Consider the following 115,343-nt stretch of genomic DNA (forward strand, 5'->3'; position numbering starts at 1 on the left):
GAATTTCGATGTGGAAAACAAGGCAGATACCGGCGGACGCGGCGTTTCGGTCCACATCCTCATTCCCGAGATCAGGGACTAAACCCAATGACCATGCGCATGAAACTGTACATACTCGAAGATGAAGTCCGTATTCTGCAACACCTGCTGCAGGTGGTGCAGAAAAACCCGAACGTCCTGGTAGTGGGCCATGCGGCGGATAATGCCACCGCTGCGAAGGAGATCCCAGCCCTGAAGCCAGACATCATCCTGGCCGACATCCGGCTGAAAGACGGGGATAGTTTCCGCCTGTTCCACGAGATCGGCGACACCGGTTTCCAGGTGATCTTCCTGACGGCATACGACCAGTACGCCATCCAGGCGCTGAACATGGGGGCTTTCGGGTATTTGCTCAAACCGATCGATGAAAATGCGCTGTCTGCCATGCTGGACAAATGTTCCCAGCACCGCCAGCAGGAGCAGTTCGACCGCCAGCAGCTGGAGATCGCGCGGCAGCATTACGGGGCGCAGGGCGCGGGGAATGTGAAGCGGCTGGCGCTGAAGCGGGTGGAATATATGGAGATCGTGTCGGTGGAAGATATCATGTATTGCAAGAGCGACAAGGGTTACACGACTTTTTACCTGACCGGCAAGCGGGAAATCCTCGTGTCGAAGGGGTTGATCGAATATGAAAGTATCCTGGGGCCGGCGGGTTTTTTACGCTGCCATCAATCCTGGCTCGTCAATTTTCAGTTCGTGAAAAAGTATTACCGCGAAGGATATCTGCAGATGGAAAACAACGAGCAGATACCCGTGAGCAGCCGCAAGCGGGAGGAAGTGCTGAAGTTTTTGGAAAATATATCGTAAGTCTTGCCCTGCAATAAAAAAGGCCCGCCGTAAAAAGCGGGCCTTTTCATTATCGTTCGTTTGGACTATTTCGAAATGAAATTCCCCGGCAACCGCATGCCCTGCTCATCGTTCAGCACTTTTTCCATAGCGTTTTGCAGCGGTCTGGGAATGGAATTCTTGATTTCGGGGGACAGCTCTTGCAGCAGTTCGTGGAAATCATCGTCTTCATCGTAATAACCGAAGTACAGGAAATAATCGTCGGCGCCGTAGGCACGGAGGGAAATCTCATTGTCTTCGTCGGTGTGGGTGGAGATGACGGACCACTGTTCGCTGTCGTTGTAATCGTAACGGATGTCGAATGTTTTTTTTCCAAGCGTTTCCGCGATGAGGTTTTCTACCATTTCGCCGGCCTGGTTTTTCACCATGTCTTCGTAATTCATAAAAAAGCGTTCTTGTAGGTCGAAGTTAAGGGAATTCTTATTGAATGAGAAGTGCCGGGCAGACGTTAACTAAGGCTTTACCTCGAAAGCACCGACAGACGGGGCGGCCCGGAAAGCGTTGCCCCGATGGTCGGACAATGGGGAAGAATTGGCGGAACCCGCGCCGGCGGCGGGGCTCGTGGGAAGGATGGAGAAATCGCCGGACAGGGGATGGGCGAACTGCGGATCTTTTCCGTACATGCCGCCGGGCTCGGGTGCGGGCAGCTGCGGGCCTTGCCATTGGCGGTCGGTTGCATGGAACCAGAGGTTGTGGGAAAAGACGAAAGTTTCGGGGGATGTGCCGGCGCCGGTGCTGCAGGCTGTGCGCAGCTGATCGTCTACATATATGATATTGTTGCGGAACACGTTCCGGGCGCATTTCGCAAAGCGGACGGTGTCTTTGTTTTCCTGGAGGATGCGGATGGCCCAGCGGCGCGGTAAGTAAATGGTATTTTGGACGACTTCCGAATCGGTACATCCCACGAACGCCACGGGAACGTCTGACCCCTCGAACACGCATGCCCGCACGGATAGCCGCGTGGCTTCGAACCCTGCACCGGCGGGCCTGAAGAAAGCGGCGCCCGTGCTGCCGCCGAGGTTGATGGCCCGGCTGCCCGCATTCCTGAAGTGGCAGGCTTCCACAATAATATTGCTGCTGCCGCCTTTCATCTGGAGTGCGTTGGCGCCGAGGTCAGCGAACCGGCATTGCGCGATCCGTCCATCGCGGCAACCTACCATATCTACGCCGCTGCCGCCCCGGGCGCCGTTTTCGAATACGCATCCTTCGATCGTGAAATCCCGGACGCCGGATAATTTGAGGAGATCGTTGTTGCCTTGTGCAACGATGTCGCGGAAAACGCATTGCCGGAAGTGGAGGTGATGCGCCGGGGAATCCGGCCGGGCGCCGTCGTCGAAGTTGATCCCGTTGCCGGTTTGGTGGGAAAATACGATCCCTTCGATATGGAGCCACGCGATGCTGCTGGCGCGCCAGGCGGAAGTGCCGCCGCGGAAGGTCACTTTGCCGGGGCTTTCGGCCAGGATGCAGACCCACCGGCCCGGGGCGCCCTTCAAACCGTTGAGGTCCACATCGCCCGGGTATACGCCGTTGTGGATGAATATGGTGTCTCCCGGAACGGCCGCTGCCGCCGCATCCGCCAGCTGCGCATAGCGCTGCCCATGCCCCGTGTGGAGCACCGCGGCAGGGGATTCCTGCATCGCAACGGTCATCACCAAACAAAATATCAAACGCATAATAATTCCGGATCAACTAAAAATAATCCAAAAATCAACCGTTTCAAATAAGCGTGTGGATAACATTTTAAACATATTAAAAATATGAAAATGTATTCTTTAAGACATTTTTAAGGAAAAATTAATGTGGATTTGGGGAAAACAGTTTGCAGTTTGCCGGCAATCCCATTAATTTTACACCCGTTCGCCCAAAAACCGATTTTGGTTTCGGGCGGGATTCATCAAACTGGCACGACAATAAATAGTCTAATGACACGATTGTTGATCGGATTCATGCTTACTGCGTATATGCTCCTGTTGGGAGGGTATTCGCATTCCTGCTGCCAGGCCTCCCGTTTTTCCCCCGGAAAATATTTTCAGAACCTCACCGCCGACGACATGCCGGCAGACACACACTGCGAAGAAGACCAGTTCACCCCATCCGCCCCGCCAGACGCGCGCGAGGGCTTCGAAAAAACGAAGGCAGTGGAGATCCAGGAAGATGAAGATGCGCAGAACTTCCGCAAACAACAGCTTTTCTGCAAAATCCTCATCACCGCCATCTTCACGGACGTCAACCGGCTCCCTTCCTTCTACCCCCAACTTCCATTACCTTTTTGCCAACATTTCTCCTACGCATCCGCCGATAAATTCATCGTGCAGCGCGTGATCAGGATTTGATCCTGACCCACCGGCCTTTCGCGGCCGGGACATCCTCCGTTCATTCACTTCCGTAACACGACGCCGCCATGCGGACGGGCATTTTGTGTGCCCGAACGGAAGCTTTATTCCATAAAACCGTACCCAGATCCATTTTTTTATATGAAGCAGATCCTCATATTGTCGGGCTTATGCGCCCTCCTGTGCCATACCGGCTGCCATCCGAAAGAAGAACATCACGAAGAAAATGCAAAATTGCTCGTGACCAGTCCGCTGACGACAGACACCACCATTACCCGTGAGTTCGTTTGCCAGATCAAATCTATCCGCAACATCGAAGTGAGGGCCCAGGAAAAGGGATATCTCCAGGAAGTGTTGGTAGACGAAGGTCAGCACGTTCGCGCCGGCCAGCTGCTGTTCCGCATCATGCCGAAATTGTACGAAGCCGAGTTGCTGAAGGCGGAAGCCGAAGCGCAGGCGGCGGAAATTGAAGTGCAGAACACCAAATCGCTCGCCGATAAGAACGTGGTATCGAAAAACGAGCTGGCCATGGCCAACGCCAAACTGAAAAAAGCCAATGCCGAGCTCGCCCTCGCCAAGGTGCACCTCGCATTTACGGAGATCCGCGCGCCGTTCGACGGGATCATCAACCACCTCGACATGAAGCTCGGCAGCCTCGTGGAAGAGGGCGATTTGCTCACGAGCCTGTCAGACAACAGCAAGATGTGGGTATATTATAATGTATCCGAAGCAGAATACCTGAATTACGCATCCGGCGCCAAACCCAAAGAGAAATCACAGGTGCAGCTCCGGATGGCCAACAAGAATGTGTTCCAGCACCCCGGCGTGGTGGAAACCATCGAAGCCGAATTCAACAACGAAACCGGCAATATCGCCTTCAGGGCTACTTTCCCGAATTCGGAGGGGCTCCTCCGCCATGGGGAAACCGGCACCATCCTCGTGCGCGAGCAACTGAAAAACGCGGTGATCATCCCGCAGAAAGCCACGCTCGAGATCATGGACCGCAAATACGTCTATGTGGTAGACAACAGCAATACCGTTCAGCTGAAACCCGTGACCATCGGCGCAGAAATGCCCGACCTGTTCGTGGTGAGCGACGGTTTGAAAGGCAACGAAAAAATCCTGCTCGAAGGGTTGCGGAAGGTGAAGAACAACGACAAGATCGCGTTCGAATTCGAAAACCCCCGCTCCGTGATCTCGCAGTTAGTGCTGCCGTCTGAATAATCCATAGACTTTTAAAACCGCGAATCGAATGTTCAACATATTCATGAAAAGGCCGGTCTTCGCGATCGTCATCTCCGTATTCATCATCTTTCTCGGAGTACTGGCCATCAACACCCTGCCCACGTCGCAGTTCCCCTCCATCGCGCCGCCGCGCGTGATCGTGAGCGTGGCCTACCCGGGCGCCAGTGCCGACGTGCTCGTGCAGTCGGTCCTCATCCCCATGGAAAAAGCCGTGAACGGCGTTCCCGGGATGAAATACATGACCTCCGACGCCGTGAGTGCCGGTGAAGCCAACATCCAGGTGGTGTTCGACCTCGGGACCGATCCCAACCAGGCCGTGGTAAACGTGAAAAACCGTATCGAGCAGGTAACCAGCCGGTTGCCGGAGCTCGTTCAGCGCGAAGGCATCATCGTCAACATCCTCCAGCCCAACATGCTCATGTACGTGAACGTGTACAGCAAGGATCCCAAGGCCGACGAAAACTTCCTCTACAACTACGCCAACATCAACATCCTGCAGGAACTGCGCAGGGTGAAAGGGATCGGCAGCGCCCAGATCCTCGGCAGCCGCCAGTACGCCATGCGCATCTGGCTCAAGCCCGACAGGATGAGGGCCTACAACGTGTCTACCGAAGAAGTGATGGAAGCCCTGTCTACCCAAAGCATCATCGGCTCGCCCGGCCGCCTCGGCCGAAGCGATGGCAAACGTTCCGAAGCACTGGAATATGTGCTCACCTACCAGGGCCGCTACAACAAGCCGGAACAGTACCAGGACGTGATCATCCGCGCCAGTTCGGAAGGAAAGCTGCTGTATCTGAAAGATGTCGCCGACGTGGAATTCGGGAGCGAGTTCTACGACATCTATTCCAACCTGAACAACCATCCCTCCGCGGCGATCGTGCTGAAGCAAACCTACGGCAGCAACGCCAGCGAAGTGATCAAAGACATCAAAGCGAAACTGGAATCCATCAAGGGCGATTTCCCGCCTGGCATGGATTACGAGATCAGCTACGACGTATCATCCTTCCTCGACGCATCCATCGAAAAAGTACTGCACACCCTCGGTGAGGCGTTCATCCTCGTTGCTATCGTGGTGTTCATCTTCCTGGGCGACTGGCGTTCCACGCTCATCCCGACGCTGGCGGTACCGGTGTCGCTGGTGGGCGCGTTCTTCTTTATGCAGGTGTTCGGCCTTACCATCAACCTCATCACGCTTTTCGCGCTGGTACTGGCGATCGGGATCGTGGTGGATAACGCCATCGTGGTGATAGAAGCGGTGCACGCCAAGATGGAGGAAGAGAACCTGTCGCCGTACGCGGCCACCTACAAAGTAGTGCACGAGATCAGTGGCGCCATCATAGCGATTACGTTCGTGATGGCGGCGGTATTTATTCCGGTGGCGTTCATGTCTGGCCCGGTGGGGATTTTCTACCGGCAGTTTGCCATCACCATGGCCACGTCTATCGTACTGTCTGGCGTAGTGGCGCTGACGCTGACGCCGGTGCTTTGTGCGATGATCCTCAAAAACAACCATGGCAAACCGAAGAAGAAAAACCCGATCGATCTGTTCATCGACGGTTTCAACCGCTTGTTCGGCAAGCTGGCCGGCCGTTACGAAAAGCTGCTGCGCGCCATCGTGAGCCGTCGCGTTATCACATGGGCGGTACTCATCGCCTGCTGCGCGGGCATTTTCGGGATTTCGCGGAGTCTGCCTTCCGGCTTCATCCCGAACGAAGACCAGGGCATGATCTACGCCATCATCCAGACGCCTCCCGGCTCCACGCTCGAACGTACCAACGAGATTGCGCGGAAGCTCCAGGAGATCGCCGAAAAAGTGGACGGCATCCGCTCCGTTTCCGCACTGGCAGGTTATGAAGTGTTGACGGAAGGGCGCGGCTCCAACGCCGGTACCTGCCTGATCAACCTGAAAGGCTGGTCGGAACGTAAACACAATGTCACCGAGATCATCGAAGAGCTGGAAGAAAAAGCGAAGGAAATCCCCGGCGCCACGATCGAATTCTTCGGTCCGCCGGCCGTTCCGGGATACGGTGCTGCGGGCGGTTTCGCCATGCGCCTGCTCGACAAGACCAACAACGACGACTACAAGGAGCTCGAAAAAGTGAACGACCAGTTCATGGAAGCCCTCGGCAAGCGCAAGGAGCTGACCGGGCTGTTCACTTTCTTCAGCGCCAACTATCCGCAATACGAGCTCCAGATCGATAACAAAGCCGCCATGCAGAAGGGCGTTTCCATCGGCAAGGCCATGGACAACCTCTCGATCCTGATCGGTAGTACGTACGAACTGGGTTTCGTGCGATTCGGTACCGCATTGAAAGTGTACGTCCAGGCTTCGCCGGAATACCGCGCATTGCCCGACGATCTGATGAAACTGTATGTGAAAAACGACCACGACGAAATGGTGCCGTATTCCGCTTTCATGTCGATCCGGAAAACGCACGGCCTGAACGAGATCACGCGGTATAACATGTACACGTCGTCTGCCATCCGCGGCGAGCCCGCGGCGGGCTACAGTTCCGGTGAGGCCATCAAGGCGATCCAGGAAGTGGCGGCGCAGGTGTTGCCGCGCGGGTACGATATCGACTGGGAAGGGTTGTCGAAAGACGAATCCGAGCGCGGGAACGAGGCGCTGTACATTTTCCTCATCGTACTGGCGTTCGTATACCTGATCCTGGCCGCGCAATACGAGAGCTTCATCCTGCCGCTGGCGGTGGTGCTGTCGCTCCCTGCGGGCGTGTTCGGCGCGTTTTTCCTCGTGAAGATGATGGGCCTGGCCAACGACATTTATGCGCAGGTAGGGTTGGTGATGCTGGTGGGCCTGTTGGGCAAGAACGCGGTGCTGATCGTGGAATTTGCCGTGCAGAAACACCGTTCCGGCATGTCGGTGCTGGACGCGGCGATCGAAGGGGCGCGGGTGCGTTTCCGCCCCATCCTCATGACGTCGCTGGCTTTCATCGCCGGTTTGATCCCGCTGGTGTTTGCCACGGGCCCCGGCGCCATCGGTAACCGGACCATCGGAGCGGCTTCGGCCGGCGGGATGCTGATCGGTACCATCGGCGGGGTGCTCGTCATCCCCGGCCTGTATTACATCTTCGGCCGGATAGCCGAAAAGCGCAAGCTCATCCGCGACGAAGAAGAAAATCCATTAACAGAAGAACTCGAACACAATGTTTAATCGCAGAACCATCACATACATCGCCATCGGCTGCGCGAGCCTGGGCTACACGGCCTGCAAGATCCCCGCCATCACGGGGAAGGAGGCAGACAAGAACATGCCCGCGGCCTTCAACAGCGCGCCCGGCGCCAGCAGTGCAGCGGTGCAGTGGAAAGAATTTTTTGCCGATGCGGAATTGTCGGCCCTCATCGATACCGCGCTGCAGCGCAACCAGGAATTGAACATCGTGCTGCAGGAAATCGAGATTTCGCGGAATGAAGTGCGTGCCCGGAAAGGGGAATACCTGCCTTCCGTGGCGCTGCGCGCCGGAGCCGGCGTGGAAAAAGTAGGCCGCTACACCAGCCAGGGCGCCAACGATGCCAATACCGAGATCAAGGAAGGAAAGGAAATGCCCGAACCGCTGGGCGACTTCCTCGTGGGCGCGTTCGCCAGCTGGGAAGTGGATATCTGGCACAAGCTCCGCAACGCCAAGAACGCCGCGGCAGCGCGGTACCTGGCGTCTGTGGAAGGCCGGAATTTCGTGGTGACGAACCTCATCGCAGAAATCGCCGCTTCTTATTACGAATTGCTGGCGCTTGACAAACAACTGGAGATCCTCGATCAGAACATCGCCATCCAGAGCAATGCGCTGGGCATCGTGAAGCTCCAGAAAGAAGCCACCCGCGTAACGGAACTGGCGGTCCGGAAGTTTGAAGCGGAAGTGTTGCGGACGCAGAGCCTCCGGTTCGACATCCTTCAGCGCATCACCGAAACCGAAAACAAGATCAACTTCCTTTGCGGGCGATATCCGCAGTCGGTCCGCAGGAACGACGCAGCTTTCGGAACGGCCTCCGCCAAAGTGGCCGCCGGTCTTCCGGCCGATCTGTTGGCCAACCGGCCCGACATCCGGCAGGCGGAACTGAACCTGGCCGCCGCGAAGCTCGACGTAAAATCCGCCCGCGCGCAGTTTTACCCATCCCTGGGCATTACGGCGGGCGTGGGGTACAGGGCCTTCAATCCATCGTACCTCGTAAAAACGCCGGAATCGCTCCTGTATTCGATTGCGGGAGACCTGGTGGCACCGCTGGTGAACAGGAACGGCATCAAGGCGGCGTACCTCAACGCCAATGCGAAGCAGGTTCAGTCGGTGTACGAATACGAGAAAACGATTTTGAACGCATATGTGGAAGTGGTCAACCAGCTGTCGAAAATCGGCAACCTCGATAAGCGGTCTGAGTTGCAGGCCAAACAGGTGGATGCGCTCACCCAATCCATCGAGATATCGAACAGCCTCTTCGCCTCCGCCCGTGCGGATTACATGGAAGTGCTCATGACCCAGCGCGATGCGCTGGAATCCAAATTTGAGCTGATCGAAACGCAACTGCAGCAGATGCAGGCGCTGGTGGGCGTTTACCGCGCGCTGGGTGGCGGTTGGAAATAATAAGCTTGAAAAACCCGGTACACAGGCTCCGCGCGGTTGTGCGGGGCCTGTTTTGTTGAGGGCGGACAAGAAATTACCGGACTCGGGGAAGATATTATTATGATGTTTCGTGCATCTTGAATAGTTTGACGGTAAATTGTAGCCATGGTTTCAGGGTTTTTTCGCCTTCTGCTGGCGGCTTTATTGTTGACGGGGACGGGTTTGCGGGCGCAATCGCCCAAGCGGTTAAACGTGTTGGTGTTGTTGACGGACGATCAGCGGTTCAATACGATCCGTGCGCTGGGGAACGCGGAAATCCACACCCCGAATATGGACCGGCTCGTGAAAAGCGGCACCGTGTTCACGCAGGCGCACATCATGGGGTCGCTGGGCGGGGCGGTTTGCGCGCCCAGCAGGGCCATGCTCCTCACTTCGCGGCCGGTGTTCAGCGTGCATGAAGACGGCGGTGTGATCCCGGCTTCGGAGAAAACCTTCGCCGAAGTATTCCGCGAATCCGGCTACCAGACTTTTTCATCGGGCAAGTGGCATAGCGATTACGCGTCCTTCAACCGTTCTTTCGCTTCGGGCGATAATATCTTCTTCGGCGGCATGCATACGGAAAAGGAAGGCGGCCACTGGAAACCGAAACTGCATCACTACGATCCTTCCGGGACGTACAAATCCCCTTTTACCGGCAACGATTTTTCTTCCGTTTGCTACGCCAATGCGGCGATCGAATTCATCCGGAAGCCACGGCAGGAGCCGTTCCTCATGTACGTGGCGTTTACGGCGCCCCACGATCCGCGGACCCCGCCGGAAGCATACCTTCGGCTGTACGATACGGAGAAAATCAGTCTGCCGGGCAACTTCATGTCGAAACATCCTTTCGATAACGGCGAGCTGAACGTCCGCGATGAAATGCTGTTGTCTACGCCCCGCAACCCTGCAGAAGTGAAGCTGGAAATTGCGAAATATTACGCCATGATCAGCGAGGTAGACCATGAGATCGGGCGCGTGCTGGATGCGTTGAAGGCGAGCGGGCAATACGAAAATACCATCATCGTGCTGGCGGGAGACAACGGGCTGGCCGTGGGGCAGCACGGGCTGCTGGGCAAACAGAACCTGTACGACCATTCCATGCGCGTGCCGCTGATCTTCGCCGGGCCGGGCATTCCGGCGAACAAACGCGTGGATGCGTATTGCTACCTGACGGATGTGTTCCCGACATTGTGCCGGCTCACCGGCTTGCAACAACCCGCTACGGTGGAAGGGATTTCGCTGGACAAGGCGTTTACGCCGTCCCGCTTCTCAGGCCGCGACCGGCTGTTCATCACTTACTCCAACCTCCAGCGCGCGATCGTGAAAGACGGGATGAAGCTCATCGTGTATAATGTGAACGGGCAACATCCCGTTCAACTGTTCGACCTGGAAAAAGATCCCCTGGAAAAGAATAACCTGGCGAATGATAAAGCGTATCAAAAGAAAGTCGCCGGACTGCGCGCGTTGCTGCAAAGTGAAATGCACCGGTACGGGGATTTCTGCGATTTTTCGAAAGCAGGATGGGGCTGGCCCGGGAAATTGAAATGGGAGGATGCGAAACGGATCAACCCGTAACAACGATACTAACTAGTTTGAGGGCTGTTCTTCGGGACGGCCCTTTTTCGTGAATGCGTGGCCGTGGGAATGGTATTTCCGCATCGCGCAAATAGTTTTCCTATTTCGATCATATGTTAAAGTTTTCCTTGCGCAACTTTGCCCCTTCAAACTAAAGCATAAAAAAGCCGCACAGCGCCAACTGTACGGCTATCCACCTTTCGGCGGAGCTTTCAATCGATCAAATTTCAAGCGATGCAATATAAGCAAATATTGTTAACGGGTCTGCTATGCTTGTCCGTTTTCAGCCTGCGGGCGCAGCAATCCGCGTCCGTTTCGGGAACCGTGAAAGACAATGAGGGCGTGCCTGTTGCGGGTGCGTCCGTAAGAGTAAGCGGCTCCCGATCGGGGGCTTCCGCCGGCCCGCAAGGCGGCTGGGCGATCCTCCATCTCAAGCCCGGTAGCTACACATTGGAGTTTTCCGCAGTGGGGTTTTCGCGTACCGAAAAATCCATCACGCTTAAACCGGGAGAAGAGGCCGTGCTCGATGTGGTGCTGAACCGGAAAGCGGCGCAGGTGAAGGAAGTGAATGTGGCAGGGCTTACTGCCAACCAGCAGGTGAACCGCCAGGCGTACGCCGTTACTTCCATCGACGCAAAGCCCCTGCACAACAGCTCACAAGACCTCAACCAGGTGCTCGGCAAAACGGCCGGGGTGCGGGTGCGGGAAGACGGTGGACTGGGCTCCAGCTTCAACTTTTCCCTCAACGGGTTTTCCGGCCGGCAGGTTAAGCTCTTCCTCGACGGTATCCCCATGGACAATTTCGGTTCTTCGCTCACGCTGAACAACATTCCCATCAACCTCGCCGACCGGATCGAAGTATATAAAGGCGTAGTGCCGATATGGCTGGGCGCGGATGCGCTGGGCGGCGCCGTGAATGTGGTCACCAACGCCAAAACGCAGCGCTACCTCGATGTGTCCTATTCCTACGGGTCGTTCAACACCCACCGCAGCGCCGTGAGCGCGGGGTATACCGGGGCGAAAACGGGGTTTACGGTGCTGGGGAACTTCTTCCAGAACTATTCCGATAATAACTATTGGGTACATACCGGCGTTACCGACCTCAACACGCTGATCATCGGCCCGGAGCAGCGCCTCCGCAGGTTCCACGACCGCTACAAATCAGAAACCGCGCAGTTGGAAATGGGCGTCACCGGGAAACGGTACGCCGACAAACTGATGCTCGGTATCATCCTGTCGCAAAATGACCGCCAGATACAGACCGCGGCGCAGATGTCGAAAGTCTTTGGCGGCTGGAATCAGCGGAGCAATACCATCATGCCCACGCTGAAATATAAGAAGACGGACCTTTTCGTGAAGGGGCTCGACTTCAACCTGTACGGCAGCTACAATTTCGGCAGCACGCGCAATGTTGATACCCTGAACCGCGTCTACAACTGGGCCGGCGATTATAAAGACAATACCTTCAACGAACAAGGTCAATATGTGCCCGGCGGGGAAAACAGCCGGAGCCTGTACAAATTCTCCAACAATCTCGCCATCGCCAATGCCAGCCTGGGTTACAACATCGGCGGCGGGCATTCGACCGGCGTCAATTACACATTCACCAACTTTGACCGCGAAGGCCACGATCCGCTCAAGCCCAACGAAGAAGCGTACGAAACACCGCAGAAGCTTCGCAAATCGGTGCTGGGCCTGGGATATAAGTATGATTATAAAGACAGGTGGTCTACTTCGGTATTCGTCAAGGAATACTTCGTGAAAGGGGAATCCGCGCAGCGGGTGGATATTTACACCAATCCGCATTGGGAGCCCATCTACAGCGATCTGTCCAAAACCGGCTACGGCGTGGCTTCTGCGTATTACCTGATCCCTTCGCTCCAGCTGAAGCTTTCCTACGAAAAAACATACCGGCTGCCGGAAGGTGATGAGATGTTCGGGGACGGCGTCAACCATGTCGCGAATAAAAACCTTCGTCCGGAAAGCAGTGATAACGTGAATTTCGGCGCCGTGTTCACCCGGAAGTTTGGTGGGCACCACCGGCTGATGGTGGAAGGCAATTTCGTGCTGCGCGATGCGGAAGACTTCATTCGCGTAGACCTCGTGGATACCCGCACGCAGTCCGTAAACGTGCGCGGAGTGCGGAACACGGGAGTGGATGCGGATATCAGGTATGCATACCGGGAAGTGTTTACCGCCGCCGCCAACGCCACCTATCAGCACCTCATCAACACCACCCGTTACGAAACGCCCGGCAGCAATGTGGAAAGCGCCATTTACAAAGACCAGATCCCCAACATCCCGTACCTCTTCGGCAACCTGGACCTCGGCGTGAATTTCAAAAAAGTCGGGTTTTCGCACGCCCGGCTCGGGGTGAACTATCACCTGAACTACGTACACGCTTATTATCTCAAATGGCCCAGCCTGGGCTACAGCTGGGAGAAGAACGAAGTGCCGCAGCAGCTTTCGCACGACGTTTCCGCCACCTACACCCTCAAAAACGGGAAGTACAACGTATCGCTCGAATGCCGCAACCTGACAGACGAGCGCCTGTACGACAACTTCCTCATGCAAAAGCCCGGGCGCGCTTTCTACATGAAACTCCGCTACTTCCTGCGAAAATATTAATCTAACATATAGACCATCAAAACATGAGAAAAGTACAACTTTTGATGCCGGCCCTGGCGGCCGCCATAGCCATCGCCGGCTCGTCGTGCTCCAAAAGCGACAAGAACGTGAACCCGGACGACCTGGTGAACCCAGACAACAGTACCTTCGTGATCGCCGTTACGGCGGAAGGCAGTTCTTCCGAAGCCACCGATTACGTGTTGCAAAGCAAAGACCTCATGACCGGCGTGATCACGCCGGTGGGGCAGGGCATCGAGCAGAAAAGCTACCGCATGTACGAAGTGGTGGGCAAAACCCTGCTGAGCATCACTTACCAGGGCACCAACGTAGTGCCGGGATACGCGTTGAACGATAAAGGCATCCTTTCCAAAAAGAACGGCGAATTCTCCATCCTCCGCCTTCACGCCCGCGGTGTGGTAGACCAGGACAGGATGTTCGGCATGTTTTGTCCGCGCGACGGATCGGCCGAAGCCACATTCTACGAGATCAACGCATCCAGCATGAGCGTGGCCCGGCAGGCGAAGATCAACGTTTTCCAAACCGCCAACAACTGGAAGGAATGGGCGTATTTCAATGACGTGCGGATGGTCGGCGGAAAAGTATTCGCGCCGTTCTTCCAGATCAAAAACTCGGGATTCGATACGCAATACGCGGATTCCGCCTACCTCGCCATTTTTTCCTATCCTGAACTGAAACTGGAAAAAGTGATCAAGGACGAGCGCACCGGCACACTGGGCCGCTACGCCAGCAACGATGTGCTGAGCATTACGGAAAGCGGTGACGTGTACACTTATTCCGCCGCGGGCGCCATCGCCGCGGGGAGCGTGCCTTCCGCCAAACCCTCCGGCATTCTGCGCATCAAAAACGGCACCACCGATTTCGACAAGGATTATTTCTTCAACATCGAAACGGCTACGGGCGGCTACAAGCTCTGCGGCATGAAATACATCGGCGGCGGCAAAGCCCTCGCGCAGATTTTCAGCTTCAAAGACCACGTTGCCGGCGATAAATGGACGAACCGCGACTGCCGCCTCGCCATCATCGACCTCGCCGCCAAAACCATCACCAACGTGACAGACGTTCCCCTCCACACCGGCGGCGGCCTCCAGTACGGCTGCGTTATCGACAAGGGCCTGGCTTACCTGCAGGTGCAGAATGCGGACGGCATCTACATTTACAAAGTGGACCTCGCCACGGCGAAAGGCACGAAAGGCGCCAAGGTGCAAGGCAAAGCGGTGATGGGCCTTTTCAAAATGACGAAATAGCATTTTTCACACCGATCGATATATAATAATGGAGCACCGGGGCCGCGGCACATCGCCGTGGCCACGGTGTTTTTTCGTATTGCAAATAACCATCTGGACTACTTCAATTCTCAAATCTGGACCGGTGGGTGCGTCCAGAAGCGGTGTACATTTGTGGTGTGATGCATGCTGCCCGATAGCTATACAATTCAAGGCAGTACTGATATTTCCTCATCGCTGAAGCCCCGGTCGCTGATCGGGCTTCAGCCGTTTATAGCTTGCACTGACATGAAAGAAGATATCCTCCATCAGATCACCCTTATCGAAAAACGCATCGCCGATGCCTGTGTGGCTGCCGGCAGAAACCCGCAGGACGTTCGCCTTCTCCTCGCTACCAAAACCGTTCCGCCCGAACGCATCCGGGTGGCGCTGGAAGCGGGCCGGACATTGATCGCCGAGAATAAAATTCAGGAACTGAAGGAGAAATTCGCGGCGCTGGAAGACATTCCGCACGAAAATCATTTCATCGGTCATCTCCAGACCAACAAGATCAAGGATTTGCTGAAGTATAACGTGTCTTGCCTGCAGTCGCTCGACCGGCTGGACCTTGCCGAAAAGCTCCACCAGCGCCTGCAATCCGACAACAGAACGATGGACGTGCTCATCCAGGTCAACACTTCCGGCGAAGCCAGCAAATTTGGCGTGGAGCCGGCCCTGGCGCTCGATCTCGTTCGGAGCGTGGCGCAATTGAAAACGTTGCGGATAAAGGGTTTGATGACGATCGGGCTGCTCAGTGCCGAAGCCGGAAAAGTGCAGGCCTGCTTCCGGTTGCTGCGGAACCTGCGCAACAGCATCCGTGCGCAGGGGGTCGATGGGGTGGAAATGAACGAACTGTCGATGGGCATGAGCGGCGACCTGGAAACCGCCATCGCGGAGGGCGCCACCATCGTGCGGGTGGGTACGGCCATTTTCGGGCAGCGGCCAACGCCGGATAGTTTTTACTGGAATGAAAATACAGCTTGAAATAAAAAGCGGCGCCGGGATTGGCGCCGCTTGCATTTAGTTTTTAGCCGGTGGATGGGAGAACACCAACGCCTCCGTCACATTCACTTTGGCGCCGTCTGCCGGGTTCTTCCAGCGAAGGGAAGCCGTGTGGTTGCCTGCCGGCAACGCGAAAGCGTGGGCCACTTCGTTGCCGCGGGTGGTGAGACTGGCGGGGAGGCGTACAGATTTCGCTACTTTCCCGTCGATGAGCAAATCCACTTCCGCGGCATAGCTTTCATCGCCCTGCACATATCCTTTGATAACGATTCCTTTCCCTTCGAATTGTATCGGCTCCGTATGTTGCACCAGTTTATGGACGGGGATTTTCCGGGTAGGATGATGGCTGCTGAAGCCCTGTTCCAGCCTTACTGCTTTGGGCGTCTGGTAAGCGATCGTGACGGCATCATCTCCCACTTTTCCTTTATTTGCACGGATCACTTGCAGCGCATGTTTGTAGCTCATTTTATAGAGATCGTTGAGCGATGCGGTGGTGTACACGAAATCCCTGTCTTCCACAACCTTCAGCGCCTGGAGATATTTCTCCGGGATATTGCTGTACCCGATCATCGTGCCCAGGATCCCCGCTGCGGAGGCGGGATTGCAGTCTGCATCCTGCCCGCATCGCATGGAAATGTCCATCGTTTTGGTGAAATCTCCGCCGCCATACAGCAATCCGATGAGGATGTACGCGGAATTCACCGTGGCATCGATGTTGAGGTCGGCCTGATACCCGTCGGGGCAATAGAGGTCTTCGTTCCAGTTGCGCGCCACTTCGGCCCAGGCCTGTTTCCAGTCGTCGGGATGCTTTTTGTGCGTGGCGATCACGGCTTCCATGCACTTGCGGTATTTGCTTTGCGCGGGGATGGTTTTCAGTGCCTCGGTCACGATCCACTGAATATCGTCTGATACGAACGCCAGCGAATACATGGCTGCCACGTACACGCCGCCGTACCATCCGTCACCATAATTCATGATGTGGCCGATGCTGTCGCAAATGATGCTGGATGTGTTGGGCATGCCGGGTGACATAAGCCCTGCAAAGTCGGCTTCGATCTGGAAATCGATATCGTCTGCATGCGGATTGTTCATCCAGTGCCCGCTTGCCGGCGCCTTGATGCCGTTCAGCACGTTATAGCGGGCGGCCTGATTGGCGTGCCACAGCGGGTACGACGCATGGGCCACGGCGTTGGCGAAGGAATCCACCGGCGCTTTCAGGCCGTGTTTTTCGAAGACTTCCACGAAGGTGAGGTCCATATACACATCGTCGTACAGGCCGGGGAAGCTGTCGTACCAATGTTGAATGCTTCCGTTGTCCCAATGCACGGGAATGTTATCGGGGACCATGATGCCGTTGTACCTGAATTCGAAATGTCCGCCGTAGGTGCAGCCGATGGTTTGGCCGGCCCATCCGCCCCTGATCTTGTCTTGCAGCGTGGCGCGGGAAAGTTTCGTTTTGGGTGGAGGGATGCGGGAGCCTTTGTCCCGGAAGGCCATTACAACTGTGGCGATGGCGGCCAGTACGAGGCCGGAGAGCATGATTTTACGCATGGATTTTTATTTCTGCTTGAAATGATAGTTTGTGAATTGGATGAAATGCTGCCAGTCGGGTTCCGTCATATCGTGTTCGCCTTCGCGGTTGTGATAACCGATTACGGAACGTTTGATAGCCTGGTTGACGGGTGGTGGAGATGCAGGAAGTGCCGATTTACGCATGAAAAGCGCGTAGACTTTTTCCGCATTTTTCAGGGCGAGGAAAGTACCGGTAGGGTCGGCCCAGAGGTCTTTCGTGGCGTTGGTGGCATATACCGGCCGCGGTGCGATCAGCGCGATGAGCATATGCTGATCTACGGGCAGGTCGTTTTCGCGGTCGTTGAATTGTTTGTAGTTATCGTTGAACCAGTGTGGGAAACGGGTGTTGATGATGCGGATGCGTTCGCCGAATTGCCGGCGGGCGAGTGCGGCGCCGGTGTTTCCCGAGCAATTGGAAATGGCGATGGCGAAGCGTTGGTCTTGCGCAGCGGCCCATAACGATGTTTTTCCTCCCCTGGAATGGCCTACCAGCGCTACTTTCTTCGCGTCTACCAGGGGTTCTTTTTCGAAAAAGTCCATTACGCGGGAAGCGCCCCATGCCCAGGCGCCGATGGCTTTCATGCCGTTGCCCATGCGGAGGTGGTCGGGATAGAGGCGGAGCGCGCCTTCGGTGAACTTTGTTTTGTCGTCCGGTGCGAGATCGCTCACCTGGAACGCGGCGATGGCATATCCGCTGTTGATCGCCATTTCGGCGGGCCAGAAGGGGCTTTTCGTATTTCTGTCGGGATCGGTATTGCTTTTTGGTCGGTTATTGATGAGGAGGAAAACGGGGGCAGGCTTCGATGCGTTCTTCGGGACGAAGAGCGTCAGCCCGATGGCTACCGATTGGCCGTTGCGGTACACGGTGATGCAGGTTTCTTTCAGGATGGCGCGGCCGTTCATCGCGGAGGCGTTTTGCCGGAGGGTTTCGAAATGGATGGAATCCATGTCTTTGGGCATCACGCCATACACGTTGTTTTCGAACAGCCGGAGGATTTCCGGGCGGCGCGTGGTTTCCCAGGTTTTCGCATCGCTGACCGGTTGGCCGTTCAGCAGCACGAGCGGGTCGGGGAGGGTGTAAGCGGGCACGAGCGCCTCGTCGTAATTTTGCGCGAACGTGGTAGCGGATACGAGCAGGGCCGTGAGAAAAGTGATCGTTTTCATGGTGGAATGTCCGAAAAAAGATACGGCAAATTTTCAGACATTTGCATCCACCGAATCCAAAAACACCTGCATGCATATCCGTTTCCTGGCCATCGTGGCCCTGCTGTTCGTTTCCCTTCGTGCTTCCGCGCAGGAAAAACCCGTCAATTCACTTTATACCGGCGATATCGACGGCAAAATCCCCGTGACCCTGTTCCTCCAGGCCACGCCGCATCCCTGCAAACCGGAAGACCAGTATCAAGGTATTTATACCTACAATAAGCAGCTCGACCGCTCCAAATGGCTCCTGCTGTCTATCGATTACAACGACAAAGGCCAGTTCATCATGGTGGAATCAGGCGTGTCGGGCGTGCTGATCCTCCAAAAAACCGGCGAAGGTTTCTCCGGCACCTGGATATCGCCCGACGGCAAAACCCTCCGCAAAGTAAGCCTCTGGAAAAAGGAAATCCCCAAAGACAAGGAGGAATTCTATCTGGATGCGCTCGATCATACGAATTACCGGTATAACGATTGTTGATGATGGGCGGGTAGGCCGGCAAAAAAGCGGATGACAATTACAAAGGCAAATCGTATATTTCTACATCCCGGCGCCTTCCACGTTCGCCGCGGTTTCGTTTTTCATCGTCAAGACGGAATAATATATGAAAACACCTGTGCCTTCATTCCCATCCAACCGCCTCCTTTCGCTGGACGTTATGCGTGGCTGGATCATGATCCTGCTGGCGGCTGAAAGCGCCCAGCTTTACCGTTCGCTCCGCCCGCTGGCCAAAGATTCCTGGGCCGAAGGGATCGTTCGCCAGTTTTTCCATCATGCCTGGAACGGGCTCCGGTTTTGGGACCTCGTGCAACCGGCCTTCATGACTATCGCCGGCGCAGCGATGTACATCGCGTTCACGCGGAAAGGCGTTGCCTGGGGCGCCAACTGGCCGCATGTGCTGCGAAGGAGCTTCCGGCTGTTGGTTTGCGGCGTGGGATTGCATTGCATTTACCAGGGCCGGCTGGTGTGGGAATTGTGGAACGTGTTGACGCAATTGTCTGTCACCACGATCATCGCATATGCCATCATTCAAAAATCGATACGTTTCCAGATCATCGCGTCTGTGGCGCTGCTTGTGCTCACGGAGCTCTGTTACCGGACTATCGGCATTCCCGGTTTCGATCAGCCTTTTACAGACCAGCATAACTTTGGCAACTGGATGGATTTGTTGCTGATGGGAAAGATGAATTCCGGCGGATGGGTGACCATCAATTGCATCCCAACGGCGGCGCATACCATATGGGGCGTGCTCATCGGGAAAATCCTTATCGACGAAAATATTACCCAACAACGAAAAGTGACGGTCCTCTTCGCCGCAGGTGCCATCGCGCTGGCGGTAGGGTACGGGCTCGACTGGGCAGGCGTTACCCCGATCATCAAACGGATCGCTACCAGCTCGTTCGTGCTGGCTTCCGGTGGGTGGGTGTTGTGGACGGCGGCTTTCCTGTTCTGGCTCATCGACGTCAAAAAACGGGACGGCGGCGCCTGGGTCCCGGTTGTGGTGGGCATGAACCCGATTTTCATTTACCTGGTGTTCGAAACCGTAGGCCACCAATGGCTGAATGGCGCGGTGGCCATCTTCGTGACGGGGTTCCTGGGGTGGACGGGCATCACCGAAGACTGGATGAACGTAGCATCTGCACTCGTCACGCTCGGGTTGTACTGGGGATTGTGCTACTGGCTGTACCGGAAAAAAATCTTCTTCAAACTGTAATGCTTCCCACAAAAATAGATCCCGGGATTCTATTCGAAAGGGAAAGGTGCTGCGTTCAATATCGGCGTAGTAGTACTGTACTGACCCATTATATTTTCATTGGAAAGGGGATGTGGCGAAAGCTGCGTCCCCTTTTTCAATCCAGGAAAGGCACCATTTTTTTCAGTTGATGCGTGTGGCGGCGGGAATGGACGGTGAGGAACGTCAGCCATTCGCGGATGGTGAGCTCGCCCAGTTGCGGAAAAGGAAAATCCAGGAGGAGGAGGTCTGGACTTGTGCCGGCAACGAGTTGCAAAATAACGTCGCGGTTGGATTTGAGGGATTGCATCAGCTGTTCGCGGTCTTTGGGCAGATCGTCGGGTCTGATGGCTTCCATGGCTTCGAATTTAGTGGTGAAATCGAGGAAAATGGAGCGGAGCGCGGGCGCCAGGGCTTCGGGATCGCGGTCTGTCGGGCGGGTATTGCCGCGCAGCAGCTCCGGAACGCCGGATTCGGATATCAGCAGATGCTGCCCCACCTGGCCGGGCGTCCAGCTGCCGGCGAAGGGAACTCGGTTCAGCTGTTCCTGCGAAAAATGACCCAGCGCATCGAGTAACTCGGTGGTAGACTGGTTGAAGTCGGATATGTAGGATTGGGTAGTCATGCCGGTGGATTTTAGACTTCAAATGTAATCCACCCTACATTCCCCCAAACTGTGCATACAGGACAATCTTGCGGGGCTTTTGTGACAACGGGCCCCGCTGTTTTCCGTCGAGCCCTGTCCTGAATCTACATCGATACCCGGTTTTCCTCTTCCTGCCTTTTCCGCTGGTCGGCTTTGTAGGTCGACTGGCCGAACCGCCAGGATAGCGACGCAACCGCCCTGCGCGTCCCGAACCAGTGATACAGCTGGTTGTCGATGATCTGTTTTTCACGGAAAGTAAACACCACGCGATAGGTGTCGAACATATCGTACACGTTCAATCCCGACTGCAATTTCCCTTTCAGCCAGCTTTTCTGCAATCCCGCGTCGATCTTGTAAATATGCTTCGAGCGGTACAGCCCGTTGCCGCCTTTCGACCGGTAATTGTAGGATATATCCGCTGTAATGCCCGCCGGCAGTGTAAATACCTGGCTTCCCGAAACGGTCCACTGGAGAATGGGGATTTTGTAAGTGACGCCGTGATAGGGATTGATTTCGCGCGTGTAATACAATCCGAAGTTGTTCTGCATCCGCCACCATGGCCGCACGCGCGCCGGGAACGCCACTTCGGCACCGGCGAAATCGTTGTAGGGAAGGTTTCTGCCGAGGTACTCCAGTACATGCGTTTCGCGGTTGTATTCCGGGTACCTGGCCATGGGGTCTTCTTCCCGCCCGGCCTGCAGCGTCAGCGATAGTGTGCGGATGGTATAACTGATGCTGAGCGTGTTGGTGATGGAAGGTTTTAACTGCGGATTGCCGACCCAGTAATTCAGGGGGCTGTAATAAAACCGGAACGGGTTCAACTGCGAGAAGTTGGGCCGCGTCATGCGCCGCGTGAAACTCAATTGGAGTTGCTGGTCGGCAGACAGGGGATGCATAAGACTGAAACTCGGCAACCAGCTCAGGTAGCGGCGTTCGGTAGTTTGTAATCCCTGTTCCGACCGGGCGATGGTGTGCGTTCTTTCCAACCGTAACCCGATCGAATATTGCGTTTTATTCCACGTGCCGTTCCTGGAAACGTACGCGGCCACGATGCGTTCGTCGTACTTGAAATTGTTGGAGCGGCTGCTGTCGGGAAGGAACATTTGTGCGGCACCGAGCGTATCGTACCGGAGATCGTTCCGGGTGGAATTGAACGCCGCCCGGATACCGGTATTCCATTTTCCGTTGCCGGCCGGTATGGTGGCGTCTGCCTGCGCGGTGCGGATGCGGATATCGTTTTCCAGCGCGGTTTTCCAATGGCCGGGGAGGCGGGCGTCGTAATCGTCGCTGTACAGGATGTCTTCCGTTTGGCGGTTCCCGATGTTGAACGCGGCGGCGGCGAGCTCGAGTTGCCATTTGCTGAAATTGCCGGAATAGCGGAGATCGGCCGTGAGATTGTTTTGTACCGGGCGCCCGTTGTTGCGGAACCGCGTAAACGCCACCGGCTCGGGGATTTCGGCAGGGGTAGCGGTATGGATGGTATTGTCGGTGAACGTTCTCCGGTTGGACCGGAATCCCCGGAAAACCGCCTCCAGCCGGTGATTGTCGTTCAACCGGTATTCCGCACCGAGGTGGAGCGTGTAATTGTCGTGCCGCGTGGGTACGTTGGTGCGCGTGCGCTGGATGTTTTTATCCGACAGATGCTGCAAGGCACCGTACCGGTAAATCGTATATCCGCCAACGTACCCCATGCGGGTAGACCACGTTAATTGCCGTGTGCGGTAATGCATCACGAGGGAATTGTCTGATTGGGTGTACTGATTCTGCTGGAGCGAGGAGGAAAGCTGCCCCGTCCACCCGAGCGATTGGTCGCGCCGTAGCTTCAGGTCGATGATGGCTTTAAATTCCGCGTCGTACCTGGCGGATGGTTGTGTAATAACGTCGATAGACGCGATCTGGTCGGGCCGGAGGCTGCGGAGGTATTGCCGGATTTCTTCCGCGCTCATCTGCGCCGGGCGCCCGTCTATGAACAGCACGGGAACGTTGCGGCCGGAGATGAGGATGCCGCCTTCTCCATCTACCTCGAGGCCGGGCACTTTCCGGAGCACGTCGAACGCATTGGCGGCCGCGCGGAACATGGGATTGCCGGTGATCTGTACGGTGATGCGGTCTGCCTGCCGCTGGATGGCCGGGCGCCCGCCGCCAATAGTCACTTCCGCGAGCATACTGGCGGCGGGTGTGAGGGCGAGGTTGCCGGCGGACCAGGCGTTGCCGGGCGGCACGGGCGCGTGGAGGGTTTCGTATCCCAGCGCCGACAATTCCAGCAGATAAGCCGCAGGCCGAAGTCCGGTGAACGAGAAACTTCCCGCGGAATCAGCCATTTGTCCTGTCACCAGCACCGAATCGGGCGAAAGGATTTTTACCGCGGCGAAGGGGATCCCGGCGCCGGTGGTTTTATCGGTCGCCCGCCCGGTGATTCGTATTTGGGCGGAAAGAGAGGTAAGGGAAAGCAGGAATAAGCATGTCAGCAAAGTTCGTTGCACCAGGTTCGGCATGTGGTCCTTTTTTCACAAACCTAGGGCGGGAAACGGCTGCGGGCGTCCGGACGCGGGAATTCCGGCGTACGGTTTTATAATTCAGGACCCTTGCCCGGCGGCGCTTTGGGCCAGGTTTTCGCGGAACAGGGCGGGCGTGGTGCCGGTCACTTTGCGGAAGGCGGCGTAAAAGGTGGATTTGGAATTGAAGCCTACTTCGTACCCGATGGCTTCGAAAGTGAGGTGGTCGTTGGTGGTGATGAGCCGGCAGGCTTCGCCGATCCGGTACTCGTTCACGAAAGCGGAGAAGCTTTTGCCCAGGTTATCGTTCAGGAGCTGGGAAAGGAGGTGCGGGGTGACGTGGAGGCGCTGGGCGAGGTCGCCCAGTTTGAGGTTAGGGTCTTTGTAAACGTCCGGGACGGCCATGGCGGCAGACAGTTTTTCGAGGAGCGATTGCGCGTCGGCATCGGGGATCTTGCGCTTGGGCGACTGCGGATTGGCGGATTTCGAGCCGGCGCCGTAAAAGAAAACGAAAATGGTGACGTACAGGATGAACGTGAAGGAAACCGCCGCCGCGATGTACACCGCGGGCATGAAACGGAACAGCGCGAGGGCGTAGAAAAGGTAAAGTATGAGGTTCCCCGCCAGCACGGAAAGCATCTGCCGTTCCAGCACGGTCACCTTTCCCCCGAAAATTTTCCCGATCTCGCCCCGCATGACGTACACCGAAGCGATGAGGTATAAAAACCATTGCGCATAAATAATATATGCGATCACCTTGTTCCAGATTTTCGGGTATGCTTCGTAGGAAATGAAGATGCCGCCGACGATAATTATTGTCAAAAGCACGCCCCAGGCTACTTTCCAGCTTTTCGGGACGGGGTTTCCGTTGTTCCTGGCAGACAGTAGCATATAATATAAAGAAGGCCCGATGAGGAAGCAGGCGCTCAGGCCCGTTTGCAGGCAGGATTTCGGAAGGTCGGGGTTGAAGTAAAAGAATACCGATTTGGCGACGCGCAGGCTGATCATCAGCAACATGAGGCCCATGAAAAACGTCCACAGCGGCCGGCCTTTCCGGTTGAAAAGCAGGTACAGACCGAGGATGAGGCCGTTACAGGCGCCGAGGGCGCTGATCGTCAGAAGAAGTTGCTGCCCGGTATTCATAGATAGTATCGAAAATAACGAAAATTCGGCGCGGATGCGCGCCGTTCGGGAACAAGGAAAGCAGGGCGGGATAGACGGCAGGAATTACCGGATCCTTCCCAGGGCTTTCAGAATGTAAAGCCCCGCCACCGCGAGCCCGCAGAAGATCGCCGAACCGATGAGGAACGGGCGGGCAGCGTTCCCTTTTTCAAAATACATGTCCTGTCCCTTATCGATGAAAGTGACGTGGCGGTTTACCGAAGGGTCGCTGTTGTCGAGCTTTTGATCGAAATAGGCCGTGATGGTGTCTCCCGTCCGCAGCGCATCGATCCGCTCGAATGCCGGGGAGAAATCGCCGCGGTCTTTCCCCACGAAAATTTCCAGGACGGGCAGGCGCCCGTTGAGCTGGATATAACGGTTTTTACCTGGGTTCCGGTCGGGGAGTGTCCCGAATGCAGGGCCGATGTGGGTGATGACGCCGGTGATGGTGGCGTACGCGGTGCGTGGGGAACCGCTGCGTAGCGACATAAATATAAAAAGAACGGCGCAGGCGGTTAATATGAATGCGCTTCTCAGGAACAGGGCGGGCGGTGGTTTCGGCATAAGTTGTCGGTATAGTGCGCCAAATATAAGAAAGGTTTCCGTTGGAAGGGATTTACAATCAATCCACTACAAAAACTTGATAATTACTTTCTAAAAAAGTTAGGAAGTTTTGCTTTCATTCTAAATTAATTATTATCTTGAGGAGGATTCTTTCCCTGCATGAAAAAAGACGAACAATATAAACGCTTGATACTGAGGGAGATTTACTATGCAAATACGTTATCTGCCACGGAATTGAGCGAACGCATCGGAAAGAGTTTACCCCTGACGATCCGGACGGTCAATCATCTCGTAAAGGAGAAAGTCCTGGAACCTTCAGGCTACGCTCCCTCCAGCGGAGGACGGCGCCCCATCACATACACCATTAATAAAAAGGCACTTTATATTTTGTCGGTCTCCATGGACCAGCTGGTAACGCGCATCTCCCTGATGGACCTTACCAACAGCCATGTAGGCGGCATCAACCGGCACGAATTGCCGCTCAAAAACAATCCCGCCGCGCTCAAAACGCTGGCCAGCCTCCTGGTGGATGCCATCGACCTGTCGAAAATCGACCGGGGGCGGATCCTCGGGATCGGGATCGGGATGCCCGGGTTCATAGACGGGATGCGCGGGGAGAACTACAGTTTCCCCATGCAGGATGGAACGGAGCAGCAAACGATCGTGGAATACCTGGCAACGGCTACCGGCCTGCCGGTCCACATCGACAACGACTCCAGCCTCATCGCCCTGGCGGAATACCGGTTCGGCAACGCCCGGAAAGCTGCCAACAGCATGGTCGTCAATATCGGATGGGGCGTGGGTTTGGGGATGATCCTCAACGGCTCCCTCTTCCGGGGCAACAACGGGTTTGCCGGAGAATTCTCCCACATCCCGCTGTTCAATAACAATAAACTGTGCAGCTGCGGAAAGAGCGGTTGCCTCGAAACGGAGACATCCCTGCTCGTGCTCATCGACAAAGCCGTGAAAGGCCTCCGCAACGGAGAAACCTCCTCGCTGCAAGGCCACTTTCCCACGGGCGAAATCGAAAAGGACTGCGAGATGATTATGGATGCAGCCGCCAGCGGGGATAAATTCTGTATCGAACTGATCAAGGATATCGGGTATCATATCGGGCGTGGCGTGGCCATCCTGATCCACCTGCTCAATCCGCGGTCGGTAGTGCTCAGCGGCCGGGGCTCGCTCGCCGGAAAGCTGTGGCTCGCACCCGTTCAGCAGGCGCTCAACGAACATTGCATCCCGCGGCTGGCCACCCAAACGGTGGTCGATGTTTCAACGCTCGGCTATGATGCCGAACTGCTCGGCTCCGCCGCCCTCGTCATGGAAAATTACGCAACACCATAGAACCAACCTGTTTTAAAGGAAAAATTGAAATACAGTGAACAAGGAAACCGGCCCTATTTAAGGGTCGGTTTTTTTTATGCTACTTTTCTTGTTATGTACCACGCACACCGATCCGGGGAAATTTGTTATTTTTCCCGCATGAGGAAATGGTTATGGATTTTGATGGCATGTTTCCACGCAGCCACCGCCGCCGCGCAAACGAATGCCGACAGCCTCGCCGCACGGCTGGCAGACAAATCGATGTCTGCCTCCGAACGCATCCGCACGCTCAACCAGCTCGCCGCATATTATAATAAGGACTCCACCAACATCGCCCTCGTTTGGGCCAACGAAGCGTACCTGCTCGCCCTCCGGGAAGAAAACCACGACCTCCAGGCCGCTTCGCTCCTCAACCTTTCGGAAGGATATTTATATAACGACCAGTACGACCAGGCCCTCAATTATGCCTATACGGCGCTCGACCTCGTGGAAACCGACAGCGCCCGCGCCCGGTGCTTCACCTTCCTCGGCTGGATTTTTTACGATACCGAAAACGCCCATTTCTCCCAGCAATACCATCAGCAGGCCTACGATATCTACCGCCGCCTCGGCGATCCGCGGACGATTGCCCTGAGCCTCAACGCCCTCGGGCTCGTGTATCTCCAGAAAGACGAGTTCGCCACCGCCCGCAAATATTTCGACAGCACCCTGCAGCTCGCCCGCGACCGCGGGCTCGGCGGCATGGTAGCCACGGCCCTCAGTAACCGCGGCATCTGCGAAAACGAATTCGGCAAGTATAACGACGCCATCGCGGATTTCAACCAGGCGCTGGCCATGTTGAAGGGAGGCGATGAGTTGTCGCACGCGGAAGTGCTCAACCAGATGTCTTATTCCCGCATCATGCTCAAGGAGTACCCCCAGGCCCGGGAGCTCCTGGCCCAGGCACGCACCCTCATCAACCAGAGCAATTCCAACACCCGCAAAGAAAAACTCCTCGACAACCTCACCAATTCCGTGCTCCTCTATCAGCAGCTCGGCGAATACAAGACCGCGTTCACGGAGCTGCAGGAATACACCCGCGTCCGCAACGAAATCCTGTCCAAAAGTAAAAGCGAAGCCATTTCCGCCCTCAAGCTCAAGCGTGAGGCCGACGAGAATCAGACCCGCATCATTACCCTCGTGGCCCAGAAAGAGCTCCGGTCTTTCCAACGGAACGCCCTGGCTGCCGGTGTGGTACTCCTTATTATTATAGGATTCCTCGTTTATTCCAAACTGAAACAGAAGCAGAAGAAGGAAAAGGAACTGGAAGAAGTGAAGCGCGCCCTCATCAAACAGGAGCTGGAAGGCGCCCTCATGGAAAAGGAAGCCCTCAACAATAAACTCGAATTCCGCGATAACGACCTGAAAAACTATGCGTTGTATATTTCCCAGCGCAACGAGATGATCCGGCATTTCATAGACGAGCTCACCGGGCTCGATATCCATTCCGACGCCAAAAAGGAAAATATCGCCCGGTTCAATAAAATGGTCAACAAGTTCCAGCACGACCTGGACATTAATAAAGACGCGCAGGACTTCAACCTGTCCGTCAACGAAATCCACAAAGATTTCTTCTTCAACCTCCTCCAGCAATTCCCCAATCTTACCGAAAACGAGCGCCGGTTATGCGCGCAAATCCGGCTGAACCTGTCGATAAAAGACATCGCTTCCCTCAATAATATCTCCGTTAAATCCGTGGAAATGGCCCGATATCGCCTGCGGAAAGTGTTTAATCTCGAGCATAAAGACAGCCTGTCTGACTTCCTGAAAAATTTCTAACACATTTATTTACAATTAGTTAATCTCCATGTAGGGGTCTTGTAGAGGTGCCTGTAAGGCACGTATAGAGGCTCCGTTTCCTGCTGCGCTGGTTTTTCCGGTCTACTTTACGAATGCATCCCGTGAACCGCGATTTCACGTTCGTCCGCTACTAAAAAACCTATGCGAGCGGTTCCCGGGACTTGTCCATGTTATTCTTAAAAACTAAAAAACCAAAATGCGTATGTGGAAACTATTCCGAGGGAACGGACTGTTGCTGGTCCTTTTATTGACCGGATTTGCGGCGATGGCCCAGACCGGGAAGCCCCTCAAAGGTAAAATTACAGACGTGAAGGGGGAGGCCCTGCCCGGGGTGAGCGTTGCCGTGAAGGGGACTTCGCAGGGAACGGCCAGCAATGCCACCGGCGAATTCTCCATTACGGTATCTCCTGATGCCACGCTGGTGATCTCGGCCATCGGGTTCACCACCCGAGAAGTGCCCGTTGCCGGTAAAAGCGTGCTCTCCATCGTGCTCGAAGAAAGCTCCAAAGGGCTGGATGAAGTGGTAGTGGTAGGATACGGCACCCAGAAAAAAGGCGACGTTACCGCGGCCATCTCCACCGTCAACACCAAAAACCTCGAAAAGCAGCCTACGGGCAACATCGGTACCATGCTCCAGGGCCAGGCCGCCGGTGTGATCGTAAGCTCCGGAACGGGCAACCCCGCCGCCAGCCCCACGGTGCTCGTGCGCGGGATGAACAGCATCAACAACGATAACCCGCTGTATGTGGTAGACGGGATCCCGCAGACCTATGCGTACGACCTCAACCCGAACGACATCGAGTCGGTTTCCGTACTGAAGGATGCATCCGCCGCCACCATTTATGGTGCCCGTGCCGCGGGAGGCGTGATCATCATCACCACCAAAAAAGGAAAAAGCGGGGAGCCGAGGATCAATTTCAACTCCTACGTTTCCCAGCATACCCTCAACAACAACATCCCGTTGATGGGAAAGATCGAGATGAACAAAGTGGTGAAGGAAGCGTTCGCAAACGACGGGCCCGGCAGCACGCCACCGATTTATGTGATGGACGACAGCAAATACGCCAACTCCGACTGGGTAGGCGCATACATGAAGAAAGGCGTGGAGCAGAAGCATGACCTCGACGTGTCGGGGGCTTCCGAGAAATTGTCGTACCGCCTCTCCCTGGGCCACTGGGAGCATTCCGGCAATATCATCAACTCCGGTTCCAAGCGCGACAACCTCCGCCTCAATACCGAGATCCGGCTGATGAAAGACCGTTTGAAAGTAACGCCTATTCTTGCCTATACCCGTTTCAACAACAAGAATTTCGGGGACGTGACGGGCGACGGCGATGCCGGTTTCTCCGCCATCATGGACCTTTACAAAACGCCGCCGCACAAGCGGATCTACGACCCAAACACCCTGAACGGTTACGCCAAACCCGAGCCCGAGCTGGGTTCCGGCAATATGGTGGGGCAGCAGATGCTAACCAACAGCCGCACGGCCGACGATCACCTTCAGTTCAACATCGCTGCCGACCTGAAGCTCTGGAAAGGATTTTCCTATAATTTCAGCGCGGGCCGCAACATTATCAACTCTTTCAGCTTTTCGCAAACGCCTCCTTACGACTTCGGTGCACTGGCGCTCGTGGAAAACCCGAGCCGTTCCGAAAGCCGGGGCCGCACGGAGTACCAGGTGTTCACGCATTTGCTGAATTACGATCAGACCTTTGGCCGCCACAATGTGAAGGCGATGTACGGCTTCTCCCGCGAGAAAACCACTGCGCAGGGCACCACGGCGTCGGGCAACCACCTGTCGAGCGCGCTCATCGAATCGCTTTCCGGCCTCATCATCGACGGTCCGAACGATCTCATCCGCGCCAATGGCTGGAACTATTCCAACTCGCTCCAGTCTTACTTCGGCCGTGTTTCCTATAACTACAACGATCGTTATTACCTGCAGGGGAGCCTCCGCCGCGATGGTTCTTCCCGGTTCGGCCCCTCGCACCGTTACGGTACATTCTGGTCTGCATCTGCCGGCTGGAACCTGCATAACGAGCGCTTCTTCTCCGTTCCCTGGATTTCGGAGCTGAAGCCCCGCGTGAGCTATGGTATTGTGGGCAACCAGAACATCGCCAACTTCCAATATCTCGCGAAGATCTTCCTACAGGGCTCCAGCGAATACCTGAACTATCCTTTCGGTTCGGCTACGTCGCAAAAAGTACTCGTGGGTGCCATTACGACCGCGCTGGCCAATAACGACATCAAGTGGGAGCAGACGGCTACGTTCAACGCCGGTGTCAGCTTCAGTTTCCTGAAAGGCGCCATCAGCGGTAACCTGGATTATTTCCGCAGCCGCACTTCCGATATGCTCGCCGAAACGCCGATCCCCGCATCGTCTGGTATCATCACCATGCCGCTGACCAACATTGCTGACATGGAAAACAAAGGCTGGGAACTTTCAGTAAGCTATCGCAACAAGGCAGAAAAAGAATTCTCCTGGGATGTGACCGCCAACCTCTCGCACAGCACCAACAAGATCATCCGCCTCGGTTACGACGAAGGAATGATCTCCGACGGATATGTGGATTATTCGAACCGCGCCAGCACCATCACCCGCAAAGGCGAATCACTCGCTTCGTTCTACCTGTATAAATCGAACGGAATCTTCCGCTCGCAGGCAGAAGTAGACGCGCATGTGAATAAATCGGGCGATAAACTGCAGCCCAACGCAGCTCCGGGCGATCTGCGCTTCGTGGATACCAATGGCGACGGGGAACTGAACGACGACGACAAGCTCATCATGGGCAACGGACTTCCGAAACTGGATTACGGCGTTACCTTCAACGCCCGCTACAAAAACTTCGACCTGATGGTTTTCCTGAACGGAAAGCAGGGCCAGAAAATGTATAACGGCGCCAAGATGTTCCTGTACCGCTTCTACCGCTCGGCAGACCTGGTGAACGCATGGTCTCCCTCCAACCCGAACTCCGACATCTACCGCCTGAGCGATGCCGACAAAAACGAGAACCTCCGCGTGTCTGACTACTTCCTGGAAGACGCGTCGTTCCTCCGCCTGCGGAACCTTCAGCTCGGGTATACCCTCCCGTCGGAACTGACCAAAAAAGCGTTCCTGAACCGCGTCCGCATTTACGCCGGCGCATACAACCTGCTCACGTTCACGAAGTACTCCGGCTTCGATCCGGACCTGACGAACTCGGGTATCTTCAGCCGCGGGGTAGACCGTGGATATTATCCCATGAGCCGCTCTTACGTGGCCGGTATTAACGTAGGCTTCTAATCGCAACAAAAAAAGAACATTATGAAATTGAAAATAGCCGCCCTTGGATTCCTCGCTGCCACCACGCTCTTCACGGCGTGCTCCGACAAGTTTTTGGAACTGGACGATAAGCAAAACCTCACCGAAAACACTTTCTGGTCTACCCGCCAGCACGCCTTGCAGGGCATCACCGCCACATACGCCGCGCTGCAGGCATACGATGGCTCCAAATGGACCTGGTTCGAATCGGTATACACCACACTCAATTATAAAGGGGACGATATCGACAACAACAAAAACGAACCTTACGGCAAGAACCTCGCAGCATTCGTGAACAGTGCCGAAGACGCGGGCTCCTGGAGCCTGTGGGCCACCTGCTACACCGGCATCGGCCGCGCCAACCAGGTGATCGCCAAAGTGCCCGGCATCAGCGTGATGACGGAAGCCGAGCGCAACCAGATCGTGGCCGAAGCGAAATTCCTCCGCGCCTACAATTACTTCCTCCTCGTAAACGGCTTCGAGAACGTGCCGCTGGTACTCGCTTTCGAAAAAGACCTCGCCAAGCTCCAGGTGCCGCAGGCTACCAAGGAAGCAGTGTGGGCCCAGATCGAAAAAGACCTCACCGAAGCAGAAGCCGTACTGCCCCCGTCGTATAGCGCCGAATATGTTGGTCGCGCTACGAAAGGCGCTGCCACGGCCATGCTCGGCAAAATGTTCCTGTTCCAGGAGAAATGGGCGCAGGCCGAAGCCAAGTTCCGCGAGATCTATGGCAAATATTCCCTCAACGCCAATTATGTCGACAACTTCAACGGCACCAAGGAAAACGGACCGGAATCCATCTTCGAGATCCAATGGAGCGGAGACCGCTCCGTATCTGACGAACGCCATCCCTTCAACTTCGAAGTGCGCCCCGGTGCGCTCGACGGTTGGGAGCTCATGTACCCGTCCGACTGGCTGGTAACCACACTGAAAAACGACAAAACGCCCGGTGGCGGATACAGCGACCGCGTGTACGGCACCATCTTCTTCGACGATCCGAATTCCTATATGTGGGACCTCGGCGTGCCGGCTTCCAAAATCCCATATGCGGATGTGAAAGGCACCATGGTGCGTCAGGTGTACTTCAATAAATACGCTTATCCGAACGACCGGAGCGGCGCATACGTGGGGTACAACATCTCCATCATCCGCTATGCAGACGTGCTGCTCATGCTCGCCGAAGCCGCGAACGAAAACAACAAGACCGGCGAAGCGATCGGTTTTATCAACGAAGTGCGCGTTCGCAGTAAAGCTGCGCCCATTGCCGGTATGAACAAGGAACAGCTGCGCGAACATATCCGCAACGTGGAACGCCCGGTGGAACTGTCGATGGAATGGGGCATCCGCTGGTTCGACCTCATCCGCTGGGGCCGTGGCAACACCGCGAAAATGAATATCAAAAACATCATGACGGCACATGGTAAACCTGGCGCCAAAGAATATGTGGAAGATAAACACATCCGTTACCCTATACCACTGAAGGAAATCAGCGTAAATCCGCTGTTAAAGCAAAATCACCTGTATTGATTCTCCCGCGCCGGCGCGCCTTAACCCGCGCCGGCGCCTTTTTCACCATTAGCACGGAAAGCATGAAATATCGCATCGGATGGAGCATCGGCATGATTTGCTTCCTTTTATCGGCCGCCAGGGCGCAACAACCCTGGCAAAACCCGGCCGTTCAAACCGAAAACACCCTGGCACCGCACGCCTCGTTCATCCCGGCCGCTTCCGAAGCAGACGCCATCTCGCGGAAAGCTTCGCCGAATGTATTGTCGCTCGACGGCATGTGGCGCTTCCATCTTTCCCCCAATCCCGCGCAGCGGCCAGACAACTTTTTCTCCGACGCCTTCGACGTGAAAAACTGGAAGGAAATCAAAGTGCCGGCGCATTGGCAAACGGAAGGCTTCGACCGGTTCATTTTCACGGACGTGGAATACCCCATTCCCGTGAACCCGCCGTTCCCGCCGGAAAACGATAATCCCGTGGGCTCCTATCGCCGGAGCTTCCAGGTGCCGGACAACTGGAACGGCAAACGCATCGTACTGCGGCTGGGCGCCGTCAATTCGTTTTTTTATTGCTGGATAAACGGAAAGTACGTAGGCTTGAGCAAAGACAGCAAAACCGCCGCAGAATTCGACGTCACGAAATTCCTCCGCAAAGGCGAAAACACGATCGCCGTCCAGGTATTCCGGTTCAGCGATGCCACGTACCTCGAAGGGCAGGACATGTGGAAATTGTCGGGCATCGAGCGGAGCGTGGAACTGATCGCAAGACCGCAGGCGGGCGTGCAGGATTTTTTCGTGAAATCGCTGCTGGACAGTACTTATCAAAACGGAATATTTCAACTGGATGTGACGATGAACGCCCCCGCACCGGGAGGCCGGCTGGAAGTGAAGTTGCTCGATGCAGACGGGAAGCCCGTCTTCCGGCAGCAACAACCGCTGCAACAACAAACCCGTTACCATTTCGAAACCGGCCTGCGCCATGTAAAAAGCTGGAATGCGGAGCATCCCCATCTTTATACACTGCTCATTACCCAGTTCGATAAAAATGGCCGGACCGTGGAAAGCATCGCGCAGAAAACGGGATTCCGGACGGTGGAAATCCGCGGCGGGCTCCTGCTCGTCAACGGTGTGGCCGTGAAGATCAAAGGCGTGAACCGCCATGAGCACGATATGCACACCGGGAAAGTGATTACGGTTCAAAGCATGGTCAACGATATCCGCCTGATGAAACAATACAACGTCAATGCGGTGCGTTCGAGCCATTATCCCAATAGCCCCGACTGGTACCGGCTGTGCGACGAATACGGTTTGTACGTGGTGGATGAAGCGAACATCGAATGCGACGGGATGTATTTCCATCCTTCCAAAACGCTGTCCGACAAACCGGAATGGAAAGAAGCCTACCTGCACCGGACCCGCAGGATGTTCGAAGCGAACAAGAACCATGCATCCATCATCACCTGGAGCCTCGGCAACGAAAGCGGTTTCGGGGAAAATTTCATCGCCACCTATCAATACCTGAAATCGAAAGACGATACGCGCCCCGTGCAGTACGAATCCGCGGAGCGCAATGCGTACACCGATATCATTTGCCCGATGTACAAGTCTACCGCCACGATGCTGGAATATGTGCGCCGCTGGCGCGACAGGCCCTACATCCAGTGCGAATATGCGCACATGATGGGCAATGGCGGCGGTAATCTCCAGGATTATTGGGACCTCATTTACAAACATGCACAATTGCAGGGCGGGTTTATCTGGGATTTTTCCGATCAGACTTTTAAAACGAAAGATAAACAGGGACGCGATATCTGGGCCTATGGCCGCGATATGGGGAACGTAGGCGCTACCAGCGATACGAGCTTCTGCGCCGACGGGCTTTTCGCCGCCGACCGCACGCCGCATCCGCAGGCTTTCGAATTCAAAAAAGTGATTCAGCCGGTGACGTTCGCGCCGGTGCCGATGTCGGCCAATTCCATCCAGTTGACCAATCGCCTCGATTTCACGGACCTCGGTGCATTCGATTTCTCCTGGTCGGTATCGCGTAATGGTGAGAAGATCGCGGAAGGGAAGTGGGGGCCGGTGGATGTGGCGCCCCGTTCCACGAAAACCCTTTCTTTCCCCTTGCCGCCGATGGACGGTACATCCGAATATTTCCTGACGGTGGAAGCCCGTACCCGGGAAGCCTCGCCTCTCGTACCAGCGGGGCATCTCGCGGCCTGGGAGCAATTGCCCCTGGCCCCGAAAGATTTTCAGGCGCCGAAATGGAACGGCCGGTCCGCAACTTATACAGAGAACGAACAAACCATCCGTTTCAGCGGGAAGGATTTTGAAATTGCCTTCGATAAGAAATCCGGTTGGCTGAACCAGTATGTGCTGCGTGGCGAAGAAATGTTACTATCGCCCCTGGAGCCGCATTTCTGGCGCGCCGCTACGGATAACGATATTGGCAACAGCCAGCAGATGCGGTGCGCGGTGTGGAAGGACGTTTTGCAATCCGCGCAGCTGACGTTCATCCGGGTAGACAAAAACGCCGCGGGTGAAACGATCGTTTCCGCGGAACATCGCCTCCCGGCGGTGGATGCGGTGTATCAGTCGCAATACCGCGTGATGGACGATGGAGCCGTACAGGTAAACGTGGAGATGAAAGCCGGGAAATCCTTCCAGCCCGAGCTGCCCCGGTTCGGCATGCGCGTGCTGCTGAAAGGAAAATTCGATAACGTATCGTGGTTCGGGCGCGGGCCGTTCGATAACTACGAAGACCGCAAAACCGCCGCCGCCGTTGGGCTGTACCGGATGAAGGCCGATAGCCTCTTCCATCCATATGCCCGGGCGCAGGAAAGCGGCTACCGGACAGACGTTCGCAAAATTTCGCTCACCGATGCGCAGGGCCATGGGCTCGCTGCATACGGCTTGCCGCTCATTTGCACGGGCGTGCTGCATTTCGACATGAATCGCCTCGAATTTGACCGGCACGCACCGGAAAATGTACACGGTGGTTCCATGACCAACGACGATATGGTGTGGTGGAATATCGATTACAAACAGTCGGGCGTGGGCGGCGACAATTCCTGGGGCGCCACGCCGCACGCGGAATACATGCTGCCGTACCGCGATTATCAATATTCGTTCATCCTTCGACCGGCCGCCCCATGAAAAAGATATTTTTCTTCATATTGACGATAGGTGTAGTACCGGGCGCGTTCGGACAGCGCGCCCTTTTTCCTGACGTGCTCGATCTCCGCGCCGATCCGCCGGAAGGCAAACGCATCGAACAGAACGTTTTCAGCGACATGGGCGCCTGGCATGCGTACGCATTGCCACTGCAACCGAAAGACTATGGCGCGTTTACAGGGCCGCTGGTGATGGATATGAACGGCCGCTGGCTTTCCGACGCCGTTTCCCGCCTGGCGGTAGCGGTAAATGGCCAGCAGCGCGATTTCGCGGGAGCGAAGGCCGAAATTCATTATTTCCCGGGGATGCTGGAGCAGTCGTTTGTCTGGAAAGATATTTCCGTTCGCCAGCAACTCATTTTCGTATCCGGGCGGGAATCCCTGCTGCACACGCAGATCCGCAACCATAGCACGAATCCGGTGCAATTGCGGGTAGCATATTCTGGCCGGGTGAAAGGGATGGAAGTGAAAAATACGGGTTTGGAAGGACAGCGGTTCTCCATCACATGGCCCGCCACCGATTCCACATACGCCGACAGCCTTGGGTACGCCGCGGTTTGGAAAGCGAGCCTCCGGCCGGGGGCGACTTTCGATCAAACCCAGCGCCACTCGTTCGCGCCGGACGGTCATCATCCCAATAATCAATACGATTTTAATACAGAACTGAAGAAAAACGCTGCCCGTTGGAACGGTTATCTGTCGAGGTACTTTGCAGGCACGAAGCGCCTGTCCAACGATGAAAAACGCCTCGCCGTAAAAGGCATCGTTACGCTCATGACCAACTGGCGCAGCGCATCCCGGGATATTCTGCATGATGGCGTTTTCCCGTCTGTCAACTATCAGGGCTTTTACGGCGTGTGGAGCTGGGACAGCTGGAAACAGGCTGCCGGCATCGCCACGTTCTTCCCCAGGCTGGCGAAAAACAACATCCGCAGCATGTTCGATTACCAGGATGAGTATGGGATGATCGCCGATTGCATCTACGCCGATAAATCCGAGAACAACTGGCGCGATACCAAGCCGCCGCTGGCCGCATGGGGCGTTTGGGAAGTGTTCCGTGCGTCGAAAGACACAGCTTTCGTCCGGGAAATGTGGCCGAAGCTCGTCCGTTACCACGAATGGTGGTATAAACACCGCGATCACGATAATAACGGCTTGTGCGAATATGGCTCCACCGACGGTACGCGCATCGCCGCCGCCTGGGAAAGCGGGATGGACAACGCCGTGCGGTTCGACAGTGCCGTGATGCTGAAGAATAATGCTGCGGCATGGTCGCTCAACCAGGAAAGCGTCGATTTGAACGCTTACCTCTATGCCGAGAAAGTGTACCTCGCCAGACTGGGCGCCGTGGCCGGGGAGCGGAATCATTTCACGGAAGCGGCCCTGGAATTGAAGCGCCTGATCGGCGACCGCTTTTACGACGCGCCGGCCGGGTATTTCCGCGACAGGATGCTGGGGGCGCCGAAACATGTGCCGGTAGACGGGCCGGAAGGATGGATCCCGCTGTGGGCGGGGATCGCCACGCCCGCGCAGGCCGCTGCCGTAAAATCGAAAATGGAGGACGCGAAGAAATTCAATGCCCGCGTGCCGCTGCCCACCCTTTCCATCGACCATCCTGCATTCGACCCCGAAGACGGCTACTGGCGCGGCCCCGTGTGGCTGGACCAGTTCGCTTTCGGGACGGAAGGCCTCCGCAGATATGGCTACCGCAAACTGGCCGCAGTACTCGAAACGAAGTTGCTGACCGGCGCCGAAGGGCTGCTGGCAGATCAGCCGATATATGAAAACTATCACCCGCTATCCGGAAAAGGACTGAATGCCAGGAATTTCAGCTGGTCGGCGGCGCATCTCTTAATGATATTGAAAAACAAGTAACGAACATGCAATTCACAGCAAACGAAGTGCAGCAGCTGGTGCAGAAGAACTACCTGCTTGCGGTGGAAGTGGAGACACTCCAGGGGTACGACGAGTACAATTACAAAATCATCGATGCGTCTGGCCGGAAGTTCATCCTCAAGATCACGGGCGAAGAGAAGCCGTATTCCTTCCTCGACGCCCAGCTCCGCCTGCTCGATCACCTCACCGTGAGCCCTGTGGTCATGAAGTTTCAGCAAATCCTCCGGAATAAAAACCGCCAGGAGCTCACGCCCGTCTTCAACAACGGCAAACAATACAACGTCCGCATCCTCACCTGGCTCGACGGCGATTGCTGGGTGCATGTGAAAGATAAACCGAAATCCCTCTACATCGGCCTCGGCCAGTTTCTCGGCAAAACCGACGAATCGCTGCAGGATTTCCAGCACGATGCGCTCCACCGCCGGTATGTGTGGGACGTGAACACCGCCGCAGACGCCAACCGGCAGCTCCATTGCATCACCGATCCGGAGAAGCGCCGCATCGCGGGATATTTTCTCCTGGCGTTCGAAACGGAAGTGCTGCCCGTCCTCAGCGCCCTGCGGCATGCCTGCATTCATAACGACGCCAACGATTACAACGTATTGGTGAAAAACGGCGAAGTAAGCGGGTTGATCGATCTGGGGGACATGGTTTATTCCGCCCTCGTCAACAACGTGGCCATCGCCTGCACCTACGCCATGCTGAACACGGAAGATCCGCTGCAGGCCGCGGCCTGGGTGGTGGAAGGGTACCATTCCGCCTATCCGCTCACCGAACAGGAAGTGGATTTGATCTATTACCTCATCGCCGCGCGGCTCTGCATCAGCGTCACGGAATCGGCCATGCAGGCGGCGAACGGTTCGGATAACGGCCACCACTTCGTGACGGAGCGCCACGCCTGGGAGCTGCTGGAAAAACTCATCCGCATCAATCCCGTGAAAGCGGCCGACGTGTTCCGCAAATCCTGCGGCATGCCGGCGCTGGTGAAGCCGGAGGTGGATTACAGCCCGCTGCTGAAGGAGCGCCACCAGTTCATCGGCCGCAACCTCAGCATCAGCTATAAAAAACCGCTGAAGATCGTGAAAGGCGCTTTGCAATACCTGTACGACGATAAAGGCGATACCTACATCGATTGCGTGAACAACGTGAGCCACGTCGGCCATTGCCATCCCGTAGTGGTGAAAGCGATGCAGCGCCAGATCGCCACGCTCAATACCAACACCCGCTACCTGAACGATCAGTTGGTGGAATTCGGGAAAGAGCTTACCCGCACGCTGCCGTCCAAACTGAAAGTCTGCTACTTCACGAATTCCGGCAGCGAAGCCAACGACCTGGCGATCCGCATGAGCCGGCATTTCACGAAGCGGAAAGACGTTATGGTGCTCGATCACGCCTATCACGGCACTTCTACCGTTGCCATCGAAATGAGCCCGTATAAATTCGACGGGAAAGGCGGCTTCGGACAGATGCCCTACATCCATAAAGCCGATTCACCCGATCTGTACCGCGGTCCGTTCGGGTACAACGATTCGCAGGCCGGTGTGAAATACGCCGAAAGCGTGAAGAAAATACTGGCGGAAAACCCCGGAAAAATATCCGCCTTCATCTGCGAAACGTTGCTGGGCGTGGGCGGACAAATCCCCCTGCCCGATGGCTACCTCCAGGAAGTCTACCGCCTCGTCCGCGAAGCGGGCGGCCTCTGCATCGCCGACGAAGTGCAGGTGGGTTTCGGAAGAGTAGGCGAAAAGTTCTGGGGCTTCGAGCTGCAGAACGTGGAGCCGGATATCGTGGTGCTGGGCAAACCCATCGGCAACGGCCATCCGCTGGCAGCCGTGGTGGTGACCGAAGAGATCGCGGACGCGTTCAATAACGGCATGGAATATTTCAACACTTTCGGCGGCAATCCCGTATCCATGGCTACGGGGCGCGCGGTGCTGAACGTCATTCAATCCGAAAATATGCAGCAGCACGCGCTGGAAACGGGGAACTTTTTGATGGAAGGATTGCGCGGCCTGATGGACAAGCACCCCGTCATCAGCGACGTTCGCGGGCATGGTTTGTTCGTGGGCGCGGAAATGGTGAAAGACCGCCTGACCAAAGAGCCCGCCGTCGCGGAAATCAACGCCCTCGTGGAAAGCATGAAGGAAAGGGGATTTCTCCTCAGTACGGACGGGCCGTTGTATAACGTGCTGAAGATCAAGCCGCCGCTGGTTTTCAGCAAACAGAACGCCGCGGATATGGTCCGCCATCTCGACGAAGCCTTAACCGCATTATCACTTTAAAAACACGCAACATGCAAACCCTCCAGCTCATCCTCGACGGCCTCATGCGCCGCTATCGGGAACGTGTTCCGGATGTGGATAAAGTTATATCCGCCATGATCGCCGAAGGCATTATCCGCCACGGCAACGAAATCGAGAACGATCATATCGCTTTCCGCACGATGGGCGTGCCGAATCTGGGGATACAGTCGCTCGAAAGGATCTTCCTCCACCACGGCTACACCCGCCGCGATTATTACCATTTCGCGGAAAAGAAACTCAACGCTTACTGGTACGCTCCGCCCGATCCCGCACTGCCGCGCATTTTCATCAGTGAACTGCGGGTGGGCGATCTGTCCGAGCGCGTGCAGCAAATCATTCATAGCTATACGAACGAGGTAACCGCCGACCCGGTGCTTTCCCTCGATCTGGACAGCGCTTCCGCCGTCGATGAATTCCTCCACAGCGGCCTCTGGCGCCTGCCTTCGCTGGAAGATTTCCGTGCGCTGGCGGCGGAAAGCGAGTACGCGTCCTGGGCGATCTACAATCGCTATTACCTGAACCATTTTACCATCAGCGTGCATAATCTGCCGGAAGGGTATAACGACATCGGCCGGTTCAACGCATTCCTGGAAAAGCACGGGCTCGTGCTGAACGATTCCGGCGGGAAGTACAAGGAAAGTCCCGATGGACTGCTCCTCCAAAGTTCTACCGTAGCCGGTATGATCGACGCGGAATTCGCGAACGGGGAAACGGCCCGGATCGCGGGATCGTACGTGGAATTCGCCGAGCGCAGGGTGTTGCCGGCTTTCGCGCACCTGTCCACTTCCGAAATACAAAGGGTGCACCGGCGCGAGGGGTTCGAAGCCGCCAACGCCAACCGGATCTTCGAAAGCACCTATTCTTCACAAACCAATAAACACTAATGGACTTTTTACAGGAAACAGGGATATTGACGCGGCAGTCGGGCGTAAGCACCGGCACCAAATGGCAAGCGGGCGAAGGGGCCGATATCGCTTCGCATTCGCCGGTAGACGGTAAGCTCATCGCCACGGTAACCGGCGCATCGGCGGCGGAATATGAATACCTGGTGAAAACGGCGGAAGCCGCCTTCCGCAAGTGGCGCGAAGTGCCAGCGCCCCGCCGCGGCGAAATCGTGCGGCAGATCGGGGATGCGCTGCGCGAGAAGAAGCAGGCGCTGGGAAGGCTGGTCAGCTATGAAATGGGGAAAAGTCTGCAGGAAGGTTTGGGAGAAGTGCAGGAGATGATCGACATCTGCGAATTCGCGGTGGGATTGAGCCGCCAGTTATATGGCCTCACCATGCACAGCGAGCGCCCGCAGCACCGCATGTACGAGCAATGGCATCCGCTGGGGATCGTGGGGATTATTTCCGCGTTCAACTTCCCGGTGGCGGTCTGGAGCTGGAACGCGGCGCTTGCCTGGGTTTGCGGCGATGTGTGCATCTGGAAGCCCAGCGAAAAAACACCGCTGTCGGCCGTTGCCTGCCAACGCATCGTAGCAGAGGTATTCGAGAGGAACGACGTCCCCGAAGGCGTGAGCTGCCTCCTTTCCGGCGGCCGCGAAGCCGGTATGTGGATGTCGGCAGACGGGCGCGTGCCCCTCGTATCCGCCACCGGCTCCTCCAGGATGGGGCAATCCGTTGCCGCCACCGTGGCCGGGCGCTTCGGCCGGAGCCTGCTGGAACTGGGCGGCAACAACGCGGTCATCATTTCCAAAGACGCAGACCTCGACATGGCGCTCATCGGCACCGTATTCGGCGCTGCCGGCACCGCAGGCCAGCGTTGCACCACCACCCGGCGGCTCATCGTCCACAAAGATGTATACGAACGCTTCCGCGAAAAACTCGTCAAAGCCTACGGCCAACTGCGCATCGGCAACCCGCTCGACGAACAGTATCACGTGGGCCCGCTGATCGACAAAGCCGCCGTGGAAACCTACCTTCAGGCCATCACAGCCTGCAGGGAACAGGGCGGCCGGTTCATCGTGGAAGGCGGAGTATTGGAAGGCGCCGGCTTCGAAAGCGGCTGCTACGTGAAGCCCTGCATCGCCGAAGTGCGGCCCGATTTTCCCATCGTGCAAACCGAAACCTTCGCACCTATTCTATATATCATGCCGTTCTCCACGATCGATGAAGCGATCGAGATACAGAACAACGTGCCGCAGGGATTGTCGTCTGCCATCATGACGCTCAATCTTCGCGAAGCGGAACAATTCCTTTCCTGCGCCGGCAGCGACTGCGGTATCGCCAACGTCAACATCGGCACGAGCGGCGCCGAGATCGGCGGGGCGTTCGGGGGCGAAAAGGAAACGGGCGGCGGCCGCGAAAGTGGCAGTGATGCCTGGAAGGCTTACATGCGCCGCCAGACCAGCACCATTAATTATGGAAAGAAGCTGCCGCTGGCACAGGGCATCAAATTCGATATTTAAAGATGAATCATAACTGTAACAACACAGCCTGCGGTCTTCCGGCCGCGGGCTTTTTATTTTCAGCATAGCCAATTGACGAACGCAATTCGTCGGACGGTGATTTAACGTAACTTTGCATCCAATCGCAAACGATACAAGCCTTGCGCCATGTAATTGCTCCCACATATTGAACCTTGACAAGGCGCCCGCCCGGGCGCCAGGAACCTTATTGCTGGAAGTAAAACTACAAACATGGCTATTTCATCAAAATACGGCCGTACCTATCATTACCCGTTTTCGCCCGGCACCAGCAGCGACGATCGTATCAATTACGATTACTGGCAGCACATCAGCGCCATTCCTGAACTGGTACATACCGAAAAGCTCGACGGGGAAAACAATTGTCTTTCGCGGTACGGCGTTTTCGCCCGGTCGCACGCGGCACCTGCAGTTTCTCCGTGGACGGAGAGCCTGCGCCGGTTTTGGCAGCTGGTGAAGCGCGACCTCGGGCCGCTGGAGATCTTCCTCGAAAATCTCTATGCCGTTCATTCCATCGAATACCGCCGCCTCGATCATCATTTTTATGTGTTCGCAGTGCGGGAGGAAGATAGATGGCTGAGTTGGGAAGAAACGAAATTTTACGCCCGCCTGCTCGATTTGCCGGTGGTGCCTGAAATCAGCATTCCCCGGATCACGGCCCGGGACGCTTACGAAAAAGCGATCCTTTCCGCAGCTGGCGGCGCCGGTGCTTTTTGTCCGCACGATGCGGCTACCGGCCGCCCCGCTACGATGGAAGGGATCGTGACGCGCAACGCCGGCGGATATACGACCGGTGAATTCGCGGAGAATGTTTTTAAATATGTAAGAAAAGGGCATGTGCAGACAGGCGTCCACTGGACGAAAACCTGGAAGCGCGCAGCCCTTCAAAATGAAGGAGGTAATTATGTGGACCCTCAGTAACAACAAATCCTGGGAACATCTCGAACAAACGTTCGCCTGGGTGCGCGATATGGCCGCAACGCCCCAGGACCCCGCGCACCACGCCGAAGGCGATGTGGCTGTGCATACACGCATGGTGCTGGAGGCGCTTTGCGCAGACGCGGCTTTCATGGAGTTGCCGCCGCAGGAGCAGGAAGTGCTCTGGGCGGCGGCGCTGCTGCACGACGTGGAGAAACGCAGTACGACTATTATAGATGCGGACGGAAGCATTTCCTCGCCCGGCCATGCACGCAAAGGCGCGCTCACGGCCCGCAATATCCTCTACCGCGACATCCCCGCACCGTTCGCCATCCGCGAGCAGGTGGTGGCGCTGGTACGATATCATGGTTTCCCGCTTTGGGCCCTGGAGCGCCCGGACCCCGTGAAGGAACTGGTGAAAGTAAGCCTGGAAGCGGATACCCGGCTGCTGGCGATCCTCGCCCGGGCCGATGTGATGGGCCGAATCTGTGGCGACCGCGACGAATTGCTGTACCGGATCGATTGCTTCGAGGCCTTTTGCCAGGAGCAGGGATGCTGGGGCACGTCGCGGGAGTTTGCCACGCCCCACGCGCGGATGCATTACCTGCTCGGCGAAAACGCGCATCCGGATTATGTTCCGTTCAATACGCCCATCGCGGAAGTAGTGGTGATGAGCGGTTTGCCGGGGGCGGGAAAGGATACCTTCATCCGGAAGCACTTCCCGGAACTACCGCTCGTATCGCTGGACGGGCTTCGCAACGAAATGGACGTAGCGCCGACGGACGCGGCCGGCAACGGTCGCGTAATACAGGCGGCGAAGGAGCGGGCGCGGGCTTTCCTGCGGCGGGGCGAGGGTTTTGTCTGGAACGCCACCAACACCACGCGGCAGATGCGGACGCAATTGCTGGAGCTGTTCTATAGTTATGGTGCGCAGGTGCGGATCGTGTATGTGGAAGTGCCGTGGCGGCAGCTCGCCCGTCAGAACGGAAGCCGCGATGCCGTGGTGCCCGCGCTGGTATTGGAAAAGCTCGCGGCGAAGCTGGAAGTTCCCGCGGCCTGGGAGGCCCACCTGGTCACCTGGTTTTCCGCTGATCCGGCTATTTGACTGGTAGGAATGTCCGATTCCGGGCGCGGATCGTCCGGTTTTAAAAAACGGCGTATAGCCAAAACCAGTTAGCCCTAAGCCGGTTTTGAAGGCTTTTTGGCCCGGAAGCCCGTCGAATCGACGGGCTTTTCCGTTGAAACGCTCTGCTGTAAAGGGTTTGATGCGAATTTGGCGCTTTGTCCGATTTGTACAAAATCGGACACTTGGGGTGTTTTCATTTGCCGCTCATCCGCTGATAACTATTCGTTTTAGGATGTTTAAAACCGTTCATACTTTTGAATCATCAAACAAACAACAACGTTAATCACATAAAAATTACTCACATGAAAACTTTCATCGCCATTCTTGCCTCAGTAATCGTTTCTTTCGGTGCTTCCACAGCCAACGCCGCTACGCCCGGTACCGACATCATGTATAAAGCTGCCTACAGCATCATGGGAGAGAAGTCTTATTATGACGCTTCCGGCAACCTGCTCGCCACTTCCCGCTTCGTGACCGACGCTTCGCTGCCGCTGCCCGCGATCAAAAAGCTGATGAAAAAATGCCCCGACCACCAGATCCGCTACATCCGCGAGTTCCAGGCCGAAGGTATCAACACCTACATCATCACCCTGGAAAACAAAACCGGTTTTAAAGTAGTGCGCTACGCAGAAAATACGCTCACGATCCTGCAAAAGCTCGATAAGAACTGATCCGTTCAACGCCCGCCATTCTGATTTTTGTTCGTCGCCCGGAAGCAATGCGCTTCCGGGCGCGGGCTTTTAAGAAAAGATTGCCTATTTTTATTGCATTGCAGCATACGTATTCCCTGGAAGCAGCTAAAATTTCCAAATCCAAATAATGCATGGACACGCAGGTAACCACCGTTGAGGCGTTGAACATCCTCCTGATTTACTGCGAAAAGCTCGGGTGGCCGGTAGACCAGATCGTCCGCGATTCGGGGATCGATCCGGAAACGCTGGAGGTTTTCCAGCACCCGGTTACTTTGCGGATGTTGTCCGGTTTTTTTGAATCGGCGGTGCGCGTTACCGGCGATCCGCATATCGGGTTGCACATCGGCCATGTCTCGAACCTCGACGCATTGGGGATCGTGGGGCAATTATACCGTTACAGCAAAAACGTGCGGGAAGGGATGTTCCGCATCCAGCGTTACCTTCCCATCCTCCATACCGTTTTCGATTTCGACCTCGTGGAAAGTGACGACGCGGCCCGCGTGATCATGACGCCCCGGCACCATATGCCCGAAGCCGCGTTCGTTTCCCGGCAGTTCGTGGAACTGGCCATGGCCTATTGCAAACACGGCACGCAGTACGCTTCGCAGATAGATTTGCTGCCGTTCGAAGTACATTTTTCCTGGAAGCTGTCGCCGGAAGAAGAACAATATTACGCGACCATTTTCAACTGCCCGGTTTTCGGCGGCCGCGAATATACCCAATTGCTGTATCGCCGCGGCGATGCCGATATCCCGAACTTTTTCTACAACCCGGTTTTGCTGAAGGCGTTGGAAGCCGGTGCGGAAGCGGGGATGGAAATGGGCCCCTGGTCCAGCAACGATCTCCAGAAGGCATTGCTCATCATGAACGTGGAAGAAAAGGAGCGGAGCCGCATCGCCAGGAGCCTTCACGACGGCGTTTGCGGCACCCTGGCCGCGGTGCGCCTGCATCTCGGCGCCCTGCAAAACCAACTGCCGGCCCAGCAACAGGCGGATTTCCTGCAAACCCTCGCCCTGCTCGACGAAGCCGCCCGCGAAGTCCGCAAAACCGCCCACAGCCTCATGCCGGAAACACTGCAACATTACGGCCTCCACGAAGCGCTGGATACGCATTGCCGCAACCTCGCGCCCTGCTGCCCCGCGCAGATCAATTATTACAGTTTCGGCAACACTTTCCGGTTCGATCCCGGTGCGGAGCTGACGGTGTACCGCATCGCGCAGGAACTGATACAAAACGCCGTGAAACATGCACAGGCAACGAGCATCATCGTACAACTACAATTCGCCGCGCCCGATATTTCGCTGACGATCGAAGACGACGGCATCGGGTTTTCGGCAGACCGGATGCGCCCCGGCTCTGGGCTCGACATCCTCCGCCAAAACGTATCCGGCCTCGGCGGCACCATCGAATGGGACGGCCGCACGGGCGCCGGCACCGCCGTAACGCTGGTAATCCCTTCCCTGCAGCCGCACCTCGTCCGCGAGTAGTGCGATTTGTATTATTTTATTATTAATTTGCCGGCAGGCCTTATGACCGATCAACCAAAAGCCTAAAATTTGCGCGCCGAACCGGGCCATGTTCCGGCATCATTACAATTAAACGGGGTTCGCATGACCTGGAAGGAGTCTGATGAAATATTATGGGTAGACGCTCTGCGCAACAACAGCACCGAAGCTTTCGATGCGCTGTACCGTGCGTATTTCCCGTCTGTGTACGCCAATATCTGCCGGCTGGTGCGCGAGCCTTCCGCCGCGCAGGACATTGTCCAGGAAGTATTCATCCGCCTCTGGGAGAAGCGCCATCAGCTGAAACCCGGCCAGCCCGCAGGCAACTGGCTGTTCGTAGTGAGTTACAACCGCTCCGTTTCCTGGCTGCGGAAAGACCTTCGCGAAAAATTGCGCGTAGAAGGCCTGGAATCCCTGACCGACCTGCCCGGCGAGCCCGGATGGGACCATACCTCCCTGCAGCTGGAAATGCTGGAAAAAGCCATCGAACAGTTGCCGCCGCAACGGAAAAAAGTGTTTTTGCTATGTAAGGTACAGGGCCGCACCTATGCCGAGGCGGCTTCGGAACTGCAGATTTCCCACTATACCGTGAAGGAACATATCCAGAAAGCCAGCCAGTTCATCCGCGAATACGTGCGGCTGCAACCGGAATGGCAGGCCCTGGCGCTGGGGGCGCCACTCGTAGCACATCTGCTGGGCTAAAAAAATATTTCTTCCCCCAACCCCCTTTTTTCAATTTCCGCGTATTTACTATAAACCTGACCGCCTTTGGAGGATCCATTACAATATCTTCGGGAGCTGCTCGCCAAACCGGACTGGACGGACGATGAACGCCGCTGGTTGCTGCATTACCTGGAACATACGCCCGCAACGGAACTGAAAACGCTGTTGCTGGAAGCGTTCCGCGAAAGGAACATCCCCGCGTACGATCCCGCATTGCAGGAATCCCTGCTGGCCGGTATCCACGCCCGGATGCAGCCGGCAACGACCGTTCGCCGGATGGGCTGGTGGCGCGCTGCCGCGGCCGTTGGCGGGATAGCGGTGCTCCTGGCGGGAGGGGCGGTGTTGATGCGCCAGTCGCAGCCTATGAAACCGGTCGCCAAAGCGGATGTGCATATTCCGGAGGAAGTGAACGGCAACATCGCGCCGGGCGGCAACAAAGCCCGGCTGGTATTGCGCAACGGGAAGACCGTGGTGCTCGACCAAACCGCCGACGGACATATCGGCGAAGGCAATGTGGAAAAGAAAGATGCGGAATTGCTGTATGCATCGGAGGAAGGAAGCGGTGGAGGAAGCAATACGCTCATCACGCCGCGCGGCGGGCAATACCGCGTTCGGCTGTCTGACGGCACGAAGGTCTGGCTCAACGCCGCCAGCCGGCTGGAGTACCCGGTGGCGTTCGGCGGAAAGGAAAGACTGGTTTCCCTCACCGGAGAAGCCTATTTCGAAGTGGCGGCGGATGTGCAGCGGCCGTTTTTTGTGATGGTGGACGGGATGAAAGTGCAGGTACTGGGAACGAAGTTTAACGTTAACGCATATACGGAAGAAAAGCAATTCACGACCGCTTTGCTCGAAGGCGCGGTGCGGGTGACGGGCGGCGGCCGGCAGGTGACGCTCAGGCCGGGCCAGGAGTCTGCCTTCTCGCCCAAATCCGGATCGCTGAAGCAATATGACGGCGATATGGAAAGCGCGGTGGCCTGGAAGAACGGTATCATCACTTTCCGGAACGACGAACTGTCTGCCGTTATGCGCGACCTGGGCCGGTGGTACGATGTGGACGTCGCCTACGAACCGGGGCTCGATAAGGAAATTCATGTAACGGGCGCCATGCGGAAACAGGAACACCTGGCCGAGGCGCTGAAAATTCTGGAATTGACGGCCGGCGTCCACTTTACGGTGGAAGGGCGCACGGTCAAAGTATCCCGATAAAATAGTTAAAAAGCTGGCCTGTGGCCGATCGGAGGGGACGCCTTCCGTGCTGCCCATGCCATGCCCGGAAGCATACTTTAGCATTATTAAAACACACGACTTGTTATGAAGAAACGCATGAATCCCGCGGCGCAGACCGGTGGCGCGGGCATCCGGAGGCGGAAGGCCCCTCCGGCCCTGCACCTTTTGCTACTGCTGGCGCTGTTTGCCGGAATGCGGTCTGTAGCGGCCGTTCGCGTGCAAGACATTCCGCTGAACGTCCAGGTGCGCGACGCCGGCCTGGAAACCATCATCAAGATCATCCGCCAGCAAAGCGATTACCTTTTTATTTTCAAAGACGAGAACCTCGCGCGCCTCAACAGCCGCATCACCCTGCAAATGCAGAACGCATCGATCCGGGAAGTGATGGACAAATGCCTCGACGGGTCGCCGCTCACGTACCGCATCGTCGATAAAACCGTCATCCTCATGAGCCGCGACGAGCCGGCGAAAGCCGCCGTGAAACTGGCAGGTGTGGTGACCGACGCCGACAGCAGGGAACCTTTGCCCGGGGTGTCCGTAGCCCTGAAAGGCGCACCCGGCGGAACGGTAACCGATGCCAACGGGCGCTTCGCCGTGCAGAACGCAGACCTTCCGGCCACGCTGGTATTCACCTTCATCGGCTACACTTCCAAAACCATAACCGTTACGGACGATAATCCCGTGCAGGTTTTCCTCCAGCGCGAAACCCGCAACATCCAGCAGGTAGTGGTGGTGGGATATGGCTCCCAAAAGAAGACGGAGCTCACCGGTTCCATCAGCACTTTCCGGCCCGACGAACTGAACGCGCGGCCGGTATTGGGGCCCGACCAAATGTTGCAGGGGCGCATGCCGGGCGTGAACATCTCTTCCGCTTCGGGGATGCCCGGGTCAGGCCTGCGCGTGAGCGTACGCGGAACGGGATCGCTGAGCGCCAGCAACGAGCCGCTGTACGTGATCGACGGTGTGCCCATCATTCCGCACGACGCCGGAATGTTCAATTTCGGTGGACGGATGAACCCGCTCTCGCAGTTGAACCCGCAAGACATCGCCTCCGTGGAAGTGCTGAAAGATGCCGCATCGGCCGCCATTTACGGTTCCCGCGCCACCAACGGCGTAGTGCTCATCACCACCAAAAGCGGAAAGAAAGGCACCGGCCAGCTGAGCCTCAACGCGTGGACGGGCATGTCGGAAGTGATGAACCTGCACAAGATCAAAATGGCGGATTCGAAATTGTACCTCGAAGTCGCCAACGAAGCGATCGATAATTACAACAAACAATACGGCTACGAACCCGGCAACAGCAAATTCATCCAGGGCATCGACCATCCCTATCCCGGATTGCCCGATACCGACTGGATGGACCTGGTGCTGCGGAAAGCCTGGTCGCAGAACGTAGACCTGTCCGTTTCCGGCGGCAACGATAAAACCACGTATTACATTTCGGGCGGTTTCCTCAACCAGCAGGGCACCATCATCCATAACGACCTGAAAAAATACACGGGCCGCATCAACCTTGCCAGCGAGCCCCTCAGCTGGCTGCGCACCGGTGTGAACCTGAGCTTCAGCTTCTCAGACAACAACCGCGTGCCCGGCTCCAACCTCGGCTCCACCGTGATGGGGCGCAGCTTGCCGCAACGGCCGTTCGACCGGCCCTACAAGCCCGATGGCTCCTATTATGTGGGAGGCACTTCCGACCTGGTGTACCACAATCCCATCCAGATCCTGAAAGAAGAAGTGGCGCAATTGCAGAGCTATCGTATGATCGGCAATGCCTTCGCGGAACTGCGGCTCCTGCCCGGCCTGACGTACAAAACGTCCTTCGGCACGGATCTCGGTCTTACCAACGATTACGTGTACTACAACGCCAAACATCCCTACGGAACGGGCAACGGGCGGATCGCGGATAACCGCCGCTGGATGACGAACATCCTCCTCGAAAATACCCTTACCTATTCCAAACTTTTCGGTCAGCTGAAGCTGGACGTGCTCGGCGGACATTCGTTCCAGCGGGTGATGACGTCTACCAGCGGCATCGACGGCAACGGTTTCCCCGCGCCTTCGTTCGACGTGCTCGATGCGGCTTCCGTTATCAACAGCGCTACTACCAACCTGTATGGAAACGCGATGGAATCTTATTTCGGGCGTGCGAACGTAGCGTTCCGGGAGCGGTATTTGCTGGGCGCTTCCATCAGGACCGACGGGTCGTCACGCTTTTCGCCGGAAAACCGTTACGGATATTTCCCTTCCGTTTCGGCGGGATGGCAGGTGTCTAAAGAGCCGTGGTGGCAGATGCCCGCTACCGACCTGAAACTGCGTATGAGCTACGGCGCTACCGGCAACCAGGAAGGCGTAAGCAACTACGCGTACCAGGCTTTGACCGGCGGCGGATTTAACTACGACGGTAAAAGCGGGATCGCCATCACCGGGTTCGGCAACAATGCCCTCACCTGGGAAAAGGCCAACCAGTTCGATGCCGGCGTGGAAATTGCCCTGTGGAAAGGTGCGCTCAACTTCACGGTGGATTACTTCGTGAAAAACACGACGAACCTCCTGTACAACATGCCCATCCACGCTACATCCGGCTTCACCAGCATCACGAGCAATATCGGTTCCATGCGCAATAATGGCCTGGAAGTCGCCGTGAGCGCCAATTACCGGTTTGGCGACCTGCAATGGCAGTCGGATTTCAACATCTCCTTCATCCGCAACCGCATCACTTCCCTCATCGGCAATACCGACCTGCTTTCCGTCGGCAACAACCGCGGCCTGCAGGTAGGGAAAGATATCGGCAGCATCTGGGTATATAGAATGCTCGGCATTTTCCAGGACGATAAGGAAGTGCCCGAACCGCAGTACAAGACCGGTGTTCGCGCGGGCGACGTGCATTACGAAGACCTCAACGGCGACGGCGTCATCGATATCAACGACCGCCAGGTGGTGGGCAGCTCCAATCCCGACTTCTTCGGCGGATGGAACAATACTTTCCGCTACAAAAATTTCGACCTGACGGTTTTCCTCAACTATACCTACGGCGGCGATGTGTATGCCACGTCGCGCATTATGGTCGAAAGGCTGGGACAGAACGGGACGAACAATTTCAAACGCATCGCCGAATCCCGGTGGACGGGGCCGGGCACGAGCAATACCGTTCCCCGCGCGATCTACAACCAGGCGCATAACCTGGCGAACTCGTCGCGGTGGCTGGAAGACGGGAGTTTCCTGCGCGTGCGGACCGTTTCATTAGGGTACGAACTCCCGCAATCCTGGCTGCAACGTGCGCACATCAAGCGTTTGCGCGTGTACGCGCAGGCGGATAACCTGGCGCTGTGGACGAAATATTCCGGCCTCGATCCGGAAGTATCGTCCGACCTGGACCCGCGTTTCCTCGGGGAAGACAACCTCGTGCTGCCGCAGCCGCGTTCTTTCAATTTCGGCATCAACCTGCATTTTTAAACAACCGAAGCAAACATCGTCATGAAAAGAATATTGATACCGGCACTGATCATGGGCAGCCTCGCGGTTGCATCCTGCAGCAAAATGCTGGACGTGAAATCGCATTCGGCGGTAGCCACCAATTCATTGTCGGAAGCCGACGTGGAAGCCTTTTTGACAGGCGTGTACAACAGGGTGCAGAACGCGCCCGGATCGGAGTCGTACATTTCGTTCGACATCGTGGGCGGCAACCTCATCAACTCCGGCGCTACCAGCGACGGGGGGCTGAATACTTTTATCAGCAACGTGCTGCGGCCCGAGAACGGGCTCATGTCCGCCGCCTGGAACGGGTATTATTCCTCGCTGTACCAGGTGAACAACCTGCTGGAAACCCTTGGCCGGATGAGCCCTTCCGCCCGCAAAACTGAAATTGAAGGGATCGTGCACTTCTTCCGCGGGCTCATCTATTACAACCTCGTTACCCGCTGGGGCGGCGTGCCGGTGCTGGAAAAAAATACTTCCGAAAAAGTAACGCGCAACACCGAAGCGCAAACCTGGGCGTTCATCGAAAAGGAACTGGAAATCGCTATCGCGCAAGCGCCGGCGTATACTTCCGGCGGCTATTACAAAGTGACCAACATGGGCGCAAAGGCGCTGATGGCGCGGGTGAAATTGGCACAAGGCAAGAAACCGGAAGCGGCGGCGCTGGCGGAGGAAGTGATCGGCAGCGGATCGTTTGCGCTGGACGCATTCGAAAAGATCTTCCGCGCCACGGCCAATACTGAGGAAATATTTTCCTTCAGGAACCTGACCATCGAATCCTCGATCCGGGTGAGCACGCTTTTCTACACCTACGCCCACAGCGTGAAAGGCAGCTACGTGTACCGGCCCACGCAGGAAACGATGGATATGTTTTCGGCGGACGACAAGCGTACCGCCATGTCTGTGGAAACTTTCCAGGGATTGCGCGTCATCAATAAGTATCCCAGCGGCCAGTCGGGCACCGACCCCATCGTGGTGGCCCGCCTGGGAGAAATGTACCTGATCAGCGCGGAAGCGCAGGGGCTCGCGGGGCTGGGGAGGCTCAACGAGCTGCGCGCCGCGCGTGGACTGACTCCCGTTAACCCTTCCGGCGAAGCCGCCTACCTCGATGCCGTGTTGCTGGAGCGGAGGAAGGAATTGCTGGGCGAAGGGTTCAGGTGGTACGATCTCGTGCGCACCGGGAAAGCAGTGGCTACGCTCGGGATCATGGACCGGGAAGTGAAATATCCCCTGCCCATGAACGAGCTGGCACTCAACGGCAACCTCGAACAAAACGACGATTACTAATCCTGAAACATGATTTTTATGCTGAATAAATATAAAATGGTGTGGGCGATGACGCTGGCATACGCCCTGCTCATCGGCTGCAAGAAAGACGAAGCCGCGGCACAGGCGCCGGTTACCTTGAAAAGCCCCCTCACCCAGCGCCTCCTCGACAGCGCCGGCGTCATGGCGCAGGTGTTCAGCGATACGCTGTTCGAAGTGAGCCCCGGTATTAAGGAAACCGACATTCACTACCTTTCCCGCGAAGGCTATTCCATGCGCGCGTTCATCCTGGAGGTCGACGTCAACCATCCGAACATCCTCCTGCAGGCGGGAACGCCGTACAACGCCACGGCCTACGCCATGCAAACCGTTCCCGACATAGCGAAGTACATGGAAAAACCCGACTACCGCGTGATGGCGGCGGTGAACGCAGACTTCTTCAACACGTCTACCGGCGAACCGCGCGGCATTTACGTGAAAGACGGGAAAGTCCTCAAAACCACCTGGGCCAACGCGCGCAGCGCAACGTTCATCGGCGTGCTGAAAAACGGGAAACCCTACATCGGCGACCGCGACGATTTCGTGGCGAAGCAAAATGACCTGGAAGACGCCCTGGGCGGTGGCCCCATGCTGGTGCGCAACAATCAGATACTCACGCAAACCGACCTTTCCGTGGAGCCCCGCACCGGCGTGGGCATGAACGAACAGGGGAAAATGTACTTCATCGTGGTGGACGGCCGCAGTTTCTACTATTCCAACGGTTGCACGATCACGCAACTGGGCCAGATGCTCAAAGCCTGCGGCTCCACGATCGCCGTGAACGTAGATGGCGGCGGCAGCAGCACGTTCATGATCAAACATCCATTGGCCGACGTCTGGCAGGTACGCAACCGCCCCAGCGACGGCACCAACCGCGCAGTCGGTAACGCCTGGATGATCATTTCACGATAACCCGAATCCCATTTCAGCATGAAAAAATTATTGACATACATCCTGCTGCCTGCATTCGCATTGCTGGCGGCCTGTAATAAGGACGACGATGCGGAAAAGCCGGCAACGCCTGCGATCACGGCGGTTTATCCTTCGGCTGGCCTCCCGAATATGATCATCACGATCAAAGGGAAAAATTTCAGTACGGTCCGCGGAGACAATAAAGTACAATTCAACGGCAAAGCCGCTATCGTGATAGAAGCGTCGGAAACGGCGCTGCAGGTAGTGACGCCGGCCGATGGCACCACCGGCCCGGTAACCGTTGCCACTCCGAAGGGTTCCGCGACCGGCGGCACTTTCACCTATCTTCCCCCGCTGGAAGAATACACGGTAACCACGCTCGCCGGAGATGGAACGGCCGGTTCGGTGGACGGGCCCATCGCTGGTTCGCTGTTCAAAACGGTGCAGGGCGTAGCGATCGGGGCAGATGGCTCCATCATCGTGACCGACCGTGGCAACAATCGCATCCGCCGGATCAAGGCGGGCAACGTGACGCCCATCGCAGGCGCTACCACTGCCGGTTACACGGAAGGCACGGGCGCAGCGGCGCGGTTCCGCCTGCCCTGGCGCGCCGTGGAAGATGCGCAGGGGAACATTTTCGTGGCCGACCGCGATAACCACGCCATCCGCAAGATCACACCGGCGGGCGTTGTGAGCACCGTGGCCGGAACGGGCACCGCCGGATTCGCGGACGGCCCCGTGGCAACGGCGCAGTTCAACCAGCCGCTGGATATTGTGGTAGATGCGGCCGGGAACCTCTACGTGGCCGATAACCTGAATCACCGCATCCGGAAGATCGGCGCCGACGGACAGGTAACCACCCTCGCGGGTAACGGTTCCGCCGGTTTCGCGAACGGTACCGGTTTGGCCGCGCAGTTCCGCAATCCCAGCGGTTTGGAGCTGGACAAAGACGGGAATATCTTGGTGGCAGACAGGTTGAACCATCGCATCCGTAAAGTGACGCAGGCTGGAGCAACCACCACCGTGGCGGGAGATGGTAACTCCGGTTACCTCGACGGCGATGCTGCCGGCGCGCGCTTCGCCGATCCGTATGGCATTACGGTAGACGCGGCGGGCAATATCTTCGTGGCAGACCTGAACAATCACAAGATCAGGAAGGTGTCTGTGGATGGAAAAGTAGTGTCCATCGCAGGAGGGGCGCGCGGTTTCGCCGACGGGCTCGGTGCGGGCGCGCAGCTCAATTCACCCACCGATGTGTGCGTAGACCGCGACGGCAACGTGTACGTGGCCGACCAGGCAAATCATGCTATCCGTAAACTGACGAGAAAATAGAACGTTACTGTCTTATCCCTATTTGTAACCGCGTGGGCCCAGGTCTGCGCGGTTTCTTTTAACAGCCCCCGGTGCTTCGCTGCGCCGGGGGCTGTTTTATTTTGATGGATCAGAAGTGGTCGGGAAGATAATCGTCTGACAGGATTTTTTCTCCACCAGCGATTTATGGTACACCGAATATTTGATGTATTTGCGGGTGATGAAGTACGAAATCGCCGTTACGATCATGAGGGGAACGAAGAGTTTGTAGCCCCCTGAAATCTCCGCCAGCAAAAAGATGGCGGTGAGCGGCGCGTGCATGACGCCGGCCAGCACGCCTGCCATGGCCGTGATGATGAAGTTGGGCGTGTTGAGATGGTACAGTCCGGATGCATTGACGAGATACGCGAACAGGAATCCGGTGATCCCGCCGGTGATCATCGATGGTGCGAAAACCCCGCCGTTGCCGCCTGCGCACATCGTCAGCGCAGCGCAAACGATCTTAAAGGTGATGAGCAATACCGCCATGAGGATGATAGCCCAGACTTCGGAGCTATAGCCCTGCAGCAGTGAATGTGACGTTACCGCGGCGCTGTTGCCGGCCAGCAATTGCGTGATGGTGGAATAGCCCTCGCCATACAGCGGTGGCAGGAAGAAGATGATGGCACAAAGCGGGATACCCGCCAGCAGCCAGGTTTTCCAGGTCATCCGGCGCTTATGGAAGTAGCCTTCGATCCATTCCACGGTATGCGTAACATAAACAGATACCATGCCGCAGGCGATGCCGAGGAAGATGTAGAAGGGTATGGCCTGGATATTCCAGCTTTCGCTGGCGGTGAAAATGAATTTTCCGGGATAGATGAGTTGTGAAACAACGGTGGCCGTGGCGGTGGAAATCAGCAGGGGGATGAAAAACGGGATGGTAAAATCGAGCAAAAAGATTTCCAGGACGAAAATGATGCCCGCAAACGGACTGTTAAACACCGCCGCGATGCCGCTGGCCGTGCCGCAGGCGAGTAGCAGGATGGTATCTTTTGAGGAAAGCCGCAGATCGCGGCCGGTATTGGAGCCAATGGCGGCGCCGGTGGCCACGATGGGCGCTTCCAGCCCCACGCTGCCCCCGAAGCCCGTTGTGAGCGCGGCCGTGAGGATGTGGCCGTAGGTATGCCTTTTATCGATGCGGCCCTTGTTCCCGACGATGTTCTGGATGATGAACCCGATCCCCCGGCTCAGGCGCCCCTGGAAAAACCGGGTGAGCACCAGCAGGGAAAGGCCCGTCCCGATCAGCGGGAAAATCGCGGACAGCCAGTTGCTCCCCATCCAGTCGTTCATCGCCTCGGCCCTGTGCTCGAAAAACGCTACTGACACCTTCAGCACAACGGCGGCCAGGGCCGCTATCACGCCAACGATGAAGCTGATAAGGATTAAAAAATTGCGGTGGGAAGTGTATTTCGTTCTTAAATTTCCCAGTTTGACCAAAAGCCTGTAGTACTTGTTTCCGGTGCCTTCCATGCGGCTAAATTAAGGAAACCGGGAAGAATCGTCATTTTGAGGTCCGGAATTCGACTTTTTCGACGATAACACCGAGCTTTTTGACGCCCCCGGCATCCGACCGGAAGGTTTTTTCGCCGGTAAACTGGTCATAGAGTTTGGGATCGCCGGTATTGAGCGCCTTGAACAGCAGGTTCACGCCCTTTTTATCGAGCTGCCCGCCCTCGAAGCTGTCCACCGTTCCTCCGTTCGTCCATTCAAAACCATTGATTTTGAACCCTCTGCCGTTCACTTTCTGTACTTTCTCGATCGGGTCGCCCGGTTTGATGCCGAAAGGCGCGCGCCATTTCGCGTTTTCTCCCGCGAAAGTGATGGTTTTGGTGGAGTCTTTATAGAATACCACCGCCATTTCGTTTTCCGTGTCCGGGTATACGACCCATGCCTTACCGGCATCGTTCCCGTCGAAATCGGTGGCGTCGCGGAGCTCAACGTTCCCCTTGCCGTAAAGGTCCAGCAGCTGGTCGGGCTTGGTCATGCCGAAAACTAGGCGGACGTCCCAGTTCCGCGTATCCGCCGATTCGATGCCGGCGGCCGTGGTATTGATGGTTGCCGGAGCGGATGTGGTAGCAGGCTGCTGGCCGGATGTGGCGTTGGCAGGGGCGGGCCCGTCCAGCGCAGCGGTGGAAGCTTGGTTGGTATTGGCCGGCGGCGCCACCATGAGGGTAATGGCCTTGGGGATCGCGTTGGCTTTGTAGAGCGCGGCTTTCTCGTCGGTCAGCTCCTTGGCTTCGTTCTTATATTTATTAACGGTGTAGGTTGCTACGGGAAAAACGTTGCTGCTGTTGATGTTCATCGCTTTGAGGTTGGCGATGAAGGTCTGCCGGTTGCAATCGCTGTACTGGTACAGGAATTTCAGCGCGGCGTCCAGGGTGGCGGGGTCTTTCTTCAGGTCTTGCATGGTTTTGTCCACTTCCAGCCCGCCCGCGCCCGACCGGCTCATCTGTTCCGTTACGAATACCAGCGCAGGATCGTTGAGTTTCAGGAAAGTAGCGGCCATTTTGGTCGAAATATCGTCTATGGCGGATTCCGTCAGCTTCTGGGCGGAGGCGGCAAGGGGGAGGGCGAGTACGAGCAGTATGAAAAACCGTTTCATGCAGGTAAGTTTATGGGCTGTGCGTGTATAACGCATATCATTGTCACTAAATTATGGAAATATCCCTATCCCAGCGCAAAATACATGCCCGCGATTTTTCCCGGATGCGTAAATCAATTTTCCGATCCGATCATCCCCCCGATCTTTCCCACCCTAATTTTATGCCTTCAAAACAAGAAGCCCATGTTACTCCGTTTTACTTGTACGCTGGCCCTGATGGTGATGACCACCATTCATACTTTCGGCCATGCGCTTTGGATAGAGACCAGCCCGGTCGGTAAAAAAGGCCAGGCTCAGGAAGTGAGGGTGTTCTGGGGCGAATTCGCCGATAAAGACATCTCGCCGCTGGACAAATGGTTCTCCGATACCAAATCTTATTCCCTCTCCGTGGTAATGCCCGACGGTAAAGTGGTGCCGCTGCAAAGCGCGCCCGGCAAAGATCACTACAAGGCGTTCTTCACGCCTGAAAAAGACGGTGTATATACCGTTGTGATGAAACACATCGTGAAAGATCTCTATCACGGCAGCCGCCTGGATTATCATTCCAGCGCCGTGGTACGCGTTGGCGCAGCCGCCGCCATCGATCCCGCCGCCAATCAGAACGTACTGAGCGTTCATACCGCGCCCGATGCTTCGCTTAAAGTGGGACAAAGTATTGATTTCTATACGCTTAAGAATCTCAAACCCGCCGGTGGACAGGAAGTCGAAGTATTCGCGCCGAACGGCTGGGGCAAGAAATTCTGGGCAGACAGCACCGGCAAATCTTCCTTCACCCCGCTCTGGCCCGGCCGCTATATGGTAGAAGTGGCCGGCACGGCGGAAGAAAAAGGCGACCATAACGGCAAGCCTTACGAAAAGATCTGGCGTTGCGCCACCTATTGCATCGAAGTCACTAAATAATTCAGGAGCGTCGTACAGATTCCATGTTTGTGCCCCAAACCTCCCGGTCCCACGTCCGGGAGGTTTTTTTATGGGAAAATGAAACGCCGGAACTGAGCGGTCCCGGCGTTGAGCGTTGGTATTCTGGATATGGATCAGGGCCGCAGCAGCGCCGTGGCGCACCACAGCAGGGGAGCCTGCCCGTGGAGATCGCCGGTGAGGCGCTTGCGGTCGAGATAATATTGATGATCGTTTTTCATGTTCGTGCCTTCGCAAACGTTACGGATGTCGGAATTTTCGTCGAGGTACGTGATGAGCGACAGCCAGGCCTTCCTGGCGGCAGGGCCATACGTTTTGGCGTCGAGCCAGCCGTTTTTGACGCCGGAGATCATGGCGAAAGCGAACATTCCCGTGCAGGAGGTTTCTTTCCACGACTGCGGATCGTCTATCAATTGATGCCACATCCCGTCGTCTGCCTGGTATTTCAGCAGCGAAGCCATCATGGTCTGGTAGGCTTTCAGGATGCGTGGACGGTTGGGATTGTCTTTCGGGACAGACCGCAGCAGTTCGGACATGCCCGCGGCCATCCAGCCATTGCCGCGGCCCCAGAAGAAAGGCGCGGAAGGGGCGTGGTAAAAAAGGCCGTTGGGCTGCTGGAGCGAATCGAGGTACAGGATCATTTCGTTGGCCGCCCGGTCGATGTAGCTACGGTCGCCCGTGGCGCGGGTGGCCTGCGATTGCACTGCGGTGATCATGAACATATCGTCGATCCAGAGGCGCGTTTGCCAGGTGTAGCCCTGGTCGTAGAAACGGTGGCTGGCGGGAACGACGCGTTTCCCTTCGGGCGGGCCCCATTGTTTATCGGCGATGCCTTTCCCCAGCCGGAGGTAGCGGTCTTCTTTCGTTTGGAGGTACAGCTCCAGGGGAACGCAGCCGAAAACGGTGTAATCTACGTGGTCGGGAATGGGGATGAGCGTGTCGCGCGCGCCGAAAAGCGGTTCGAAGCGGTCTTTCAGTTGCTGGCGGAGCGGGCTGTCGCCCGTTACCTGCGCAAAAGTGAGCGCGCCGTACCAGGTGCAGGTTTCCGGGTAGGTGATGACCCGGGGCGGAACGGGCCGGCCGAAATTGGTATGCGGCGAAGCCACGAAGCGCGCCGCCACTTTGCGGCCGATTTCTTCCGGCGTGGCGCCGGGAGGGAAGTTGCGCAGCGCATTTTTGCCCGACTGCGCGGAAAGGGCGGCGGGCAGCAGGAGCAATGCCGCGCAGGCCTGCAGGAATCCAGTTTTCATAACATGCGGAATTTGAATACCGCTAATTTATGCAAACGTTTGCAAAATGGCAAGCTTGACTTGCGTAGAACTACGCTTTTTCCCGAATCAGCAGTTTCACTCGTGTTTTTCTTGCCGGCGGGGCCTACTTTTGTAATCGCTAGTCTGATAACTACTGTTTGTTTTCCCCTAATCCCCTCTGCGAAAGCGCATCTCCCCCGGATGTGCTTTCTTTTTAAAATAAATTTGACCGTACGGTACAAAATACTATCTTTGTCACGTAAAGCAATTGAGCACATGGCAGGAAGGCACAAGGAATTCGATGAGGAAACGGCGCTGAACGCAGCCACGGAAGTATTCTGGTCGCAAGGCTACGAATCCGCCTCGATGGAGGATCTCCTCACCGCGATGGACATCAACAAGGGCAGCATGTACAACACCTTCGGGAACAAACGCGAACTGTTCGTCCGCGTGCTCGACCGGTTCTTCAAATACGCGGTGAACGACATGACGCAGAAGTTCGAAGCGCACGACAATCCCATCGAAGGCATCCGCGACATCTTCCGCATGGTAACCCGGCCGGTAGACCTGAAAGACCATGCCAAAGGCTGCTTCCTTGTCAACACCCTGGGCGAAATGTGCGGGATGGACGAAGAACTGGCCACCATGGCCCGCAACAAACTCTTCGAGTTGGAAGCCATCTACCTCAAATACCTCCGCAAAGGCGTGAAGAACGGGCAGGTCCGCAAGGAAGTTTCGCCCGAACTGATGGCCCGGTTCCTGACCAACATGTGGAACGGCATGAGCATCTCCCGCAGGATGTACAACCGGAAAGCGCTGGAAGACCTGGTAGACATGCAACTGTCGCTCATCGCCCCCTGAAAAAATAATGCACGGCATGCAAATGCCGTTTTTTTATCACCAATATTTGACCATTTAGTACAAAATTAAAATCCGTATTTTATGACACATCACCACACCGTTAACATCAACGGACAGGACATCTTTTACCGTGAAGCCGGCGATCGCCGCAATCCCGCCATCGTACTGCTGCACGGGTTTCCCACCTCTTCCTTCATGTTCCGCAACCTCATTCCCGCGCTGGAAGACAAGTATTACCTCGTGGCGCCCGACTTCCCGGGGTTCGGGCAGAGCAGCATGCCGGCCGTTCACGAATACGCCTATACGTTTGATAACCTTTCGCATACCATCGACGCGTTCCTCGGCGCCATCGGGCTGGAAAAATATTCGCTGTACGTGATGGATTACGGCGCACCGGTCGGTTTCCGCATCGCCGCGCGGCATCCCGAAAAAGTGGAAGGATTGATCGTGCAGAACGGGAATGCGTATGTGGAAGGGATGGAAGACGGCTTCTGGGCGCCGATCAAAAAATACTGGACGAGCCCGGAAGACCCTGCCTCCATCGCAGGCGCCTCGGTGATGACGGCGCCCGCATCCACCCGCTGGCAGTACGAAGACGGCGTGAAAGACCTTTCGCTCGTGAGCCCCGACACCTGGACGCACGACCAGGCGCTGCTCGACCGCCCCGGCAATGGCGACATCCAGCTGGCCCTGTTCTTCGATTACCAGAACAACCCGCCCCTGTACCCCGGATGGCAGGCGTACTTCCGGACCTGGCAACCGCCCGCGCTGGTGGTGTGGGGGAAAAACGACCAGATTTTCGTGGAATCCGGCGCCCATCCCTACAAGCGCGACCTGCAAAACGTTGATTTCCACCTGCTGGATACGGGCCATTTTGCGCTGGAAACCCACCTTCCGCAGATCGCCACGCTCATCGATCGGTTTATGGAGCGGGAAGTGGCGCCGAAATACAATCGGGCCTGAAAATTGAAGAATGGGTGCGTATATTTATCGGCAAACCTTATCGATCTACCATGCGCACACGTTATTTGATCCTTCTCCTGCTGCTTGCCTGCCAGGCAGCTTCCGCACAAATATTCAAGTTCGGGGACCGGGTGGTCTTTTCCGGCAACAGCATCACCCACAACGGCGATTACTGGCACAATGTGGCCCTGTACCACGCCACCCGGTTCCCTTCCACACAGGTCCGGTTTTTTAACGGAGGGATCAGCGGCGACGTGGCTTCGGGCATGATCCGCCGGTTGAACGACGATATCCTTATCCACAAACCCACGCATGTGGTAGTGATGATCGGGATGAACGACGTGAACCGCCCCTTGTACGACGCCCGCAGGAAAGACGAGCCCGGCATCCGCCAGAAACAGCTCGACGCCATCAGCGCCTATAAAAGAAATGTGGACAGCCTCGTGACGCTGCTCCTCGCTGCAAAAGTGAAAGTGATCCTGCAAACGCCTTCCATTTACGATCAAACTTCGAAAATGGCCGGCAACAATCTTTTTGGCGTGAACGACGCGCTGAAGGAATGCGGCGAATTCATCAAAATCCTCGGAAAAAAACACAATATCCCCGTCGTCGATTACTGGACGATGATGGTGGAATCGAACAAACTCGCGCAGGCCACAGATTCCACCGCCACGATCGTGAGTAAGGACCGCGTGCATCCCGCCGGGCCGGGACATCTGCTCATGGGGCTGGAATGGCTGAAGGCGATGAAGGCGGAACCCTTCGTTTCGTACATGGTCATCGATCAAACCACCGAAAAAAGCCAGGCGAAAAGCAAATTCTGCAAGATCAGCGGATTGAAGCGCGGTGAAAGCGAAATTTCGTTCACCATGCTGGAAAATGCGCTGCCGTTCCCGCTCCGCGAAGACCAGAAGCCCGCGCAGCTCATCACCGACGTGCTCACCCAGATCAGCCGTGAAATGCTGTTCGTCCATTACCTCGAGCCGGGCGACTACACCTTATATATCGATGATGAAAAAATCGGGACCTGGTTTTCCGGGGAACTGGAAAGGGGCTTAAACCTCGGGCTGTACGAAAACACGCCGCAATACAAGCAGGCGCAGGAGATACAAAAACATCTGGCCGAAGCCTGGAAGCTCGAAAAGCAGCTCCGTGACATCCGGCTCGTGGAACACCGTTTCATGAAGGAGCTGGAAGCATATACCGCGAACCCCGCCGCATCCGGGCTGGATTCCGCCAATATCAAAAGGTCGATGGCCTACCAGCAAAGCAAACCCCGGGAATCCGAGATCCGCGCGGCATTCGAGCGTGCATCATTGGTACCGGCGGCATTGCGGACGCCGGTGGCGCACCAGTTCAGGCTCGTGAAGCAGTAGGGGAGCTCCCTTACTCCTTCGCGTCGTTCACTTCCACCCAATACCCGTCGGGGTCCTGGAGGTAGATTTGCTGCACGCCGTCTACCCGTTTGGTGACTTTCCCTTTTTCGCCGGCCCAGTTGATGAACGGGATGCCGGCTTTCGCCAGTTTTTCGATGAAGCTTTCTACCGAAGGCACACTGAAGCAGATGTGCGAGTTGCGGTCGCCCGTATGCGGCCCGGTTGCCCCGGCGATGAGGTGCAAATGACTTTTCGGGCCTACCGAGAACCAGGTGTGCTTGCCGTCGTGGAACGGTTCGGGGATGGTGTCGAGGCCTACGAGGTCGCGGTAGAAAACCGTCGCCTTCTCCAGGTCCTGGACATACAGCGCGAGGTGGTTGAGGGTGGCTTTCGTTCTTTGCTGGGCCGAAACAGCCGTAGCGGAAACAGCCAGCAGGCAGGTCAGGATCGCTTTTTTCATAACGGAAGACAAGATAAAAAATTCTGCGGCACGGGAGTTGTAATACTACTGCTGTCCATTTTCCCATATCCATCCTTCCACCCAAAAAATTTGGTTATGAGAAATCTGCTGACACTGTGCACCGTCCTGTTCCTGTTTGCTTCCTGTAGCCGGAACAAAGACGACGATAATCCGCTCCCCGTGGCCGCTGCGATGGTTTACCAGGCGTCCGCCCGCACCACTTCCGCTGATATGTACCTGGAACCCAATAAGTTGAACAATTCAGCGATGCCTTATGGCTCTACCGTCGGGTATTTTGACGCCATTCCCGGCAACCGGATGTTCCGTGTGAACCGCAACGGAACGGGCGAAACCCTCCTCCGGGAAAACATCCAGTTTGGCGTAAACCGCCGCTACAGTATCTTTTTTGCCGACCAATCCACCAGCTTCGTGAAATTCGTGGTGGAAGACGATTTCCCCAACGCCCAGGCGGGCAAGGCCTTCATCCGTTTCTTCCATCTCGCCAACGGGCTGGCTGCCGTTGACGTGAATTACCTGGTGGGGTCGGCGTATCAGCCCATTTTCCCCAACCGGCCGTTCGAAACCCAGGCCACGGCCGAGAATTACGACAATTTTATTCCCATAGACGCCGGCTCGCATTCTTTCCAGGTGCGGCTGAGCCCCGGAGGCGTGGTGCAGTTGACGCAGGCCAACGTGCAACTGGCGGAAGGAAAGGCATATACCCTGTTCATTTCCGGCGACGTGCCCACCCACCCCGTTACCCTGAAGGTGGTGACCAACCGGTAGATTTTTGATCCATCGCCCCCCAATACCGGCTGCCGGCTTGTCTGGTGGCCGGTTTTCGTTGTACGTTACCTCCATGCGGCCGTTTTTTCCTTCGCCTCCTGCTTTTTTGTACCTATTTTTGCGGCGTTGATGTTCGAACTGCATATCTCATGAGTACCAACGTACATATTGCGGGTCTTTCCGGCAGCCTCCGGAAAGGCTCTTACAACACGGCGCTGTTACGCGCCGCCCTGGCCAATCTCCCGTCGGGGATGACTTCCGAGATCGTTACATTTGATGAAGTTCCGTTATATAATTCCGACCTGGACACGGGCGAGCGGCCGCCTTCGGTGGTGGCGATGCGCGAGGCTTTGGCGCGGGCGGATGCTTATCTGATCGTATCTCCCGAATACAATTATTCCATTCCCGGTGGATTGAAGAACGCGATCGACTGGGCCAGCCGTGGTACCGACGCGCCCCTGATGCACAAACCCGTGGCCCTCATGGGCGCTACGCCGGGCATGTGGGGAACGGTGCGGATGCAGCTGGCTTTCAAGCCCGTTTTCCAGTTTCTGGACATGAAGCAGATCGCCAAGCCGGAAGTTTTGGTGGCGCAGGCGCCTTCCAAATTCGACGAAAACGGCAACCTGACAGACGAGAAGGTGAAGGAACTGGCGCACCGCGCGCTGGAAGCCCTCCGCGATCTCACGTTGCAACTCCGCAAATAATTAATGGGGGCAATTGGCTAAATTCGCCCCTTCAATACAGATAACTGAATATATGTCAAACAGCTTGTATGAATTCGGCATGATCGGCCTGGGCGTAATGGGGCGTAACCTGTTGCTCAACATGGCAGACCATGGTTTTGCCGTGATCGGCTTCGACAAGGACACGGAGAAGGCCAAAGCCCTCGAAACCTCCGCCACCGCCGGCACCCGCGTGAAAGGGGTGGTATCTCTGGAAGAAATGGTGGGCCAGCTCCAGCGCCCCCGCAGGATCATGATGCTCGTGCCCGCCGGCAAGCCGGTAGACGATGTGCTCGAATCCCTGCGCCCGCTGCTGGAACCGGGAGACATCGTGATCGACGGCGGCAACTCCCACTTCACAGACACCCTTCGCCGGGTAGACGGTATGAAGGCGGCAGGATTTCATTTCATGGGCGTAGGCGTTTCCGGCGGTGAGCAGGGCGCACGCACCGGCCCGAGCATCATGCCCGGTGGCGACCAGGAAGCCTACAGCCATGTGAAACCCATGCTGGAAGCCATCGCCGCCAAAGTGAACGGGGAGCCCTGCGTGGCTTACCTGGGCAAGGGCGCCGCCGGCCATTACGTGAAAATGGTCCACAACGGCATCGAATACGCCATCATGCAGCTCATCAGCGAAAGCTACCGGATGCTCCAGGCCGCCGGTCTCAATAACGACCAGCTTCACCAGGTATATAAATCCTGGAACGAAGGGGAGCTCCAATCTTTCCTCATCGAAATCACCGCCGATATTTTCCTGCAGGACGATGACAAGTCGGGCAAACGCCTCATCGACGTCATCCTCGACAAAGCCGGCTCCAAAGGCACCGGCAAATGGACGTCCCAGGAAGCGATGGACCTCGCCGTGCCGGTAACCATCATCGATACGGCCGTTTCCATGCGCAGCATTTCCGCTTATAAAGACGAAAGGGTGGATGCTTCGAAGGTGTACGCCGAGCCGAAGCTGCCCGTTTCCGCCGAAACCAAACTGTTCATCGACCAGGTGAAAGACGCGCTCCAGTTCGCCACCGTGATGTGCTACGCACAGGGCATGGCCATGCTGCACACCGCATCTTCGGCGCACAACATGGATATCCCGCTGGCCGAAGCCGTTAAGGTTTGGCGCGGCGGATGCATCATCCGTTCCCTGCTGCTGGGCACTTTCTACGAGGCGCTCAAATCCGCCCCCGAAGTTCCCAACCTGTTATTGAACAAAGCAGTGGCCGAAATTGTCAAATCGAAGGAACATAACATGCGCGCCGTGATCGTGCAGGCCGCACAGGCGGGTCTGCCGGCCGCGGGATTCATGGCGGCCCTGTCGTATTTCGACGCGTACCGTTGTGAGACCATGCCCACCAACCTGGTGCAGGCACAACGCGATTACTTCGGCGCACATACTTACCAGCGTATAGACATGCCAGGCAGTTTTCACACCAACTGGCAACACCATTAATATTTTACTTTTTTTATGCAACAACATAAGCGCCCACCTGCTTCCATCCTTTTCATTTTCGGCGGCAGCGGCGACCTGAACTACCGGAAACTGACCCCCGCGCTCTACAACCTCTTCCTCGATGAGTGGATGCCGGACCAGTTCGCCATCGTAGGCATCGGCCGTACGGAGTACTCCGATGAGAAATACCGTGGCCACCTCCAGGAAGGGCTCGACAAGTTTTCCCGCCGCAAAGCGGAAACCGACAGCCATTACCAGGAATTCTTCCAGCATGTGAATTACCTGCAGCTCGACGCTGGCGACATCGCCTCGTACCAGCGCATCGCTGATTACGTGTGCAAAAAGGAAGAAGAATGGGGCGTTCATCCCAACGTGATCTTCTACCTCGCCGTAGCGCCCCAGCTGGTGCCGTCTATCGCGCAGGAACTGGGCACGCTGAACCTCTGCAAGGAGAAAAATACCACCCGCATCGTGATCGAAAAACCCTTCGGCCACGATCTCGAAAGCGCACATGAACTGAACGATCTGCTGACCGGCCTCTTCGCCGAAGAGCAGATCTTCCGTATCGACCATTACCTCGGTAAGGAAACCGTGCAGAACATCCTGGCGCTCCGCTTCGCCAACGCGCTCTTCGAACCGGTCTGGAACCGCCATTACATCGACCACATCCAGATCACCGCCGCCGAAAGCGTAGGCCTGGAAGGCCGCGGCGGATATTACGAACATTCCGGCGCCCTGCGCGACATGGTCCAGAACCACATCCTGCAACTCATGTGCATGGTGGCCATGGAAGCCCCCGTTTCCTTCGACGCCAACGAGATCCGCAATAAAAAAGTGGACGTGCTCAACGCCATCCGCCCTCTCAAAAAGGAAGACGTGCACGAATACGCCGTTCGCGGCCAATATGGTGCCGGCTGGATGAAAGGCAAGCAGGTGACGGGCTACCGCGAAGAAAAAGGCGTGAACCCGCAATCGCCCACCGAAACCTATGCCGCGGTGAAGTTCTTCATCGACAACTGGCGCTGGCAGGGCGTGCCGTTCTACGTGCGCACCGGCAAGCTCATGCACCAGAAATCGACCCACATCACCATCCAGTTCAAAGACGCGCCCACCTTCGCGTTCCCGTCTGAAGCGGCCGAATCCTGGCGCAGCAACCGGCTGACGATCAGCATCCAGCCCGAAATGGACATCCGCATCCGCTTCCAGGCCAAGCGCCCGGGGCAGACGATGAGCCTCGACCCGGTGAACATGACCTTTACGTACGACAACAGCGACGATCATACGCCCGAGGCTTATGAAACCCTCCTGCTCGACGTGATGGAAGGAGACGCCACGCTCTTCATGCGCGCAGACCAGGTAGAATCTGCCTGGAAAGTGATCATGCCCATCCTGGAAACCTGGGAAAACCGCCACCCCGTCGATTTCCCGAACTACGTTCCGGATTCCTGGGGCCCCGAAGACGCCGATGCCCTCATCGCCCGCGACGGTCACGCCTGGATCAATCTGCCACCGGAAAAAAAGTAAAGCATGGAATTACACATCGCCAATAGCCCGCAGCAACTGAGCGAAAACCTGGCCGCGTTCATCACGCAGCATATCCAGGAAACACTGCAGAAACAGGAGATCTATACCTTCGCGCTTTCCGGCGGCAACACGCCGAAAGCCCTCTACGCCCTGCTCGCCAAAGAACCGTACATCAACATGATCGAATGGCGGCGGGTACATTTCTTCTGGGGCGACGAGCGCGCCGTTCCTTTCGAAGACGCCCGCAACAACGCCCGCATGGCGTACGACGTGCTCCTCGATAAAGTAGGCGCCCTTCCCGAAAACATCCACGTGATGCGGACAGACATCGAGCCCGAAGCTTCCGCGAAGGCATACGAAAAAACACTGCACGAATATTTCGACGGAAAAGAAAACACCTTCGACCTGGTGCTCCTCGGTATGGGCGACGATGGGCATACGCTCTCGCTCTTCCCCGGCCTGCCCATCGTCCACGAAAAGAAAGCCTGGGTGAAAGCCTTCTGGCTCGAAGCGCAGGACATGTACCGCATCACCCTCACCGCGCCCGTTACCAACCTCGCGGCCTGCGTGGTATTCATGGCTACCGGCGAAGGAAAGGCGCTGACGCTCAAAAGCGTCATCGACGGCGATCCCGATCCCGACAAATATCCTTCCCAGCTCATCCGTCCCGAAAACGGCCAGTTGCACTGGTTCGTTGACGAAGCAGCAGCAGGGGCCCTTCAGATATAAGGATACCTTACGATTGCGAATGTGCATTGGAGTTGATTAAAATCTTAACTTCAGTGCACATTTGTAATTTTTACCCGATTGAAAATTCTGATCCTGTTCGCCCATCCGGCATTCGAACGGTCGCGCGTGCATGCGCGGCTCATCAAGGCAGTGCGTACGCTGCCGGGTATCACCCTGCGCGATCTTTACGAAGAATATCCAGACTTTGATGTGCTGCCCAAACTGGAGCAGCCCCTGCTCGAACAATTCGATCTCGTCATCCTCCAGCACCCGTTTTACTGGTATAGCGGCCCGGCGCTGCTGAAACAGTGGATGGACCTGGTGCTGGAACATGGCTGGGCATACGGGAAAGACGGCACGGCCCTGAAAGGGAAATACCTCATGCAGGTGATCTCCACCGGCGGCAATGCGCATGCCTATTCTCCCGAAGGCCACCACGGCCACGCGGTGTATGATTTCCTGTTGCCTTTCCGGCAAACGGCCGCGCTCTGCCACATGGAATACCTGCCGCCATACGTGGTGCCCGGCTCCGCCCATATCGACGAGGCGGAGCTCGGAAGGTATGCAGACGGCTACGTTCAGCTGCTGCAAAGTCTTTCCGCCGGCACCGCCGATCTGAAAGCCCTCCTGCGCGAGGCCGAAGCCATTGCTCCCGGCGGCATGCCGGGGCAACTGCCGGCGCGTTTCTCCTGAACCCTGTAAATCCGAAATATGTCGAACGAATCGTTTTTCTACCAGGCACTTGTGTATTTGGCGACCATGGTGGTGTTTGTACCGCTGGCCAAAAAGTTGAACCTCGGTTCCGTGTTGGGATACCTGCTCGGGGGGATCATTATTGGTCCGGCCCTGCTGGGGCTTATCGGCCAGAGCGGGCAAGACCTCATGCATTTCGCGGAGTTCGGGGTGGTGATGATGCTGTTTTTGATCGGGATGGAGCTGGAGCCGTCGCTGCTCTGGAAGCTGCGCGCGCCGATCCTCGGGCTGGGCGGGTTGCAGGTGGTGGTAACGGCATTCCTGATCGGGGGGCTCGCCATGTTGTGCGGCCTTCCGTGGAACGAAGCGCTCGTTATCGGGATGATCCTTTCCCTTTCCTCCACGGCCATCGTGCTGCAGATATTGACCGAAAAGGGACAGATGGGCTCCGCCGCAGGGCAGAGCGCCTTTTCCGTGCTGCTGTTCCAGGATATCGCCGTGATCCCCATGCTGGCGATCTTCCCGCTGCTGGCGCCTGCCGGCACTACGGTGGCGGCGGAAGAAAGCGGCTCGCTCATCGCCAACCAGCCGGCCTGGGTCAAAACGATCGTTGTGCTGGGCGCGGTGTTTGGACTGGTGATCGGTGGACGGTACGTTGTGAAGCCGGTGCTCCACATCGTGGCGCGCACCCGCCTGCGGGAACTTTTCACGGCCTCCGCGCTGCTGCTAGTAGTCGCGATCGCCGTGCTGATGACGTTGGTAGGGCTGAGCCCGGCGCTGGGCGCATTTCTCGGCGGGGTACTGCTCGCCAACAGCGAATACCGCCACGAGCTGGAAAGCGATATCGAACCGTTCAAGGGATTGCTGCTGGGATTGTTTTTCATCGGCGTCGGCGCTACGATCAATTTTGGATTGATCGAGCAGTCGCCGTGGATCGTTGCCGGGTTGGTAGTGGGCATCATGATCGTGAAATTCCTCGTGCTGGCGGCCCTCGGCAAACTCTTCCGCCTCAGCCGCGACCAGAATTTACTTTTCTCATTCGCGCTGCCGCAGGTGGGCGAATTCGCTTTCGTACTGTTCTCCTTTTCCGCCGGCGCCAAGCTGCTGCCGCAGCAATTGGTGGATATGATGATGGCCGTGGTGGCGATTTCCATGGCGCTCACGCCGCTGGTGATGCTGGCTTTCGAGAAATTCATTCAACCGCGGTTCAGCAATGCTTCGGATGAAGAAGAGCGCGAGGCCGACAGTATCGACGAGCGCCACGCCGTGATCATCGCCGGGTTCGATCATTTCGGTACGGTGATAGGGCGCTTCCTGCGTGCCAGTGGCGTGCCGGCAACGGTGCTCGATCTCGATTCCGACCGCGTAGACCTCCTGCGGCGGATGGGGCTGAAAGTGCATTACGGAGACGCGTCGAGGTTCGAGCTGCTGAAATCCGCCGGGGCGGAACAGGCCGCCATCATCGTGATCGCCATGGCCACGCCGGAAAAGAACCTGGAAGTGGTGGAGGCCGTCAAGAAACATTTCCCGCACCTGCGCATGCTCGTGCGCGCGGTCGACAATGCCGACGCATTCGAACTGATGAACGCAGGCGTGCTCAATATTTACCGCGAAACCATCGATACCTCGCTGCGCCTGGGAACGGACGTGCTGAAGTTACTGGGCCGCAGGGCCTACCAGTCGCAGCGCGCCGCCAGGATGTTCCGCCGGTTCGACGAAAAATCCCTCAAAGGCCTTTCCGCCTTCCGCGACGACAAGCAATACGTCAATGCCGCGAAGGAAAGAATAGAAGAATTACAGAAAATGATACAGGCGGATGCCTATACCAACATGATGATCCGGGACACGGGATGGGAGCGCGACAATGCGGAAGAACGGAATTAATGTCCGCCGTTGCTGGATTCCGCATTATTCTTGCCTTCCTGTTCCAGTTCCGCCAGTTTCTTCTTGCCGTACGCCATCCGTGTGATGAGCACGTACAGCACGGGAACGGTGAAGATCCCCAGCAGGGTGGCCGCCAGCATCCCGCCAACCACCGTAAAGCCGATGTTCACGCGGGAAGCCGCGCCCGCGCCCTGTGAGAACACGAGCGGCATCACACCGAGAATGAACGCGAAGGAAGTCATGAGAATGGGCCGGAAACGAAGGCTCACCGCTTCCAGCGTGGCCTGCAACAGCGGCATTCCCCTGTCTACACGCTCCTTACAGAATTCCACGATCAGGATGGCATTCTTGGCGGACAAACCAATCAACGTGATCAACCCGATCTGGGAATACACGCTGTTGGCTTGCCCGGTAAGCCAAAGTGCAAGAATGCTTCCAAATAAGGCTACAGGGACGGCCAGGAGTACCGAAAATGGGACAGACCAACTTTCATATAAGGCAGTCAACAGGAGGAATACGAAAAGGATAGACAACATGAAGATGAGAAAACTCTTGTTGCCCGCTTCGATCTCCTGCCGGGATATGTTCGACCAATCGTATCCGAAATTGGCTGGCAGCACCTCTTTGGAAACCTCTTCCATGGCCTTGATGGCGTCTCCCGAAGAATAGCCGGCCTTGCTCGTGCCGCTGATTTCGGCGGAACGGTAGAGGTTGAAGTGGTTGATGACAGGCGCGCCCGCACCCATTTTATATTTGATGAGCGTGCTTAAAGGCACCATAGTGCCTGCCGCATTCCGGACATAATAATATTGCAGCTGACTGATGTTTTTGCGATAGGTGGTATCTGCCTGCAATACCACGCGGAAGCTTCTGCCGAACCGTGTGAAATCGTTCACGTACATGCCGCCGAGGAACGTTTGCAGCGCGGTAAACACGTCGTTGATGGCTACGCCCATCTGCTTGCACCGTTCCCGGTCTACTTCCACGTCGTATTCAGGGGTGGATGCGCTGAAAAACGCGTACGCCATCTGGATTTCCGGCCGCTTGTTGGCGGCGATGAGCACGTTTTGCAGCACCCGCGCAAATTCCGTGATATCGTCTCCCGACCGCTGTTCCAGCACATACGAGAAGCCTGACGAAGTGCCGAGCCCCCGCAGCGTGGGTGCCGGAATGGCCAGCGCCGTGGCTTCCGTGATCTGGGCCAGCTTGCCCTGAATCCTGGCTGATACCACATTCATATTTTCCCCTTTGGCATAACGTTCTTCCCAGGGCTTGAGGTTCACGAACCACGTGGCCGAACTGGGTTTCACCGCGCCGCCGCCGATAAAGTTGATGCCCGTTACGCCCATGTAATGCTGCACCGCCGGATCGTCGGACAGCATTTTATTCACTTTCAGCGCCAGTTCCCGTGTGCGCATGGACGACGACGCGTCTGGCAGATCGAGCGCGAGGAACATCGCGCCCATGTCTTCCTGCGGCACGAACGTGGAAGGCACTTTCTTGAACAGGAGGAAGGCCGCGCCGAAAAGGATGCCCATCAGGATGAGCACGAAAGCCGTCTGCTTGATGGCCCGGCGAACGCCATTGGTATACCGGTGCGTGAATTTTTCGAACCAGACGTTGAACTTGTAATGCAGTTTGCTGAGCCCTTTCGCTTTGTCGTCGAGCTTGGACGGGCGCATCATCACCGCGCATAACGCCGGGGTAAGGCTCAGCGCGAGGAATGCCGAAAGGATCACGGAAAACGCGATCGTCAGCGCGAACTGCTGGTACAGCTTGCCGCTCACACCGGGGATGAACGCCACGGGAACGAATACCGCCGCGAGGATCAGCCCGATGGCGATCACCGGGGCAGACACTTCCTCCATGGCCTTGAACGTAGCGTCGCGCGGAGACATGCCATTGGCATCGATGTGATGCTGGACCGCTTCCACCACCACGATCGCATCATCCACCACGATCCCGATCGCCAGTACGAAACCGAACAGCGTCAGTGTATTGATGGAGAAGCCCAGCAGCTGGAAGAATATGAAGGTACCGATCAGTGATACAGGGATAACGAGGATGGGAATGAGCGTGGCGCGCCAGCTTTGGAGGAAGATGTACACCACGATCACCACGAGCGCCAGTGCTTCCATAAACGTCTGGATCACTTCGCTGATGGATATGCGAACGAAGGAAACGGTTTCGAATGGTACCATCCAGTCTACGTCTGACGGGAAAGTTTTGTGCAGCTCCGCCATCCGCGCTTCCACGCGTTCGGCCACATCGAGCGCATTGGCACCGGGCGTGAGGTAAATCCCCATCCCGGTACCGGTTTTGCCGTCGGCCTTTACATCGATCGCGTAGCTGAATGAGCCCAGTTCCTGCCGCGAGATATCTTTCAACCGTACCAGCGATCCGGTGTTCGGGTTGCTGGAAACGATGATGTCGCCGAATTCTTCGGAAGTGAGCAAACGGCCGCGGACTTTCACGGTGTATTCGAAAGCCTGGTCGCTATTGGCGGGCGGTGCGCCGATGATGCCCGCCGGCGCCTGGGTGTTCTGTTCCCGGATCGCGGCGGCCACGATGGCCGGTGTGAGGCCGAGGTTGGCCATCTTCTGCGGATCGAGCCAGATGCGCATGGAGTAGTCGTTGGAGAAGGCCTGTACGTCGCCCACGCCGTTCACGCGCGAAATTTCCGGTTTGAGGTAGATATTCAGGTAGTTGTCGAGGAACGCTTTGGAGTGGGTGCCATTGGGCGAAAGCAGCGCCACCACCATGAGCATGTCGTTGGAGCGCTTCTTGGTGGTGATGCCTACGCGGCGGACATCATCCGGCACGCTGGGAGAGGCGATGCTCACGCGGTTCTGCACGTCGAGGGTGGAAATGTCGGGGTCGGTGCCGATCTCGAACGTGACGGTGATGCTCATGGAGCCGTCGTTGGCGCTGGCCGACTGGAGGTACATGGCGCCGGGGGTACCGTTCACCTGGTTCTCGATGGGCGTGGTCACGGTTTCTTCCACGGTGGTGGAGTTGGCGCCGATGTAGCTGGCGCTCACGGAAACGGTGGGCGGCGCGATGTCGGGCAACTGGGCTACCGGGAGGTTGACCATGCAGATGAGGCCGACGATCACCATAATGATGGCGATCACGATCGTTGTATTCTTCCTTTCTATGAACGTTTTCGCAATCATGGTGCCTTTTATTTAACAATGACGGTATCGCCGGGGCGTATCTTCTGCAGGCCGTCCGTGATCACCTTGTCGCCGGGCTGGAGGCCGCTGTTGATGATCTGCAGGCTATCGAGGAGGGAACCTTTCTGTACGGGTTTCGATTCCACCACATTCCCGGGCCCGAGCGTATAGACTTTCACTTCGCTCAGCAGTTCGATGATGGATTTGGCGGGAATGGCCACCTGGTTTTCGCCGGTCTTGAACTGCATTTGCAACGAAGCCGTCATGCCCGATTTCAGTTGTCCGCTTTTGTTGGGGAACGTAAGCCTGACGCGGATCGTGCCCGTTTGGGCGTCTACCACGTTGTTCACCAACAGGATCCTTCCCGGTTCGGGATAAGGTTCGCCGCCGGGGAAGGTGAGGTAGTATTGATGATCGCTCCCTTTATCGCCGACATCTTTACGGAATTCGTTGTAGCGCGTTTGCGGGATGTCGATATCGGCGAAGATGGGATCTTCGTTGACGAGGGTGTTCACGACGGTGGAGCCGGCGGTCACCAGGTCGCCGATGCGCAGCTGCGCGATGCCGATCTTCCCGGCGATGGGCGCGCGCAGAACGGCGTGGCTGATATCCGTTCCCGAGCGGGCGCGGGTGGCGCGGGCCTGTGCCAGCAAGGCTTCTGAAGTTTGTACGGCCGTAGTGGCCTGGTCTACGGTCTGTTTGGAAATCGCGTCTTTTTTGAGCAGGTTGGAATAACGTTCCAGGTCGCGTTTTTTCAGCGCCAGGTCGGCCTCCGCCTGGATGACGGCGGCATTGGCCTGGTCGTAGGCGGCCTGGCTGCGGCTTTTATCGACTTCGTACAGCGCCTGTCCTTTCGAAACGGTGCTGCCGTCTTTGGCGTGTATTTTCTGGAGGAACCCTGTCACGTCAGACCGGATATCGATGGTGTTGTTGCCCGTGAGCACGGCGGGGAAGCTTTCGGTGACGGTATAGCTGGCGGTTTTGACTTCGAAAACGGTGACGGGCACTTTGGGCCTGCCGCCCGCCATTTGCTGCTGGGCCTGTTTGCCCTTGCAGGCCACCGCCAGCACAGGGATCAGCAAGATATAAAGGTTCCGGTAAGGTTGCATAACAAGGAGTTTATTCCGCTTTTATTTTACCCATCGCCTGATCCAGTTGCACTTTACTGATGAGGGTATTGATCAATGCATTGATGTAATCGTTTTGCGCCGTTTTCAGCTCGCTGTCGGCCGAAAGCACGTCGAGGCTCGTGGCCACGCCTTCCTCGTATTTCAGCACCACACGGTCGTACACGCCCTGCGTGAGCTCCATGTTCTTTTGCTGGGTGTTGAGCGAAGCGAGGTTGTTGCGGTATTGCGTCCAGTTGTTGCGCACTTCCAGCTGGATCTGCTGCGCCAGGTAATTCAGCGAATTCTGGCTTTGCTGCAGTGTGATTTCGCGTTGCCTGGCGGCGTAGATCCTTTCCGTTCCGGTGAAGATCGGCCAGGTGAGGCGGACGCCGAGGGCGGAGGTGCCGAATCCTTTTTTATACAGGTCCCCGAAATCTTCGGAGAACCAGTTGAACCCATAATTAACAAATGCGTTGAGGGTGGGGATGATCTCCAGCTTTTTGCTTTTGAGGTTGAGCCTGTCCAGTTCCACCTGCACGCGCTGCATGGCGTATTCCGGGCGGTCCATGAATTTATAGTTCATGCTGTCGGGCATATCGTCGGTAAACGAGCGGATGTCTTCCGTGAGGGTGATGGCCGAATCTACGGGCATGCCCATCTGGAATTTGAGGACGTCGTAAGTGTAATCCAGTTGCCGCTGGAGGTTGGCGCGCTGGGTCTCGACATTGTTGAAGGATGTCTGGATCCTGTCTACATCGATCCTTTCGCCGACGCCTTCGTCGTACCGTGCCCGTGTGTCTTTCAGCGTTTTGCCGAACTGGGCGAGGTTGGCGTCTACCAGGCGGATGCTTTCCTGGGAAACGAGCACGTTGAAATAGGCGACGCTTACCTGCACGCGGGTGTCTATCGCGGTGCGCTGGTAATCGCGGACGGCCAGTTCATCGTATACCTTGGCGGCTTTGAGGCCGAGGAAGTAATCGCTGTTGATGAGGGTTTGGGTGACTTCCCCGGTTACGCCGGAAGAATATTTGGTGCCGAACTGCACGGGGATTTTGTTGTTGGGATCGCCGGTGAAGTCGGGGATGAGGGAGGTCTGGAGTTTGAGATTATCTGTGAAGTTGCCCGTCACGTTGGCGTGGGGGAGCAGTTTGCCGCGGGTTTCGCGGATTTTTTCGGTAGACATCTGGCGCGACAGCCGGGCGTTAACGACATTGGTCTGGTTGCGGAGGGCGTACTGCACGCATTGTTCCAGTGTGAACGCAGGCCCCCCGGCCGCGGCGCCCTGCTGGGCGGGGGCGCTCCCGGCAACGGTTGTCAGCACAGCGGTCACACAGACCATCCGCCTTATTATGTTCGGGAAACAGCTACTCATACAGGGTTCGTATCCGTTTAACAGCAGCGGGTACATTTCAGAAGAACAATCGTAACGTGAAAAGGTTCAATATGTTAAGGCCGCATCGGGAAAAAGTTTATGGAAAATTGTGAGTCCCACATCTTCCTGTTAAACACAATCGCCATGAATACCTCCCAAATGCCTAAACCCGACTTCCTCGACATCCTCTTCAATTCCCGCAACAAAGATTACGGCGCCTACGATCTCCGCCGCAGGTACGACCGCCGCGTCCGCAACGCTGTGGCCAGTATGGCGGGATTGGTACTCGTTTCAGTAGGTTCCTACCTCTGGGCTACGAACTCCAAAGCCGGTGATGTAAATATCAAGCCTTACGTTGCGCCCATCGAACTGAAAACGGTGGAAATGCCGCCGGAGGAAAAGCCCATCACGCCTCCGCCCACCGTAAAAACGCCGCCCCCGGCGGCCGTAGCCTCCGTAAAATACGTGACGCCCGATATCGTGAAAGACGATAAAGTGAAACCGGAAGATGAATTACAGGAAATAGAAGACCTGAAAAAAGATGTAGCCATCGGTACCAAAACCCAGGCCGGCGAGCCCGGTGAATTCGAAAATCCTTTTGAAGGGACCGGCGGCACAGGGACTGTGGTGGAAGCGCCCAAAGTGGAGAAAGAACAAGGCCCCCTGAGCTTCGTGGAGATCATGCCCCAATTCCAGGGCGGAGAAGACGCCATGAACAAGTGGCTCAACAACAACATCCGTTATCCCCACGCGGCGGAAGAAAATGGGATCGAAGGCACGGTATTCGTGAAATTCGTGGTAGGTGCAGACGGTTCGATCACGAATGTGGAAATCGCCGGAACGAATAAAGTAGGCGGCGGTTGTGAAGACGAAGCCATCCGTGTGATCAAAAAAATGCCGAAATGGAAGCCCGGCCGCCAGAACGGACAAAGCGTTCCCGTTTGGTTCAACCTGCCCATCCGTTTCAAGATCAACCAGTAATCCATTTTCGTTAACCCGGTTCCCCCGCACAGTGGCTCCTGCCGCTGCCCGGGGAAACCCTTTTTCTGCGGAATAACCGTATATTTGGGCCGCAAATTCATCCCCTATGCGTTACATCCCGCTTATCGCCATGTTCTTCGCCGCCGCCTGCAACAATGGCGGAGGCAAATCCGCCAACAACGCCGGCGCATACACGCTTACCGAACAATATCACCTCGATGCCGACAGCGTTACCCGCTTCGCCGCCCGGACAGACCTTCCCGCAGCGGAAGCCGACCGCCTTTTCCGCCAGGCCATCGATAAATACCGCAATAAAAAAGACCCCGCCGGCGCCTTGCCGCTCTTCCGTCAATCCATCCTCAAAGCCCCCCGCGCAGCGGCTTTCTTCGAATACGGTAACGCCCTGTCCGACCTGGGCAACGGGGATAAATCGCTCCAGTCGGACATGAGTACCCAACAAGCCCTCCAGGCATATCACATCGCGGACCTGCTGGGCTACAAACCCCTGTCCAAACTGCTGTACAACACCGCCTGCATTTACGCGAAAATGGAACAGGAAGACAGCGCCTTCCATTACCTCGTGTCAGCTATCGAATTCGGGTACACGAATACCGACCAGATCTACAAAGACCAGGACCTCGCCAAACTCCGCATGCACCGCTGGCGCTTCGATAACGAGATCACCACCGCCCTTTCCGGCGCCAGCGATCCCGACCGCCTCCTCTGGAAACTGTTCTCCCGCGAATTTCAGCCGCTCGAGCTACCCGTGGTATTCGATCTGAAGTATGGGGAAGACAAAACCTTCGACGACGTCACCTACGATTTCGAGAAATTCATCCCCGAAATGCGCGATGGCAAATTCTCGCGCGATGTAGGCAGCGAATTCTACTACATCGGCAGTGTGCAGTCCACCCCGCTTTACACCGTTGTGACCTATGCCGTGAAAGACGTGATGATGGATGAAGCCGCTCCTTTATGCTATTACCTCGCCAGTTTCGACCCCAACGGCAAACTGCTCGATAAACTGATCGTAGGCGGCCACCGCATTCTTGACGAGCCTTTCCGTGTGGGAAAAATCACGGCAAACGGTGATGTAGAAGTGAAGAAATTTGCGGTACGGTATGAGAAAGACCCCGCCACCAGCGGCTATGCGGAAAATAAAATGGAAGAAATGAACGAAGTGGGCGTGGATTATTTCGCCATTTCGGCAGACGGCCACATCACGCCGAAATCCGCTCCGCTCGCCATGAAGTAAACACCCGCCTGCGGATGAGATACTCTGCCAATATAAGGTTCAGCGTCCAGCTCAGCCACGCGATCCAGATGTAGGCCGCGCGGGGAGACACGGAAATATCCAGCACATCGATCATGTAAGCGTAAAACCGCAACGTGACCGCGGAAAGCGTGAGCGCGTAGCTGCGCGTCATCATATCCGCATGTTTTTTCCATTCTTTTCGATAGATGGCGTACATCGCGGCGATGGTAAACCCGATCCACAAAACGGCCAAAATCATAAAACTGACCTTCGCCCAAACGCCCCCGTTCGCATAATACCCCATTACCAGTCCGCTGGGCCCGCTCAACGCAATCACCGTTACCGCATACACGTACCCCGCCGCCCTGTGAACTTTCGGGAAACGTTGCAACAGGTAGCGGCTGAACTGGAACAGGCCCGCCACGAGCACCGCCGTGCTCACGAACACGTGTATATAGAAACTCCAGCGCCAATGATGTATTTTATACACCAGCTGTTTGGTAAAGAGGAAATCCACATACGGATCGAAGGAAATATAAGGCAAACTCAGCAGCACCATGAGCCACGACGCGTACAGAATGGCCACCACGGCTGCGATGCGGAGTATCAGCCTCATGGGAGCTGGTAGAAAGTGAAGCCTTCGCCGGTAAGGCTGTCCGGATAGCTGCCGCCGTCTGCGTCTGCCGACATGTACATCACGAACTGGCTGCCATTTTTACCGAAATGGGCGTTGTTTTTCCAGCTTACGTTGAAAGTATCCTTGTTCCGCGACCAGGTGCCGCGCACGATTTCCACCTGGCCGGTAGAAATACTGTCGGCCGGATAGTACTCCAGCTTGCATGAACCGTCTTCAAGAAACTGGATATTGGCGTTTTCGTTAGCCATGTATACTTCGTGATGGTCGCTGTTGATCTGTTTGAGGGTGAACTTTTTGGCGGATGCGGAATCCTTGTTCAGGGGGCTCCAGGTGCCTTCCATGGTTTGGCGGTCTTTGGACAGGTGAATTTCGAACACACCGTCGTACACATGGTCTCCCGGTTCTTCGAGCCGGATCTTCCAGCCGTTGGCGCTTTCCGACATCTGGCCGTGGAGGTTGCGGCGAAGGCCTTTATGGGTGTTGTATCCCGCGATATTGTTGCCGCGGGCGAAGTTGATGCTGATATAAATGGGGCTTCCGCCGAAATCGCCGGTATAAATACCCGTGGGGCTGAAGCTCGGCGGAGGGGCGGAATCGGTTTTGACTACACCGGAATCGGTACCGGATGTTGTGCCGCTGCTGTTACAGGCGGCTGCCGCGATGCTCAGGGCGAGCAGGGAGCAGATGTATTTCAAAGGGTTGAATTTAGGTTGTAAATATACTATTTTTAAACATGCGTCTATTCTCCAAACCCATGCGCGCCGCCGCTGCGGCGCTCCTCCTCCTCACCGGCGCAGCCGCAGCACTGTCCGCCGCGCGCCCGTTCCGTCCCAAACCCGTTGTCATCGCTTATGTGGGCGGTTTTCGCGGATTGATCCCCGATCCTGCATCCATCGCCGTGGAAAAGCTTACGCACATCAACTACGCGTTCGTGGACGTGCAGCGCGGCGAAGCCTGGCTCACCAATCTCGCTACGGACACGGTCAATTTCCGGCACCTCAACGCCCTCAAATCCCGCAATCCCGACCTTAAAATCCTCATCTCCATCGGCGGCTGGTCGTGGAGCGAGAACTTTTCCGACGCCGTGCTCACCGACGCCGGCCGGAAATTGTTCGCCCACACATCTGTGGATATTATCCGCAAGTACGGGCTGGACGGGGTAGACATCGACTGGGAATATCCCGGCGTTGCCGGGGAAGAGGGGAACGTGTTCCGGCCCGAAGACAAGCAAAATTATACCCTGATGTTCCAGGCCATCCGCGCCTCGCTCGATTCCCTGGAAAAGGAAACCGGCGTCAAAAAACTGCTCACCACAGCGGTGGGTGGCGGTAAGTATTTCGTGGAGCATACCGAAATGGCCGAAGCCGCGAAGTACCTGGATTTCGTGAACATCATGTCTTACGACTACAAAACCAATCCCAACGGCATCGCCGGCCACCATACCAACCTGTTCGGGTCTACGGATAACCCGGAGGAGTCGTCGGCCCACCGGTCTGTCGGGCTTTTCCTCGACGCGGGCGTTCCGGCGGAAAAGATCGTAATGGGCATCGCTTTTTACGGCCGCGGATGGAAAGTGGGGAGCGATACCGCCCGCGGACTGAACCGTAAGGCTACCGGCGGGTACCGGGGCGGCGGGTATGCTTTTATCAAAGACAGCCTGCCCGCCAAAGGATTCGAGCGGCATTGGGATAAACGGGCCAAAGCGCCTTATCTTTGGCACCCCGGGCAGCAGGTGTTCATTTCGTTCGACGATGAACGTTCGGTGAAGGAGAAATGCCGCTACGTGAAAAAGCACGACCTCGCCGGCGTGATGTTCTGGGAATATTCCAGCGATCCGAAAGGGTATTTGCTGGACGCGATCAACAAAGCTTTTTAAACGCTAAGACTACCGCGCCACAGCGGGGAAATCTCAACTATATGCGATACAGACTTACATTTTTATTCCTTGTATTATCCTGCGCCGCCATGGCGCAGTTCCCGGCAAAGGGCTTGCAGCTCCGCTGGGAAGTGGTGGAAAACGGGTACCAGGGGAAAGCGCAGACCTTGTCGACCTTCACGCTGGTGAACCGTACCAAACAAGCGTTCCCGGCCGGCGGTTGGACGATCTATTTCAACTTCATCCGTTTCGTGACGCCCGGCGAAGTAGCGCCGGGGATCGTTGCGGGGCATGTGAACGGGGATTTGTTCCGGTTTACGCCTTCGGCGGGATTCGGGGGACTGAAGCCCGGGGATTCGGTGAAGCTGAACATCGTTTCTTCCGCCTGGGTGACGCATTTTACCGATGCGCCGACGGGCCCGTACATCGTTTGGGATACCGATCCCGCGAAAGGGCAATCCATCGCCGACTTCGCTGTGGTCCCTTCTTCCAGCGATAAACAATTGCGCCGTACGGCCAGCGAAACGAAAGTGCAGACTTCTCCGGAAGATGTGTACCGCCGCAACGAGGCGCTCCGTTTGCTGCCGGCTTCCGAGTTGCCGAAGATTTTACCGACGCCCGCATCTGTTGTGGAATCCGGGGCAACCGTTGTGCTCGATCCGAAAGAGGGGATCATGTACGAGCCGGAGTTCCGCGCCGAGGCCGATTACCTGGCGCTGCTGATGGGCAACGTTTTCGGGAAACCGGTGCTCACGGCACAGGGCACCACCGGGAAGGCGGCGGTCCGCCTCATGAAAGACGCATCCATCAAAGGGAAAGAAGCCTATCGCCTCGAAACCGATCAGCAGGGCGTGCGCATCTTCGCAGGAACGAGCACCGGGATTTTTTACGGGATACAATCCCTCCGCCAGCTGCTCCCGCTCACCGCCAAAGGAACGGCCACGCTGCCGGCGGTACTCGTGAAAGACGAGCCCCGCTTCGCTTTCCGCTCTTTCAGCCTCGACGTGGCGCGCAACTTCCACTCCAAAGCCCAGGTGCTGCGGATGCTGGACGTGATGTCGGTATATAAAGTGAATACGTTGCACCTGCACATGAGCGACGACGAAGGATGGCGCGTGGAAATCGCCGGACTGCCCGAACTGACGCAGGTGGGCGGCCGCCGCGGCCATACGCTCGACGAGATGGAATGCATCCAGCCGTCGTACGGTTCCGGCCCCGATGTGAACAACGCCACCGGCACCGGCTGGTATAGCCGCGCGGATTACATCGAGATCCTCCGGTACGCGAACGCCCGTCATATCAAAGTGGTCCCCGAAGTCGAAATGCCCGGCCACGGCCGCGCCGCTATCAAGGCTATGGACGCCCGTTCGGCGAAGCTCACCAAAGCCGGCGATCCCAACGCCAACGAATACCGTCTCAGCGATCCGGAAGATAAAAGCCAATACCGCTCCGTGCAGGAATGGAAGGACAACGTGATGAATCCCGCCCTTCCTTCCACCTACAAATTCATCGAAAAAGTAACGGCCGAACTGGCAGCGATGCATCGCGAAGCCGGCGTTCCCCTCGATATTATCCACATGGGCGGCGACGAAACGCCCGGCGGCGTGTGGGAAAAATCCCCCGCCTGCCAGAAACTGCTGGCCGAAAGCGCGGAACTGAATAATGTAGACGATCTCTGGATTTATTTCTACGATAAGGTGGCCCAGATCGTGAACAAACAAGGAATGCAGCTCTACGGCTGGGAAGAAGCCGGGATGCGCCGCACGAAGCGCGACGGACAGGGCCTCATGATCGTGAACCCCGTGTTCGGCAACCGCAACTTCCAGGTGGATGTCTGGAATAACGTAATGGGCGGCGGGATGGAAGACCTGAGCTACCGGCTGGCGAACGGCGGGTATAAAGTGGTACTTTCCGGCGTGGCGAATTATTATTTCGACATGGCCTATGCGCGCGATTACGACGAGCCCGGATTTTACTGGGGCGGATATGTCGACATCGATAAACCCTTCTACTTCATTCCCCTCGATCTCTACAAGAACGCGAAAGAAGACGACGCCGGCAATCCGCTGCCTGCTTCTACATTTGTGGGGAAAGACCGGTTGACGGAATACGGAGCGTCGAACATCGTTGGCATCCAATCCGCACTGTGGAGCGAAACGGTGAAATCCCCCCAGCGGGTGGAATATATGGTGCTGCCCAAACTCCTCGGCATGGCGGAACGCGCCTGGGCGCCCGACCCTTCCTGGACGCAGGACCTTGGCCAATACAACGAAGCGTGGAATAAATTCGCCAATGTGGTGGGGCAACGCGAAATCCCGCGCCTCGCTACGCTCAACGGCGGTTACAACTACCGGATCCCCACCGCCGGCGTGAAAAATGATAACGGGAAAGTTTTAACCAACGTACAACTTCCAGGACTGATCGTTCGTTATACTACCGACGGAAAGGAGCCTTCCGCTAAAAGTCCCGCGTGGAGCGGCCCGATAGATGCGAAAGGGACCCTTCGGTTCCGGGTGTTCGATCAAACCGGAAGAGGCGGCAGGACCGTGACGGTACAATATTGATATTCAATCATTAAGCTTTCCATAAGGAAGGGTACTGAACGGATCGGTGCCCTTCCTTTTTTTGCACCGCCATGCATATTGGTTAAAAATTTGTATTGTTGTTACAGATCAATTGCAATTATTGAAGCGGTTGGGTAAAATAAGCCTGTTAGCTATCCTTAGCTGTTACCTGTTCATATGCTGTTGTCCGGTGAACGCCAATGCGCAATCGGATACGATCCCGGCCGCGCACAAGAAACGCTGGTTCACGAAGTTCAACAACTACGTGGATTCGTTGAAAAGCCGGCGTTTCCGGGATTCCGTACTGAAAGACATTTCCCGGCACAACGATCCTCCCCCGATCGAGGACGACGGCCGGATGACCAGGTCTGAGCAGGGATTTTTGCCGCATACCGGCAGAACGGTCCGCCGTGTCCATTTCCGGAAAGTAAAAGTGTTCGGGCCACGGAGCATCAACGATACCGCTTTTACCACCAGCATGAAGCTCATCCATCTCGCCAACAAACTGCATTTCGATTCGCAGGAATGGGCGATCCGGCAAATGCTCTTTTTCCGGCCCGGCGATACCGTGAACGCCTATGCGTTCGCCGACAACGAACGGTATCTCCGTAACCGCCCCTTCCTCCAGGACGCCCGCATCATCACCCTCGAAACCGCCAGCCAGGATACGGTAGACGTGCTCGTGATCACCAAAGACGTGTTCGAATACGGCTTCGACCTGCGCGAGCTGGCGCCCAGCGGCGTGGGGGCTAAAATATCCAACGACAATCTCTTCGGTGCCGCGCAGGGCGTTCAGTTCGGGTTCCGGTGGAAAAGCAGTTACTCCCGGCCATGGGGCACCGAAGCCCGCTACACGAAATACAACCTGCTCGGCAGTTTTATCGACGTTTCCGTCGGGTATACCCATCTCAACACCAATTCACAGCTCGATACCGGCGTGTACGAAGGGTCGTACTACATCCGCCTGGAACGGCCGCTGTACCGGTCTTCCGCCAAAATCACGGGCGGGATTTCGCTGGCGAAAAACTACAGCATCCGCGTGTGGGGCGAGCCGGATTCCCTCTGGCGGAATTATTCCTATAAACTGGTCGACGTCTGGTCGGGCTGGAACTTCCGTAACCGGTTCGGGTCTGACGGGCATTTCGACGATAAACCCAACGTGGCATTGCTTTTCCGGTACTCGAACGTGGCGTTCGACGAGAAGCCGGTGCAGGAAAAATACGATGAAGACCCGCTTTACAACGACCGCCATTATTACCTCGGCCAGATCGCCGTATTCAAGCAGGACTTCTTCAAAAGCCAACGGTTCTTCGGGTTCGGGCGAACGGAGGATATTCCCTACGGCTATTCCGCGGCGCTGTCTGTTGGCCGGGAGAACTGGATGGACAGGCGGCGGTTGTACACGGCCATCGAGGGGCAGAAATACTGGCCCACGCTGCATAACGGGCTGCTGAGCGTGAACCTGGGCGTGGGGGGCTTCTGGCAGGGCAGTACCTCGGAAGACCTGGTGATCCATTCCAATGTGAGTTATTTCAGCCGGTTGATGCAGCTCGGGAAGAAGTGGTATTTCCGCGAATTCGTGTATCTCGATTATCTCGGCACGCCCAATAATTTCTTTTATCGCCCGCTGAGCCTGAACCGTGACTTCGGTACGGGATTCTGGGGATGGCGGCGCTCGAAGATGAACGGTTACCACCGGTTGTTGCTACGGTCGGAAAGTATTTTGTACAGCCCGTGGAAAGTGTATGGGTTCAAATTCAATTTCGTGGGAACGGTGGAAGCGGGACAGGTGTCGTGGAAGAACAATTATTTGCTGAAGAACCCCGTGTACCCGGGGTTCGGGCTGGCGGTGCGGATCAAGAACGAAAACCTTTCGCTCAATACGCTGCAGATGAGCGCGGCGTACTATCCCAGGAAAACGCCCGGTGTGAACAACCTCTTTTTCGAAATAACGACCATCGTCGATTTCCGGTTCGACATTTACGGCCTGAAGGCGCCCGCCTTTTTGAGGTTTCAATAGGATAACACGCACCGGTAGAAATTTTTTGTATGTTAGTGCGAACAAATACGCTGCCGCCCGACGCGGCCCGGAAATCATTTCATACACCCTTACAAAACCATCCATGGGAAAATTCGTAATGTTGAGCCTGGCCCTGCTTATCTTGTGCGGTGCCTTTCAGATCGGCGGCCGTGGCCGTCAGCAGGCGCTGGCGGCGGTTACTGCGGAGCATGGCCAGCAGGTAGCGGCGCGGAGCGTGGAAAGCGTGAAGGAAGGGGGGATTTCGTGGATGGACATTCCGGGATGGGCGGGTACGTTTTTTTACGTACTGGGTTATGTGCTGCTGACGATGGGCAAGATCAAATCCGACCAGAAAATATACCATTGGCTGAACGCGCTCGGTGCGTTGGGCCTGATCGCCAATGCGCTCTACCTGAGCGATTACCCCAGTTTCGTCGTCAATTTCATATGGCTGGTGATAGCCCTGGGTGCCATTGTGTGGCTGCTCGTGCGCAGGCGGCGCGCCGTCAGCAAAGCACGTTGAGCGCGTGTTTTTTGTATACGGCCAGCCTCCGGTCGTATTCCGCCTTATCGTCTACCAGCGACAGGTAATAATAGGCGCCGTCTACCAATACGAAAATGATATCGGCCGCGGCCACGGGGTCTTTTACGGCGAGGGATTTCGATTCGTTGCAGGCCGCGATCATTTCGGCGAGGCGCTGGCGGAGGGAATCGAGCAGGTGCTTGTACCGCTGCCGGATGGTTTTGTTGCGGAACGCGAGGGAATAGAGGGAATAGGAAGTGCCGTCGTCGAACAGGGAATTCCATTTTTTGGAAAAGATGTTATCCAGCACTTGATCGAGCGCATCGCGGGGGCCTTCGGCGTCTTTGACGTCGAAAATATGGAGCCAGCGGTCGAGGATGAATTCCACGAGGCCGTAGACAAGGTGCTCCCGCGAGCGGAAGTAGTGCATGATGAGGCTCGGATTGATCTGGATACTTTCCGCTATTTTTTGAATGGATGCGTTTTCCAGCCCGTCTTTCTTGACAATCTTATAGAACGCCTTGATGATCTCTTTCTGCCGGGGCTCTTTTAAACTCTTTCTTCCCATTTGTTCGCAAAAACTGGTGATTAGGTTGGATGTAAATCTAGCGGTTAGCCGGGATATTATCGACTAATTCCCCCAAAATCCCTTAAGATTTAACGTTTCTGTGCAAGCTGCCGCCATGAAGGGAAATAAATTAATTGAATGGTCATTCAATATATTTTTTTATTTCGATTTCAATTTTATATTTGTAGGAACGATGTGTATGTTACATAACCGTTATCAATCAGAATGGATATTTTATTGAATGAACATTCAATCTATATTTGTCCCCGGGAAATTATTTAGACAGGAACGAAAAGCCCGCCGGCACTACAGCGGGTTGTGACGATAAGCATTACGATAGAATAATTAGGTCAACTTTTTAAAACAAGCCAGACGGCAGTTTTCCGCCACGTTTTGCTGCAGCATGCGGCGAGGGGAACTGTTGCCGGAATGTTCCGCCTGCCGGGCCGCGTCAGTGGCCGGAATGGGGAGGTATGCCGGGAAATGAAAACACTACAGCTCAACTGATCAATAGCTATACATGCACCACGATACAGGTGGCCGAAGCGGGCGTGCGAATGCGCGATCTGCTCGGGCCATGCCTTGCCATCACGTTATCTCCTTTACTGTAAAACACTAATTATGAAACAGACAGTGCGCCGTTTACGCGCCTCGGCCAAACATTACGGCAGCCTCCTCCTGCTGTGGTGCCTCGCCATCGCCTGGGCCGCCTCCGCCCAGGGCCAAAACAGGAAAGCCGCGCTAAAAGGCGTTGTGCAGGACGATAAAGGCGCCACCATTCCCGGTGCCACCATCGTCATCTCCGCCGATAAACCGGCATTCAAAGCAGGTGCCGTCACCAATGCAGACGGTACTTTCTCCTTCGCCAACATCGAGCCCGGGGGGAATTACACCCTGCGCATCACGTCTATCGGCTTCGACCCCGTGACACAGGCCCTTTCCCTCAAAGCCGGCGATAATACGCTGGCCGCCATCACCCTGCAACCTTCCAGCTCCAGCATGAACGAAGTAGTAGTGGTGGGCTATGGTACGCAAAAGAAAATCGACGTAACCGGCGCGGTAGACCAGATCAGCGGCGCCAAACTCGCCGAACGCCCTATCGCCAACGTTTTCCAGGGTTTGCAGGGCGCCTCACCGGGCCTCAACATCACCTATAGCGGCGGCCGCCCCGGCGCACTGCCCAATCTCAACATCCGCGGGATGGGCACCATCAGCTCCAGCGGCAGCGCACCCTCATCCTCATCGACGGGATCGCGTCTACCAACGATGACCTGCTGCGCCTCACCCCGGCCGACATCGAGTCCATCACCACCCTCCGCGACGGTAGCTCCGCCGCCATCTATGGCGCCCGCGCGGCGTTCGGCGTGTTGCTCATCAATACCAAAAAAGGAAAAGAAGGCAAACAGACGATCTCCTACAACAACTATTTCGCCAAATCGCGCCGCACCCTCACGCCAGACCCCATCACCGACCCGTTCATCTTCATGAAAGTGATGCAGCTGTCGGCCGACAATACGCCCTGGCACTACGCCACCTTCGCTTCCTGGCAATACGACTGGGGGAAACAGCGTTCGGAAGACCCCTCCGTTCCCGCAGTCAAAACCGATCCCAACGATCCCTCCAAATGGGCGTACATGGGGAACACCGACTGGAACGATTACTTCTTCGCGAAAGCGAACTTCTCACAATATCATAACCTGTCGATCAGTGGCTCCTCTTCCGGCAAAACCCCTGTCAACTACCTGCTTTCCGCAGATTATACCAAGGAAAACGGTCTGAACAAACTCGCGAAAGACGACTGGAACCGTTATGGCATGCGCGCCAACATCGGCATCAAACCGCTGAGTTGGCTGTCTGTAGAGAATAATTTCAACATCTACCAGCTCGTGCAGGACCAGCCAACGTACAACATCCTCGACGTGTATTACACACAACCCATCAACGTAGATAAGAACCCCGACGGCACCTGGGCCAACACCACCGCAGGCGTACTGGCGGCGCAACTGAAAGACGGCGGGCGGAACAACCAGACGCGCTTCGGGTTCCAGAACCTCGTGCGCGGCATCGCCACCGCCCTCAACGGCGACCTCACCATCACGGGCTCGGCGAGCATCAAGCGGGAACTGTGGAAATACCATACCGAAAGGCTGCCCGTACGGATCGGCTACGGCCCCGGCGACGTGCGCGAGATCAACAGCCCGGGTTCCGTGACGGAAACCAACGGTACCGTAAATCAGAATATCTACGACCTTTTCGCCAACTACCATAAAAAGCTGGGCGAGCACGAATTCAACGTCACCCTGGGATACAACCAGGAATACTACCAATGGGCGCCGGTATCGGCCAGCCGCGGCAGCCTCATTTCCGCTTCCCTGCCGCATATCAGCCTGGCTACGGGAGATATGACCGTAGACAATAATGGCTATTACGACTACGCGATCCGGAGTTATTTCGGCCGTGTGGATTATACGTTCAGAGGGAAATATATCCTGAAATATACGCAGCGTGCGGATGGTTCTTCGCGCTTCCCGCCGAGCGACCGCTGGTCGTCGTACCCTTCCTTTTCCGGCGCATGGATCGTGAGCCGCGAGAATTTCTGGAAAGCGATGGAGCCGGTATTGCCCACTTTCAAGCTGAGAGCGGCATACAGTACGCTCGGCAACCAATCCGTCGACTACTATGGTTACATCCAGACCCTTCGGACTACGCAGAGCGGCTATCTCGTCAACGGCAATTTTCCGCTGGTGATAGCAGGTGCGCCCCGGTTGAACGTGGACCCCACGAATTATACCTGGGAAAACGTTTCCGGCCCCAACTTCGGTGCTGACCTGGGTTTCCTGAAAAACCGCCTCACCGTCAACTTCGACTATTACATCCGAAACACCAAAGGCATGCTGGCGCCGGAAACCGTGCTGCCTGGCGTACTTGGTACTTCCGCGCCGCAGCAGAACGCGGCCGATATGCAGACGAAAGGCTGGGAGCTGGCAATGGGATATGAAAACACCGTCAACCTCGGCAGAAAGCCCTTTAATTTCGCCGTGCGTGGCCGTGTGTGGGACAGCCGCAGTACCATCACGAAGTATAAAAATCCCCAGGGCTTCTTCTCCGGTTACCGCGAAGGACAGGAGATCGGCGAGATCTGGGGCCTCACCAGCGACGGACTGTTCAAAGACCAGGGCGAGATCGACAAGCTGGACCAATCCGCCATCATCCCCTGGAATTCCCTGAAAATCGTACCGGGATGGCCGAAATATCTCGACCGCGACGGCAACGGGAAGATCGAGACCGGCAACAGCAAAACCGACCCGAAAGACCTCAGCGTGATCGGGAATACCAGTCCCCGTTACCAGTACGGTTTCAACATCGATCTCGGATGGAACAACATCGATTTCTCCGTGTTCTTCCAGGGCATCGGCAAGATGGACTACTATCCGCAGAACTACCTGTTCTGGGGCCCGTACCAGCAGCCTTACGCCAATATCTATTCCTGGAACCTGGATTTCTACCGCGGTGCCGCGGCAACCGACGCTGAGCGCGCTACTTACCCCAAAGCCTACATCGACGCCGGGCTGGCAGACGCCAATCTGAACCCGCGCTATCCTGCGTTGCAGGCCTGGCTGGCAGACCAGCGCACCGGCCAGGGGCTCGCCATTCCGCAGACCAATTACCTGCAGAGCGCCGCGTACCTCCGCCTGAAAAACCTCACCATCGGTTATAGCCTTCCGCAATCGTTGATCGGCAGAACAGGGCTCACCCGCGCGAGGATCTTCTTCACCGGCGAAAACCTGTACGAATTTTCATCCATCAAACAATACATCGATCCGGAAGCGATCACTTCGGGCAACGGCTGGAACTATCCCTTCCAACGGAAATATTCCATGGGTATCAACGTAACGCTTTAATCCATTCCAATCCGAAAAAATCTTCCAATGAAAAAAATCATCATCGCCATACTCGCCGCAGGAGCCGTTGCAGGGAGTGCCTGCAAGAAGGGCTTCCTCGACCGCTATCCTACCACCGAGATTTCGCCGCAACTGTTCTTCAAATCGGAAAGCGATCTGAGCATGTACGTCTACGGTTTGCTGAACCACCCCGGCGCAGGTATTTATTCCGCCGAACAGTCGACAGACAACTGCGCCACTACCGGCGGCCAGACCATCATCACCATGATGACCGGTAGCCCCAATTCCAGGAACATGCCCAACGCATGGGGATGGAGCCGGCTGCGCAGCATCAACTACTTCCTGGAAAATTACCAGCAGGCCAAGGTGACCGAAGAGGTGAAGGCCCACTACGCCGGGATCGCGCGATATTACCGGGCCATGTTCTACATGGATAAGATCCGCACTTTCTCCGACGTGCCCTGGTACGGCCGCACCCTCAACCCGACAGACACCGCGTTGCTGTACTCCGCCCGCACACCGCGCGCGCAGGTGATGGACAGTGTGATCGCCGACCTGGTGTTTGCCGCTGCGAACGTGAAGGAAAGCGTTCCCGACGGCACCCCCGGGCGTTGGGCCGTGAAAGCCGCTTATGCCCGCATCGCACTGTACGAAGGCACTTTCAGGAAATATCATCCTGAACTGAACCTCGCCGCCACCGCCAACAGGTTCCTCGACTCCGCCCGGAAACAGGCGCAGGACATCATGAGCTCCGGGAAATTCAAGCTGGCAAACAGCTACACCGAGCTCTTCAACAGTGCAGACCTGTCGGGCAATAAGGAAGTGATCCTGAACTGCCCGTACGATGTCACCAAAAGAGGCGGTTCCAGCTCCAACAACAACGGTTACATGTTCGGGGATTACGAGCAATCGCCATCCCGCGACCTGATCCAGACCTACCTTATGAAAGACGGGTCCCGGTATACCGACAAGCCCGGCTACGAACAGTTCCAGTTCGTGCAGGAATTTACCGACCGCGATCCGCGCCTGTCGATGACCATCGTGCCTCCGGGGTTCGTGAGACTGCCGTCTACACTGCCTTACGTGCAACAGTTCGCCAATAATTTCACCGGCTACCACCAGCTGAAAGGGTATTTCAACTTCAGCACCGATGCGCAGGTTACAGGCAGCACAGACGTGCCGTCCATCCGTTTCGCCGAAATCCTGCTGACGTATGCGGAAGCCGTCGCCGAAATGGGGACCGTCACGCAAACGGATATCGACAACACGATCGGGCTGCTCCGCACCCGCGTGGCCATGCCCCCGCTGAATATGGCCGCCGCCAACGCCGCGCCGGACGCGCTGCTTGCCGCGAAATACCCCGGGGTACAGGGCGCCAATAAAGGCCTGATCCTGGAAATACGCCGGGAAAGAAGGGTGGAAATGGCGATGGAAGGTTTGCGGTACGACGACGTTATGCGCTGGTACGCCGGCAAAAGCCTGGAAAAACATGCCTTCGGAATGTACTTCCCCGGATTGGGACAGTACGACCTGACCGGCGACGGCGTAGCCGATGTGATCCTGGTTTCCAAATCCACCACCATTCCGCCGGATGCACAGCGGCTCAAAAACTCCCTCGGCGTTACGCTGATCTATAACAAAGTGGGCAATTATGGAGATGCCAGCGTGGATATCTATCTCGAAAACGGAGACGCCGGCGGCAGGATCCTGACCGGAAAATCCACCCGCACCTTCGTGGAGCCGAAATACTACTACTATCCCGTGCCTTACGCGGAAACCAGCATGAACCCGAACCTGAAACAGCTGTTCGGATGGGATTGATTACTATCTAAAACACCATAAAACCCTTTCATTATGATGATCAAAATCGCAGCGTTAGCCGCCATCATGGGCCTTTTCGGAATGAACGGCATGCAGCCCGGGACCACCAAGGCGCCTGTAGCGAAAGAAATCGCCCTCGGCGGCGGCACCATCACCATGCTCGACGCGCCCACCCCGCCGTCGCCCTACGTGAAATCCGTACAGTTCAAGTACAACGGATCTTTCGTGGGCGCCAAATTCAAAGTGGAAAGCGCGGATGGCTGTACGATCTACACCTATTCCGGGACCGCCGGAACGGTGCATGAGAACGTGCTCGGCGTGATGTTCAAAGGAGATTGCGGTACTACCCGCTATGTAGACGTTTATTACAACGATAACGGCACCTGGATCGATTACCGCCGTTTCGAAGTGAATCTGTAGAGATGGAATTGCACCCTGGCGGCGATGGTCTCTGACCGTCGCCGCCAATTTGTTTAGAAATTGGTAACGTTTGCGATTTGTTTATTAAGACTAAACAAATGTATATTTGAAATTCAAACCCGGTATATGAACAGACAAGATTTTTTATCCAGCATCGGATTGCTGGCCGGCGGCTCCCTCACCGGGAACCTCCTTTCGGGCGACGGACAGGAACGTGAAAAGGCGGCCAAAAAGGAAAAGCCCCTCTTCACCGTGGCCCACATTACCGACGTGCACATCCGCGAAGGCGACGATGCGCCCGCACGGTTCAAAAAAGTGCTCCGCAATATCATCGACCAGCATAAACCCGATTTCTTCCTCAATACCGGTGATTCCATCCACGACGCGTCTTACGACAATGTGGTGCGCGAACAGGTAACGAGCCAGTGGGCGCTGTGGGACGAATGTGTGAAAGCCATCGGCAAATACGAAATGCATTCCTGCCTCGGTAATCACGACATGTGGTGGAAAGCGCCTTCGAAAGAAGACGAGATGTACGGGAAAGCATACGTGGTAAAGCGTTTGGGGACACCGCACCGCTACTACACCGTCCAGAAAGGCAACTGGCATTTCTTTATGCTCGACGGCAACAACAAAGGCATTTCCCTCGACCCCGAGCAGTTCGACTGGCTGAAAGCCAAGCTGGAGGCGCTGCCGAAAGGAGATTTTGCGGTGGTGATGTCCCACTATCCCATCCTCGGTACCACGCAGCTGCTCGAAGGCGGCGGCCATTCCGATTTCAAGCAGTTGAAAGACCTGTTCTTCAAAACCGACCGTGTGCGGCTGGCGCTCAGCGGGCATAACCATTTGTCGGACAATACGATGTACAACGGCATCACTTACGCCTGCAACGGCGCGATGAGTGGTTTCTGGTGGGGGAAAGGGGACGAGAAATCCGCGGGCCCGTACTTCTACCAGGAAACACCGCCGGGCTACGCCATCCTGAAATTGTATAAGGATGGAACGGTGGAAAGCAAATACATTCCGCACGAAGCGTAACACGTTCCTTCTTCAGATATTTCAGTCCAAACCGGCCGCCAACCTTTGTGGCGGCCGGTTTTGCTTGTAATGGATCATTCCGCCGTTCACACAAATAAGAAAATATCGATGCGTTTGTATATTTTAAAGGGATAAAACCCTTGCAAGACAATGCTTCGATATTTTATAATGACCGTGCTGGCCGGGTTCCACGTTGTTGCCAGCGCACAGGTCCGCCTGCCGGACGTGCTTTCCGACAACATGGTGTTGCAGCGCAATGACACGGCTACCCTTTGGGGATGGGCTTCACCGGGCGAGAAAATCATGGTACGCACCGGGTGGAAATCGACGCCCGATTCCGCCGTGGCTACGGCCAACGCCATCTGGAGCGTGAAAATCAAAACCCCCGAAGCCGGCGGCCCCTACACTATCACATTGCGCGGCAGCAACACGATAGAACTGAAGAACATCCTCATCGGCGAAGTCTGGCTGTGCAGCGGCCAATCCAACATGGAATGGAGCGGCAACCACGGTTTGCCCGATATCAAAGCAGAACTGCCCGTTTGTGCAGACGATCAGCTGCGCTTCTTCCAGGTTCGCAAAACCACTTCAGAACATCCGCAGGATTACGTCCCCGGCCGGTGGACTTCCTGTGATTCCAATACCCTCAAGCCTTTCAGCGCGGTCGGTTATTTCTTCGGAAAAGAACTGCGCAAAAAACTCGGCGTTCCCGTGGCGCTCATCAACTCCAGCTGGGGCGGCACGCCCGCCGAAGTCTGGACACCGGCCGAACTGGTGAGCGGCGTACCCGAACTGGCGGCCGCCGCGGCGAAACTGAACGCCAATCCCTGGTGGCCGGTAGTTGCCGGTAAAACGTTCAACGCTATGATTGCTCCGCTCACTAATTTCCGCATCGCCGGCGCCATCTGGTACCAGGGCGAAAGCAATGCGGCCACCGCATCCACCTACAAACCGCTCATGGAAACGCTCATCGGCGCGTGGCGCAAGGCCTGGGGGACCGATTTTCCTTTCTATTACGTGCAGATCGCGCCGTTCAAACACGGGCCCGGCACGCTGAGGGGATCATTGCTGCGGGAAGCGCAAACCCAAACGCTGTCGTACCCCAAAACCGCCATGGCCGTTATCACGGATTTGGTGGCAGATACCAATAATATCCATCCCATTAACAAGCACGACGTCGGCCTTCGACTGGCGAACCTGGCGCTGGGAGACCATTACGGTCAAAAAGTGACGGCATTCAAAAGCCCGGTTTACGATCATATGGAAGCGAAAAACAACCAGATCGTCATCCATTTCAAGCATGCAGACAACGGGCTGGTGCTGAAAGGCGCGGCGAAGGAATGGTACATCGCCGGGGCCGACAGGAAATTCGTGCCGGCAGACGTGAAGATCAAGGGGAATACCGTAATCGTGTCTGGTAAAGGGATCGCGCAGCCCGAGGCTGTTCGTTTCTCGTTCAATAATGCTGCGATCGGCAACATTTTCAGTAAAGAAGGCCTGCCGGTCGGCCCGTTCCGGACAGACAGCTGGCCCGAGCAATAATCAGCCGTATGGCGGCGGCACCTGCACCGCACTGAACAAAGCAGGGACCGCGGCGTTGATTTAGCATATCAACGCCGCTTTTTTATGAAACCCATCCTCGCCCTTTTCCTGTTGATCGCCAGCGCCGCCCAGGCGCAGCAGCAACGCTTCCTCACCGCGCTCCTGCAACGCATGACGCTCGAGGAAAAGATAGGACAGCTCAACCTTCTCACGAGCGATATGGACGTGACCGGCCCGTTCATGAAGGAAAACTACAAACAGGACATCCTCAGTGGCGCATGTGGCGCCATTTTCAACGCATATACGCCGCAGTATACCCGCATGTTGCAGGACATGGCGATGAAGACCCGCCTCAAAATCCCGCTGCTGTTCGGTTACGACGTTATCCACGGTCATAAGACCATCTTCCCCATTCCCCTTGGCGAAGCCTGCACCTGGGATATGGAACTGATGGAAAAAACGGCGCGCATAGCGGCTGAAGAGGCGAGCGCAGACGGCCTCCACTGGACATACTCGCCCATGGTAGACATTGCCCGGGACCCCCGCTGGGGGCGCGTGGCGGAAGGCGTGGGAGAAGACACCTGGTTCGGCGAACAGGTGGCGAAAGCGAAAGTTCGCGGGTACCAGGGCACCGATCTTTCCGCCCCCAACACCGTACTGGCCTGCGTCAAGCATTTCGCGCTGTACGGCGCTATTGAAGCGGGAAGGGATTATAACACGGTGGATATGAGCCGCCGGCAGATGTACCAGTTTTACCTTCCGCCGTACAAAGCCGCCGTGCGGGCGGGTGCCGCAACGGTGATGACTTCCTTCAACGAGGTAGACGGCATCCCCGCCACCGGCAACCACTGGCTGCTCACCGATCTGCTCCGAAAGGAATGGGGCTTCAAAGGGTTTGTGGTGACGGATTACACGTCTATCAACGAAATGATACCGCACGGCATCGTGAAAAACGAGTACGAAGCCGCGGAACTGGCCCTCAAAGCCGGCGTGGACATGGATATGCAGGGAAGCGTCTATGCCACACAGCTCAAAAAACTGGTCGAAGACAAGAAAGTGCCGGTCAAACTGATCGACGATGCCGTGATGCGCATCCTCGAAGCGAAATACAAGCTCGGTCTTTTCCAGGATCCTTACCGCTACTGCGATACCCAGCGCGCCGCAAAGGTGATCATGAACGGGGAATTCCTGCAGGCCGCGCGGGAAACGGCGCAGAAAAGTATCGTGTTGCTGAAGAACGAAGGGCAGTTGCTGCCGTTGAAATCCAATCAGAAAATAGCGCTCATCGGTCCGCTGGGCGATGCACAACGGGATATGATCGGCAACTGGTCGGCCGCGGGCGATTTTAAAAAGGCGGTGACGCTGCTGCAGGGATTGAAAGCTGCGGGCGTGAACGTTTCCTACGCCCAGGGCTCCGACATTTCAGCGGATGCGCAATTGATGGGAAAATTAGGCTTGCAGCCGGGCGATGCGGACAAGTTGCTGCAGGAAGCATTGGAAACGGCGCGTGCGGCGGATGTGGTAGTGCTGGCGCTGGGAGAATCGCAGGGGATGAGCGGGGAAGCCGCGAGCCGTTCGGATATCGGTATCCCCGACGCGCAGAAACGCCTGATGGAAGCCGTGTTGCAGACCGGGAAACCCTTAGTGCTGGCGCTCTTCAACGGCCGCCCCATGACGCTCGAATGGGAAAACGCCCACATTCCCGCGATCCTCGAAACCTGGTTCGGCGGCTCGCAAGCCGGCAACGCCATCGCGGATGTGCTCCTCGGGAAATTCAATCCATCCGGCAAACTGACCATGACCTTCCCCCGGAACACCGGTCAGATCCCCATCTACTACAACCGTAAAAACACCGGCCGCCCGATGGACGCCAATAATAAATATACGTCAAAATACCTCGACGTTCCCAACGATCCGCTGTTCCCCTTCGGCTTCGGCCTCAGCTACACCACTTTCGCATACGGCCCCGTTTCCCTCAGCGCCAGATCCATGGCCATGAACGGAACGCTCCGCGCCACCGTCACCGTATCCAACACAGGAAATTTCGACGGCTACGAAACCGTGCAGCTGTATCTGCGCGACGTAACCGCCAGCGTCAACCGCCCGTTGCAGGAACTGCGCGGGTTCAAAAAGATTTTTCTGCGGAAAGGGGAGCGGCGGGAAGTGAGTTTCAGCATATCCGTCGATGACCTCAAATTCTACGACCGCGATATGCAATACGTAGCCGAGCCCGGTGAATTCCGGGTACAGATCGGCCCCAACAGCCGGGATGTACAGGAGGTGGCTTTCGACCTGAAACCCTGATCAGTACAGCAGTTTGCGCAGCAGCTCGGGTTGAACGATACGGATGCGCGTGCCCTGCATTTCGATCAGTTTTTCCGATTTGAAATCGCTGAGCGTACGGATGAGCGATTCCGTTGCCGTGCCCACGAACCGCGCGATATCGTCGCGGGAAAGCTCGATGAGCGCGTCGGGCTGCTGTTCCAGGTGGAGCTTGTCGTGAATGGCCAGCAGGCCGTTGGCCACGCGCTTGCGCAGCGAATCGTAGGCGAGCTGCAGCAGGCGGTCTTCCTTTTCCTTTACTTCCTGCGCGATGCGCTTGATGAAGGTGCGCGCCACGCTGATATCGTTCAGCAACTGTTCGAGGAACACTTCTTTCGGGATTTGCACAAGCTCCGTCTGGTCGAGGGCTTCGGCGTTTTCATCGTAGACATGGTCTTCGAGCAGCGGCACATATCCGAAATAATCGCCCTGTCCGAAAAGGTTGGTGATGTATTCTTTCCCGTCGTCGTTGAGGCGGAAGGCTTTCACTTTACCGCTTTTCACGTAGTAAAGGAACTGCGGGTGTTTGCCTTCGCGGTAAACGGGTTGTTTCTTGGCGTAGGGCACCAGTTCGAAGCTGTCCAGATCGAGCTGGAGGAGGCCGGAAGCCTGCCAGTCCTGGAGCATCGTGCCGATAGACTGTGTTCTGGCGGCGGCGAATTTTTCCTGGAGGAACTGTTGCTTTTTGAGGCGTGTTTCGATGGCCGTCAGCAGTTCCACGTCTTCGAACGGTTTGGTGATGTAATCGTCTGCCCCCATTTCCATTCCTTTCCGCCAATCGCTCCGGTCGGTTTTCGCTGTCACGAAGATGAACGGGATGTGCTCGGTTTCGGGGTATTTGCGGAGCATATGCAATACGCCGTAGCCATCGAGCTCGGGCATCATAATATCGCAGATGATGAGGTCGGGCCGGTGTTCGCGGGCCATTTCGACGGCCTGTTTGCCGTTTTCTGCTTCGAGGGCCTTGTACCCTGCGAGCGTGAGGATTTCGGCTACGTTTTCCCGAATGCCGGGATGATCGTCTACTACCAGGATCGTCGCTATCATGTTGATGGAAGGTTTGGGAAATTGATGGAAATGGTGGTGCCCCTGTTCAGTTCGCTTTCCACGCCGATTTCGCCATGGAGCATGTCTACATATCGTTTCACGATGTGCAGGCCGAGGCCGGTGCCCTGGATGTTGGTCACGTTACGGGCGCGGAAGAAGCTGCTGAACAGGTAGGCTTTGTCTTCTTCGGGAATCCCCATGCCCTGGTCTGCCACTTCGGCGAGAATTCGCCCGTTCTCTTCCCGGAGCTTCCATCCGATGGCGGTGCCGGCCGGCGAGAACTTGATGGCGTTGGTGAGGAGGTTCACGAAAATATGTTTGAGCAATCGCTTGTCGGATATCACTTCCAGGTTGGCCTGCACGTCTGGCTGCAGCATCTGTCCGGGTTTGAGGAGGCCCTGCACTTCGTCGGCGGTTTCCAGCGCGAAGGCGGACAGGGAAATTTTTTCGGGATGGACGTGCACTTTCCCTTCTTCGATGCGGCCCAGGGAAAGGGTGTCTTCCAGCAATTCGTTGAGGTGGATGACGGACTCGCGGATTTTGCCCACGTGTTTTTCCCGGCGGGGCTGATCGTCCGTATTGGGATACTTGGCGATCAGTGCGGCGGAGGAAAGGATAGCGCTGAGCGGGGTGCGGAATTCGTGCGAGGCCATAGACACGAACCGGGATTTGATCTCGTTGAGCTCCTTTTCCTTCTCCAGTGCTTCTTTCAGTTCCGCCTGCGAAGAGGCGAGGTGGGACAGGGCGAGCTCGAGGTTGGCGGTCCTTTTTTCCACTTCCTTTTCCAGCGCCTGGTTCAGCTCCTGCATGGTGCGGTACAGCCGTTTCAGGAAAAGCACGAGCAGGGTGGAGCTGATAACGAGGATGAGGGAGAAGAAGTGCTCGATGAACACTTCCGCCAGGTTGGGATTCCTGTGCGGCAGGCAGGCGATCACCACTACCAGCACCGTGCACGCGATGCCCATGAAACGGGTGGGCGCGTCTTTCTTGATGAAGATAGTGAGGAGGATCGCCGTGATGAGCCCCCCGTCGAAGAAGTTGTAGTCTGGCCGCCAAACCAGCAGGCACGCGGTCACCAGCATGATGAAGATGGAGATGACGAGCGTTTGCCGTTGGCCGAAGTGGAACATATTCTGCATTTCGTTATCTGCAAATATAACCAATGCGGCCCTATTGGCAGGCCGACATGACGAAAGTCACTATTTCCGTGGGGTCTTTCAGGCTGTGCGGGTGGTGGCCTACGCCGGGCTTGCGGATCACGCGGATGTTGCCGCCCCGGGCTTTTATTTTCTGCTCGAAAATATCGGTGTTTTCGGCCATGGGCACCACTTCATCTGCCTCGCCGCAAACGTGCAGCATGGGGTATTTCCCGCGGACGATCTCCGCTACCAGGTCTACCGGATTGCCGCGGAAGCGTTTGGCGGCTTTTTCGGACGTATAACCGAAATCGTTGAGGAACGTTTGCCAGGTTTTGGCGTCTCCCGGCCCGGCGCCTTCCCCGAGCGGCCAGGAGCGGATATCCAGCACGGGCGCGTCTGCATAAACGCAGGCTACCCGTTCGGGATAGCGCGCGGCCCAGCGGTACACGTAAAACCCGCCCCGGCTGAACCCGAACATGGCGGCTTTCTGCGCGAAGCCGGCAGACCGGAGTGCTTTATAGAAACGGTCCCAGATGCCCAGGCACTTCTCGTTGGCGAACATTTCCGCCACATCGCAATACACGACATGGAACCCGCGGGTCAGCAAAACACTGTCTGCCTGCGGCTCGTGCCCCCAAAACCGGGCGCGCCAGACCCAGGGCTTCCCCGCCGCAGGCTCCCCGTGCGGCACCACGATCTTCGCGGCGCGCCCTTCGAAACGGCCTTCGTAGCAGGTGAACCCGCAGAAATCGGTGATCTTGTCGAGAAAAGGTAGCGGCCTGGCAAGTTCGTTCTGCGCGGAAACCCGCAGCGCCGTGGTTAAGAGCAGGAATGTAAACAGCTTTTTCATACCCGGTCAAAATACGAAATCCCGCGGCTTTATTCTTTTTTCGGGATGGCCGGCGAATTGCCGTCGCGGTAAGCCTGGTAGGCGGGCGACATGATCTCCTGCCCCGCTTCGTGGAAGGTATCGAGGATGTTTTTATAGAGCTCCGAATAAATGACGGCCATTCGCTCCGGCTCGTGGGTGTAGGCGTTCAGCTGGTAATTGACGTAATAGTCGCTCAGGGCCGTCTGCAGCACGAACGGTTTGGGCTCGGAAAGCAGGCCTTCCGTTTTGGCGGCGGATGCCAGCAGGAGCTTGTGGATGTGCGGCCAGGGGGAATCGTAGCCGATCGTCACTTCCACATGAAGGATCAGCCCCTGTTGCTGCGCGCAGGAAGAGTAATTGATCGTTTGCCCGCCGAGGATCACGGCATTGGGGATCGTCACATCTTCGTTTTTAATGGTGCGGATACGGGTGACGAGCAGGTTTTTTTCGATGACATCGCCCGTCACATCGCCCACCCTGATCCTTTCCCCGATCCTGAATGGCCGCATGTAAGTAATCACGATGCCGGCCACCATATTGCCGATGGCGGAAGAAGAGCCGATCGAGATCAGCAATCCCAGGAATACCGAAACGCCCTGGAACACCCGCGATCCCGAGCCCGGCAGGTATGGATAGATCGCAACGAACATGAAGAGGTACAACAGCACTTTGACGATGTTATAGGTCGGCTGCGCCCAATCCGGGTAAAAACCCCTGATCTGCAAAACCCCTCTTTCGATCTCGCCCGCCATGAATTTGACCAGCTTGATGATGTACCGGGTAAACAGCCAGATCACGAGGATCGTGAGCAGGTTCGGGATGTAGGCGGCTATGTTGCGGAAAATATCCTTCAACGGATCGAGCACGTATGTCAGCAACCGGTCGGCCAGCTTCTCCGTCCAGGGGAAAATGCTGAACAGCACCGGGAGCGCCAGGTAAATGATGATAAGGAATACCGCCAGCCGGATGATGGCCAGCGTTTTGAGCCACAGCCCCCGCACCCGCTCGCCGGAAAGCAGGGTATACGAGCCCGCTACGAAAGGTTTGTAACTGCGGCGGGCATACCGGAGTTTCACGCGCCGGTACAATTTGTTCAGCAGCCAGATCAGCAGTACTAGCCCCGCGATCACAGCGAGCGCCTCCGCAGCGAACAGCAGCACCTGCTTCATGCTCGAGAACGATTGCAGGTCGCCGGTCTTTTCCCGGATCAGTGTCAGGTAATTCCGCGCCAATGTTGGCCTGTCGAGATCGGAAACCGCCGCATCGGCCGAAGTGATGGTCATCACCACCTGCCCTTTGTACAAAATGCGCGATGCCAGCGAGTCTTCCGTCAATATCAGTGAATCCGGCCGGAAGTCGTGCTGGGCATACATCGAGGAAATCCTTCCCCCGATCAGCGCCGCTCTTTCACTGACGCTGATATTATGCGGGGCGGTTTGCAGGAGGAAGAGCGTGTCGCCCCGGAAAAGTACCGGTGCGGAAAGAAGGCTGTCCTGCGCCCCGGCAGCCATTGCGGTGAGGAGGCACAGGACAAGCCCGTAAAATTTCCATCGGTGCATACAAACAGCGTTTGTACGTAATTTAACGAATTGCCGGTAAATCAGAGCGTTGCGGCAGACGATGTTTTTTCCAGGTACACGACCCAGTTGAACCGCTCGCGCAAAGCCACGGGCCACAAGGTGAACTGGTATTCCGACGCAATGGAGCCGATGGTGCGCATCCGGCCGCGGATACCGGATTTATGCAGGGGAAGGATGAACATGGGGATTTTGTAAGCCTGGAGCTGCGCTTCCGCCGATCCCGCGATGGGCGGTACGATGGCGTGGGCGGTATCGGGTTCCACATGATGGTCTGGCAGCGCGCGATAAGTGCCGGATCCCGTCAGCATGGCGATGTTCTGGTACCGCTGGCCGTACACCTTGCGCAAATGTTCGCCCATCGGCCGGAAAGTGAATCCCGAATCGGAATACACGTTGCCGAGATGGGAATTATGCGCCCAGAGCATCATCTTTTCCCCCTTGTATTTCTCCGCGAGCCAGAAAATGTTGTTGGCCATCATGGAATCGCGGGTGTTGAAGGATTGTTCCCAATCGTCTTGCTGCATACGGAATTCATGCGCGGCGGCGAGGATATTGTTCAGGCAAAAGCGCGCGAGCTTCCAGTCGGCTTCCGGGACACCGTTCATGCTGGCGGGCAGCACGCGTTTAAGGCTGTCGCAGATGCGGATGATGGGCTCCATGGCTTTGCTGAACGTGATGCCCGTATCGGCCGTGTAATTCAGCAAAGGGGCGAAACATTGCAGGTCGTATTGGGTGGAAAGCCCCGACAGTTGCTGGTGAAAATAATGCATCTGCTGACAGTCGAATCCCGCGAAGCGGAGTTTTTTGTCGTGATGCAGGTTGTAATCCCGCATCCAGTACACGAGGTCCGACAGTTCCTTCACCTGGTACACTTTGTGGAAATGCTCGCGGATAATGGCGACGGGATTGCCTTCGCCGGTGTCGATGAATTGCTGGATGAGCGCGGCGCCGATCGGACTGTCTTCCATAGCGAACACCGTGAACCCCATTTCTTCGGCGAGGAACCTGAACAGGCGGTGCTTCATCCGGAAAAATTCCCGCGAGCCATGCGTCCCTTCCCCCGCACCGATCACAGTGGCGTGCGACAATTGATTTTTTAGCGGAAGGAGGTCGGCGTAATCCGCCGCCGGATCGGTCGAGGAAAGGGTGATGGGCTTTTGTGCGGAAACGTTCGCGCACAGGCATAGCAATGCCAGTAACGGCAGGTAGATGCGTTTCATGTGATGATATTTAAGATGGGATGATCTGGTTTATATACCGCGTAGTTCGCGGAAAAGGACGGTCTGTCTGCGGCTCAGCGGAACGAGGGAACCATCGCTCATTTCCAGTTGCAGCAATTGCGAAGGCAGCAGGGAAACCGACTGCACGTGCTGCAGGTTCACGATGTGGCGGCGGCTGGCGCGGAAGAAATACTGCGGGTCGAGCCGGGGCTCGAACGATTGCAGGCTGCGGGCCAGCAGGGCCGTGTGCTTCCCGAAACGGAGGCGCACATAGTCGTCGGCCGCTTCCAGCAGCCGGATGTCTGCCAGGGGAATGAACCAGCAACGGTCGCCGTCTTTCACGAATATTTTTTCGTGGATGGGAAGGTAGGCGGTTGCGGGCGCTGCGGGCGAAGCTGGCGGTATGCGCGCGAGGGCTTCCTGTAGCCGTTTTTCGGTGACGGGCTTCAGCAGGTAATCGAGCGCATTGATCTCGAAGGCGCGGATGGCATGGGCGTCGTAAGCCGTAGTGAAGATGACGTGCGGGGCCACATCGAGGTTTTCCAGCAGTTGGAAACCGGTGCCTTCCGGCATTTCGATGTCGAGGAAAAGCAACTGTGGGCGAAGCTCCGCGATGAGCCTTTCCGCCTCCCGGATGTTGGCGGCCTCTCCCGTGATCTCCACTTGCGGAAAGGATTTGAGCACCCCGCGGAGATCGTTGCGGGCGAGCCTTTCGTCGTCTATGATCAATGCCTGGATCATGCTGCGGGTATTTTGACCGTGGCGCGCACGGTATCGTTTTCAAGATTGCAGATGTGGAATTTCGCTTCGCCGCCATAAAGGAGCGCCAGCCGGCGGATGGTACCGTTGATGCCGAACCCCTCATCCGAAGTCGTATTGTCCATCCTGCCCGTATTATCGACCTGGATGATGAAATGCTTTCCCGAACGGATGGCGGATATCCGGATATCCCCGCCGGCGCTGCGTTTGGAGATGCCGTGCTTGATGGCGTTTTCCACGAGGGTTTGCAGTAACATGGGCGGAATTGTCTGCCCGTCTGACCCATCACCGATGTTGAATTCCACCTGCAGGCGCTCTTCGAAACGGATTTTTTCAATGGCGAGGTAATGTTTCACCACTTCCAGTTCCCGGTCGAACCGGATCAGTTGCTGATGTTCAGACAACATGGCGCTGCGCAGCACTTCCGCCAGTTCACCCACGGCACGCTGCGCCCGTTCCGGGTTTTCGGCGATCAGGCTGCGGATGCTGCTGAGGGAATTGAAGAGGAAATGCGGATTGAGGCGCGTTTTCAGGTTGTCCAGCTCAGCCTGCTTCAACCGGTTCTGGCTTTCCAGCTCCTGCCGTTTCACGCGGCCCTGCGCCAGGGCGAAGTAAATCGCCACCCATCCCCACAACAGCAAATGCCATAAAAACACGGCGATGATGAAGATGATGATCATCATCGTGTTGGGCGATAGATCATTGTGTTTCGTGACCGGCCCGATAAACGCTTTCCATCCCCCGGATTCCCATATGGCCATGATCGCGAGGTTCACGACTATCAAAATGGAAGCGCCGAGCACGGCGAGCCACAGCTTGGTAAACACGGCCCCGAAACGCATGCGCTCCATCTTCTGCCAGCGGATGAACACGTCCAGCAAATGGGTGCAGACTACGCCGTTGGCAATGTGGAAATAGAAATCGTAATCGGAGAACACATCGCCCCGGAGGCCGAACCCGTCCATGCGGATGTTGTTCCACAGGTAGGTGAACAGTCCCCAGCCGAGTATTTGTGCGATCCAGTATCGGTAACGAATCTTCATGGGTCAAATCTAGCTGTTGCGGAGCAGGTGTGGAAATCCAATCCGGCAGACGGCTGAAAATGGCGGCGAATGGCGGGAGATGGCCTGTAATAAGACGAGCGCCCCGGTGCCGGGGCGCTCGTTCACTATCATTCGTTCACCGATAATTTATCTAATGGTATATACACCACCTTTTACCGTCGGGAACAAAGCTTGCTTTGCTGCGGCGCCAGATTGGAAGAGTGCTTTCCCCTTCGCGTCGTACACCGATTTGCCCGCCGGTACCACGATGGCGCAGGGCTCACCTTTCAACGAGCGCACTTTTGCGGTGGTGATGGCGCCGTTCTGCCAGTTCATGTCAACCGAAAACCCTCCCCGGGCGCGCATGCCTTTCACGCTGCCCTGTTGCCATCCGGCTTCCGTGGGCAATGCAGGCAGCAGGCGGATAACGGTGCCTTCGCCATGGCTTTGCAGCAGCATTTCCGCGATGCCCGCCGTGCCGCCGAAGTTACCGTCGATCTGGAAGGGCGGGTGAGCGCAGAACAGGTTGGGATATACGCCGCCGCCGCGGGGCTTGGCGGGGTCTACAGGACGAAGCAGCTTTTTGATCAGTTGCAGGGCATGGTCGCCGTCTTGCAGCCGCGCCCAGAAGTTGATCTTCCATGCCAGCGACCATCCGGTGCCGTCATCGCCGCGCTGGCGGAGGGTTTCGCGCATGGCGGCAGCCAGTTCGGGCGTTTGCCAGGGCGTGATTTCGTCGTAGGGGTGCAGCGCATATGCGTGCGAAACGTGGCGGTGATGGGGCTCGCCGTCTTTCCAGTCGTGCAGCCATTCATTGATGTCGCCGTCTTTCCCGATCTGGTTGGGCGCGAGCTGCGCGCGAACGCTGTTCATCTCTTTTCTCCAGGCGGCATCAATTCCCAGGATACGGCCGGATTCGATGGTGGCGCCGAAAATCTCGCGGCAGATCTGCATGTCGATGGCAGGGCCCATAACGGTGTTGCCGCTGGTGCCGTCGGGCATGATGTAGCTATGCTCCGGCGAGTTGGAGGGCGCTGTAACCAGCCACCCATGCTGTGGTTCGCGGATAAGGATGGCGCGCAGGAAGTCGGACGAGCCTTTCAGCACGGGGTAATATTCGCGGAGGAAAGCGGTGTCGCGCGTGAAGCGGAAATGTTCCCAGATATGTTCTGCGAGCCAGGCGCCGCCGGTGAGGGTGGAGCCCCATCCGGCGCCTTCCCCGGGCGATGTAAAGCCCCAGGGGTTCGCGATCACGTGGGCTACCCATCCCGGTGCGTTATAGTAGGCTTTGGCCGTACGTTCCCCTTCTTTGGAAAGCAGGCGGATGTAGCGGTGGAGCGGCTCTGCGAGATCGTCGAGGCCGGTGACCGGCGCCAGCCAATAGTTCATCTGGAGGTTGATATCGATGTGGTAGTCGCCGTTCCAGGGAGTTTGGTACTCCGGCGCCCAAAGGCCCTGCAGGTTGGCGGGGAGATGCCCCGGGCGCGAGGAGCCGATCAGCAGGTAGCGGCCGTAGTTGTAATAGAGAACGGGCAGCTGCGGGTCGGGCTGGCCCTCGTAGTAACGCTTGAGCCTTTCCGGCGTGGTGAGCTGGCCGGTTGCGGAATTGGCGGCCAGGGTAAAGGAGTTGCGGTTGTAATAGGTTTGATGCGCCAGCTGCTGGGCTTTTTGCAGCGCGGCATACGGCTTTTTGGCAGCGGCCAGCCTGCTTTTTACCAACGGCAGGGGATCGGGGCCCTTTTGCCGGAAGTCTTTATCGTTGTAGTCGGTAGCTGCGGTAAAGTAAAGGACCACCGCGTCCGCGTTTTCGATAACGATGCCGTTTGCCGTGGCGATGGATTTGCCGCCGGTTAATTGCGGGGCCAGCATGCCAGCGAATTTCATCCCGGGTTGACCGGCGTTGTTCATGGTGCCTTCCATGATGAGGTTCCCGTTTTCCGCGCGGGTGTTAGCCCTTTCGCGGCGGGAAAGCGCGGCGGTGAGGGAGATGGAGCCCTTTCGATTGGCGGAGATGCGGATGGCCAGGAGGTTGGCGGGCTGGCTCACCCAGGCTTCCTGCGTGTATTCGATGCCGTTACGGCTCCAGGTGGTGCGGGCGGTAGCGGTGGTGAAGTCGAGCGTGCGACGGTAATTTTGATAAGGGGCCAGCGTGTCTTTCCAGTCGAGCGTAAGATCCCCGAAAACCTGGAAGCACCCGAAAGGGACGTTGGCGCCGTTGCCATGGCCGGAGCCCTGGCCGGTGCAGATGAAATACTGCTGGAGGATGTCTTGCGCTTCCTTGTTACGGCCTGCCAGCAGGGCTTCGCGGATGCGGGGGAGCACGCGGTAGGCGGTGTCGTTGTCGGCGTTTTGCGGGCCGCCCGACCAGAGGCTGATTTCGTTGAGCACGAACCGGTCGCGCACGGGGTTGCCGTAAACGAGGGCGCCGAGGGTGCCGTTGCCGATGGGCAGGGCTTCTTCGTAATGGGAGGCGGGCTTATCAAAATAGAGCGTGTGATCGGGCCGCTGCTGTGCGGATGCTGCAACGGTAGCAACGGCCATCATGGCTGAGAGTAGAACGTGGTGATGCATAATGATTAAAAATAGCCGGAATCGGCATAAAAAACGAGTAGGTGCGAAACGAGCGTTGGGAAAAGGTAAAATGCCATCAATGCGGAGAATGCCGGCTTCTTCGTAAATTACCGGATGCGCGTGTTTTTACCATTGTTGTGGGCGCTGGCCGGATGCGGAGCGTTCTCCGGACCGAAGCAGCCCCTGGCTACGTCTTACGTTCCGATCGACGATTACCGCTATTTCCCGCCCTGTGGCAGCCCGGCTTATTCGGATACGCTGGGCGGCGGGGAGTTCAATGTGTATGTGCTGCAAGACAGTGCGGAGGTGAACAATTGCCTGGCGCCGGCGCACCGGCCGCGGACGGAAGGGTTTCCCATGCGGTACGGGAAGGATTTCGTGCTGGCGGTGGAGATGAAGGGCATGCCGGAATGGGCGATGGGGCTGGAGCTGTCGGAATCGGAGGATATGCTGGAATTGAAGCTGCGGCCTGTGAAGAAAGGGGATGGGGGCGCGAGGGACCAGTACCTGTGGCACTTTGCGGCCGATAAGAAAGCCGTGCTGCGGCTGAGCGGGAGCAATGGACGATTCTCCTACGCGAAAGGGCCAGCCTGGAAACCAGGTTCGGAGTGGCATGAAAACGGACAGGTATGGGGAAAATGACGGCGGATTGGGTTAAGGGGCAGGTGACTGAAAAGAAACCTGCATCGTCTTAGCATCTAAAATAGATCGTTTCGATCTTAACCGCGTTATAAATAAATCGATGTATCACAGGGCCGGCGCGGGCGTATTAAAAATTGCAGGCCGGTAACTGGACAGAAACCCGCTCGTGCAATTAGTGATGGGGCTCGCACCTGCTGGATGTAAAAAATTCGGATGTCAGACGGAGGTAGTCAAAACGGCAAAAGCTATTCTGATGCCGATTTGTGATTACGACAACAAAATAGCTTTAAGCCGGGCTTGCGCCTGTTAATATTTTGTTAACCGGCGCCTTGGAAATAAAAAATTAATGCTAACTCGTTTGCGTATAGCAGAGCAGCAGGAAGGGGACGGCGGAGGTAAGCCCCGCAAGCAGTTTGGTGAACTTGATATTGAATCCACCTTTTTCCCCGTAATAATAGCTTTCCTTGTATCTATCGTACTCGATAGGGGCTCCCAGGTCTTTCATGAGCTTGAGGAACTCGTACAAGGTCCTTTCCGAGATCCGCAGGCGTTTGGCCAGCTGGGCGGGCTTTCCGGTGCCTTTGATACGGATCAGGTAATCGATGGTCTGTAGTCTTTCGAAATAACGCTTTGGCATGGATCAACAGGGGGTTTAATAGCTAAATTGTAAATGTTGTTAACGAATGTGTCCTGGACGGAATGGAGCTTCACTGTGTCTGTGTCTTTTTGTCTTTTAAAAAATTTACATCATTCGCGGGATATTTGTTTTAACGGTTAACGAATACAGTACTGCTTTGCTTTGATAGGATTCAATCCGAAATTACGCCGCAGGCCTGCATTATTACCGCACCAGCTAAACTATTTGAAAAGGCAACCTCTTTGGTGAGGTTGCCTTCAGATTGGTTAACTTGGAGCTTGAATCATGCATCAATATTACGTTACAGCCGTTTTTACGCGTGTTAACGCCATGTTATAAAAATGTCATATTTTGATTTTTATTAACAAATGGAAAGGGTAGCTTTTGGGTAGCCTGCCCGCTGCTCCGCGCCCGCATCCCTGCCATCGGCCGGCAGCCGCCCGGCACCAGAATTTCCCTGCGCTACGGCCCGCACTTCCGCGCGCCCCGTTTTCTTAAAACCCGCCGCAGTAGCACCTTCCACAAAAGAAAAACCGCCAGCGATGACGAAGCTGACGGCTATTTTGCTTAAGGTAAACCAGAGGCCCGGAGGCACAAATCGTACACTTTTATCTAACAGAAAGTGAATATTTTCAGCAATGTTACTGTCGATTCGATTGTGTGATTGTTAATCAGATGTTAATAATAAGTTGTTTAACAAATTGCAGGACTTTCACCCAACACCGCCCCGGTTGAACACGGGAGTCAAACCGGCAAAGAATCCCCCCAATTTTCCACCCACTTCAAATCCTCCCAATCAATGACAAAAAACTACCATCCCCCGCAATTCACACAAACTATCTTGCCAATTCATTCAAAATCAGCCGTTACCATGAAACGATCCATCGTCCTCACCGTCCTCGTCGCCGCCCTGCACCTTTGCGCGTCTGCCCAGGAAAAACGCCTCTTCGCCGAAACACCGGCGCAAAAGGAGAAACGCCTCGCCTGGTGGACCAACGACCGCTTCGGCATGTTCATCCATTGGGGCCTTTACGCCCTCCCCGCCCGCCACGAATGGGTACAGAACCGCGAACAGATCACCGACTCCGCCTACCGGAAATATTTCGACCTCTTCAATCCGGACCTCTACAACCCCCGCGAATGGGCCCGCAAAGCCAAAGCCGCCGGCATGAAATACGCCGTCATCACCACCAAACACCACGAAGGGTTCTGCCTCTTCGATTCTAAATACACCGATTACACCGCCGTTAAATCGCCCGCCAAACGCGACCTCCTCCGCGAATGGGTAGACGCTTTCCGCGCCGAAGGCCTTAAGATCGGGTTTTATTATTCCCTCATCGACTGGCACCATCCCGATTTCACCATCGACGGCACACATCCCAACCGCCCGCAAAACGACGCCGATTACGAAGCCCTCAACAAGGGCCGCGATATGTCCAAATACCGCACCTACCTGCAAAACCAGGTGCGCGAACTGCTCTCGAATTACGGAAAGGTCGACATCCTCTGGCTCGATTTCTCCTACCCCGGCAAACGCGGGAAAGGCCGTGAAGACTGGGGCTCGGAAGATCTCATCAAACTGGTGCGTAAACTCCAGCCGGACATCATCGTCAACGACCGCCTCGATCTCAAGGAATATGCCGACGGCGGCGATTTCGTGACGCCCGAACAGTTCAAAGTAGCCGCATGGCCCACGCACAACGGCCAGCGCGTGCCCTGGGAAACCTGCCAGACCTTCTCCGGATCGTGGGGTTATTACCGCGATGAAAACACCTGGAAAGACAACAAGCAACTCCTCGGCCTGCTCATCGAAACCGTGAGCAAAGGCGGTAACCTCCTCCTGAATGTAGGCCCTACCGCCCGCGGCAAGTTCGATGCGCGCGCAGACAAGGCGCTGGATGGAATGGGGCAGTGGATGGAACTGAACAGCCGGTCGATTTACGGTTGCACCCAGGCGCCCGATAACTTCAAAAAGCCTGAAAACACGCTGCTGACGTATAATCCAACGACTAAGCGCCTTTACGTTCACCTCCTCGATTACCCGCTGCAAAACTTCACACTGCCGGGTTATAAAGGGAAGATCAAATACGCGCAATTCCTGCACGACGGCTCCGAGATCCGTTTCAGCGCGCCGGCCGGCCACTGGATCAAGAATGAAGTGGGGGCAGACGATCTGAACCTTAGTCTTCCCGTCATTAAACCCGGTGTGGAAATTCCTGTAATTGAACTGATACTGGCCGACTGATAAATCGTATTTTGCCAATAAGTCGGAACGCCGCGTTGGTACTCCCGCGCGGCGTTCCTTTTTCCGAAAAACGAAAATCATCACACATGCTGAAGAAAATTGCCGGTGGCCTTTTGCTGGCCACGGCAGGGCTTGGGATCGCGAGCTTCGTTCCGGCGGAGCCGCAACCGCCTGCCAAACCGAACGTCATCATCATTTTCATGGATGATATGGGATATGGGGACCCTTCGTGCTATGGCGGCGGCCCGTACACCACGCCCAACCTCGACCGGATGGCCGCCAGGGGCATGCGCTTCACCCATTTCTACGCCGCCCAGGCCGTGTGCTCCGCGTCGCGGGCGGGCCTGCTCACGGGCTGCTATCCCAACCGCATCGGCATCCACAATGCGCTGAACCCCGACGCAAAAATCGCCCTGAACGGAGAAGAGGAAACCATCGCCGAAATATTGAAAGACAAAGGTTACGCCACCGGCATGGTCGGCAAATGGCACCTCGGTGCCAAAGTGCCCTTCCTGCCCCTCCAGCACGGCTTCAACGAATACCTCGGCCTGCCGTACTCCAACGATATGTGGCCCGTTCATTACGACGGGAAACCTTATCCCGACACCGCCAAAACCTGGCGCGCCCGGTACCCGCCGCTGCCCCTCATCGAAGGGAATGAAACCCGCCGCATCATCCGCAACCTGGAAGACCAGTCTGAATTGACCGGTATTTACACCGATCGCGCGTGCGAATTCATCCGCAAACACAAAAAAGAGCCCTTCTTCCTCTACATGGCCCACAGCATGCCGCATGTGCCCATCGCCGTATCGAAAGCCTTCCGCGGGAAAAGCGGCGCCGGCCTCTTCGGCGACCTCATGACCGAGCTCGACGCATCCATCGGCAAAGTTTTACAGACACTGGAAGAAAACGGTCTCGATAAGAATACGCTCGTCGTCTTCACCAGCGACAACGGCCCATGGCTGAACTACGGCAACCACGCCGGCAACACCGCCGGCCTCCGCGAAGGCAAAGGCACCAGCTGGGAAGGCGGCCAGCGCGTGCCCTGCATCATGCAATGGCCCGGTAAAATTCCCGCAGGCACCGTGTGCAATAAAGTAGCCGCGGCGATCGACATCCTCCCCACCGTAGCCGCCGTTTGCGGCGCAGATCTGCCGAAAAAGAAGATCGACGGCCTCAGCATCCTCCCGCTCCTGAAAAACGAACCGGGCGCAAATCCGCGTGAATATTTCGTGTATTACTACAACGTCAATAACCTGGAAGCCGTGCGCAAAGGCAATTACAAGCTCGTTTTCCCGCACAGGGGCCGCACCTACCGCCTCAATACGCCCGGGTACGACGGCTTTCCCGGTGCACAGCCGGATGTGGACATCGCCGGCGGATTGTACGACCTGAGCATCGACCCCGGTGAAACCACCGATGTGAGCAAGGTTTTCCCCGACGTCGTAAAAGACCTCGAATCCATTGCTGATAACTACCGCCAAACCCTCGGCGACGAACTCCGCAAAATGCCCGGAACGGAACGCAGGCCGGCGGCACGCGTGCAACCATAACGAATTTCAAACAACTTTGTGATGCCCTCCCGGACTGTGGTACCGGGAGGGCTTTTTGTTGCCGGAATGCGTGAAACGGCCAACAGCACTGAACTTTCACTTCCAGTCAATTGTAATTTATATGCATCCTTATTTCTCCCTGTACAGCCCTGTTTAGCCCTCTTCCTGCTGTATCACCCATTTTTCTGACATTCAAAACACGTTGATGTATGAAACCAGGCTTACACATGTTTGTGGCAGTGCTGTTGTTGCTTTCCACGGCCGGCCTTGCCGGTCCGCCGGCAGACCCTGTGAAGGGGACGGTGCGCGACAAAGACGGCAACCCCCTGCCCGGGGTCACCATACAGATCAAAGGCACCAGCCAGGGCACGGTTACGCAGCCAGACGGCACCTACACCCTCAATGTCACCGATCCGGCATCCGTACTGGTATTCAGTTATATCGGGTACACACCACAGGAAATCCCGCTCGGCGGGCGCGCGGTGATAGACGTGGTGCTGGAAGCGTCTGCCAGTGAATTGAACCAGGTAGTAGTAGTCGGATACGGCACCCGCCGCAAGCGCGACCTCACCGGTTCGGTAGGCAGCCTCAGCGGCGAGGCCATCGCCGCGCAACCCGTCAACACCGCCACACAAGGCGTTCAGGGCAAACTGGCGGGCGTGCAGATCGTCAGCTCCGGCGCCCCAGGCTCGCAGCCCCAGGTGCGCGTACGCGGTACGGGCAGCATGCTCGCGGGCGCGGAACCGCTGTATGTAGT

85 protein-coding genes and 1 pseudogene (2 of these 86 running past the window's edge) are annotated in these 115,343 nt (G+C 56.5%); 59 read left to right on the forward strand and 27 right to left on the reverse strand.

Translation table 11 applies throughout. The features are described 5' to 3' along the window. Positions 1-82: the 3' end of a histidine kinase gene (locus WJU22_RS08825; RefSeq protein ID WP_341842872.1), read on the forward strand. It extends 1,781 nt beyond the left edge of the window; only the last 82 of its 1,863 coding nucleotides appear in the window; its start codon lies off the left edge, out of view; it ends in the stop codon at positions 80-82. 17 nt (positions 83-99) lie between these two features. Beyond that, positions 100-846, forward strand: a complete 747-nt coding sequence (locus WJU22_RS08830; protein ID WP_341842873.1) for a LytTR family DNA-binding domain-containing protein — start codon at positions 100-102, stop codon at positions 844-846. Between the two features lie 65 nt (positions 847-911). On the opposite strand, the gene WJU22_RS08835 is transcribed toward WJU22_RS08830, so the two are convergent. Both WJU22_RS08835 and WJU22_RS08840 read right to left on the reverse strand, forming a co-directional pair. After that, the gene (locus WJU22_RS08835) at positions 912-1,268 is read right to left on the reverse strand and encodes a hypothetical protein (protein ID WP_341842874.1); all 357 of its coding nucleotides are present in this window, start codon (positions 1,266-1,268) and stop codon (positions 912-914) included. A 69-nt stretch (positions 1,269-1,337) separates the two neighbouring features. Then, complete coding sequence (locus WJU22_RS08840) at positions 1,338-2,558, reverse strand: right-handed parallel beta-helix repeat-containing protein (protein ID WP_341842875.1); 1,221 nt, start codon at positions 2,556-2,558, stop codon at positions 1,338-1,340. A gap of 249 nt (positions 2,559-2,807) precedes the next feature. Here WJU22_RS08840 and WJU22_RS08845 point away from each other — a divergent pair, with 249 nt between their 5' ends. From WJU22_RS08845 to WJU22_RS08880, 8 genes are all read left to right on the forward strand, one after another. After that, complete coding sequence (locus WJU22_RS08845; RefSeq protein ID WP_341842876.1) at positions 2,808-3,218, forward strand: hypothetical protein; 411 nt, start codon at positions 2,808-2,810, stop codon at positions 3,216-3,218. A 141-nt stretch (positions 3,219-3,359) separates the two neighbouring features. Next, a complete protein-coding gene (locus WJU22_RS08850) occupies positions 3,360-4,442 on the forward strand; it encodes an efflux RND transporter periplasmic adaptor subunit (RefSeq protein ID WP_341842877.1) in 1,083 nt (360 codons plus the stop codon). A gap of 28 nt (positions 4,443-4,470) precedes the next feature. Then, the gene (locus tag WJU22_RS08855) at positions 4,471-7,635 is read left to right on the forward strand and encodes an efflux RND transporter permease subunit (protein ID WP_341842878.1); all 3,165 of its coding nucleotides are present in this window, start codon (positions 4,471-4,473) and stop codon (positions 7,633-7,635) included. Then, positions 7,628-9,055, forward strand: coding sequence for a TolC family protein (locus tag WJU22_RS08860; protein WP_341842879.1), 1,428 nt, complete (start codon positions 7,628-7,630; stop codon positions 9,053-9,055). The genes WJU22_RS08855 and WJU22_RS08860 overlap by 8 nt, the downstream gene beginning before the upstream one ends. Before the next feature lie 144 nt (positions 9,056-9,199). Continuing rightward, positions 9,200-10,648 carry a sulfatase-like hydrolase/transferase gene (locus WJU22_RS08865; RefSeq protein WP_341842880.1) on the forward strand — a complete coding sequence of 483 codons (1,449 nt, stop codon included), beginning with the start codon at positions 9,200-9,202 and terminating at the stop codon, positions 10,646-10,648. 234 nt (positions 10,649-10,882) lie between these two features. Continuing rightward, positions 10,883-13,276: a TonB-dependent receptor gene (locus tag WJU22_RS08870; RefSeq protein ID WP_341842881.1), complete on the forward strand. Its 2,394-nt coding sequence runs from the start codon at positions 10,883-10,885 to the stop codon at positions 13,274-13,276. A gap of 23 nt (positions 13,277-13,299) precedes the next feature. Next, a complete protein-coding gene (locus tag WJU22_RS08875; protein ID WP_341842882.1) occupies positions 13,300-14,541 on the forward strand; it encodes a DUF4374 domain-containing protein in 1,242 nt (413 codons plus the stop codon). A 267-nt stretch (positions 14,542-14,808) separates the two neighbouring features. Next, complete coding sequence (locus tag WJU22_RS08880; protein ID WP_341842883.1) at positions 14,809-15,543, forward strand: YggS family pyridoxal phosphate-dependent enzyme; 735 nt, start codon at positions 14,809-14,811, stop codon at positions 15,541-15,543. 36 nt (positions 15,544-15,579) lie between these two features. Here the strand turns inward: WJU22_RS08880 and WJU22_RS08885 are convergent, their stop codons facing one another. Together WJU22_RS08885 and WJU22_RS08890 are read right to left on the reverse strand one after the other, a co-directional pair. Then, entirely contained in the window at positions 15,580-17,112 is a 1,533-nt protein-coding gene (locus tag WJU22_RS08885) for an ADP-ribosylglycohydrolase family protein (protein ID WP_341842884.1), read from the reverse strand. Between the two features lie 6 nt (positions 17,113-17,118). Then, positions 17,119-18,297, reverse strand: a complete 1,179-nt coding sequence (locus WJU22_RS08890) for a prolyl oligopeptidase family serine peptidase (protein ID WP_341842885.1) — start codon at positions 18,295-18,297, stop codon at positions 17,119-17,121. A 70-nt stretch (positions 18,298-18,367) separates the two neighbouring features. Here WJU22_RS08890 and WJU22_RS08895 point away from each other — a divergent pair, with 70 nt between their 5' ends. Continuing rightward, the gene (locus WJU22_RS08895; RefSeq protein ID WP_341842886.1) at positions 18,368-18,814 is read left to right on the forward strand and encodes a hypothetical protein; all 447 of its coding nucleotides are present in this window, start codon (positions 18,368-18,370) and stop codon (positions 18,812-18,814) included. A gap of 124 nt (positions 18,815-18,938) precedes the next feature. Then, a complete protein-coding gene (locus tag WJU22_RS08900) occupies positions 18,939-20,048 on the forward strand; it encodes a DUF5009 domain-containing protein (protein WP_341842887.1) in 1,110 nt (369 codons plus the stop codon). Between the two features lie 136 nt (positions 20,049-20,184). On the opposite strand, the gene WJU22_RS08905 is transcribed toward WJU22_RS08900, so the two are convergent. The 4 genes from WJU22_RS08905 to WJU22_RS08920 form a co-directional block, all read right to left on the reverse strand. Further along, positions 20,185-20,691, reverse strand: a complete 507-nt coding sequence (locus tag WJU22_RS08905) for a DinB family protein (RefSeq protein ID WP_341842888.1) — start codon at positions 20,689-20,691, stop codon at positions 20,185-20,187. 125 nt (positions 20,692-20,816) lie between these two features. Beyond that, positions 20,817-23,207: an outer membrane beta-barrel protein gene (locus WJU22_RS08910; RefSeq protein ID WP_341842889.1), complete on the reverse strand. Its 2,391-nt coding sequence runs from the start codon at positions 23,205-23,207 to the stop codon at positions 20,817-20,819. Positions 23,208-23,288: 81 nt separating this feature from the next. Next, positions 23,289-24,350 (reverse strand): helix-turn-helix domain-containing protein, encoded by a 1,062-nt coding sequence (locus WJU22_RS08915; protein WP_341842890.1) that lies wholly within the window; start codon positions 24,348-24,350, stop codon positions 23,289-23,291. Between the two features lie 84 nt (positions 24,351-24,434). Beyond that, positions 24,435-24,932 (reverse strand): hypothetical protein, encoded by a 498-nt coding sequence (locus tag WJU22_RS08920; RefSeq protein ID WP_341842891.1) that lies wholly within the window; start codon positions 24,930-24,932, stop codon positions 24,435-24,437. Positions 24,933-25,091: 159 nt separating this feature from the next. Between WJU22_RS08920 and WJU22_RS08925 the strand changes: the two genes are divergently transcribed. The 19 genes from WJU22_RS08925 to WJU22_RS09015 all read left to right on the forward strand — a co-directional run bounded on the left by WJU22_RS08925 (position 25,092) and on the right by WJU22_RS09015 (position 55,911). Beyond that, the gene (locus WJU22_RS08925) at positions 25,092-26,276 is read left to right on the forward strand and encodes an ROK family protein (RefSeq protein WP_341842892.1); all 1,185 of its coding nucleotides are present in this window, start codon (positions 25,092-25,094) and stop codon (positions 26,274-26,276) included. A 138-nt stretch (positions 26,277-26,414) separates the two neighbouring features. Beyond that, a complete protein-coding gene (locus WJU22_RS08930; protein WP_341842893.1) occupies positions 26,415-28,073 on the forward strand; it encodes a tetratricopeptide repeat protein in 1,659 nt (552 codons plus the stop codon). Positions 28,074-28,296: 223 nt separating this feature from the next. Then, positions 28,297-31,377 carry a TonB-dependent receptor gene (locus tag WJU22_RS08935; protein WP_341842894.1) on the forward strand — a complete coding sequence of 1,027 codons (3,081 nt, stop codon included), beginning with the start codon at positions 28,297-28,299 and terminating at the stop codon, positions 31,375-31,377. Positions 31,378-31,398: 21 nt separating this feature from the next. Further along, positions 31,399-32,922 (forward strand): RagB/SusD family nutrient uptake outer membrane protein, encoded by a 1,524-nt coding sequence (locus WJU22_RS08940; RefSeq protein ID WP_341842895.1) that lies wholly within the window; start codon positions 31,399-31,401, stop codon positions 32,920-32,922. Positions 32,923-32,984: 62 nt separating this feature from the next. Next, positions 32,985-36,056, forward strand: coding sequence for a glycoside hydrolase family 2 TIM barrel-domain containing protein (locus WJU22_RS08945; RefSeq protein ID WP_341842896.1), 3,072 nt, complete (start codon positions 32,985-32,987; stop codon positions 36,054-36,056). After that, positions 36,053-37,948, forward strand: coding sequence for an MGH1-like glycoside hydrolase domain-containing protein (locus WJU22_RS08950; protein WP_341842897.1), 1,896 nt, complete (start codon positions 36,053-36,055; stop codon positions 37,946-37,948). Before WJU22_RS08945 ends, WJU22_RS08950 begins: the two co-directional genes overlap by 4 nt. A 5-nt stretch (positions 37,949-37,953) precedes the next feature. Continuing rightward, positions 37,954-40,251, forward strand: a complete 2,298-nt coding sequence (locus WJU22_RS08955; protein ID WP_341842898.1) for an aminotransferase class III-fold pyridoxal phosphate-dependent enzyme — start codon at positions 37,954-37,956, stop codon at positions 40,249-40,251. Positions 40,252-40,262: 11 nt separating this feature from the next. Next, positions 40,263-41,156: a DUF1338 domain-containing protein gene (locus WJU22_RS08960; RefSeq protein ID WP_341842899.1), complete on the forward strand. Its 894-nt coding sequence runs from the start codon at positions 40,263-40,265 to the stop codon at positions 41,154-41,156. After that, positions 41,156-42,679, forward strand: coding sequence for an aldehyde dehydrogenase family protein (locus WJU22_RS08965; protein ID WP_341842900.1), 1,524 nt, complete (start codon positions 41,156-41,158; stop codon positions 42,677-42,679). Before WJU22_RS08960 ends, WJU22_RS08965 begins: the two co-directional genes overlap by 1 nt. A 231-nt stretch (positions 42,680-42,910) precedes the next feature. Continuing rightward, positions 42,911-43,618 (forward strand): RNA ligase family protein, encoded by a 708-nt coding sequence (locus WJU22_RS08970; RefSeq protein WP_341842901.1) that lies wholly within the window; start codon positions 42,911-42,913, stop codon positions 43,616-43,618. Next, positions 43,602-44,720, forward strand: a complete 1,119-nt coding sequence (locus WJU22_RS08975; RefSeq protein WP_341842902.1) for an AAA family ATPase — start codon at positions 43,602-43,604, stop codon at positions 44,718-44,720. Before WJU22_RS08970 ends, WJU22_RS08975 begins: the two co-directional genes overlap by 17 nt. 323 nt (positions 44,721-45,043) lie before the next feature. Further along, positions 45,044-45,412: a hypothetical protein gene (locus WJU22_RS08980; protein ID WP_341842903.1), complete on the forward strand. Its 369-nt coding sequence runs from the start codon at positions 45,044-45,046 to the stop codon at positions 45,410-45,412. Between the two features lie 152 nt (positions 45,413-45,564). After that, positions 45,565-46,920, forward strand: coding sequence for an AraC family transcriptional regulator ligand-binding domain-containing protein (locus WJU22_RS08985; protein ID WP_341842904.1), 1,356 nt, complete (start codon positions 45,565-45,567; stop codon positions 46,918-46,920). A gap of 123 nt (positions 46,921-47,043) precedes the next feature. Beyond that, on the forward strand, positions 47,044-47,640 hold the full coding sequence (locus WJU22_RS08990; protein ID WP_341842905.1) for a sigma-70 family RNA polymerase sigma factor: 597 nt from the start codon (positions 47,044-47,046) through the stop codon (positions 47,638-47,640). A 66-nt stretch (positions 47,641-47,706) separates the two neighbouring features. After that, positions 47,707-48,867, forward strand: a complete 1,161-nt coding sequence (locus WJU22_RS08995) for a FecR family protein (protein WP_341842906.1) — start codon at positions 47,707-47,709, stop codon at positions 48,865-48,867. Between the two features lie 105 nt (positions 48,868-48,972). Next, on the forward strand, positions 48,973-52,341 hold the full coding sequence (locus WJU22_RS09000) for a TonB-dependent receptor (protein ID WP_341842907.1): 3,369 nt from the start codon (positions 48,973-48,975) through the stop codon (positions 52,339-52,341). A 21-nt stretch (positions 52,342-52,362) separates the two neighbouring features. After that, a complete protein-coding gene (locus WJU22_RS09005) occupies positions 52,363-53,649 on the forward strand; it encodes a RagB/SusD family nutrient uptake outer membrane protein (RefSeq protein WP_341842908.1) in 1,287 nt (428 codons plus the stop codon). An 18-nt stretch (positions 53,650-53,667) separates the two neighbouring features. Then, a complete protein-coding gene (locus WJU22_RS09010) occupies positions 53,668-54,579 on the forward strand; it encodes a phosphodiester glycosidase family protein (RefSeq protein ID WP_341842909.1) in 912 nt (303 codons plus the stop codon). A gap of 18 nt (positions 54,580-54,597) precedes the next feature. Beyond that, positions 54,598-55,911, forward strand: a complete 1,314-nt coding sequence (locus WJU22_RS09015) for an IPT/TIG domain-containing protein (RefSeq protein ID WP_341842910.1) — start codon at positions 54,598-54,600, stop codon at positions 55,909-55,911. 96 nt (positions 55,912-56,007) lie between these two features. On the opposite strand, the gene WJU22_RS09020 is transcribed toward WJU22_RS09015, so the two are convergent. After that, positions 56,008-57,402, reverse strand: a complete 1,395-nt coding sequence (locus tag WJU22_RS09020; RefSeq protein ID WP_341842911.1) for a chloride channel protein — start codon at positions 57,400-57,402, stop codon at positions 56,008-56,010. Positions 57,403-57,433: 31 nt separating this feature from the next. Beyond that, positions 57,434-58,534 carry a hypothetical protein gene (locus tag WJU22_RS09025; protein ID WP_341842912.1) on the reverse strand — a complete coding sequence of 367 codons (1,101 nt, stop codon included), beginning with the start codon at positions 58,532-58,534 and terminating at the stop codon, positions 57,434-57,436. Between the two features lie 183 nt (positions 58,535-58,717). Between WJU22_RS09025 and WJU22_RS09030 the strand changes: the two genes are divergently transcribed. Then, positions 58,718-59,434: a hypothetical protein gene (locus WJU22_RS09030; protein ID WP_341842913.1), complete on the forward strand. Its 717-nt coding sequence runs from the start codon at positions 58,718-58,720 to the stop codon at positions 59,432-59,434. Positions 59,435-59,568: 134 nt separating this feature from the next. Here the strand turns inward: WJU22_RS09030 and WJU22_RS09035 are convergent, their stop codons facing one another. Then, on the reverse strand, positions 59,569-60,702 hold the full coding sequence (locus WJU22_RS09035) for a glycoside hydrolase family 88/105 protein (RefSeq protein ID WP_341842914.1): 1,134 nt from the start codon (positions 60,700-60,702) through the stop codon (positions 59,569-59,571). A gap of 276 nt (positions 60,703-60,978) precedes the next feature. Here WJU22_RS09035 and WJU22_RS09040 point away from each other — a divergent pair, with 276 nt between their 5' ends. From WJU22_RS09040 to WJU22_RS09050, 3 genes are all read left to right on the forward strand, one after another. Continuing rightward, on the forward strand, positions 60,979-61,563 hold the full coding sequence (locus WJU22_RS09040; protein ID WP_341842915.1) for a TetR/AcrR family transcriptional regulator: 585 nt from the start codon (positions 60,979-60,981) through the stop codon (positions 61,561-61,563). An 81-nt stretch (positions 61,564-61,644) separates the two neighbouring features. Continuing rightward, entirely contained in the window at positions 61,645-62,526 is an 882-nt protein-coding gene (locus WJU22_RS09045) for an alpha/beta hydrolase (RefSeq protein ID WP_341842916.1), read from the forward strand. Positions 62,527-62,576: 50 nt separating this feature from the next. Next, complete coding sequence (locus WJU22_RS09050) at positions 62,577-63,902, forward strand: SGNH/GDSL hydrolase family protein (RefSeq protein WP_341842917.1); 1,326 nt, start codon at positions 62,577-62,579, stop codon at positions 63,900-63,902. Between the two features lie 10 nt (positions 63,903-63,912). Here WJU22_RS09050 and WJU22_RS09055 read toward each other — a convergent pair whose 3' ends face one another. Further along, complete coding sequence (locus tag WJU22_RS09055) at positions 63,913-64,362, reverse strand: VOC family protein (protein ID WP_341842918.1); 450 nt, start codon at positions 64,360-64,362, stop codon at positions 63,913-63,915. A gap of 96 nt (positions 64,363-64,458) precedes the next feature. Here WJU22_RS09055 and WJU22_RS09060 point away from each other — a divergent pair, with 96 nt between their 5' ends. From WJU22_RS09060 to WJU22_RS09090, 7 genes are all read left to right on the forward strand, one after another. Beyond that, positions 64,459-65,148 carry a DUF4397 domain-containing protein gene (locus tag WJU22_RS09060; RefSeq protein ID WP_341842919.1) on the forward strand — a complete coding sequence of 230 codons (690 nt, stop codon included), beginning with the start codon at positions 64,459-64,461 and terminating at the stop codon, positions 65,146-65,148. 149 nt (positions 65,149-65,297) lie between these two features. Further along, entirely contained in the window at positions 65,298-65,855 is a 558-nt protein-coding gene (locus tag WJU22_RS09065) for an NADPH-dependent FMN reductase (RefSeq protein ID WP_126245084.1), read from the forward strand. Positions 65,856-65,907: 52 nt separating this feature from the next. Further along, entirely contained in the window at positions 65,908-67,323 is a 1,416-nt protein-coding gene (gene gndA, locus WJU22_RS09070) for an NADP-dependent phosphogluconate dehydrogenase (protein WP_341842920.1), read from the forward strand. A 15-nt stretch (positions 67,324-67,338) separates the two neighbouring features. Further along, positions 67,339-68,847, forward strand: coding sequence for a glucose-6-phosphate dehydrogenase (gene zwf, locus WJU22_RS09075; protein WP_341842921.1), 1,509 nt, complete (start codon positions 67,339-67,341; stop codon positions 68,845-68,847). A 3-nt stretch (positions 68,848-68,850) separates the two neighbouring features. Then, positions 68,851-69,576 carry a 6-phosphogluconolactonase gene (gene pgl, locus WJU22_RS09080; RefSeq protein ID WP_341842922.1) on the forward strand — a complete coding sequence of 242 codons (726 nt, stop codon included), beginning with the start codon at positions 68,851-68,853 and terminating at the stop codon, positions 69,574-69,576. Positions 69,577-69,654: 78 nt separating this feature from the next. Next, the gene (locus WJU22_RS09085) at positions 69,655-70,269 is read left to right on the forward strand and encodes an NAD(P)H-dependent oxidoreductase (RefSeq protein WP_341842923.1); all 615 of its coding nucleotides are present in this window, start codon (positions 69,655-69,657) and stop codon (positions 70,267-70,269) included. Between the two features lie 18 nt (positions 70,270-70,287). Continuing rightward, positions 70,288-72,153: a monovalent cation:proton antiporter-2 (CPA2) family protein gene (locus WJU22_RS09090; protein ID WP_341842924.1), complete on the forward strand. Its 1,866-nt coding sequence runs from the start codon at positions 70,288-70,290 to the stop codon at positions 72,151-72,153. Here WJU22_RS09090 and WJU22_RS09095 read toward each other — a convergent pair. From WJU22_RS09095 to WJU22_RS09105, 3 genes are read right to left on the reverse strand one after another with little or no spacing between them, the layout of a single operon-like run. Continuing rightward, positions 72,150-75,329 carry a multidrug efflux RND transporter permease subunit gene (locus WJU22_RS09095; protein WP_341842925.1) on the reverse strand — a complete coding sequence of 1,060 codons (3,180 nt, stop codon included), beginning with the start codon at positions 75,327-75,329 and terminating at the stop codon, positions 72,150-72,152. The two genes, WJU22_RS09090 and WJU22_RS09095, sit on opposite strands and share 4 nt — an antisense overlap. An 8-nt stretch (positions 75,330-75,337) precedes the next feature. After that, the gene (locus WJU22_RS09100; protein WP_341842926.1) at positions 75,338-76,438 is read right to left on the reverse strand and encodes an efflux RND transporter periplasmic adaptor subunit; all 1,101 of its coding nucleotides are present in this window, start codon (positions 76,436-76,438) and stop codon (positions 75,338-75,340) included. Positions 76,439-76,448: 10 nt separating this feature from the next. Then, positions 76,449-77,768 carry a TolC family protein gene (locus WJU22_RS09105; protein WP_341842927.1) on the reverse strand — a complete coding sequence of 440 codons (1,320 nt, stop codon included), beginning with the start codon at positions 77,766-77,768 and terminating at the stop codon, positions 76,449-76,451. Positions 77,769-77,954: 186 nt separating this feature from the next. On the opposite strand from WJU22_RS09105, the gene WJU22_RS09110 reads away from it, so the two are divergent. Together WJU22_RS09110 and WJU22_RS09115 are read left to right on the forward strand one after the other, a co-directional pair. Beyond that, the gene (locus tag WJU22_RS09110; RefSeq protein ID WP_341842928.1) at positions 77,955-78,791 is read left to right on the forward strand and encodes an energy transducer TonB; all 837 of its coding nucleotides are present in this window, start codon (positions 77,955-77,957) and stop codon (positions 78,789-78,791) included. 106 nt (positions 78,792-78,897) lie between these two features. Further along, positions 78,898-80,046 carry a TPR end-of-group domain-containing protein gene (locus WJU22_RS09115; protein ID WP_341842929.1) on the forward strand — a complete coding sequence of 383 codons (1,149 nt, stop codon included), beginning with the start codon at positions 78,898-78,900 and terminating at the stop codon, positions 80,044-80,046. Here WJU22_RS09115 and WJU22_RS09120 read toward each other — a convergent pair. Continuing rightward, positions 80,012-80,662, reverse strand: coding sequence for a DUF2306 domain-containing protein (locus WJU22_RS09120; RefSeq protein WP_341842930.1), 651 nt, complete (start codon positions 80,660-80,662; stop codon positions 80,012-80,014). The two genes, WJU22_RS09115 and WJU22_RS09120, sit on opposite strands and share 35 nt — an antisense overlap. Beyond that, a complete protein-coding gene (locus tag WJU22_RS09125; RefSeq protein ID WP_341842931.1) occupies positions 80,659-81,378 on the reverse strand; it encodes a hypothetical protein in 720 nt (239 codons plus the stop codon). Before WJU22_RS09125 ends, WJU22_RS09120 begins: the two co-directional genes overlap by 4 nt. A gap of 38 nt (positions 81,379-81,416) precedes the next feature. On the opposite strand from WJU22_RS09125, the gene WJU22_RS09130 reads away from it, so the two are divergent. The 4 genes from WJU22_RS09130 to WJU22_RS09145 all read left to right on the forward strand — a co-directional run bounded on the left by WJU22_RS09130 (position 81,417) and on the right by WJU22_RS09145 (position 87,666). Further along, positions 81,417-82,559 (forward strand): glycoside hydrolase family 18 protein, encoded by a 1,143-nt coding sequence (locus tag WJU22_RS09130; protein WP_341842932.1) that lies wholly within the window; start codon positions 81,417-81,419, stop codon positions 82,557-82,559. Between the two features lie 41 nt (positions 82,560-82,600). Beyond that, positions 82,601-85,123 (forward strand): family 20 glycosylhydrolase, encoded by a 2,523-nt coding sequence (locus WJU22_RS09135; RefSeq protein WP_341842933.1) that lies wholly within the window; start codon positions 82,601-82,603, stop codon positions 85,121-85,123. Between the two features lie 190 nt (positions 85,124-85,313). Next, entirely contained in the window at positions 85,314-87,143 is a 1,830-nt protein-coding gene (locus WJU22_RS09140) for a hypothetical protein (protein ID WP_341842934.1), read from the forward strand. A gap of 103 nt (positions 87,144-87,246) precedes the next feature. After that, positions 87,247-87,666 (forward strand): CBU_0592 family membrane protein, encoded by a 420-nt coding sequence (locus tag WJU22_RS09145; RefSeq protein ID WP_341842935.1) that lies wholly within the window; start codon positions 87,247-87,249, stop codon positions 87,664-87,666. On the opposite strand, the gene WJU22_RS09150 is transcribed toward WJU22_RS09145, so the two are convergent. Beyond that, entirely contained in the window at positions 87,650-88,234 is a 585-nt protein-coding gene (locus tag WJU22_RS09150; RefSeq protein ID WP_341842936.1) for a TetR family transcriptional regulator, read from the reverse strand. The two genes, WJU22_RS09145 and WJU22_RS09150, sit on opposite strands and share 17 nt — an antisense overlap. Before the next feature lie 621 nt (positions 88,235-88,855). Here WJU22_RS09150 and WJU22_RS09155 point away from each other — a divergent pair. From WJU22_RS09155 to bglX, 7 genes and pseudogenes are all read left to right on the forward strand, one after another. Next, positions 88,856-89,380 (forward strand): annotated as a pseudogene (locus WJU22_RS09155) (carboxypeptidase regulatory-like domain-containing protein); the annotation flags it as partial. Positions 89,381-89,508: 128 nt separating this feature from the next. Then, entirely contained in the window at positions 89,509-92,136 is a 2,628-nt protein-coding gene (locus WJU22_RS09160) for a SusC/RagA family TonB-linked outer membrane protein (RefSeq protein ID WP_341843763.1), read from the forward strand. A 27-nt stretch (positions 92,137-92,163) separates the two neighbouring features. Beyond that, a complete protein-coding gene (locus WJU22_RS09165) occupies positions 92,164-93,957 on the forward strand; it encodes a RagB/SusD family nutrient uptake outer membrane protein (RefSeq protein ID WP_341842937.1) in 1,794 nt (597 codons plus the stop codon). Positions 93,958-93,990: 33 nt separating this feature from the next. Further along, a complete protein-coding gene (locus WJU22_RS09170; RefSeq protein WP_341842938.1) occupies positions 93,991-94,377 on the forward strand; it encodes a hypothetical protein in 387 nt (128 codons plus the stop codon). 126 nt (positions 94,378-94,503) lie between these two features. Next, positions 94,504-95,415, forward strand: coding sequence for a metallophosphoesterase family protein (locus WJU22_RS09175; protein WP_341842939.1), 912 nt, complete (start codon positions 94,504-94,506; stop codon positions 95,413-95,415). A 150-nt stretch (positions 95,416-95,565) separates the two neighbouring features. Then, positions 95,566-96,957, forward strand: coding sequence for a sialate O-acetylesterase (locus WJU22_RS09180; RefSeq protein WP_341842940.1), 1,392 nt, complete (start codon positions 95,566-95,568; stop codon positions 96,955-96,957). A gap of 84 nt (positions 96,958-97,041) precedes the next feature. After that, positions 97,042-99,261 carry a beta-glucosidase BglX gene (gene bglX, locus WJU22_RS09185; protein ID WP_341842941.1) on the forward strand — a complete coding sequence of 740 codons (2,220 nt, stop codon included), beginning with the start codon at positions 97,042-97,044 and terminating at the stop codon, positions 99,259-99,261. On the opposite strand, the gene WJU22_RS09190 is transcribed toward bglX, so the two are convergent. The 8 genes from WJU22_RS09190 to WJU22_RS09225 all read right to left on the reverse strand — a co-directional run bounded on the left by WJU22_RS09190 (position 99,262) and on the right by WJU22_RS09225 (position 109,509). Then, entirely contained in the window at positions 99,262-100,326 is a 1,065-nt protein-coding gene (locus WJU22_RS09190) for a response regulator (protein WP_341842942.1), read from the reverse strand. It abuts the gene before it with no gap. Further along, positions 100,323-101,465: a HAMP domain-containing sensor histidine kinase gene (locus WJU22_RS09195; protein WP_341842943.1), complete on the reverse strand. Its 1,143-nt coding sequence runs from the start codon at positions 101,463-101,465 to the stop codon at positions 100,323-100,325. Before WJU22_RS09195 ends, WJU22_RS09190 begins: the two co-directional genes overlap by 4 nt. Before the next feature lie 31 nt (positions 101,466-101,496). Continuing rightward, positions 101,497-102,315: a prolyl oligopeptidase family serine peptidase gene (locus WJU22_RS09200; protein WP_341842944.1), complete on the reverse strand. Its 819-nt coding sequence runs from the start codon at positions 102,313-102,315 to the stop codon at positions 101,497-101,499. A 29-nt stretch (positions 102,316-102,344) separates the two neighbouring features. Further along, on the reverse strand, positions 102,345-103,895 hold the full coding sequence (locus WJU22_RS09205; protein ID WP_341842945.1) for a mechanosensitive ion channel family protein: 1,551 nt from the start codon (positions 103,893-103,895) through the stop codon (positions 102,345-102,347). A gap of 41 nt (positions 103,896-103,936) precedes the next feature. Further along, the gene (locus WJU22_RS09210) at positions 103,937-105,136 is read right to left on the reverse strand and encodes an erythromycin esterase family protein (RefSeq protein WP_341842946.1); all 1,200 of its coding nucleotides are present in this window, start codon (positions 105,134-105,136) and stop codon (positions 103,937-103,939) included. A gap of 30 nt (positions 105,137-105,166) precedes the next feature. After that, positions 105,167-105,877: a LytTR family DNA-binding domain-containing protein gene (locus WJU22_RS09215; protein WP_341842947.1), complete on the reverse strand. Its 711-nt coding sequence runs from the start codon at positions 105,875-105,877 to the stop codon at positions 105,167-105,169. Then, positions 105,874-106,938, reverse strand: coding sequence for a sensor histidine kinase (locus WJU22_RS09220; protein ID WP_341842948.1), 1,065 nt, complete (start codon positions 106,936-106,938; stop codon positions 105,874-105,876). The genes WJU22_RS09215 and WJU22_RS09220 overlap by 4 nt, the downstream gene beginning before the upstream one ends. A 147-nt stretch (positions 106,939-107,085) precedes the next feature. Beyond that, entirely contained in the window at positions 107,086-109,509 is a 2,424-nt protein-coding gene (locus WJU22_RS09225) for a glycosyl hydrolase family 95 catalytic domain-containing protein (protein WP_341842949.1), read from the reverse strand. 120 nt (positions 109,510-109,629) lie between these two features. On the opposite strand from WJU22_RS09225, the gene WJU22_RS09230 reads away from it, so the two are divergent. After that, positions 109,630-110,151 (forward strand): hypothetical protein, encoded by a 522-nt coding sequence (locus tag WJU22_RS09230; protein WP_341842950.1) that lies wholly within the window; start codon positions 109,630-109,632, stop codon positions 110,149-110,151. 349 nt (positions 110,152-110,500) lie between these two features. Here the strand turns inward: WJU22_RS09230 and WJU22_RS09235 are convergent, their stop codons facing one another. Continuing rightward, the gene (locus WJU22_RS09235) at positions 110,501-110,788 is read right to left on the reverse strand and encodes an HTH domain-containing protein (RefSeq protein WP_341842951.1); all 288 of its coding nucleotides are present in this window, start codon (positions 110,786-110,788) and stop codon (positions 110,501-110,503) included. An 871-nt stretch (positions 110,789-111,659) separates the two neighbouring features. Between WJU22_RS09235 and WJU22_RS09240 the strand changes: the two genes are divergently transcribed. The 3 genes from WJU22_RS09240 to WJU22_RS09250 all read left to right on the forward strand — a co-directional run. Beyond that, positions 111,660-113,033, forward strand: coding sequence for an alpha-L-fucosidase (locus WJU22_RS09240; protein WP_341842952.1), 1,374 nt, complete (start codon positions 111,660-111,662; stop codon positions 113,031-113,033). A gap of 86 nt (positions 113,034-113,119) precedes the next feature. Beyond that, the gene (locus WJU22_RS09245) at positions 113,120-114,586 is read left to right on the forward strand and encodes a sulfatase (protein WP_341842953.1); all 1,467 of its coding nucleotides are present in this window, start codon (positions 113,120-113,122) and stop codon (positions 114,584-114,586) included. A gap of 209 nt (positions 114,587-114,795) precedes the next feature. Then, positions 114,796-115,343 carry the start of a TonB-dependent receptor gene (locus WJU22_RS09250; protein WP_341842954.1) on the forward strand. Its footprint extends 2,494 nt past the window's final position, so 548 of the gene's 3,042 nt are visible here — the first part of the coding sequence; its start codon is at positions 114,796-114,798; its stop codon lies off the right edge, out of view.

The organism is Chitinophaga caseinilytica (assembly GCF_038396765.1).
GTDB lineage: Bacteria > Bacteroidota > Bacteroidia > Chitinophagales > Chitinophagaceae > Chitinophaga > Chitinophaga caseinilytica.

Excerpts from the sequence above, each read along its gene's own strand:
- WJU22_RS08830 (WP_341842873.1), top strand. The coding sequence starts at position 100 with ATGAAACTGTACATACTCGAAGATGAAGTCCGTATTCTGCAACACCTG.
- WJU22_RS08835 (WP_341842874.1), bottom strand. The coding sequence starts at position 1,268 with ATGAATTACGAAGACATGGTGAAAAACCAGGCCGGCGAAATGGTAGAA.
- WJU22_RS08840 (WP_341842875.1), bottom strand. The coding sequence starts at position 2,558 with ATGCGTTTGATATTTTGTTTGGTGATGACCGTTGCGATGCAGGAATCC.
- WJU22_RS08845 (WP_341842876.1), top strand. The coding sequence starts at position 2,808 with ATGACACGATTGTTGATCGGATTCATGCTTACTGCGTATATGCTCCTG.
- WJU22_RS08850 (WP_341842877.1), top strand. The coding sequence starts at position 3,360 with ATGAAGCAGATCCTCATATTGTCGGGCTTATGCGCCCTCCTGTGCCAT.
- WJU22_RS08855 (WP_341842878.1), top strand. The coding sequence starts at position 4,471 with ATGTTCAACATATTCATGAAAAGGCCGGTCTTCGCGATCGTCATCTCC.
- WJU22_RS08860 (WP_341842879.1), top strand. The coding sequence starts at position 7,628 with ATGTTTAATCGCAGAACCATCACATACATCGCCATCGGCTGCGCGAGC.
- WJU22_RS08865 (WP_341842880.1), top strand. The coding sequence starts at position 9,200 with ATGGTTTCAGGGTTTTTTCGCCTTCTGCTGGCGGCTTTATTGTTGACG.
- WJU22_RS08870 (WP_341842881.1), top strand. The coding sequence starts at position 10,883 with ATGCAATATAAGCAAATATTGTTAACGGGTCTGCTATGCTTGTCCGTT.
- WJU22_RS08875 (WP_341842882.1), top strand. The coding sequence starts at position 13,300 with ATGAGAAAAGTACAACTTTTGATGCCGGCCCTGGCGGCCGCCATAGCC.
- WJU22_RS08880 (WP_341842883.1), top strand. The coding sequence starts at position 14,809 with ATGAAAGAAGATATCCTCCATCAGATCACCCTTATCGAAAAACGCATC.
- WJU22_RS08885 (WP_341842884.1), bottom strand. The coding sequence starts at position 17,112 with ATGCGTAAAATCATGCTCTCCGGCCTCGTACTGGCCGCCATCGCCACA.
- WJU22_RS08890 (WP_341842885.1), bottom strand. The coding sequence starts at position 18,297 with ATGAAAACGATCACTTTTCTCACGGCCCTGCTCGTATCCGCTACCACG.
- WJU22_RS08895 (WP_341842886.1), top strand. The coding sequence starts at position 18,368 with ATGCATATCCGTTTCCTGGCCATCGTGGCCCTGCTGTTCGTTTCCCTT.
- WJU22_RS08900 (WP_341842887.1), top strand. The coding sequence starts at position 18,939 with ATGAAAACACCTGTGCCTTCATTCCCATCCAACCGCCTCCTTTCGCTG.
- WJU22_RS08905 (WP_341842888.1), bottom strand. The coding sequence starts at position 20,691 with ATGACTACCCAATCCTACATATCCGACTTCAACCAGTCTACCACCGAG.
- WJU22_RS08910 (WP_341842889.1), bottom strand. The coding sequence starts at position 23,207 with ATGCCGAACCTGGTGCAACGAACTTTGCTGACATGCTTATTCCTGCTT.
- WJU22_RS08915 (WP_341842890.1), bottom strand. The coding sequence starts at position 24,350 with ATGAATACCGGGCAGCAACTTCTTCTGACGATCAGCGCCCTCGGCGCC.
- WJU22_RS08920 (WP_341842891.1), bottom strand. The coding sequence starts at position 24,932 with ATGCCGAAACCACCGCCCGCCCTGTTCCTGAGAAGCGCATTCATATTA.
- WJU22_RS08925 (WP_341842892.1), top strand. The coding sequence starts at position 25,092 with ATGAAAAAAGACGAACAATATAAACGCTTGATACTGAGGGAGATTTAC.
- WJU22_RS08930 (WP_341842893.1), top strand. The coding sequence starts at position 26,415 with ATGAGGAAATGGTTATGGATTTTGATGGCATGTTTCCACGCAGCCACC.
- WJU22_RS08935 (WP_341842894.1), top strand. The coding sequence starts at position 28,297 with ATGTGGAAACTATTCCGAGGGAACGGACTGTTGCTGGTCCTTTTATTG.
- WJU22_RS08940 (WP_341842895.1), top strand. The coding sequence starts at position 31,399 with ATGAAATTGAAAATAGCCGCCCTTGGATTCCTCGCTGCCACCACGCTC.
- WJU22_RS08945 (WP_341842896.1), top strand. The coding sequence starts at position 32,985 with ATGAAATATCGCATCGGATGGAGCATCGGCATGATTTGCTTCCTTTTA.
- WJU22_RS08950 (WP_341842897.1), top strand. The coding sequence starts at position 36,053 with ATGAAAAAGATATTTTTCTTCATATTGACGATAGGTGTAGTACCGGGC.
- WJU22_RS08955 (WP_341842898.1), top strand. The coding sequence starts at position 37,954 with ATGCAATTCACAGCAAACGAAGTGCAGCAGCTGGTGCAGAAGAACTAC.
- WJU22_RS08960 (WP_341842899.1), top strand. The coding sequence starts at position 40,263 with ATGCAAACCCTCCAGCTCATCCTCGACGGCCTCATGCGCCGCTATCGG.
- WJU22_RS08965 (WP_341842900.1), top strand. The coding sequence starts at position 41,156 with ATGGACTTTTTACAGGAAACAGGGATATTGACGCGGCAGTCGGGCGTA.
- WJU22_RS08970 (WP_341842901.1), top strand. The coding sequence starts at position 42,911 with ATGGCTATTTCATCAAAATACGGCCGTACCTATCATTACCCGTTTTCG.
- WJU22_RS08975 (WP_341842902.1), top strand. The coding sequence starts at position 43,602 with ATGTGGACCCTCAGTAACAACAAATCCTGGGAACATCTCGAACAAACG.
- WJU22_RS08980 (WP_341842903.1), top strand. The coding sequence starts at position 45,044 with ATGAAAACTTTCATCGCCATTCTTGCCTCAGTAATCGTTTCTTTCGGT.
- WJU22_RS08985 (WP_341842904.1), top strand. The coding sequence starts at position 45,565 with ATGGACACGCAGGTAACCACCGTTGAGGCGTTGAACATCCTCCTGATT.
- WJU22_RS08990 (WP_341842905.1), top strand. The coding sequence starts at position 47,044 with ATGACCTGGAAGGAGTCTGATGAAATATTATGGGTAGACGCTCTGCGC.
- WJU22_RS09000 (WP_341842907.1), top strand. The coding sequence starts at position 48,973 with ATGAAGAAACGCATGAATCCCGCGGCGCAGACCGGTGGCGCGGGCATC.
- WJU22_RS09005 (WP_341842908.1), top strand. The coding sequence starts at position 52,363 with ATGAAAAGAATATTGATACCGGCACTGATCATGGGCAGCCTCGCGGTT.
- WJU22_RS09010 (WP_341842909.1), top strand. The coding sequence starts at position 53,668 with ATGCTGAATAAATATAAAATGGTGTGGGCGATGACGCTGGCATACGCC.
- WJU22_RS09015 (WP_341842910.1), top strand. The coding sequence starts at position 54,598 with ATGAAAAAATTATTGACATACATCCTGCTGCCTGCATTCGCATTGCTG.
- WJU22_RS09020 (WP_341842911.1), bottom strand. The coding sequence starts at position 57,402 with ATGGAAGGCACCGGAAACAAGTACTACAGGCTTTTGGTCAAACTGGGA.
- WJU22_RS09025 (WP_341842912.1), bottom strand. The coding sequence starts at position 58,534 with ATGAAACGGTTTTTCATACTGCTCGTACTCGCCCTCCCCCTTGCCGCC.
- WJU22_RS09030 (WP_341842913.1), top strand. The coding sequence starts at position 58,718 with ATGTTACTCCGTTTTACTTGTACGCTGGCCCTGATGGTGATGACCACC.
- WJU22_RS09035 (WP_341842914.1), bottom strand. The coding sequence starts at position 60,702 with ATGAAAACTGGATTCCTGCAGGCCTGCGCGGCATTGCTCCTGCTGCCC.
- WJU22_RS09040 (WP_341842915.1), top strand. The coding sequence starts at position 60,979 with ATGGCAGGAAGGCACAAGGAATTCGATGAGGAAACGGCGCTGAACGCA.
- WJU22_RS09045 (WP_341842916.1), top strand. The coding sequence starts at position 61,645 with ATGACACATCACCACACCGTTAACATCAACGGACAGGACATCTTTTAC.
- WJU22_RS09050 (WP_341842917.1), top strand. The coding sequence starts at position 62,577 with ATGCGCACACGTTATTTGATCCTTCTCCTGCTGCTTGCCTGCCAGGCA.
- WJU22_RS09055 (WP_341842918.1), bottom strand. The coding sequence starts at position 64,362 with ATGAAAAAAGCGATCCTGACCTGCCTGCTGGCTGTTTCCGCTACGGCT.
- WJU22_RS09060 (WP_341842919.1), top strand. The coding sequence starts at position 64,459 with ATGAGAAATCTGCTGACACTGTGCACCGTCCTGTTCCTGTTTGCTTCC.
- WJU22_RS09065 (WP_126245084.1), top strand. The coding sequence starts at position 65,298 with ATGAGTACCAACGTACATATTGCGGGTCTTTCCGGCAGCCTCCGGAAA.
- gndA (WP_341842920.1), top strand. The coding sequence starts at position 65,908 with ATGTCAAACAGCTTGTATGAATTCGGCATGATCGGCCTGGGCGTAATG.
- zwf (WP_341842921.1), top strand. The coding sequence starts at position 67,339 with ATGCAACAACATAAGCGCCCACCTGCTTCCATCCTTTTCATTTTCGGC.
- pgl (WP_341842922.1), top strand. The coding sequence starts at position 68,851 with ATGGAATTACACATCGCCAATAGCCCGCAGCAACTGAGCGAAAACCTG.
- WJU22_RS09090 (WP_341842924.1), top strand. The coding sequence starts at position 70,288 with ATGTCGAACGAATCGTTTTTCTACCAGGCACTTGTGTATTTGGCGACC.
- WJU22_RS09095 (WP_341842925.1), bottom strand. The coding sequence starts at position 75,329 with ATGATTGCGAAAACGTTCATAGAAAGGAAGAATACAACGATCGTGATC.
- WJU22_RS09100 (WP_341842926.1), bottom strand. The coding sequence starts at position 76,438 with ATGCAACCTTACCGGAACCTTTATATCTTGCTGATCCCTGTGCTGGCG.
- WJU22_RS09110 (WP_341842928.1), top strand. The coding sequence starts at position 77,955 with ATGAATACCTCCCAAATGCCTAAACCCGACTTCCTCGACATCCTCTTC.
- WJU22_RS09115 (WP_341842929.1), top strand. The coding sequence starts at position 78,898 with ATGCGTTACATCCCGCTTATCGCCATGTTCTTCGCCGCCGCCTGCAAC.
- WJU22_RS09120 (WP_341842930.1), bottom strand. The coding sequence starts at position 80,662 with ATGAGGCTGATACTCCGCATCGCAGCCGTGGTGGCCATTCTGTACGCG.
- WJU22_RS09130 (WP_341842932.1), top strand. The coding sequence starts at position 81,417 with ATGCGTCTATTCTCCAAACCCATGCGCGCCGCCGCTGCGGCGCTCCTC.
- WJU22_RS09135 (WP_341842933.1), top strand. The coding sequence starts at position 82,601 with ATGCGATACAGACTTACATTTTTATTCCTTGTATTATCCTGCGCCGCC.
- WJU22_RS09145 (WP_341842935.1), top strand. The coding sequence starts at position 87,247 with ATGGGAAAATTCGTAATGTTGAGCCTGGCCCTGCTTATCTTGTGCGGT.
- WJU22_RS09150 (WP_341842936.1), bottom strand. The coding sequence starts at position 88,234 with ATGGGAAGAAAGAGTTTAAAAGAGCCCCGGCAGAAAGAGATCATCAAG.
- WJU22_RS09165 (WP_341842937.1), top strand. The coding sequence starts at position 92,164 with ATGAAAAAAATCATCATCGCCATACTCGCCGCAGGAGCCGTTGCAGGG.
- WJU22_RS09170 (WP_341842938.1), top strand. The coding sequence starts at position 93,991 with ATGATGATCAAAATCGCAGCGTTAGCCGCCATCATGGGCCTTTTCGGA.
- WJU22_RS09175 (WP_341842939.1), top strand. The coding sequence starts at position 94,504 with ATGAACAGACAAGATTTTTTATCCAGCATCGGATTGCTGGCCGGCGGC.
- WJU22_RS09180 (WP_341842940.1), top strand. The coding sequence starts at position 95,566 with ATGCTTCGATATTTTATAATGACCGTGCTGGCCGGGTTCCACGTTGTT.
- bglX (WP_341842941.1), top strand. The coding sequence starts at position 97,042 with ATGAAACCCATCCTCGCCCTTTTCCTGTTGATCGCCAGCGCCGCCCAG.
- WJU22_RS09190 (WP_341842942.1), bottom strand. The coding sequence starts at position 100,326 with ATGATAGCGACGATCCTGGTAGTAGACGATCATCCCGGCATTCGGGAA.
- WJU22_RS09195 (WP_341842943.1), bottom strand. The coding sequence starts at position 101,465 with ATGCAGAATATGTTCCACTTCGGCCAACGGCAAACGCTCGTCATCTCC.
- WJU22_RS09200 (WP_341842944.1), bottom strand. The coding sequence starts at position 102,315 with ATGAAAAAGCTGTTTACATTCCTGCTCTTAACCACGGCGCTGCGGGTT.
- WJU22_RS09205 (WP_341842945.1), bottom strand. The coding sequence starts at position 103,895 with ATGCACCGATGGAAATTTTACGGGCTTGTCCTGTGCCTCCTCACCGCA.
- WJU22_RS09210 (WP_341842946.1), bottom strand. The coding sequence starts at position 105,136 with ATGAAACGCATCTACCTGCCGTTACTGGCATTGCTATGCCTGTGCGCG.
- WJU22_RS09215 (WP_341842947.1), bottom strand. The coding sequence starts at position 105,877 with ATGATCCAGGCATTGATCATAGACGACGAAAGGCTCGCCCGCAACGAT.
- WJU22_RS09220 (WP_341842948.1), bottom strand. The coding sequence starts at position 106,938 with ATGAAGATTCGTTACCGATACTGGATCGCACAAATACTCGGCTGGGGA.
- WJU22_RS09225 (WP_341842949.1), bottom strand. The coding sequence starts at position 109,509 with ATGCATCACCACGTTCTACTCTCAGCCATGATGGCCGTTGCTACCGTT.
- WJU22_RS09235 (WP_341842951.1), bottom strand. The coding sequence starts at position 110,788 with ATGCCAAAGCGTTATTTCGAAAGACTACAGACCATCGATTACCTGATC.
- WJU22_RS09240 (WP_341842952.1), top strand. The coding sequence starts at position 111,660 with ATGAAACGATCCATCGTCCTCACCGTCCTCGTCGCCGCCCTGCACCTT.
- WJU22_RS09245 (WP_341842953.1), top strand. The coding sequence starts at position 113,120 with ATGCTGAAGAAAATTGCCGGTGGCCTTTTGCTGGCCACGGCAGGGCTT.